The organism is Streptomyces sp. NBC_00376 (genome assembly GCF_036077095.1).
Classification (GTDB): Bacteria; Actinomycetota; Actinomycetes; order Streptomycetales; family Streptomycetaceae; genus Streptomyces.
Genome location: NZ_CP107960.1, coordinates 7,003,071 through 7,115,126, shown reverse-complemented (window position 1 = coordinate 7,115,126; position 112,056 = coordinate 7,003,071). Strand labels below are relative to the sequence as shown.

Here is a 112,056-nt window from a genome sequence, read left to right as displayed (position 1 = left end):
CCAGGGCGTTTCCCTGACGTACGGCGACGATGTGGCCACCGTGCTCCGCCACCACCTTGGCCTGAGCGCCGACCGACTCCACCCAGGGGGCGCGGATGAACACGCCCTCCACGGGTCCGCCCTCGATGCCGACGACCTCGACGGCCGCCTCGAAGGACTCGTTCTGCCGTCCGAAGGCGTTGCGGCGCACGATCATGTCGATCCCGCCGACCGTCTCCTGGCCCGAACGCGGGTCGAGGATCTTGTCGGCGAGCAGAATCATTCCGGCGCAGGTGCCGTAGACCGGCATTCCGGCCCGTACCCGCTCGCGCAGCGGTTCCAGCATGCCGAACAGGGACGCCAGCTTGGACATCGTGGTGGACTCGCCACCGGGGATGACCAGGCCGTCGACCTCGGCGAGTTCCTCGGGACGCCGGACCGGCCTGGCCAGGGCGTCAGCCGAGGCCAGGGCGATCAGGTGTTCCCGTACGTCGCCCTGGAGAGCCAGGACTCCGATCACAGGGGTGTCGCTCATCAGTGACTACCAGCCACGGTTGGCGTAGCGCTCGGCCTCGGGCAGGGTGTCGCAGTTGATGCCGACCATGGCCTCGCCCAGGTTCCGGGAGGCGTCCGCGATGATCTTCGGGTCGTCGTAGAAGGTGGTGGCCTTCACGATCGCGGCGGCGCGCTTGGCCGGGTCGCCGGACTTGAAGATGCCGGAGCCGACGAAGACGCCCTCGGCGCCGAGCTGGCGCATCAGCGCGGCGTCGGCGGGGGTGGCGACACCGCCCGCGGAGAACAGCACCACGGGCAGCTTGCCGAGCTCCGAGACCTCCTTGACCAGCTCGTACGGGGCGCGGAGCTCCTTGGCGGCGGCGTACAGCTCGTTGTTGTCGTAGCCGCGCAGGCGGGCGATCTCGTTCTTGATCTGGCGCAGGTGGCGGACGGCCTCGACGACGTTGCCGGTGCCGGCCTCGCCCTTCGAGCGGATCATGGCCGCGCCCTCGGCGATCCGGCGCAGGGCCTCGCCCAGGTTGGTGGCGCCGCAGACGAACGGGGTGGTGAAGGCGAACTTGTCGCTGTGGTTGACCTCGTCGGCCGGGGTCAGGACCTCGGACTCGTCGATGTAGTCGACGCCGAGGGACTGAAGGACCTGGGCCTCGACGAAGTGGCCGATGCGCGACTTCGCCATCACCGGGATGGAGACGGCCTCGATGATCTCCTCGATCATGTTCGGGTCCGACATCCGGGCCACGCCGCCGTCCTTGCGGATGTCGGCCGGAACCCGCTCCAGGGCCATGACGGCCACGGCGCCCGCGTCCTCGGCGATCTTCGCCTGCTCGGCGTTGACGACGTCCATGATCACGCCGCCCTTGAGCTGCTCGGCCATGCCGCGCTTGACGCGCGCGGTGCCGGTGGCCGGGGAGTCTGCGGACTGCGGGGTGGTGGGAAGCGTGGACATGGGTCGACCTCACTCGGAGAAAAAGTTGCTGAAAAGCGTTGCTTGGCGCTGTGCTGAGCAAACTCTCCGGGAACAGTCCACTGCAAGGGCCAATGGCAGGCCGGTGGATCGTTTTGAACGCGTACGGGATGACATGTGGCCCCCGTCACGCGCGAATGCGGCGGTCCGGTCAGCTGACGGGGCGGTCCGCCAGGGCCACCGGGGGTTCGTCGTCCATCTCGAAGGCCAGCGGGAAGGGGGCGTGTCCGGCCAGCCGGAACCACCGCACCTTGCGGTGCCGGCGCAGCGCGCGCGCCGCGCGCACCGCGTCGTTGTGGAACCGCCGGGCCATCGGGACCCGGCGCACGGCGGCGGCGAGTTCGAGCGCCGCCTCCTCACCGCCGGGGATCTCCTTCACGGCCTCCACCTGCGCCGTCTCGCCGAAGACCGCCCGCAGCGCGGCGCTCAGTTCGCTCTCCGCGACCTCTCGGTGCTCCTCCTCCGCCTGGCGGGCGGCGTGCGCCGCCTCGTACAGGACGATGGAGGCGGCCGGATCGAGGACACCGGAGGTGGCCAGTTCCTGGGTGACCGACGCACGGCGCAGGAGTTGGGCGTCGAGGGCGGCCCGTGCGGCGTCGATGCGGGTGTGCAGCCGGTCCAGCCGTCCGGCGGTCCAGCTGAGGTACATACCGATCGCGACGATCGCGACGGCGATCCAGATGAGGGTTTCGATCACGGGCGGCAAGGCTACCGGTGGGGCGCGGACGGCGTGGCCGCCCGGCCCCGGACCCCCGGCGCCCGGGTCGTGTCCGTAAAGTCCCGTCATACGCCCGGAGGGCGAGCCGGGCGGGACTTTACGGACACGGCCCGGGCGGCCCTCACTCCCGCGCCAGACCGAGCCGTGCGCGCAGCCCCGTGCGTTCGTCGGCCGCCACCGAGGCCGCGCCGTCCGTCACCGTCTCGTACACCGCGAGGATGTCCGCCCCGACCGTCGACCAGTCGAACCGGCGCACATGCGCGGTGCCCCGCTCGCGCAGCTCCGCACGCCGCTCCGGGTCCCCGAGCAGCCGGATCGCCGCCGCGGCCAGCGCGTCCGCGTCCTCGTTGGCGAAGAGTTCGCCCGCCGCGCCCAGGTCCAGCACCTGCGCGAACGCGTCCAGGTCGCTGGCGAGGACCGGCGCACCGGCCGACATGGCCTCGACCAGGATGATCCCGAAGCTCTCGCCCCCGGTGTTGGGCGCCACGTACACATCGACGCTGCGCAGCAGCCGCGCCTTGTCCTCGTCGCTCACCATGCCGAGGAATTCGACCCGCTCGCGCATCGCCTCGGGCAGCGAGGCGACGGCCTCCTCCTCGTCGCCCCGGCCGGCCACCAGCAGCCGGGTGTCCGGGCGGGCGTCGAGGATCGCGGGCAGTGCCCGCATCAGGACCGGCAGGCCCTTGCGGGGCTCGTCGATGCGCCCGATGAAGCCGATCGTCCCGCCCTGCCACTCGGCCTTGGGCTCGGCTGCGGCGAAGAAGCCGACATCGACCCCGTTCGGGATGACGACCGCGTCGCCGCCCAGGTGCTCGACCAGGGTGCGGCGCGCGTACTCGCTCACCGCGATGCGCGCGCTGATCTTCTCCAGTGCCGGCTGGAGGATCGGGTACGCCGCGATCATGGCCCGGGAGCGCGGGTTGGACGTGTGGAACGTGGCGACGATCGGCCCCTGCGCGGCCCAGCAGGCGAGCAGCCCCAGTGACGGCGAGGTCGGCTCGTGGATGTGGATCACGTCGAAGGTGCCGTCGTGCAGCCAGCGGCGCACCCGGGCGGCCGAGAGGAAGCCGAAGTTCAGCCGGGCGACGGAGCCGTTGTACGGGACGGGCACGGCCCGGCCCGCCGACACCACGTAAGGCGGCAGCGGCGTCTCGTCGTCGGCGGGCGCCAGCACGGACACCTGGTGGCCCAGCCGGATCAGGTGCTCGGCCAGGTCACGGATGTGGAACTGCACACCGCCCGGTACGTCCCAGGAGTACGGGCAGACGATGCCGATCTTCACGTCCGGTCCTCCCGGGGCTCCAGATCGGCGAGCCAGAGCCGTTGCAGCATGTGCCAGTCCTCCGGATGATCGGCGATTCCGACGGCGAAGGCATCGGCCAGCGCCTGTGTCATCGAGGACGTCTTCTCCGTGCGGTCGCCTGACTCGGGCAGCTCGACCGGCGGATGGATCCGCGCCTTCATCACGGGCGTGTCGTCGTAGCTCAGCGTCACCGGCAGCAGCAGCGCCCCGGTCTGCTGGGCCAGCAGTGCGGGCCCGGCGGGCATCCGCGCGGTGTCGCCGAAGAACGTCACCTCGACGCCGGAGGCGGACAGATCGCGGTCGGCGACCAGGCAGACCAGCCCGCCCGCGCGCAGCCGCCTCGCCAGGGTGCCGAAGGCCTCCCCGCCGCTGTGTGGCAGGACCTCCATGCCGAGCCCCTCGCGGTAGGCCACGAACCGGTCGTACAGGGTCTCGGGCTTGAGTCGCTCGGCGACCGTGGTGAAGGGCACCTTGAGATCGGTGGTGACCCAGGCTCCCGCCAGGTCCCAGTTCCCCAGGTGCGGCAGGGCGAGGATGACGCCTCGGCCGGCGCCGAGGCCGTCGGTCAGCCGGTGCGCGTCTCTCACGTCTATCGACGCCTTGATCCGCGCCGGGCTCCAGGTGGGCAGCCGGAACGACTCCATCCAGTAGCGCATGTACGAGCGCATCCCGGCCTTGGAGAGCTCGGCCAGCCGGGCCGGCGACGCCCCGGGCACGACCCGTGCCAGATTCGACTCCAGCCGCAGCACGCTCTTGCCGCGCCGCTTCCATACCTGGTCGGCGATGGTGCGGAAGAGCGTCCGGGCGACCGGCTCGGGGAGCTTCTTGACGGCGCTCCAGCCGAGCCCGTACAGCCCGTCGGTCAGCCGGTCCCGCAGACCCTCACGCGACTGTGCCCGGTCGTCGCTCACCGGTCGGTCCCGCTCCCCGGCCCCGCGGCGGCGGCCTCGGCCGCATCGGCCTCGGCGGACTCACGGCGCACGGTCACGACCCGCTGCACCAGCGTCACCAGGCTGCCCACGGCAACGATCCACAGCGCGATCGGCAACAGGACCTCGATCCCGGGGACGCCGAACTTGTGCAGGCCCGCGAGCCCGGCCGCGACCAGCGAGATCACCAGCCGCTCGGCGCGCTCCACGAGACCGTTGACCGCCACCGGCAGTCCGATCGACTCGCCGCGCGCCTTCGTGTACGAGACCACCTGGCCGCTGGCCAGACAGAAGATCGCGACCGCGCAGAGCACGTTGTCGTCGCCGTTGCCCGCGTACCAGAGCGCGAATCCGCCGAAGATCGCCCCGTCGGCGACCCGGTCCAGGGTCGAGTCCAGGAACGCGCCCCAGCGGCTGGAGATACCGGCCTGCCGGGCCATGTTGCCGTCGACGAGGTCGGAGAAGACGAAGATCGTGATGACGATCGTGCCCCAGAAGAACTCCCCCATCGGGAAGAAGACCAGCGCACCTGCCATCACCCCGGCCGTACCGATCAGAGTGACCGCGTCAGGGCTCACGCCTAGACGGAGCAGCAGTGCGGCGAACGGTGTGAGGACACGCGTAAAAAATGCACGCGCGTACTTGTTCAGCATGGCCTTCCCGAGGGTCGGTGGGCCGAGCGGCCCCTACGGCCACCGGCTGGCCCATCGTAGTCACGCCCGCCGGAGTCCACCGTCCGGGCACCCGGCGTCGCGCGGCGGAGTGCCATGTATGGACGCGGCCCGGCCCGAGTGGAAAGCTCGAATTACCGCGGGCGTCGCGCGCAGCCGCCGCGGCGGCTCCCCAGTGCCCGTACAGCTCTCCCCTCTCCCCACATCGCGTCGGTATTCCCTCCGCTTCGCACCACTACCTGGGAGGCACGCATCATGGGCGACAAGGCACACGCACACACCGGGGCCGCCGGCAGGGCAGCGACGGCCGGCCGGCCCTCATCCGTACGGAATGTGGTGCTGGTCGGCCACAGCGGCTCCGGAAAGACCACCCTCGTCGAGGCCCTCGCGCTGACCGCGGGCGCGGTCAACCGGGCCGGCCGGGTCGAGGACGGCGCCACCGTCTCCGACTACGACGAGATCGAACACCGCCAGCAGCGCTCCGTACAGCTCTCCGTGGTCCCCGTCGACTGGGGCGGGTACCGGATCAATCTTCTGGACACCCCCGGCTACGCCGATTTCGTCGGGGAACTCAGGGCCGGTCTGCGGGCGGCGGACGCGGCCCTTTTCATCGTGTCCGCCGCCCAGGAGGCCGACGCGGTGGCGGGCGCCACCCGGGCCGTCTGGGAGGAGTGCGCGGCCGTCGGCATGCCGCGCGCCATCGTCGTCACCCACCTGGACACGGCACGCACCTCGTTCGACGAGATGACCCGGATCTGCGGCGAGATATTCGGCGGCGACGACCCCGACGCGGTGCTCCCGCTCTATCTGCCCGTCCACGGCGCCGAGGGCGCCGACGGGCACGCCCCGCTCACCGGGCTCACCGGCCTCCTCACCCTGCGGATCTTCGACTACTCCTCGGGCGATCGGCGGGAGAACCCGCCCGCCGACGGCCAGCGGCCGGCGCTCCAGGAGGCCCGCAACCGGCTGGTCGAGGGGATCATCGCCGAGAGCGAGGACGAAACCCTGATGGACCGCTACCTCGACGGAGCGGAGGTCGACATCAAGACACTCGTCGACGATCTGGAGCGCGCCGTGGCCCGGGGCTCCTTCCATCCCGTCCTCACCGCGGCCCCCGCCGCCCCGGGTGCCCGCCAGGGCATCGGCACCGTCGAGCTGCTGGACCTGATCACCGGCGGTTTCCCGACCCCGCTGGAGCACCCCCTCCCCGACGTCACTCCCCTGCACGGGGCGTCACGGCCGGACCTGACCTGCGACCCGGACGGGCCGCTCGTCGCCGAGGTCGTCAAGACGGCCTCCGACCCGTACGTCGGCCGGGTCTCGCTGGTACGCGTGTTCTCCGGCACCCTGCGCCCCGACGAGACCGTCCACGTCTTCGGCCACGGCCTCACCGACCCCGGCCACGAGCCCCGCCCCTTCCACGAGGCCGAGGTCCGCGTCGGCGCGCTCTCCTCCCCGTTCGGCAAGCAGCAGCGCCCGGTCACCGCGTGCGGCGCGGGGGATCTGGTCAGTGTCGCCAAGCTGGGCGGCGCCGAGACCGGGGACACCCTCTCCGACCCGGAGCTGCCGCTGCTGCTGGAGCCCTGGACCACGCCGGACCCGCTGCTTCCGCTCGCCATCGAGGCACACAGCAAGGCGGACGAGGACAAACTCTCCCAGGGGCTCGCCCGGCTGGTCGCCGAGGATCCGACCATGCGCCTGGAACAGAACCAGGACACCCACCAGGTGGTGCTGTGGTGCCTGGGCGAGGTCCATCAGGACGTGGCGCTGGACCGGCTGCGCAGCCGTTACGGCGTCCAGGTCGACGCCGTACCGCACAAGGTGTCGCTCCGCGAGACCTTCGCCGCCCCGTCGACCGGGCGCGGCCGGCATGTGAAGCAGTCCGGCGGCCACGGCCAGTACGCCATCTGCGAGATCGACGTGGAGCCGCTGCCCGCGGGGTCGGGCATCGAATTCGTCGACAAGGTGGTCGGCGGAGCGGTGCCCCGTCAGTTCATCCCGTCCGTCGAGAAGGGCGTGCGCGCCCAGGCCGCCCGTGGCGTCGCGGCCGGCCATCCGCTCGTCGACGTACGCGTCACGCTGCGGGACGGCAAGTCGCATTCGGTGGACTCCTCCGACGCGGCGTTCCAGACCGCGGGCGCGCTGGCCCTGCGCGAGGCCGCCGCGGACACCCGCATCCAGCTCCTCGAACCCGTCGCCGAGATCCGGGTCCTGGTCCCCGACGACTATGTCGGGCCGGTGATGAGCGATCTGTCCGGGCGGCGCGGCAGAGTGATCGGAACCGAGCAGTCCGGCGCCGGCCGCACCCTCGTACGGGCCGAGGTGCCCGAGCTGGAGATCGGCAGGTACGCGGTCGACCTGCGCTCCCTCTCCCATGGCGCCGGCCGGTTCGACCGGGCGTACGCCCGGCACGAAGCGATGCCCCCGCAACTCGCCGAGCGCCTCCGGGGACAGCAGGAGAACAACCCGAACGACTCGTGACCGGCCATGCCGCCCGTCTTTGTCCACAGGGGCGGGCGGCGCAGCGATCCGGACGATACGCTTTGGTCCCAGCTCAGAAGGTGTGCCAGGCACGGCAGTTGGGAAACAGCCGCAGGAGCAGTTCCTCGGCGGCGAGTGGGGGCGACAGTGGCCAGCGACGGATTCGATTTCTCTCCCGGAGCGCAGATCCCGCTCCAGGGTTCGGGCGGACAGGCGGTGGCGACGAACGCCCTCGCCTCCGCCGCGTACCGCGACAGCCCGGTGGAGAAGATCCTTGAAGCCAACAGCGAGTGGCACAAGTCCGAAGTCAAGGTGGGCCGTTCCAAGCTCTTCAAGTCCGACTATTTCAAGCCCAATCTCGGCGAGGCGTTCTCCCGCGCCGTCCAGGAACGCATGCTGGGCGGCGCCCGCAAGGCCCTCATCCAGTCCTTCGGGACGGACCCGCAGACCGTCGTCGAGCACTGTCTCTCCGCGACTCGCCTCCGCAAGAGCCGCGACACCAAACTCACCGCCGTCACCGCTCTGTTCGGCTTCCTCTTCCTGCCCGGCATGATCCTGTGGGTCCTCGCGTTCCGTCTGCGCGACTACCTCGGCAACACCAAGGACAAGGCGCTCTCCGCCCTGGGCGGCGCGCTGCTCCCGATCATCGGCATCGTGGCGCTGGTCTTCCTGGTCGGCCTGCCGCTCACCGGGTTCCTGGCGCTCTACGTCCGCCTGATGATCGTGGCCCCCGTCATCGGCTGGTTCATCGCCAAACGGATCGCCGAGTCCTCCGCCAAGGACATGCGCGCCCGTTGGGAAGGGCTGCTCTCCGGGGGCGGCGTCAGCGCCAAGATCCCCGAGGCCGTGCCGAAGAATCCCAACGAGACCTCCCGCGAGGCGCTCCGCCAAGGCCTGGAGAAGCTCACCGCCGAGCAGCAGTCCAACTCGGTCTTCTACGCGGGCCCCAAGGGAATCCTCGGCATGGGCACCCGCTGGGGCAGTTGGCAGCTGGCCGAGGAGCTCGTCTCCAAGGAACCCGGCAAGGAATTCCACCAGTTCCGCAGCTGGGACCTGATCCGGGCCATCCACGACCAGCTCAAGGTGCTGGAGCGCGGCCCGCTGAACACCGGCGGGTTCCCCACTCCGTCGGTCACCCACTGGATCGTGTCCCCCGTCGGGGAGAACGCCGACTCGGTCTCCCGCCCCGCCGGCGAGGACGTGGCCACCTTCCAGGTCAAGCCGCACGAGATACAGCGGATCTGCAACCACCAGCAGTTCGGCGGCGGTGACCGGCACTATCTGGGGGTCCAGTTCACCCTCTGGGACGGCCAGTTGGTCATCACGATGATGATCACGGTCACGGTGCTCTACGAGACCCTGCGCATCGAGGTCACCGGGCATGCACTGGGCCCCGTCCACTCGCTCTTCACGAGCAAGCCCGCGGCCAAGACCAAGACGGTCAACAAGACCGTCCGGTTCTGGGAGACCCGCGACATCACGCTTCCGCTGGTCGAATCCAGCGAGGTCGTCCGGCTCGCCCTGCGCGCCCCGTTCACCTGGTACCCGCCGCTGCTGGACTATCTGGGCGGCAAGATCGCCCTGCCCGAGCCGTTCGGCCTGCGCCACGCGTGGGCCGAGAAGCCGTGGCGCCACCGTTTCATGGCGGACGACGCGATGCGGGCCGCGACGCCGGTACTGCGCGCCGTCCACAGCGCCGCCCTGCGCGTTCTCGACGAGAACGGCGTCGACACCGAGCGCTTCGACAACCGCTCGATGATACTGAGCGGCGCGGTGCAGGACCCGACCCCGCGCAAGGCCGATCTGTACGACGCGTAGCCGGCCACCCCGACGCGAGGGCCTGCCCGGCGGACCAGGACCGGGCACCCCGACGCAAGGGGGGCCCGCCCTGATCAGGGCCGGACAGACACGAGGGCCGCCCCGGCCGGAAATCGGCCGGGGCGGCCCTAGCGCGAACCACTGCCGCGATCAGCCCTCCGGCCAGGCGTCGGCCAGCATCTTGCGGGTGTCGGCGAGCAGCTGCGGCAGCACCTTCGTGTGGCCGACCACCGGCATGAAGTTGGTGTCACCACCCCAGCGCGGCACCAGATGCTGGTGCAGATGGGCCGCGATGCCGGCACCCGCCACCGATCCCTGGTTCATGCCGATGTTGAATCCGTGCGCCCCCGAGGCCGTCCGCAGGGCCACCATCGCCCGCTTGGTAAAATCGGCCAGCTCCATGGTCTCCGGACCGTCCAGCTCCGTGTAGTCCGCGACATGCCGGTACGGCACCACCATCAGATGGCCGCCGTTGTACGGATACAGGTTCAGCACGGCGTACACGTGCTTGCCGCGGGCGACGACGAGCCCGTCCTCGTCCGAACTCGACGGGATCCCGCAGAACGGACAGCCGTCGCCGGCCTCCGGGCCGGTCGGCTTGTTCTCGCCCTGGATGTACGCCATCCGGTGGGGCGTCCACAGGCGCTGGAACGCGTCGGGCGTTCCCACTCCGATCTGCTGCTCCGGCTCACTCGTCATGGCGATCAGCATATTGCTTCACTCCCGGGGTGCGTGTCGCCGGGGCCACACCCGTCGGCGTACGGAGATGCTGAGGCGATGAGCGACCGGTCCGCCGACTCCACCCCTGAACGCCTACGGCACTGGGAGCAGCGCACCGAGGTGCCGCTGCTCGGCGTCTCCCTGCTCTTCCTGCTCGGCTACGCGGTCCGCGTCCTCGCCCCCGAGGACGCCGAGCCCTGGCGGGACCTCGCCCTGGTCCTGGTCGGCGCCACCTGGCTGGTCTTCGTGGCGGACTACGTCGTACGGTTCCGGCTCAGCGGCCTTCGCCACCACTTCTTCCGGGTCCACTGGCTGGACACGCTGGTGCTGCTGCTTCCGCTGCTGCGGCCGCTGCGCCTGATCCGGGTCTACACCGCGGTCCAGCAGCGCCGGGCTCAACCGCGGCTGAGCCTGTACGCCCGGGTGATCAGCTACGCCGGCGCGTCCTCCCTGCTGCTCGGTTTCTCCGCGTCGCTCGCGGTCTACCACCAGGAGCACAAGGTCCCGGATTCCACGATCCATACCTTCGGCGACGCGGTGTGGTGGGCGTGCGAGACGCTCACGACGGTGGGGTACGGGGACGCGGTGCCCGTCACGCCGGGCGGCCGGGTCGTCGCCGCGGGCCTGATGATGTGCGGGCTGGCGCTGCTGGGAGCGGTGACGGGGTCGTTCTCGTCGTGGCTGCTCCAGGTCTTCAGGCGGGAGGACGAGAAGAGGCCCCCGGAGGGCGGGTAGCTCTCCGGGGGCCTGACACCTGCACTGTGTCCGTCAGACCTGGACGCGGTCCTCGACGGCCTTCTGGATCTTGGCGATGGCGTCCTCGACCGGGATGCCGTTCTCCTGCGATCCGTCGCGGTAGCGGAAGGAGACGGCGCCGTTGGCCATGTCCTCGTCGCCCGCGATGATCATGAAGGGCACCTTGGCCTTCTGCTGGTTGCGGATCTTCTTCTGCATCCGGTCGGAGGAAGCGTCCACGTCGACCCGCAGCCCCTTCTTCCGGGCCTTGGCCGCGAACTCCTGGAGGTACGGGATGTGCGCGTCGCCGATCGGGATGCCGACCGCCTGGACCGGGGCCAGCCACACCGGGAACGCACCCGCGTAGTGCTCGAGGAGCACCGCGAAGAAGCGCTCGATGGAACCGAACAGGGCGCGGTGGATCATGACCGGGCGCTGCTTGGTGCCGTCCGGGCCGGTGTACTCCAGGTCGAAGCGCTCCGGGAGGTTGAAGTCGAGCTGCACGGTCGACATCTGCCAGGTACGGCCGATGGCGTCCTTGCACTGCACCGAGATCTTCGGGCCGTAGAACGCGGCGCCGCCCGGGTCCGGGACCAGCGGCAGGCCCTGCTTCTCGGCGACCTGGCGCAGCGTCTCGGTGGCCTCTTCCCAGATCTCGTCGGAGCCGACGAACTTCTCCGGGTCCTTGGTGGAGAGCTCCAGGTAGAAGTCGGTCAGACCGTAGTCGCGGAGCAGGTTCAGGACGAAGGTGAGCGTCCGGTCGAGCTCCTCGGCCATCTGCTCCTTGGTGCAGTAGATGTGCGCGTCGTCCTGCGTGAAGCCGCGCGAGCGGGTCAGACCGTGCACCACACCGGACTTCTCGTACCGGTACACCGTGCCGAACTCGAAGAGGCGCAGCGGCAGTTCACGGTATGAGCGCCCGCGCGCGTCGAAGATCAGGTTGTGCATCGGGCAGTTCATCGGCTTGAGGTAGTAGTCCACCCCGTCGTCGAGCTGCATGGGCGGGTACATGCCGTCGGCGTACCAGTCCAGGTGGCCGGACTTCTCGAAGAGCTTGCCCTTGGTGGCGTGCGGGGAGTAGACGAACTCGTAGCCCTCCTCCTCGTGCCGGCGGCGCGAGTAGTCCTCCATGGCGCGGCGGATGATGCCGCCCTTGGGGTGGAAGACCGCGAGACCGGGGCCGATCTCGTCCGGGAAGGAGAAGAGGTCCAGCTCGTTGCCGAGCTTGCGGTGGTCGCGCTTGGCGGCCTCCTCCAGGAACTCCAGGTGGGCCTTGAGCTCGTCCTTGGTGGGCCACGCGGTGCCGTAGATGCGCTGGAGCATCGGGTTCTTCTCGCTGCCCCGCCAGTACGCCGCGGCGTTGCGCATCAGCTTGAACGCCGGGATGAACCGGGTGGTCGGCAGGTGCGGGCCCCGGCAGAGGTCCTTCCAGCACAGGTCGCCGGTCTTCGGGTCGAGGTTGTCGTAGATGGTCAGCTCGCCGCCGCCCACCTCGACGTCCGCGCCGTCGTCCGAGGATGCGGAGCCCTTGATTCCGATGAGCTCGAGCTTGTACGGCTCGTCGGCCAGCTCCTCGCGGGCGGCCTCGTCCGTCACGACCCGGCGGGAGAACTTCTGGCCCCGCTTCTGGATCTCCTGCATCTTCTTCTCGATGGCCTTGAGGTCTTCCGGGGTGAAGGGCTTCTCGACGTCGAAGTCGTAGTAGAAGCCGTCCTTGACCGGCGGACCGATGCCGAGCTTGGCCTCGGGGAAGAGCTGCTGCACGGCCTGCGCCATGACGTGCGCGGTGGAGTGCCGCAGGATGTTCAGGCCATCCTCGGAGGAGATCTCGACGGGCTCGACGACCTCGCCGTCGGCGACGGCGTACGCGAGGTCCTTCAGCTCACCGGCGACCCGGGCGGCGACGACGGTGCGCTCGCCGGGGAAGAGCTCGGCTGCCGTAGTGCCCGTCGTCACCACGCGCTCTTCCCGCTCGGAATCGCGTTGGATGATCACACGGACGTCTGACACCGGTCTCTCCTGACTCAGGGGGAACGCACGCATGTGTAGTGCGCGTGCGATACGAATCGTACCGAGGAGCGGGCCCCCTCTGCGAAACGGTTCGGGCAGCCGGCCCCACCGCTCCCCCGCAAGGCCCTCCCCCAGCGCCCTATTCGCCGGTGCACGCCTCCTCGAAAAGGTCGACGTTCTCCTGGAGCGACTTCATCAGCCGGTCCCGCTCCGCCTCGTCGACCTGCACGGGCACCACGTGCGAGGTCCTCGTCAGCCGCCGGAAGCCGCCGCGGCTCTCCAGCCTGCCCTCCACCCGGATCGGCAGCCCCACCAGATGGGCGTGGCCGGCGATCCGGTACGCCTCCTCGTCCAGCTCCAGCCGTACGTGCGGCACCTCGGCGCCCGCCAGCACCCGCAGCCGCACGATCCCGGGGCCGCGCGGTGCCGAGCGGCGCATCCGGACGACGGCGCCGGTGATCCGTACCGTCACGGCGGGCTCGTCGTGGAGGTAGCGGGCGCCCGCCCGGCGCAGGGCCGGCAGATCGCCGGGGGAGAATTCCACCGGCTCGGGCCGGGCCGGGCAGCCCTCGGGGGTACCGGCGGCGGGCGCCCACTCCAGGGCGATCCCGGCCCCTTCCGAGCCTTGGACGAGTGCGACGACGGCCTCGGTCAGCTCCCGGCTGACGCCCGCCTCGACGGCGGTGTCGAAGGCTTCGTAGCCGCCGGTGGCCCGCTGGTAGTCCACGGCCTCCCGGGTGGCGTGCAGCGCCTGGTGGAGCCGTACGGCGACGGCACGGCCCGGTTCGACCGGCACGAACGCGGCGAGCTCCCGACCGCCGGGCGCGGGCCCGACGAGGATGCCGTCGAGCGCGGCCCTGGCCCTGCGGCGGTGGCGTGCGCCGTGGTAGCCGGTGTTCGCGCGTACGGCGAGGGCTCCGGCGAGCAGTATCTGCCGGGCGGCCGTGTGCAGCCGCTCGGCCCCGGCCCAGCCCGCCGCGCCCGCGACCGTCTCGGGGACCTCGCGCCACCAGCGGATCTCGTCGCTGGGCACGGCGAGCGAGACCAGTACCTCGCGGGCGGAGGGTGCGGCGCTGCGGGCGAGCGCGGTCAGCGCCTCGACGAGGAGGTCCTCGCTGTCGGGGAAGGCGGTGGTGTCGGGGACCAGGAGGCTCGTCCCGCCGCCGGGCGGGGCCGGCGGGCCCGGCGGGGTCCACCGGCTGTAGCGCCCGGCCGCCCCGCCCCGGCGCCGCCAGCCGTGCCGCCCGAGCAGGGCGCCGAGGACCGCGGGGTCGACCCGGGCCGGGTCCGGGACGCCTCCCGGGAGCCCGGGAGCATCGGGCCACGGCCCCGCGGACTCGGCGGGGTGCGGGCGGGTGGCTGACGGGATCGTTCCGTCCGTGCAGCCGTCGTATCCGTCCATCGGCCGGTGCATCAAGGTCTCCCTCCCGCCCCTACGCGGGTCATGATCTCGCAGAGCGCCCGGTCGTCGAAGATGCGCGAGGTGGGGATCCGCACGGTGGTCCGGTGCCGGCCCGTCACCGCGTGGCCGGCCAGGTTGGTCCAGTAGCAGCAGTGCCGCAGGTCGAGCCGGTCGTGCCCGGCTCGCAGCCAGTCGTCCTGGCTGCGCGGCACGATCATCACCACGAGGATCTTGTGCACCGACACCGGTGTCCGCGCGAGCTTGACGAGGTGGGCGTTGTCGAGCGTGAAGGCGAAGGTCGGTCCCGGCGGGTTCGGCGGGATCTGGTAGGTGCATTTGAGCTGGACCTTTATGGTCACTTCGTCGTCCACGGCATGGCCCGGCGCACCGTGGCTGACGTGCCAGTCGATGCCGTTGTCGGGGAAGGGCTGCGACAGGGAGCACCCCGCCGCGGCCGCGACCGCGTGCAGATAGCCCACCTGGAGCGTCTCCATGCAGGCGGTGGTTGCGAGTGTGCCGCGCAGCGGTTCGGTCCGCTGTGACAGCAGCCCGCTCGGTTCGGGCTTCGCGAGCGCCATGGCTGCGTGTGCCTTCCGGGCTGTGCCGATCGGTTCTCCGGTCGGGGGCGGCGGACAACTTCCGTTCCCCTCAGCTGTGTTGTCACCGCACGGGGCGGACCGCAAACGGCGTACGAGGCAAAGGGTGCGGGTATCACCGGACCGGGCAGAGGAATCACACATCTGCCGTTCGGGCACGAGGAGTTCGGGGATGACTCACTGGTACGAGGGGCCGCTGGCCGCTTTTGACACCGAGACAACAGGAGTCGACGTCGAGGGGGACCGGATCGTCTCGGCCGCCCTGGTCGTCCAGGACGCGGCGGGCGGGCGGATGCGCGTCACCCGCTGGCTGGTGAATCCGGGGATACCGGTGCCCGTGGGGGCGACCGAGATCCATGGTCTGACCGACGATCACCTTCAGCGCAACGGCCGCTGGCCGGCGCCGGTGATGGAGGAGATAGCCCGCACGCTGGCCGAGCAGTGCGCGGCCGGACGCCCGCTGGTCGTGATGAACGCGCCGTTCGACCTGACGCTGCTGGACCGCGAGCTGAAGCGCCACCGTGCCTCGTCGCTCGGGGCGTATCTGCAGAACTCCCCGCTGTGCGTGCTGGATCCGCGCGTGCTCGACAAGCATCTGGACCGCTACCGCAAGGGCCGGCGGACCCTCACCGATCTGTGCGAGCTGTACGGAGTGGTGCTCGACGGCGCCCATGACGCGGCGGCCGACGCGGCGGCCTCGCTGGAGCTGGTGCGTGCGGTGGGGCGGCGGTTCTCGTCCCGGCTGGAGCGGCTGACCCCGCCGGAGCTGCACACCCTGCAGGCCGTGTGGCATGCGGCGCAGGCGCGTGGACTGCAGGCGTGGTTCGCGAAGAACGGCACGACGGAGGCGGTGGATCCGGCCTGGCCGCTGCGCCCGGAGCTTCCTGCCGCGGCATGAGAGGATGCCCGGCCCCCGCTTCCGCACACGCAGAAGCCGGTCCGTCGATTCTGCTGACGGACCGGCTTCTTCCGGGTGGGCGATACTGGGTTCGAACCAGTGACCTCTTCGGTGTGAACGAAGCGCTCTCCCACTGAGCTAATCGCCCGGGAACGGGTTGAACCATACAGGGCTCTCGGGGTCCGGTTCAAACTGCTTCCAGCCTGGCCGTGAGACCCCGCCGCCCGGCACGCATCATCAGGGCGTGATTGGCCCGGAACACCGGGCGTCCGGGCACCGCCAGCAGCCGCATCAGCCGCCGGTGCACCTCGACCTCCTGCTCGTAGACGGCCCGGCTGCCACCGCCGTGCGGGGTGACCGTCCAGCGGACCCAGCCGTCCAGATCGCCGCTGAGCGTCGCCTCGATGACCCCGGCCCGGGGGTCGCGGCGGCGCTCGCGGACGGTCATGACGAGGTCGTACGGGAGGAGCGAGCGGATACGGGTGGTGCCGGTGATGCCGTCGACCGGGGTGACCTCGCGGACCTGCGGCCACCAGCGCGGGTAGTCATCGCCGCGTTCGAGGATCTCGTACACGGCGCCGGGCGGGGCGGGAAGGTCCCAGACACTCACGAATCGGTAGTGGCTCCAGTCCATGGATCCAGTCTGCGCGTACTCAGCCGGGGAACTGAGTATCCGAGCGCATGTCCGAACCTGTGGCTCGCGCCACACTCGCGTCCATGGAACATGTGCCGCCACCCGCTGAGGAATTGGCGCTCCTCGATCGCGAACTGGCCCGGCTGGACGCCCGCCGGTCCCAGTTGCTGGTTCGCCGTGCCTGGCTGCTGAGCGTGCTGACGCCACCCGCCGGGCCGCCCGGCGCGCCGCCGGTCCCGCAGCTCGCCGCTCCGTTCGGACCGCCCGCGACGGCCCGGCCCGCGGCTCCGTTCGCGGCTCCGTTCGGGCCTCCTGCCCCGCAGGCCGGACCGCGCAGCGCGCAGAACGTGCTGCTCACTCTGGGCGGTCTGCTGCTGACGATCGCGGCGATCGCGTTCACCCTGGTCAGCTGGGGCCAGATGGGGATCGCCGGCCGTTCGGCGGTGCTCACCGTGGTGACGCTCGCGGCGCTCGCCGCTCCCGCCGTGCTGCTGCGTCGCGGGCTGTCCGCGACGGCCGAGTCGCTGGGTGCTCTGGCGTCCGTGCTGATGATCCTCGACGCCTACGCGCTGCACCGGGTGGCGGTGCCGGAGGCCGGCGGGCCCGGTTACGCCGCGGCCGCCTCGGCGGTGCTGGCGGTGCTGTGGGGCGGGTACGGGCTGCTGCTCGGCCGGCTGCGGCTGCCGCTGCCCCTGGCGGTGGTGAGTGCTCAGCTGCCGCTGCTGCTGTGGGCCTGGTCGGCCGGCGCGGGCGCCTCGGTGTTCGGCTGGGCACTGCTGCTGACGGCGGCGCTGGACTGCGCGATCGCGCTGTGGGGGCCGGGCGTCGCGGTCCGGGTGACGGCCTGTGTCGGCTGCTGGACGACGGGCCTGCTGGGACTGCTGGTGGCCCTGGGGCAGTCGGTGTCCGCCGACGCGGCGTCGGCGGCGGTGGCGCCGGCCGCGCTGCTGCTCGCGGGCGCGGCGCTCGCGCTGTTCGGGGCGTGGCGCGCGCCGGGGGTCTTTCGTTTGGTTCGGGCCGGATCAGGCACTGGGGCACGCGAGCCCGGCGTGATCCAAACGAGAGGCCCCGGGGGCCTCGCGGTGGCCGGTGGCGTGGTGGCCGGGCTGTCCGGGGTGGCCGCGGTGGGTGGCGTGCTGCGTGCCGGAGTGGACTGGGACTGGTCGGTGCCGGTGTATCTGCTGTGCGGTGTGGTGCTGTTGACGGCCGTGCGCGCACCGCTGCCCCGTCCGGTCGGCCAGGGGCTGGTGTGGGCCTCGTCGGCAGTGACCGCGGCCGCGGTCATGGCCGCGGCGCCGCCGGTCGGCATGTCGCTGCTGGGTACGGCGTCGCAGCTGGCCCGCGTGTGGACCGGCGCTCCCGACGGTGGTGTCCGGGGTGCGCTGGGCACGGAGGGCCTGGCGTGGTCCCAGTCGGCCGCGGCCCCGGTGGTGTTGCTGGTGGTGGCCGGTCTGTTCGGGCTGGCGCACCGGTCCTGGCCCCGGCTGGTGCGGGTGGCAGGGCCGGTGGTCTCGCCGGGTCCGGCCTGGCGGAGTGCGGCGGGGGCCGCGGCGACGGCGCTCTGCTGGGCGGGGCTCACCGCGCTGCCCGCGGTGCTGGGGCTCTCGTACGCGGCGGCCGTGTCGGTGCAGTCGGTGCTGGTCGCCGCGGTGTTCGCGGTGGCGGTACGGGCTCTGCGCCGCGGGACGGGCGCCGTGGGGACGACCGCGCTGGTGTGCGGCCTGGTCGGCGCGGTGAGCGCGGGGCTCCTCTCGCTCGCGGCCCAGGCCGCGACGTACGCGGTGTTCGCGGTGCTGCTGCTGGTGCTCGGGGCCGCCGCGGTGCTGCTCGACGGCGCCGCGATGCCGGAGCGGGAGCTGCCGGACGCTCGGGCGGCGCGTGCGGCAGGGGCGCTGCGGATCGCGCAGGCGGTGCCGGCGTGCGGGGCCGTGCTGTGCGCGATGGTGCTCGCCCGTGCGGCCGGGGCCTCACTGGAACTCGCCGGATACCGGGCGGCGCCGCTGATGCTGGCCGTCCCCGTGGTGACGGCGCTGCTCGGGGCCCGGCTGCGGAACCGCCCGCCGGCTCTTCCCGTCGAGCTGACCGGGGCCCTGTCGGCCGTGGTGGCGGTGATCATGGCGGTGCCGGACGGGCCGTTCCTGGCGCTGGTGCTGGCGCTGAGCGGGGTGCTGGCGGCGGGCACGGCCGTACGGGCCGAGCGTCGGCAGGTGGCCGGGTACCTGGCGGTGGCGCTGTTCGTCCTGGCGACCTGGGTGCGGCTGACGGCCTCGGGGGTGTCGGCCCCGGAGGCGTACACGCTGCCGGTGACGGTGCCCGCCCTGGCGCTCGGTGTGCTGCGCCGGCGTCGCGCCCCGGAGGCGTCGTCGTGGACGGCGTACGGGGCGGGTCTCTCGGCGACTCTGGTCCCGAGCCTCTTCGCGGCCTGGGTCGATCCGCACTGGCTGCGGCCGCTGCTGCTCGGGGTGGCGGCCCTGGTGATCACCCTGGCGGGCGCCCGGCTGCGGCTCCAGGCACTGCTGCTGGTCGGTGGCGCGGTGCTGGCCCTGGACACCGTGCACGAACTGGCGCCGTACGTGGTCCAGGTGGTCGGCGCGCTGCCTCGCTGGCTGCCGCCCGCCCTGGCCGGGCTGCTGTTGCTGGTGGTCGGTGCGACGTACGAGCAGCGGCTGCGCGATGCGCGGCGGCTGAAGGAGACCGTGGGCCGAATGCGCTGACGGGTACGCCGCATGGCAGGCGGCCGCGCGAACTCGCCCGTGAAATAGAGCAGTTCGCGCCCGGCCGTCGCCGCTGCGGGAATTCCCGGCAGAGTTCTCGAATCGTCCGTGGCATTGCTCACGGACGCCGGGGACCGAACTCTTTCCGGGAATTCCTGTGGCCGCCCGAGTGTGCCGACCGCGATATCCGGATACCACTCCTCGATTTGCGGACCCGGACCGTCCGCCACCGCATGGATTGAATCGTTCACGAAAGCGCTTGTGAATCACTGCGAAGGCACCGGCGATGACCCGGCGGGCCGGCCGGGAACGGAAAACGCAGAGGGCCCGTGAGACTCTGCGGTCTCACGGGCCCTCTGTCCGGGGTGGGCGATACTGGGTTCGAACCAGTGACCTCTTCGGTGTGAACGAAGCGCTCTCCCACTGAGCTAATCGCCCGGGCGCAGGCCAAACATTACCCCATGTCAGCGGCGCCCCATGACCACCCCCGGGTCACTCGTGGATCTTCCACGGCATGGTGATGCCGAACTTCCAGACGTAGATCCCCACCAGCACCGCGATGATCACCAGGCCGATCGACGTGAGGATGATGTTGCGCCGCCGGACCTTGGGGTCGAGCGCCCGCTGGGCGGCCTCGGAAACCTTCCGCCTGGTCCAGCGGAGCACCAGCTGCGCCCAGACGAACTCGGTCGCCCAGATCGCCATGCCGCCGAAGATCACCAGCCAGCCGGGGCCGGGCAGCGGAAGCATGACGATGCCCGCCACGACCACGGCGAAGCCGACGATGAAGACGCCGACCTGCCAGCTCATGTGCAGCGTCCTGGACGCCTTGATGAACCCGGGCGCCCGGGAACCGAGCTCCCGTTCCTTGGTCACACCCTCGGTGACCTCGCCCGTCACGCCGTCCACCCTGTCCCCCGCGCCGGACACCGGTGTCGCCGATGCGGCGTCCCCGTTCCGCACGTCACGCTCCGCATTCATGACAGCCAACCTACCGGAACGGCTCTCGTCACCGGAATGGCCGCATAACCGAAAGTTACACACCGCCGTACGAGCTACCTGAAGGAACACAAAAAGGTCAGAGGGGTTTACAACGCCACCGTAGGTGGCATGTCGATTTCGCCGACGTGCGAATCCCCGAGCGCACACTGAGCGAAAGGCCCTGGCGCTTATGAACACCACGGTCAGCTGCGAGCTGCACCTGCGCCTCGTTGTGTCGAGCGAGTCCTCACTGCCTGTACCAGCGGGCCTGCGGTATGACACGGCCGATCCGTATGCCGTGCACGCCACCTTCCATACCGGAGCGGAGGAGACGGTCGAATGGGTATTCGCCCGCGACCTCCTTGCCGAGGGGCTGCACCGGCCCACCGGCACCGGAGACGTCCGCGTCTGGCCATCCCGTAGTCACGGCCAGGGCGTCGTCTGCATCGCGCTGAGCTCCCCAGAGGGCGAAGCCCTGCTCGAAGCCCCGGCGAGAGCCCTGGAGTCGTTCCTTAAGCGGACCGACGCCGCGGTTCCGCCAGGCACCGAGCATCGTCACTTCGACCTCGATACGGAGCTCTCACACATCCTGGCCGAGAGCTGAGCCAGGCCGAGAGCTGCACGGCGCCGTCCGACTCGGGGAGACGGCGCCGCGCGGAAAACCTCATATGGATGACACCGGCGCCGTCATCACGGAATCCACCGTGGTGACGGCGCCGGTGCGCGCCCGAGGACTCGTGGCGCCCTCCTCGCGCCCCGGACGGACACTCACCGGCCATGGATACCCACCCTTGGCCGGTATCCGCTCTCCGGACCCCTCGCGGGCCCTCTCGGGCCGCTGTGCGCCGCGGCCGAGCCAGTAGAGTCAGCCCGCATCGGCGGACACCCGCCCGCCGGAGGCAGGGAGCGAAAGCGTGCTGATCCCCCACGACACCCGGATCGCCCTCGACACGGTGATCGAACTGATGAACACCGCACCGGAGAGCGAAGCGCCGACGAGCGGGCAGCCGGAGGACGAGCCGAGCGACGGTCTCGCCGACATCGCGGCGCTCTACGACTTCGCGCGGCGCCATCGCATCAGCGGCGTGGGCGAGCTCCACGAGAAGGACCTGCAGGCCGTACGGGGCGTACGGGCGCGCTTCGCCGAGATCTTCGCGACGGACGACGCACAGACCGCCGCCTCGCTCGTCAACGCGCTCGTCGCCGCAGCCGGCACCACGCCGCAGCTCAGCAATCACGACGGCTACGACTGGCATGTGCACTACTTCGCCCCGGACGCGTCGATCGCCGACCACCTCGCGGCCGACTGCGGCATGGCTCTGGCCTTCATCGTGGTGGCGGGCGAGCAGGAACGGCTGCGGCGGTGCGAGGCACCGGACTGCCGGCACGCCTTCGTCGACCTGTCCCGCAACCGCTCCCGCCGCTACTGCTCCAGCCGCACCTGCGGCAACCGTCTGCATGTGGCCGCGTACCGGGCACGCCGCAAGGAAGCGGCCGGCTGACCGTTCACAGCATGAAGAGATCGTGCACCGCGGCCATCAGCAACAGACTGCCGACCACCGCGAGGAAGATCATCAAAGGGGGCTGGGAAAGCGCGAAGAGGCAGCCGCGCGGCTCTTCGGCAGGGCTTGCGGGGACATCGCCCCGGGAGGTGTCGACCATCGCAGGACGATCATGACTCAGACCGGCCCCCGTTGGCGATCAACACGCCTTTTCGTACCGGGAGTTAACCCACCCCGGAGCGTCCGGGAATCGCTCCGGCGTCCGATCCCCCGCCACACATTCGGTGCCGCGCCCCGAGCACCCCGCTCCCCAACTCCCCCGAACGGAACCCCAGGACACCGGCCGGCGGCCGACCCGTCCGGCCAACACCGCCTCCTACATGGCGAATTCATGATGCGACCGCGCATGCCCGGGCGGTCCGCGTTCCGCGGTCTCAGCCCGGCGTCGAGCTGGAGGCCCGCACCACGAGCTCCGGCTGGAGCACCACACTGCGGTGTTCGTGGGTGCCGTCCTCGTCGTCCGACTCCTCCAGCAGGAGCTCCGCGGCCATCCGGCCCATCACGACCGCGGGCTGGCGGACCGAGGTGAGCGGTACGGCAGCGGCGGCGGCGAACTCGATGTCGTCGTAGCCGACCATGGCGATGTCCTGCGGCACCCTGACGCCCGCCGCGTACAACGCCTGGAGCACCCCCAGGGCGAGCAGGTCGTTGGCGCAGAACACCGCGGTCGGCCGGGGCACCAGGCCGAGCAGCCGGGCCCCGGCGTCGCGGCCCGCCGCCACGTCCAGCCGGCCGGAAGGGATCTCGACGAGCGCCTCGGGCGGCAGCCCGGCATCCGCGAGGGCCGCGAGGGCGCCTTCGCGCCGGTCCCGGATCTGATGGAGGTCGCCGGGGCCGCTGACGTACGCCACCGAGCGGTGACCGGCCGAGACCAGATGGCCGACGGCGAGGGCACCGCCGCGGACGTCGTCGACGGAGACAGCGCAGGTGCCCGTGGAGGACGCCACCCGGTCCACCAGCACGTAGGGAATCCGGTGCCGGCCGAACGCCTCCAGGTTCCGGCCGGTCGCGTCGGCCGGGGTGACCAGGACGCCGCAGACCCGCTGTTCGGCGAAGAGCCCGAGGTACTCGGCCTCCTCCGCCGGGCTCTGGTCGCTGTTGCACACCATGACGCCGAGTCCGGCCTCCCGGGCGGCGCGCTCGGCACCGCGGGCCACGTCCACGAAGAACGGGTTGCCCATGTCGAGGACGAGCAGGGCCATGATCCGGCTGCGGCCCGCCCTGAGCTGGCGCGCCGACTCGCTGCGTACGTAGCCGAGTTCCTCGATGGCGGCGAGCACCCGGGCACGGGTCTGCGGCAGCACGGCCTCGGGCCGGTTGATCACGTTGGACACGGTGCCCACTGAGACTCCGGCTCGCCGGGCCACGTCCTTGATCCCTGCCACACGCGCCACTTGTCCTGCCCCACTGATGCCTTCGGCCGCGCCGGACCCCGGCGTGTCCCCATCGTACGGACGGCGCCCGGGGACGCTCCTCCGGGCCGGGAACGCGGGCCGGGGTCAGATGCCGTGCTTCTTCAGGATGGCCTCGATGTCGCTGAAGTCCTCGCCCGGCGAGGCGGGCTGCTGCCGGGACTTCGTCTTCGGCTGCGCCCGGGTCCCCTGGAGCCCCGCCCCCAGGGACGGGGCCGAGGCCGCGGGGGCGACCGCTTCGCCCTGCGCCGCCCGCGCGGCGGCCCGGCGCTCCTTTCGGGTGCCGCCGCCGCGGCGCTCGATCGCCCGGGTCGTCATGAACAGCAGCCAGGCCACCGCGAGCAGCCCGAAACCGAGCCAGACGCTCGGCTTGAAGGCGATCCCGGCGACCCAGTCCACGATCCCGGTCAGGACCAGAGCGATCGGGACCAGGGAGTAGGCGGCGATCCGGGTGGCGGCGAGGAAGCGCTTTCGCCAGGCGGTGACGGCGGCGATGCCCAGGCCCGCAGCGGACACCGCGGAGCAGATGGTCTCGGCAAGCATCGGTGCCTCCAGGCGCGCGGGGAAACGTCTCTTCCATCCTGCACCGGTGACCGGCCCGGCGGCCACGATCCGGGACCGCATCAGGGACATTTCAGGGCCGGGATCCTCCCCAGGTGCCGATCGGCGGCGTGCCGGGCGTACGGAGCCCCCGCGGGACCGGGTGCCGATTGGGAGGCTCGCGCGAGCCCTGGGAGACTGGCCGCATGAGCGATTCCACCCCTGCGGCCCCCGTCGTCCTCGACGTCTGGTGCGAGCTCCAGTGCCCCGACTGTCACCAGGCCCTCACCGATGTGCACGCCCTGCGGGCCAAGTACGGCGACCGGCTGGAGGTACGGCTGCGGCACTTCCCGCTGGAGAAGCACAAGCACGCCTACGCCGCCGCGCAGGCCGCCGAGGAGGCGGCGGCGCAGGGCAAGGACTGGCCGTACATCGAGGCGGTGCTCGCCCGCACCGCCGATCTCGCCCGCACCGGCGAGCCGCTGCTCGTCGAGGTGGCACGGGAACTCGGCCTGGATGCCGAGGAGGTGGACACCGCTCTGATCGACGGACGCCACATGCTGATCGTCGACGCCGACCAGGCCGAGGGCAAGGCGATCGGGGTCACCGGCACCCCGACGTATGTGATCGGCGAAGAGCGGCTGGACGGCGGCAAGAGCCAGGACGGGCTGCGCGAACGGATCGAGGAGATCGCCGACCGGCTGCTCGCCGAGCGAGGCTGAGCGGGCCGAGCGGGCCCGCCCTCAGAGGCTCTTGCCCAGGTTGTACTGAGTCGTCCGGTACCCGAGCGACTCGTACAGCCGCAGGGCGGGCGTGTTGGACGTGAGCACATGCAGGCCCAGCCGGTCGTCGCCCGCGTCGAGCGCGATGCGTTCCGCCTGGAGCATCAGCGCCCGGCCGTACCCCCGCCCCCGGAAATCCGCGTGCACCTCCACGTCGAACACGTAGCCCACCAGCATCCCCGGATGCATCTCGTGCCGCGCCACCCAGACGTGCCCCACGACTTCGCCCTCGTGCGTGAGGACGTGCAGATGCGTTCCCTCGGTGGCGAGGCCGTGCGGCAGGTTCTGGGCGTGGCTGGTCTCGGCCTTCCTCATGGCCTGGTCCTCGGGGACGCCGCGTTCGATCCAGGTCTGCGCGTAGTCGGTGATCGCGCGGCGCTCCCACTGCGCGAACTCCTCGTCCGTCATCGGCCGGGCGGTGACGGCGCCGGGCAGGGCGGGCGGGGTCGGCGCCAATTCCTTGACCATGTTCCTGCTGCGCTCGGTGTAGCCCAGCGCGGTGGCCAGCCCCTGCCCCGCCGTGTCGTCCGCCGGGACCGACAGCGACGTCCGGGTGCAGCCCCAGCCGCGCAGCACCTCTTCGGCGGCCAGCGCCGCGATGGTGCCGCGGCCTCGCCTGCGGCGGGACTCGTCGATGCGCAGCGAGCGCAGCACGCCCGCCTTCGCACCGAATCCCGGATCGGTGCCGATCTCGACGGCGCCGACGGGCCGCCCGTTGTCGCACACGTCGTACGCGCGGAACTGCGCACCATCGGCGCCTTGCTGCATCGGCCCGGTCGGCCGGAGGGTGGTGGTCATCGGAGATGTTCTATCCACTTCGGCCCGGCCCGTCACCCGATTTCCGGTTCGGACGTGGCCCGGTTCTACGGGTCGAGGTCGTTCCCGGCCCGCTCGTCGAAGATCCGCATGGCCTTGACGGTCACCGGTCCGGGGCCGCCGGGCAGCTCCCTGCCGTCCACCCGGTGCACGGCCTGCACATCGCGCAGGGTGGAGGTGAGGAAGATCTCCTCGGCCCGCTCCAGGATGTCGAACGGCAGCTCGGTCTCCTGCGCGCCCGTCCACTCCACGGCCAGCGCGCGGGTGATCCCGGCCAGGCAGCCGGAGGCGACCGGCGGGGTGTGCAGCTGCCCGTCGAGGACGACGAAGACATTGGACCCGGTGCCTTCGCAGAGCTGACCGGCGGTGTTGGCGAAGAGCGCCTCCGTGGCGCCGTGCTCGTGGGCGCGTGCGAGGGCGACGACGTTCTCGGCGTACGACGTGGTCTTGAGGCCGGTGAGCGCACCGCGCTCGTTGCGGGTCCAGGGGACGGTGATCACGGCGGTGGTGTCGGGGCGGCGGGCCGCCTCGCCGAGGGCGACGACGAGGCCGGGTCCGGCGTCGCCGCGGTCGGAGCCGAGCGGGGAGAGTCCTCCGGTGTAGGTGATGCGGAGCCTGCCGAGGGCCATCGGGTTGGCGTCGATCACTTCGGTGCAGGCGCGCCGTACCTCGTCGAGGTCGGGATCGGGGAGTCCGAGGCCACGGGCCGAGCGGGTCAGCCGGTCGAGGTGGCGGGTGAGGGCGAAGGGCCTGCCGTCGACGGTCTTGACCGTCTCGAATATGCCGTCCCCCACGGTGAGCCCGTGGTCGAGCACGGACACCCTGGCGTCCTCGGCGTCGCGCAGTTCGCCGTTGACCCAAATCCTCATCACGCGGTCCTTCCGGTTGTGTCGTGGGCGCCCGACGCTACAGCGAGCAGCCGGGACGCCTTGAGCTCGGTCTCTTCCCACTCGCGTTCCGGGTCGGAGCCCCAGGTGATGCCGGCCCCGGTGCCGAAGCGGAGGACCGGGGCGGGACCGGTCCGGTCGATCCAGAAGGTGCGTATGCCGACGGCCAGCGAGGCGGTACGGCGGTCGGCGTCGACCCAGCCGATGCCACCGCAGTAGGGCCCGCGCGGTGCGGTCTCCAGCTCCTCGATGATCCGCAGGGCGCTGGACTTGGGTGCCCCGGTGACGGAGCCGGGCGGGAACGTCGCGCCGAGGAGTTCGGGCCAGCCGGCGCCCTCGGCGAGCTCCCCGCGCACGGTCGAGACGAGGTGGACCAGGCCGGGATGCTTCTCGACCACGCAGAGGTCGGGAACGGTGACCGATCCGGTGGCACAGACCCGGCCCAGGTCGTTGCGGACCAGGTCGACGATCATCACGTTCTCGGCGTGGTCCTTCTCCAGCAGATCGTCCTCGGTCCGCCCGGTGCCCTTGATCGGCCCCGACTCGACGGTCCGGCCGTCCCGCTTCAGGAAGAGCTCGGGGGACGCGGTGGCGATCTCCACGCCGTGCGCGGGCAGCCGGATCGTCCCCGCGTACGGGGCGGGATTGCCGCGGGCCAGCAGCGCGGTCAGCGCGTCCACGTCCGCGGCGCCCGGATCGGGCAGCGGCGCGGTCAGCACCCGGCAGAGGTTGGCCTGGTACACCTCGCCCGCCGCGATGTACTCGCGGATCCGCCGTACCCCCGCGATGTACGCGGCGCGGTCCAGGGACGAGGTCCAGTCACCGGCCGCGGGCCCGCGCCAGGCACCCGGCACGGGCGCGGGCACCGCGCGGGTACGTACGGAGCCGAAGCGGGCGCAGACGAGACGGCCCTCGAAATCGGCGGATACGGCCCAGAAGCCGGACGATTCGAGGGCTGCGGGATCACTGGTCACGTCCTGCAGATCGGACGCGAGGAGGCCGCCGAAGCGGGCTATTGGAACGAGGTCGTGCACGTCGTCGAGTCTAGGACGGCGCGCGATGACCTGCCCCGGGGCGAGCGCACCTCAGCACGCTGCACAAACGCGTTTTTGTACTGGCCCGGGAATCCGCTAGAGTTCAACACGTCGCCGGGACGCGCAAGCGGGCCGGGAAAGACAAGCGGACGTAGCTCAGTTGGTAGAGCGCAACCTTGCCAAGGTTGAGGTCGCCAGTTCGAACCTGGTCGTCCGCTCGCAGAAGGTGGGGGATCTTCCCGAACCCCCACTCGTGGTGGAGTGGCCGAGAGGCGAGGCAACGGCCTGCAAAGCCGTCTACACGGGTTCAAATCCCGTCTCCACCTCCAAGGACGATTAGCTCAGCGGGAGAGCGCTTCCCTGACACGGAAGAGGTCACTGGTTCAATCCCAGTATCGTCCACTGGTCCGCAAGGATCCCCGCGCGATTAGCTCAGCGGGAGAGCGCTTCCCTGACACGGAAGAGGTCACTGGTTCAATCCCAGTATCGCGCACGCAGTACACGCAGGTTCACCCTGCGCGATTAGCTCAGCGGGAGAGCGCTTCCCTGACACGGAAGAGGTCACTGGTTCAATCCCAGTATCGCGCACCAGCGGAAGCCCCGGTCGTCTCGACGACCGGGGCTTCTTCGTTTCCGCCGTACGCATGTTGGTGCGGACGCACTGCGGGCCCGGACGGAACGCGTCCGGGCCCGCGGTCAGGCACTCAGCGGCGGTGGTCCGTTCAGGACGAGAAGAGCATGCGGCCGAAGCTCTTGTGCCGGTAGTGACCGCCGTGGTGCTGCGGGGCGCCCCAGGCGGGCGCCGGGGCGGCCGGGTACGCCTGCGGGGCCGGCGGTGCGGGCGGGGCCTGCTGCGCCCACTGAGCCTCGATGCGGGTGAGGGACTCCAGCTCGCCGTAGTCGAGGAAGATTCCCCGGCAGCCGCTGCACTGCTCGATCTGTATGCCGTTGCGGTTGTACGTGTGCATCTGTGCGTGGCACTTGGGACACTGCATGGTTCGGCTCACTCCTCGCCTTCGGGTCGCCGTCGCCGGAATTCCTGCCCGTCGACGGTCGGTTCAGCCTACGACGAGTGCTCGGCGCCCAACTCGGGCGGGAGAGATGCTATTCGGGCACAGGTTTCGATCATTGTCTGTTCCACCTCATCCGGAGTCCGGCCTTCCATCGCGGACTTGGCCAATGCCAGCGCGGCGGCCTGTACGGTCAGGGCGCGGGCCGGGACATCCAGGTCCGGCCAGGGATCGCCCTCGGCACGGACGGCGGGGCCGCCCGCCGCCCGGTAGGCGTCCAGGAACCGGAGCCAGACCTCGGGGGGCAGGATCCCGGCCGCGTACCAGGCGGCGGGGCGGGCGAGGTCCCAGGCGGGATCGCCGAGACCCGCGTCGTCGACGTCGATGAGCAGCCAGGGGCCGTGCGGGGCCGGGTGGCGGACGAGCTGTCCGAGGTGCAGATCACCGTGGCAGAGGTAGCGCGAGCGGTGCGGGGGCGCGGCGGCCTCGTCGCGGGCCCAGGCCGGCAGGCGGTGCCAGGCTTCGAGTACGGAGGCGGTGGCCGGGTCGCCGGGCCGGGCGGCGCGCATCCGGGCGACGGCGAGCGCGGCCTTCGCGGGGCCCCGCATGGGCGGGAGCGCCAGGGGCGGGGCCGGGGTCCGATGCAGCCCGGCCAGCAGAACGGCGGCGTCCTCCCAGGGGGCGGCGTCGGGGTCGCCGGGGTCGACGGGCCTGCCGTGGGGCCAGAGCGTGACGGGGCGGCCGTGGAGCGTGGCGGACGGTGTACAGGGGCCGGGGATCAGCGGGGCGAGCAGGATGCCGGTGAGGCGCGGGTCGTTCGCGAGGGTGAGGCGGGTGAGCAGACCGGAGGTATCCGTTCCGGCGGCGTGGGCCTTGGCCACGACGGCCCCGCTGCGGACCACCGTGCCGTCCTCACGGTCCGCGAGCACCGCCGGGGGCGGACAGGCGCAGGGGTCCCCGGGGTGTTCGTGGGCGGCCCGATGGGCGAGATCGCCCAGCGCGCGTACGACTGCGGTGGTCACGGTCTCCCCCGGTGGCGGACTGGTACGGGTGTGGGCCCGGTCCGCGCCGGGTCCGCCGACGAGCGTACGCGCGTCGGGAGGAGTCGCGGGCGGCGGCGACCGCCGCCGCACCGCGAACGCCCCCGGAAAGCGCGATGTCCGGTCAGCTCCCCAGCTGACCGGACAAACGCTGCCGTCCGCCGCACCCCCGTCCCCACGGGGTTGTTGGCCGGATGTCCCGGTCCGGACCGCTCTTCCGGACCCGGGGCGCCGCTCAGCGCCCCAGCATCACGCCCACGGACGACGCCTGTGTGACCACTGCGTCCCAGCCGCCGAAGACGACCACGAGCAGGGCCGCCAGGGGAAGAACCATCGCCGTCGCCACGAGTGGGTGGCGCGTGCCGGAGGACGGGCGGCTGCCGAACGAGGCATGGGCCCTGCGTCCTGCGCGGATCATGGTCCGCGTTGCCGTGTCCGCCATGGTTCCTCTCCTGACTCGATGTGGGGCGGCGGGCGTGTGACCTCGGGGGACGAGTATTGCGCCCGCCGCTTGACCTCAACATTAGGGACGGGGGGCGCTGCGGTCGTCATGCCCGCGTACCGATTGCCGGGCCTCCCGGAGGATGAGCCCCGGGCCGTCGTTGTACTCCCCTGGGTGGAGACCGGGGGCCCAGCCCCGGGGACATCCCGGAGGGGGCGCCCGCGCGGGCGGCGAACTTCGCGCGGCGCCGGAGTCGTTGGACGGGGCCCACCGGTGCGCGCGGCGACGGCCTGCGTGACTTCACTCACCCTTGCCCGACCCGGTTCCCGGCAGCCGGTCCGCCCGCGCCGGAGGGGGCCGCGCGCGCACCCGTCCGGGCCGAGGCCGGCGCCGTACCGCGGATGTCCGGCACGGCTCCAACCGCCCTTCCCCTCACCCGCCTTGAGGCCTGGGTCCGTCCGGCACGGGACGCGCCCCGGCCCCATGCCCCGTCAGGGGGCGTGCCGCGCACCGACAATCGATCGACCGGTGAGGGCGCGGCCTCTGAGCGCCCCGGGCACCGGGTACGTAAGCTGTGCCTCGTCAGGCGGACCAGGCAGCGGGGATGGGCAGACATGGCGATGATGCGGCTCCGGCGCGAGGACCCGCGTGTCGTCGGCTCGTTCAGACTGCACCGGCGGCTCGGGGCGGGCGGCATGGGTGTCGTCTACCTGGGTTCGGACCGGCGGGGCCAGCGGGTGGCGCTGAAGGTGATCCGCCCGGATCTGGCGGAGGACCAGGAGTTCCGCTCCCGCTTCGCGCGCGAGGTGTCCGCCGCACGGCGGATCCGCGGCGGCTGCACGGCGCGCCTGGTGGCTGCCGACCTGGAGGCGGACCGTCCGTGGTTCGCCACGCAGTACGTTCCGGGGCCCTCGCTGCACGACAAGGTGGCCGAGGAGGGCCCACTGTCGGCGGCCGAGGTGGCCTCGATCGGGGCCGCGCTGTCCGAGGGCCTCGTCGCGGTGCACGAGGCCGGGGTCGTCCACCGCGACCTGAAGCCGTCGAACATCCTTCTCTCCCCCAAGGGTCCCCGGATCATCGACTTCGGGATCGCCTGGGCAACCGGGGCCTCCACCCTCACCCATGTCGGTACGGCGGTGGGCTCGCCGGGGTTCCTCGCACCCGAGCAGGTGCGCGGCGCGGCCGTGACGCCCGCGACCGACGTGTTCTCGCTCGGTGCCACACTGGCGTACGCGGCCATGGCCGACTCGCCCTTCGGGCACGGCAGTTCCGAGGTGATGCTGTACCGCGTGGTGCACGAGGAGGCTCAGCTGCACGATGTGCACGACGCCCTCGCGCCGCTGGTGAGCGCCTGCCTGGCGAAGGACCCCGAGGAGCGGCCGAGCACGCTCCAACTCTCCATGCGGCTCAAGGAGATCGCGGCGCGGGAGGCGCAGGGGCTGCACGAGAGCCGGCCGCCCGTGCAGCGTTCGGCGCAGGAACTGGACCGGCCGACCGGCCGTCTCGACGGCCCGTACACCGAGCAGCAGACGCGGCGTGCGGCTCCGCCCGCGCCCCGTCAGCAGAAGCAGAAGCAACCGCAGGGCAGCCGGCCGTCCTCGTCGTCGCGGGCCGGCTCGCCCCGGACCGGTGGTTCGCGCCCAAAGCAGCATCAGCCGCCGCGCAACACCACCCGGTCCGGGCGGCGCCCGCAGGGTACGAACGGGGCGAACGGCCGGCCGGGAACGCGGCCCGGGGCCCGTCCGACTTCGTCGGGGCTGCGTCCCGCCAATCCGCGGCTGCTGCGGCAGCGGCTCGTCGTCTTCGTCGTGGTGACGCTGCTGGTTGCGCTCGGCATCGCGGCGGCCCAGGGCTGCCAGGGGCCGGCCCGTGGCTTGGGTGCCGATCAGGGCGACGGCCGGACGCAGAGTCAGAGCCAAAGCCAGAGCCAGAGCCGGTAGCCCGCCGGGGGCCAGGGCCTGTCCGGCCCTGATCCGCCGGACGGACCCTCGGGCGTTCCCGGGGCGGCCGGTCCGTGACGGGCGGGGCGGCCCCGGGCCGTCACGGCCTCGTACGCCCTCGGGCGCACTCCCCGCCGGGAACGGCCCGGCTCATTTCCGTTCGAGCAACCGCCGTACTTCCCGGCAGGCGGCCGGGATCGGCCCGATGACCGGCACCGGGAAGCGCCCTTGCAGGGCTTCGGCCGCCTCCCCCAGCGGACCTCCGCCGATGATCACGGCCTCGGCCCCGTCCTCGGCGATGCAGGCACCGACCGCGTCGGCCAGCCGCTCCCGCATCACCTCGGGGGTGGCGGCCAGCTCCAGGGGGTCGCCCGGTGTGAGGCGGATCCCGGTGTACTGGGAGGACCGGCCCAGGCGGTCGACCCGCGCGGCGATGGCGGCGGCCAGGCCCGGCGTGGTCGTGGCGATGCCGAACCGGCGGCCGCCCGCCGCGGCCTCCGCCATGGCGGCCTCGGCGATGCCCACGACGGGGACATCGGTCCACGCACGCAGTTCGTCGACGCCGGGATCACCGAACGCGCTGACCACCAGGGCCTTGACGCGCTCGCCGTCCGGCCCGGCGAGGGTGGACCGGGCCGCGGCCAGGACCTGTGGTCCGGCGGCCCGCAGTACGTCCTCGTCCACCAGCATCGTGGGGCCTTCGGCCACGGTGACTCCGCGGACCCGGTAGCCGTCGTCGGGGCGCAGGGTCCGGCCGGCGATGGCGGCCATCATCTCGGTGGTGGCCACCGAGGTGTTGGGATTGATCAGGGCCACGAAGGTCACCGGGTGCTCCCCGTCGTGTCGTCCGCGGGCTGCCCCGCCGGTTCCGTCACGGACTCCTCCGCCGGTTCCGTCACGGACTCCTCCGCCGTCTCCTCCATGGACCGGCCGAAGGTCTCCGGCGGGAATTGGACGGACACGGCAAGGCCCACGAAGAGTATGCCGATCAGGGTGAACATCCCTGCCATGCCGTACGCGTCGAAGGCAGCACCCGCGAGCATCGGCGTCAGGCCGCCCGCCAGGGAGCCGAGGGCCAGGATGATCGACGTGCCGAACGCCCGCACCCTGGTGGGGAACTGCTCGGGTGCGAAGATCCAGATCGTGGTGTTCAGGGTGATGATGCAGCAGTTGACGGCCGCGCCGAGGATGAGGATCAGGGCGACGCCGTTGGCCAGGAACCCGAAGCAGAAGGCCGCCGCGCAGCCGAGTCCGGCGGCCACCGTGAGGACGACCTTGCGCGGGACGTAGCGCGCCGCGGTGGAGGCGACCAGTGCGCCGACCAGCGAGCCCGCCTGCATGACCAGGGTGAAGAGCAACGACTTGGTGATGCTGTGCCCCTGGGCCACGAGGATGGTGGGCATCAGCGACAGGATGGAGATCTGCGCGCCGTACGACATGCAGACGGCCACGCCGAGTGAGAGGGTGCGGCGGCGCAGGGTTCCCATGAAGACGTCGCGCAGGCGGTTGCGCTCGGCCACGACCTTCTCGCCGCTCTCGACCGCCGTGATGAACTGCTGCGGCTTCTCCGGGCGACCGCGGAGCCGGCCGGAAGCGAGCTTGTTGAGGACGAGGTTGGCCTCGTCGACCTTGCCGCGGGAGAGCAGGTAGCGCGGTGTCTCGGGGACGTACCGGCGGTAGAACAGGACCAGCAGGGCGGGCACGGCGAGCATGCCGAACAGCCAGCGCCAGCGGTCGGGGCCGGAGAAGAAGGTGAAGACCAGGACGCCGAAGCCGGGGGCGAGCATGTTGCCGAGACCGCCGGCCGTCACGTTGATGATGCCGACGGCGGTGCCTCGGTGCCTGGCCGCGAAGAACTCGGACATCATCGTGACCGCGATGGCGATCTCGCCGCCGAGGCCGAAGCCGACGATGAACCTGCCGACCGCCACGACCGCGTACACGGGGGCGAAGGCGCAGATCAGCGCGCCGAGCGAGAACAGCAGCAGATTGACCGTGAGCATGGTCCGGCGGCCCATCTTGTCGCCGATGACGCCGGTGGTGAGCCTGCCGAGCGCTGCCGCGGTGAAGGTGATGGTGTTCAGGAATCCGAGCTCGGCGGCCGTGGTGCCCCACGACTCCTGCAGTACGGGGCCGACCAGGCCCACCGCGTTCTGTTCCAACGCGTCGAAGAAGACACCGAGCAGCACCATCGCGCCGATCTGCCGGTGCGCGCCGGTGACGCCGATCCGGTCGAGCGTGTCCTCCAACTGACGATGCCGCGGGCTCGCGTCCGCGGTGGTCTTGAGCGGGGGAGCTTCCATGGGGATCCTTCCGAACGGAGCAGGACCCGAAAATGGAATACCATTTTCGGCTCGCGGAAGTTTCATCCGGGGATCGGCACAGCGTCAAGGGGTTCGGCACGGAATCCCGGATGGCGGGCGCGGGACACTTGGGATACCGACCGTGCGGTTTCAGGGCGGCGGGACTGCTCGTACGGCTCACGACGGAGCCGTACGCCGGTGCGTGTCGGCGCCCGGGGCGGCCCGCGACGTACGTGACCGGCCGGGCCGGTGCGGAAATCACCGAGGCCGTTGCCCCGCGTTCGTGCACGCGGGGCAACGGCCTCGGCCGGTATCGCGGAAGCTCTGCTCCGTACTACTTGCCCAGGGCCGCGGCGCCGGCCCGGGCGAACTTCTCGTCCAGGTCACCGGACGGGGCTCCTGCGACACCGATGCCCGCGATCGGCGCACCCTTCGCGTCGACCGGCACTCCCCCACCGAGGAACAGGGTGCCGGGGATGTCCTTCAGCGTCGGGGCGTTCTCCAGACGCTTGACCAGATCGGAGGTCGGGGCGTTCCAGGAGACGGCGGTGAACGCCTTCTTCTGGGCCGCCTCGTACGCCTGGGGACCCGCTCCGTCGCCGCGCAGGGTGACGATGGTGTTGCCGTTGCGGTCGACGACGGCGACGGAGACCCGCTGGTTCTCCTTCGCGGCGGCGTCGAGAACGGCCTGTGCGGCCCGGCCGGCCGCGTCGGCGCTCAGGTGTGTGGACCGGGCCAGGTTCTTGCCCGCCGCCTCCGACCGGGGGGCGGTGCTCGGGGACGACCCCGCGCTGGCCGAGACCACGGCGAACGTACCGAGAGCGGCGGCGCCGACCAACGTACCGCCGATGACGATGCGCATACGCTTCGTGGTCTTCCTGGCGTGCTTCATTCCGGTCACTCCTGTGATGGGTGCGGGGTGCGGCTCCGTCCGCTCGGGGAGTTCCGGCGTCCGGGCCCGCCGGCTGCTGCCGTCCCGTTCTGATCAAGGTTGCGGCCGGGCACCCGTCAGGTCCGTCGGCTTACCGGCTTCATGTGCCGAGCGGGAAGGCTGACACCTGGGTCATCCGATCGGTTGACCCAGGGCAGGCAGACAGGCAGGAGGAGGGAAGAAGAGCGGCTTCGGGCAGCCGGGCGGAAGGCGCGCCGGAGTCAGGCCGCTCCCGGCCGGGTGGCGTAGAAGGCGACGGCCGAGGCGGCTGCCACGTTGAGGGAGTCGACACCGGCGTCCATCGGGATGCGGACGTGCTCGTCGACCGCGGCGAGGGTACCGGGGGCGAGGCCGGCTCCTTCCGTACCGAAGACCAGCGCGAGCTTCTCGTGCTTGCGCGCGGCGAGTTCGTCGAGGGTGATCGCTCGTTCGCTCAGGCAGAGGGCGGCGAGCGTGAACCCCGCGGAACGCAGGACTCCGACATCCTTCGGCCAGGACTCCAGCCGGGTCCACGGCACCTGGAAGACTCCCCCCATCGAGACCTTCACGGACCTCCGGTAGAAGGGATCGGCGCAGCGAGGGGTGAGAAGGACCGCGTCGATGCCGAGGGCGGCTGCGTTCCTGAAGGCGGCACCCAGGTTGGCGTGGTCGACGATGTCCTCGAACACGGCGATGCGCCGCGCCGCACGCTGCCCCTCGCCCGGGGGCGGCACCGCTCCGGTCCGGTCGTCGGCTGCCGCCGTACCGAAGGTCGTCGCCAGCAGTTCGCCGGCCGTCGGCAGCGGCTTGCGCTGCATCGAGGCAAGGGCGCCCCGGTGCACGTGGTAGCCGGTGACGCGCTCGGCGAGTTCGGGGCTCACGGCGTACACCGGGGCCGGGACCTCGTCGATGACGTCCCGCATCAGGTCGACCCACTTCGCCGAGAGCAGCATCGAGCGCATCTCGTACCCGGCGTGCCTGGCACGCCTGATGACCTTCTCGCCCTCGGCGATGAAGAGGCCCTCGGCGGGCTCCCGCCTGCGCCGGAGTTCGACATCGGTCAGTCCGGTGTAGTCGCGCAGTCGGGGGTCGTCGGGGTCGTCGACGGTGATGAGATCAGCCACGGGTTTGATACTGCCTTGTCCGGTGTGTGGTGCCAACGGATCGGAAGAAGATCCGTTACCGCTGGTTACTCGGTGCGGGTGCGGGCGGTGTCCGGGCCGGCTACTCGGCGGGGAGCGGCACGATGCCCGTGCCGACCGTGACGACGTCGCCGATGACGATGACCGCGGGGGGACGTACGTCCTCGGCGGCGGCCCGTTCGGCGACGGTCGCCAGGGTCGCGTCGACGCGGCGCTGGGACGCCGTGGTGCCCTCCTGGACCAGAGCGACCGGGGTGTCCGGGGACTTGCCGTGGGCGACGAGGGCCTTGGCGATGGCGCCGATCTTGTCGACGGCCATCAGCAGTACGAGGGTGCCACGCAGCCGGGCGAGCGCCGCCCAGTCGACCAGCGAGCGCTCGTCGTCGGGGGCGACATGGCCGCTGACGACGGTGAACTCATGGGCGACCCCGCGGTGGGTGACGGGAATTCCGGCCGCGCCGGGCACGGAGATCGAGCTGGAGATTCCGGGGACGACGGTGCACGGGATGCCTTCGGCGGCGAGCGCCTGGGCCTCCTCCATGCCCCGGCCGAAGACGAACGGGTCGCCGCCCTTGAGCCGCACGACGGCCTTGCCGGCCTTGGCGTGCTCGATGAGCGCCTGGTTGATCGCCTCCTGCGCCATGAAGCGGCCGTACGGGATCTTCGCCGCGTCGATCACCTCGACGTGCGGCGGCAGTTCGTCGAGCAGGTCGCGCGGGCCGAGCCGGTCGGCGATGACCACGTCGGCCTCGGCGAGGAGGCGCCGGCCGCGCACGGTGATCAGGTCGGGGTCGCCGGGGCCGCCGCCGACCAGGGAGACGCCGGGGGTGGGCCGGGTCCGGTGATGGGGGGCGGCGAGCGTGCCGTCGCGCAGTCCCTCGACGATGGCGTCGCGGACGGCGGCGGAGTGGCGCGGGTCACGGCCCTGGGCGTCGGTGGACAGGACGGCGACGGTCACGCCCTCGCTGCGGCCGGTGGCCGGGGTCCAGGCGGTCGCCACATCGGCGTTGTCGCTCCGTACGCACCAGGTGCGGGTGCGCTCGGCCTCGGCGGACGCGGCGTCGTTCGCGGCGTCGTCGTCGGAGGCGATCAGCGCGTACCAGGTGTCGGCCAGGTCCCCGTCCTCGTACCGGCGGCGCTCCCAGCGGATCTCACCGGCGTCGGCCATCGCCTCGACGGCCGGGGTCGCGGACGGCGACACGAGGGTGATGTCGGCGCCGGCCGCGATGAGCGTGGGGAGGCGGCGCTGCGCGACCTGGCCGCCGCCTACGACGACGACGCGGCGCCCGCTCAGGCGCAGTCCGACGGGGTACGCGGGGTGATCGGCGTGCTCGGCCATGGCGGTGCGGACTCCTCGTGCGGTGCGGGGTGCGGGCCGCTGCGACGGTGGAGCGGCTGTGACGTGCGGTTTCGTGGGGGCGGGTCCACGATACGGGGTTGGGGCCTCAGCCCCTCGGGCGATCGAGGATCGGGGGTCCGGGGGCAGACCCCCGAACCCCCGGGCCGGTCTACTTCTCCGTGACGCCCGCCGAGTCGAACGTCGCGACCTCGTGCATCGCCCTCGCCGCGCTCTGCACGATCGGCAGCGCCAGCAGCGCTCCGGTGCCCTCGCCGAGGCGGAGGTCGAGGTCGACCAGCGGGCGCAGGCCCAGCTTGTTGAGGGCGGCGACATGGCCGGGCTCGGCGCTGCGGTGGCCCGCGATGCAGGCGGCGAGGGCCTCGGGGGCGATCGCCCGCGCGACCAGGGCCGCGGCACCCGCGCTGACGCCGTCCAGGATGACGGGCGTACGGAGCGAGGCGCCGCCCAGCAGGAAGCCCGCCATCGCAGCGTGCTCCAGGCCGCCGACCGCGGCCAGGACACCGATCGGGTCGGCCGGGTCGGGCTGGTGCAGTTCGAGGGCGCGGCGGACCACGTCCACCTTGCGGGCGTGCATCTCGTCGTTGATGCCGGTACCGCGACCGGTCACCTCGGCCGGGTCCATGCCCGTGTACACGCAGATCAGCGCGGCCGACGCCGTGGTGTTGGCGATCCCCATCTCACCGGTGAGCAGGCCCTTGTTGCCTGCCGCGACCAGATCGCGGGCGGTCTCGATGCCGACCTCGATCGCCGCGAGCACCTCCTCGCGGGTGAGCGCGGGGCCGGTGGTGAAGTCGGCCGTTCCGGCGCGCACCTTGCGGGGCAGGAGGCCGGGCGTCGCGGGCAGCTCCATGGCCACGCCGACGTCGACCACGCACACCTCGGCGCCCACCTGGGCCGCGAACGCGTTGCAGACCGCGCCGCCGCCGAGGAAGTTGGCGACCATCTGGCCGGTGACCTCCTGCGGCCAGGCCGTGACGCCCTGGGCGTGCACCCCGTGGTCGCCCGCGAAGATCGCGACGGCCGCGGGCTCGGGGATCGGCGGCGGGCACAGCCGGGAGAGCCCGGACAGCTGGGCCGAGATGATCTCCAGCATTCCGAGCGCGCCGGCCGGCTTGGTCATCCGCTTCTGGCGTTCCCACGCCTCGCCGAGCGCCTTGGCGTCCAGCGGGCGGATGTTGGAGATGGTCTCCTGCAGCAGGTCGTGCGGCTCCGCGCCGGGCAGGGCGCGGCGGCCGTAGGTCTCCTCGTGTACGACCCAGGACAGCGGGCGGCGCTTGGACCAGCCCGCCTGCATCAGCTCGGGCTCCTCGGGGAACTCGTCGACGTAACCGACGCACAGGTACGCCACGACTTCGAGGTGCTCCGGCAGTCCCAGGGCCCGGACCATCTCGCGCTCGTCGAAGAAGCTGACCCAGCCGACGCCGAGCCCCTCGGCGCGCGCGGCGAGCCACAGGTTCTCGACGGCGAGCGCGGAGGAGTACGGGGCCATCTGCGGCTGGGTGTGCCGGCCGAGGGTGTGGCGGCCGCCGCGGGTGGGGTCGGCGGTGACGACGATGTTCACCGGGGTGTCGAGGATGGCCTCGATCTTCAGTTCCTTGAACTGCTTGGCCCGGCCCTTGGGCAGCGACTTGGCGTACGCGTCGCGCTGACGCTGTGCCAGTTCGTGCATGGAGCGACGGGTCTCCGCCGAGCGGATGACGACGAAGTCCCAGGGCTGCGAGTGGCCGACGCTGGGCGCCGTGTGCGCGGCTTCGAGGACGCGGAGCAGCACCTCGTGCGGGATGGGGTCGCTGCGGAAGCCGTTGCGGATGTCACGGCGCTCACGCATGACGCGGAGCACCGCCTCGCGCTCGGCGTCGTCGTAACCGGGGGCCGGCGGGCCGGCGGGTACCTCGGCCTCGTCGGCCTCGGACGACTCGGGGGCCTCGGAGGTCCCCTGGGCCTGAGGGGCCTCGGCTTCAGCGGCTTCCGGCCCAGGAGCAGTGACAGCGGCAGCGGCCTGGGCCTGGACCGCTTCGGCGGGCTCCGGGGCCGGGGCTTCGGTGGGCAGGGCCTCGGGCTGTACGGAATCCATCTGACCGGTCTCCGCGACGGCGGCGTCCTCCACGGACTCCACGGTGTCCGCGGCGGGCGTGATGTCCGGGGTCTCGATGACCTCAGGGCCCTGCTCGGGCTCCGGCTCGGACACCGTCAGGGCCTCGGCCTCGGCCTCGGGGGCGGGCGCGGGTACGGCGACGGGGGCTTCGGCGATCGCCACGGGCTCGACCGGCTCGGCGTCCGCAGCGGGCGCGGAAGGCTCGACGGCCGCTTCTGCCACGACGGGCTCCATCGGCGCCACGGGCTCCATGGCGATCGGCACGCGCTCGGCCTCGGGCTCGACCTCGACCTCGGCCTCTGCTACGGGCTCCGCCTCGGCGCTCGTCCCGGCCACGGGCGTCGGGGCCAGATGCGGAGTCGTCGGCACCGAACCCTCCACGGGCACGAACTGGCCCATGGGGACGGCTTCCGCGATTTCCTGCGGCGCGATCGCCTCGGCGGGGATCCCGCCCGGGACCTCGGCGTGCGCCCCGGCGGGCATCTCGACCACGGCGGGTACCGGTTCGGCGGCGGGAGCGGCCACGGCCTCCGGCGCCACGGCCGGAGCGGTCTGAACCGGCTGCGGCGCGGGCGCCTGAACCGGCTCGGCGGCCTGCTCGGCAACGGGCTCGGCGACCGGCGCCGGAACGATCTGCTCCGGGGCGGCCTGCTCCGGGAGGACCTCCGCCGGGGCGGCCTGCTCCGGAAGGACCTGCGCCGGGGCGGCCTGCTCCGGAACGACCGATTCTGCTGCCACCGGCTGAGGGGCCTGGGCCCCCCACGGGCTGCCGCCCTGCGGCAGGATCTCGCCGAGCTGCGGACCCGGCAGTGCCGACGCGTCGTCACCCGGCAGTTCGAAGTACTCCGGGCCGGTGGTCGGCGGTCCGGTGTGCCGCGCGGGGGCCTGGGTACGGGCCTGCGCCTGGGGTGCGCCCGCGGGGCCGCGGTCGGCGAGCGAACGGACCACTCCGCCCGTCGGCGTCCCGCCGTAGGACGGCGTGCCATCGGGCACGGCCGGGCCGCGGTGCAGCGGCCGGCGCACCGGCGTCTGGGGCTGGGCCTGGGCGGCCGGAGCCGGGGCGGGCGACGGGATGCGGACGCCCGTCAGGTCGACCGAACCGGAGTCGCGGCCACCGGACTCGTGCGTCCCCTGGCCGTTCGGGGGCAGCGGCTCCGCCACCGCCTGCTGGGCGACGTACGCCTCGGCGGCCTGGGACGCGACGGGCTCCTGCACCTGGACCTGGACGGGGCCCTGGGGCTGCGCCGGGGTCTCGCCGGGCGACTGGGCGTAGGGCTGTGCCATCGGCTGGGCCTGGTAGGCACCCTGCGCGGGCAGCGGTGCCTGGGCGACGACGCCCTCGGGGTACTGGCCCGGGGCCGGTACGGCCTGCGGGTCGCTCCAGGCACCCTGCGGGCTCGGCATCAGAAGGAGGTCGTCGTCCTCGGAGACATGCTCGGAGGGAGCGAGGTAGGTGTAGGCGTCCGGGGCGGCGACGCCCGGCTGCTCCACCGTGCCTGCGTTCTCCGGCAGTCCCTCGACCGGGATCTGGCCGGTGTCACTCATGCGTACCCCTCGCCCATCGTCAGTGCTCCTTCGGCCCTTCGCCCGGGACGCCCGAACACGGCACGCCGGCGCTCGTCAACAAGAACGAGCGGGCTCGCCGCGCGGCACGAATCGGTCGCGGACATACTGCATTCTCGCGGCCGTTCGCCGCCGCGGCAGCTCATTTCGCCACGGCCCGCTGTGGACTGCGCCACGTCGCGCATCCCCCGGTTCTGCCGTACCACAACGGGGGCCAAAACGGTCCCCCTTTCCGGACATTGACGAACGAAGCGACGAACGTCCGGGCGCGGTGCAACGATCGGCCAGCCTACCTCTCGCTGTACGCCGACCGGGTCACGGGGCGAGGTCGGAACGCAGCGCAGACAGGAGAAACACGACGGAGCGTTCACGCTCCGACCATGCTGCCGTGTCGAGTTCGACGGACTGGAGGAGCGAGCACCGGACCGTGTATCCGTTTCCGCCCAGGGCTGCGCCGAGCGCCTCGGCCTCGTCCCGCGTCGACGCATGGGTCACGATGCGTTCCGGCCGCCGTTCGGTGACGGCTGTGACGACGGGGACTCCGCCGCCGCCGATCCGTACGACATCGGGTTCCGGCAGCCGTTCCAGGACATGGGGGGCCCGGCCCTCGACGACCTGGAGCTGCACGCCGAACGCCCGTGCCGCCGCCGAGGTCCGAGCGCAGGCGGCCGGGTCGCTGTCGACCGCCAGAACCGCCGCGCCGAAGCGGGCGGCCTCCACGGCCAGGGCCCCGCTGCCGGAGCCGATGTCCCAGAGGAGGTCGCCGGTCCGGGGACCGAGGTGGGCCAGCTGGGCGGCGCGCAGCCCCGGGGAGTCGCCCTCACCGCTCTCCGTGCCGCGCCCGCCGAAGTCCCCCGCGTACGCCTCGGTGGGCAGTGCCCAACCGCGTACGTCATGGGGGTGGGCGGGGAGGCCGCCGTCGATCCAGGCTCCGGCGGCCCGCGGTTCGGGGCCGCCGCCGATGACGACGACCACGTTGGGGTCGCGCCAGACGTGGTCGGCGGCCTTGTCGGAGGTGACGACGGTGACCTGTTCGCGGCTGGTGCCGAGTTCCTCGCAGATGACGAAGGTGCGGTGGACGCCTTCGAGGAGCAGGGCGAGTTCGGCGGGGCCGGCGCCGGGCGAGGTGAGGACTGCGACCTTGTGGTGGGCGCGGCAGACGTTCACGGCGCGGCGCAGGGTGCGGGGGTGGGCGACGACCGTCCGGGCGTCCTCCCACGGCATTCCCGCGCGGGCGAAGGCGGCGGCGACCGAGGAGACGGCCGGGACCACCTCGACCTCGAGTCCGTGTTCGGGTGCGCGGAGGTTGCGTACGACTCCGAAGAAGCCCGGGTCCCCGTCGGCGAGGACCACGGCGCTGCCGCGGTGGCCGGCGATCCGGCGGGCGGCCAGGTCGATGGAGCCCAGGCGGATGCGTTCGGCGTTCGCAGGGACTTCGGGAAGTGCGAGGTGGTGGGCGGCTCCGGCGACGAGCGTGGCGGCCGAGAGGGCGGCCGTGGCCGCTCCGGTCAGTGGCGAGCCGTCCCAGCCGATCACGGTGACCCGATCGGCCATCTGTCGTCAGTCTCCTGGAGTTGTCGCAGGTGGGGGTGGGCAGGGTGAGAGTACCCGGTCCGTACCGGCGTGGTGTCGGGGCCCCTTCGCGGGGTCAGTTCCAGTCGTTGTAGGCGCCGTAGCCGCCCGCGTCGGCGAGCTGTTCGGCGACGCCTTCGAGGTCCTCGGGCAGCAGGCCCCAGACGATCAGGTCGGTCCTGATGTCGGTCCAGCCGCCGTCCGTGCCGTTGTCGGTCCGGGTGCGGGCTATCCGGGCGTTGCGCAGGACGCCCTCGCTGATGCAGCCGAGCTTCTGGGCGACCTGCTGGGAGGCGGTGTTGTCGGCGGCGGTGCGCAGTTCGATGCGCTCGAAGCCCTGGTCGCGGAAGAGCCACTGGGCCAGTGCCAGTACGGATTCGGTGGCGTATCCCTCGCCGCGGGCCCAGGGGGCGGTGATGTAGGCGGCCTCGGTGGCGCGGGTGCGCCAGTCGGTGTTGCGGAGCCGGACCGAGCCGACCAGTCGCTGGGTGAGGAATTCGGTGACGGCGAGGACGATGCCGTCACCGGTGGTGCGCTGGGCGGGTGCGATCCTGCGGATCCAGCGTTCGGCGTCGACCTGGGTGTAGGGGTGCGGGGCTTCGGTCCAGGCGACGACGAGTTCGTCGTTCATCATCTCGATGTACGCGGGGGCGTCCGCCATGTCGAAGGGGCGCAGCACCAACCGATCCGTGCTGATGGAGATGTCCGGAAAGGTGGAAGTCATGCGCAGCTCCATACCGAAGACCGTTAAAGGCACAGCATGCAGCATCGGGCCCGTGCCGCGCATGGGCGGGTCCGCACGGCGGAGCCCCGCACCCCCTCGGCGGGGTGCGGGGCTCCTCGGACGGATGCCGTGCGGGTGTCAGGACTTGGCGGCGGTGCCGAAGGCCGGGATGACGGAGCCCTGGTAGGTGTCCTCGATGAACTTCTTGACCTCGTCGGAGTGCAGGAGCTCCACGAGCTTCTGGACGCGGGGGTCCTTCTCGTTGCCCTTCTTCACGGCGATGATGTTGGCGTAGGGGTTGCCGTCGGCCTTCTCGAGCGCGAGGGCGTCCTTGGCGGGCTTGAGGTCGGCCTCGATCGCGTAGTTGCCGTTGATGACGGCGGCGTCGACGTCGTTCAGGGCGCGGGGCACGGTGGCGGCCTCCAGCTCCTTGAACTCCAGGCCCTTCTTGTCGGTGATGTCGCTCAGCTTGGCGCTGGTGCCGACGCCGTCCTTGAGGGTGATGAGGCCGTTCTCGGCGAGGAGCTGGAGGGCGCGGCCCTCGTTGGTGGTGTCGTTGGGGACGGCGACCGTCTGGCCGGCCTTGAGGTCCTTGAGGTCCTTGACCTTCTTGGAGTAGAGGCCGAGCGGCTCCAGGTGGACGGTGCCGACGGAGACCAGGTGGGTGTTCTTCTTCTTGTTGAAGTCGTCCAGGTACGGCTGGTGCTGGAAGAAGTTGGCGTCGACCTGGCCGGTCTCGGTGGCGGTGTTCGGCAGGACGTAGTCCGTGAACTCCTTCACCTCCAGCTTGAGGCCCGCCTTCTCGGCCAGGTTCTTCTTGACGAAGTCCAGGATGTCGGCGTGCGGCGTCGGGGACGCGGCGACGACGAGCGCCTTGGAGGTGTCGGCCTTGGCGCCGGTCTCGCTCTTGGCGCCCGGGTCGGACGAGGTGCCGCAGGCGGTGAGGCCGAGGGCGATGGCGGCGGTGGCGGCGGCAGCAGCGGTGATCTTGATGTTCTTACGCACGAAAAGTGCCTCTTTCCGGTGGTGATGGTGGTGCGCCCGGACAAGGAGTTCGGGCTTGTGAGCGGAGTGGAGGTCTCAGGTGGTGGCGCGGCCCCGGCGGGCCAGCAGGCGTACGGCCAGGTCGCCGATCAGCTGGATCACGGTCACGATGACGATCAGCACCGCGACGGTGATGAGCATGAACTGGTTGTCGAAGCGCTGGAATCCGTAGGTGACGGCCTTGGAGCCGAGCCCTTCGCCGCCGACCGCGCCGGCCATCGCGGAGTAGCCGATGAGCACGATGACGGTGGTGGTGACGCCGGAGATGAGCGAGGGCAGCGCCTGCGGCAGGAGGACCTTGCGGACGATCGTCGGGATGGATCCGCCCATCGACTGGACGGCCTCGACGAGCCCGTGGTCGACCTCGCGGACGGCGGTCTCGACGAGCCGGGCGAAGAACGGGATGGCGCCGACGGAGAGCGGCACGATCATCGCGGACGGGCCGATGAAGGTGCCCACGACCCAGGTGGTGAAGGGGATCAGGGCGATCAGCAGGATGATGAACGGCAGCGAGCGGCCGATGTTCACGATCACGCCGATGACCTTGTTCACCGGGGTGTTCTGGAGCAGTCCGCCCTTGTCGGTGAGGACCAGCAGGACGCCGAGCGGCAGTCCCACGAGGACGGTGACGACCGTGGACCAGAGCACCATGTAGAGGGTGTCGATGGTCCCCTGGGTGAGCAGCGGCTGCATTTCGGACCAGGTCACTTCGCCACCTCCTTGGTGAGCGGGGCGGGGGTCTGTACGGGGATGACGGGGCCGTCGTGCTCCACGACCTCGGCCTGGAGGCCCTGCTCGCGCAGGAAGCCGATCGGGACGACGTTCTCCTCGAAGCGGCCGGGCAGCTCGATGCGCATCCGGCCGATCTGCTTGCCGCCGACGGTGTCCATCGCGGCGCCCAGGATCGAGATGTCGATGTTGTACGTACGGGAGAGCTGGGAGATCACCGGCCGGCCGGCGGCGTCGCCGTGGAAGGTGACGTCGACGACCGTGCAGTCGGGGCCGGAGGCCGTACCGCCGACGGGGAACAGCTCGTGGGCCAGTTCGGAGCCGGGGGTGGCGAGCAGTTCGCCGACGGTGCCGGACTCGACGATGCGTCCCTTCTGCATCAGCGCGGCGGAGTCGCAGATCGTCTTGACGACGTCCATCTCGTGCGTGATGAGCAGGACGGTCAGGCCGAGCTGCTGGTTGAGGTCGCGCAGCAGCTGGAGGATGGAGCGGGTGGTCTCGGGGTCGAGGGCCGAGGTGGCCTCGTCGGAGAGCAGGACCTTGGGGTCGCCGGCGAGGGCGCGGGCGATGCCGACGCGCTGCTTCTGGCCGCCGGAGAGCTGGCCGGGGTACGCCTTGGCCTTGTCGGCGAGGCCGACCAGGTCGAGGAGTTCGAGGGCCTTGCGGGAACGGTCCCTGCCCGGGACGCCGAGGATCTCCAGCGGGAGTTCGACGTTGTCCCTGACGGTGCGGGAGGACAGCAGGTTGAAGTGCTGGAAAACCATGCCGATGCGGCTGCGTGCCTCGCGCAGTTCCTTGCCGGCCCGGTGGCCGCGTCCGGCGAGTGCGGTGAGGTCCTGACCGGCCACGGTCACGGTGCCGGAGGTGGGGCGCTCCAGGAGGTTGACGCAGCGGATCAGGGAGGATTTGCCGGCGCCGCTCTGTCCGATGACGCCGTACACCTCGCCCTCGCGGACGTGCAGGTCGACGCCGTCCAGGGCGGTGACCTCGCGGCCGCGCGACTGGTAGACCTTCGTGAGGCCCGAAGTGGTGATCACAGGGGTTTCCGTCACTGTCGAGTGCGCGGCGCGATGTCCGCCGGGCACGGGGCATTCGTCTGATGAGACTGTTTGGACGTTTCGATCGGACGTTCCAAGCGGGGGTCTCGGCACGGCTCGGGGCGGCGGGTGGCCGGGCAGCGGTGCTGGGGCAGGCTCGTTCCGCTGGATGCGGACGGCTCGGGCTCGGTCTCGCTTCGGGGCGCGAGGGATCGGGCGGGGGCCCTCAGAAGGTGCGCATTCGACACATACAACGAGCACCGGGCGTCGTGATCGCCTCGGTCGCAAGGATGCGGCTGCTCGTCGTGGTCATGGGGCAAGTAAAACAGACGTAACGTTCCGCCCGACCAGCCTGTCCGAATAGCGGACAGGCGTGGATGGTGTGGTGAGACAGCCGGGCCGCTTGCCATGATTCCCGCTCACCCCGCTGTGACCTGCGCCGATACGACGGAGAGGCCACGCGGAGGCCGACGACGACGGCAGCCGGGACCGGCCCGGAACGCTCATGGGCTGTGGCAAAGGCCACGACCCCCCTTCCCCGGGTGCGGGGGCGCACGCAGGGGGCCGATTGGTCCGTAATACCCTCACCACATGCTTGACGCCCTGACGGTCGCGGTCGCCGTGACCGCGCTCGCCCTCGCCGCCTGGTGCGGATTCGCCGCGTACCGGGACCAGCCGACCAAGGACTGGCACTTCATCGGGATGGCCGTGGTCTCGCTGCTGGCGCTGGCCCAGCTGGTGGTGGGCATCGTGCAGCTGTCCCGGGGCGAACGGCCCGAGCAGGGCATGACGATCTTCATCGCGTATCTGATCGGGGCCTTCCTCGCGGTGCCCGCGGCCGGTTTCCTCTCGCTGACCGAGCGGACCCGGTGGGGTTCGGTGACGGTGGCGGCGGGCGCGGTCGTGCTGGCCGTCCTCGAAGTACGGCTCTACGACATCTGGGGAAACTGACCGTGACCGACACCGATCGCACCCCCGCGGCGGCCACCGACGAGAAGCAGCCCTTCGACCTCGGGACGGGTCCCGGCCGCGTACTGGTCTGGTTCTACGGGGTGTTCACCGTCGCGGCCGCCTCCCGCTCGATCGTCCAGATGATCCTGGACTTCGGCAGGGCACCGCTCGCCTACGTGCTGTCGGCCGTCGCCGCGCTGGTGTACGGGTTCATCACGTACTCGCTGGTGCGCGGGGGCGAGAAGGCGCGCAGGACGGCGCTGGTGTGCTGCGCCGCGGAGCTGCTGGGCGTGCTGGTCGTCGGGACCTGGACGATGGTGGAGCCCTCGGCGTTCGCGGACGCCACCGTCTGGTCCGACTTCGGCATGGGTTACCTGTTCATCCCGGTGATCCTGCCGATCACCGGGATGATGTGGCTGCGCCGGGCCAGGACGGCTTAGGGCCGGACGGGCCCCTAGGCGCTGGCGACGTACGCGGGTTTCGTGGCGTCCTTCTCCAGCAGGATCATCAGGACGCCGTCCCGGCCGGTCTCGTTGCCCACGGGGGCGTATCCCGCACGCCGGTAGAGCCGCAGATTGCTCTCGCTGCGGTGGCCGGTGTGCAGCCGGAACAGGGTGGCCGACCGCTCGTCGGTGAGTCCCGCCTCCGCCGCCCGCAGCAGCCGGGCACCGAGACCGTGCCCCTGGAGCCGGGGGTGGACGCAGAGCCTGCCGATCTCCCCCGCCCCGTCCTCGCCGACGGCCCCCCGGACCGAGCCCACGACCTCGTCGCCCAGCCGCGCCACGAACACCAGGTTCGTGGCGATCTCGGCGTGCAACGAGTCGAGGGTCTGGACGAGCGGGTCGATCCGGTAGTTCCCGTACAGCTCCGCCTCGCTCTGGAAGCAGAGGTACTGGAGTTTCAAGATCTGTTCGGCGTCCTGTGCCGTCGCCGCCGAGATGATCACGCTCATGCCCATCCGCGCATGCCTCCGCCCACCTGATCCACCGGTTGTCTAACGCTCCTTTCCCCGCAGTTCAGGAGCAGCAACCTCCGCCGCGAGCATTCTGCGCAGACATCCAAGGCAACGGGAACGGATCGGACCCAAACTCCCCTGTGACATACCCAACTTCCCTGCGATTTCCCGGTAGGTGGGGTCGCTGGGCGCGAGCATCGCCGCCATCAGCCGCGCGCACCTGCCGGGCAGCCGGTCCACCGCCGCGCGCAGCGCCCGGCGTTCGTCGGCACCGAGGGCGAGCCGTTCGGGGCAGCCGGCCGGGTCCGCGGCCGGCTCGTCGCGGTAGGGGCGTTCGTGCCGGGTGGTGCGGCGGGCCCTGCGGGCCTCCGCCCGTACCGCGTCCCGCACCCAGCGGGCCGGGTCCACCGGTGGCCCCTCCCCCGCGAGCAGCTCCAGCAGCCGCAGCCAGACGGCCTGTTCGAGGTCGGCCGGTTCGACCGCCGCACCCGTCACCGAGGCGGCCGCCTCCGCCCTGGCCTCGGCGCTCACCAGCGGGTACAAAGCACGGACGACGGTCACGGGGGCGGGGGCGGGTCCTGCCGGAACAAGATCGAGAGGCATCATGCCCCGGCCGACGCGCCCGCGGCGGCGGCCGGTTGCCGTACCTGGCGGGCACCACCCGACCGGGGCACGCCCCGGCCGGGTGCTGACGCGGTGGTCACTTCGCGTTGTGGTCCGCAGCGGCGAGGAGGGCGGTGTCCGGGTTGTCGGAGAAGATTCCGTCGATGCCCGTCGCGAAGTACGTCCGGAACGCGCCGAACGCGTCGCCGTAGGCCGTGGGGTCCGTGCCGCGCCGGAAGTCGGCGGGCAGGAAGCTGTTCTCGTTGCGCATGGTGTAGGGGTGCAGGACCAGGCCCTGCGCGTGCGCGTCCTTCACCAGGGTGGTCGGTGCGGTGAGCCGCCCCGAGGCGTCCTTGGGGATGACCAGGTCCAGGGTGGGGCCGATGCCCTGGGCGAAGGAGGCCATCCACTTCAACCCCTCGGGCTTCACCAGGTCCGCGACGGTGCGCGGGTCACCGGACGTCACGAAGTCCCAGGGGCGCTCGCCCGCGCCGGAGAGCAGTACGACGCGCGGGGTCGCGACGAGCCGGGCCAGCCGCTGGATGCTGCCGGGCTCGAAGGACTGGAGGATGAGCGGCGACTGCCGGCGGTGCCGGTCGTAGCGGCGCAGCAGCTTGGCGAGCGGCTCCTCCAGACCGAGACCGAGGCCCCGGAAGTAGGTGGGGTGCTTGGTCTCGACGTACAGCCAGACGGGCTTTCCGCGCCTGCGGCCCTCGCGGTCGGCCCACCGGAGCACCTCCTCGAAGGTGGGGATCTCCCAGCGGCCGTCGTAGAGCGTGTTCTTCTGACGGGTGCCGGGGATGCGCTCCTTGGCCCGCAGCGTCTTGAGTTCGGCGAGGGTGAAGTCCTCGGTGAACCAGCCGGTGAGGGAGACGCCGTCGACCTTCTTGGTGGTCCTGCGGCTCGCGAACTCGGGATGGTCGGCGACATCGGTGGTGGCGGTGATGTCGTTCTCGTGGCGGCATACGAGATGACCGTCGCGGGTCGGAACCAGGTCCTGCTCGACTATGTGCGCGCCCATGTCCAGGGCCAGCTGGTAGGAGCCGAGGGTGTGTTCGGGCCGGTAGCCGCTGGTGCCGCGGTGCCCGATGACGGTGGGCACCGGCAGGTCGAGGCGGAAGCCGTGGCCGCCGTGCCGTTCGGAGACATCCCCCGCGGTGCTGCCCGCGGCGTCGGCCGGGCCGCCGGCCAGTCCGAGGGCGGCGGTGCCCAGTACGGCGGCTCCCGCTCCCAGCATGGTTCTGCGGCCGGGACCGGCCTGCGCGCGCTCAGTCATGAATGCTCCTCGCGTGTGATGTCCGGTACCTGTCGGACGGGGCCCGAGCGTAAGCAGCAGTACCGTCGTGGAGGCAGCCCCTGGACGAACATGGCGGAAACTCACGTCAACACCACGTATCCGTTCCGTGAACCCGATGTGCGATCTGTGAGCGGCCGCGAGTATCGTCCTCACCTGCATGGACCGTCACGATCCCGCACCTCGGCCGGCCCGGCCACTACACCGGAGGAACCGTTGTCCCGACACGCACTCATCAAGGCAGTGCTCGGACCGATCTTGCGCCTGATGTTCCGCCCCCAGGTGGAAGGTGTGGAGAACATTCCCGGGGACGGTCCGGTGATCCTCGCGGGCAACCATCTGACGTTCATCGATTCGATGATCATGCCGATCTGCTGCGACCGGCCGGTGTTCTACATCGGCAAGGACGAGTACGTGACGGGCAAGGGGCTCAAGGGCCGGGCGATGGCCTGGTTCTTCACCGGCTGCGGCATGATCCCGGTGGACCGGGACGGCGGGCGCGGCGGTGTCGCGGCGCTGATGACGGGCCGTCGGGTGCTGGAGGAGGGCAAGGCGTTCGCCATCTACCCCGAGGGCACCCGCTCCCCCGACGGCCGCCTGTACCGGGGCCGTACGGGCATCGCGCGGCTGACGCTGATGACGGGCGCGCCGGTGGTGCCGTTCGCGATGATCGGCACGGACAAGCTCCAGCCCGGCGGGGCCGGCCTGCCGCGTCCCGGCAAGGTGACGGTCCGTTTCGGTGAGCCGATGGAGTTCTCCCGGTACGAGGGCATGGACCGCGACCGCTATGTGCTGCGGGCGGTGACCGACTCCGTGATGGCCGAGGTGATGCGGCTGTCCGGTCAGGAGTACGTCGACATGTACGCCACGAAGGCCAAGGCCGCGTGAGCTGAGGCGCGAAGCGCCGACGGCAGGACGTGCGGAAGGGCCCGTACCCCGGTTTCCCGGTGGTACGGGCCCTTCCGCGTGTCCGGGCCGGGGCGGCTACTGGTGCACGATGCCGTCCTCCAGCTTCTGACCGCGCAACAGGAACCAGGCGGCCACGGCCGTCGCCAGCAGGACCACCGCGCCGACGCCCGCGGCGAGGCCCAGTCCCTGGACGAACGACTCCTGCGCCGCGGAGACCAGTGCCTGTCCCTGCTGGGCCGGCAGTCCGTGGGCCGCCTCGACGGCTCCGCCGAGCGATTCGTGGGCCGCCGCCGCGGGGCCCGACGGGACGCCCGGGGGTGTGCCGAACTCCTGGTAGACGCCGGTGACGATGGAGCCGAGCAGGGCGATGCCGAGGGCCGCGCCGAGTTCGTAGGCCGTCTCGGAGACCGCGCCGGCGGAACCCGCCTGCTCCTTGGGGACGCTGGAGAGGATCACGTCGGAGGTGACGGTGAAGGCGAAGCCCGCGCCCACGCCGACGACGAGCAGCACCGCCCCGATCAGCGGGTAGGAGGTCTCCTTGTGGATCAGGGTGACCGCGGCGAGGGCCAGGCCGATCGCCGCGAGGCCGCCGCTCACCACCGAACGTACCGAGAAGCGGCGGGCCGCCCGGCCCGCGATCAGACCGGCGACGACCGCGCCGACGGCCGCGGGCAGTTCGGCGAGACCGGCCTCCAGCGGCCCGCGCCCCTGCACCAGTTGGAGGAACTGGGAGAGGAAGAAGACCAGTCCGGACAGGCCGAGGATGGTCAGCAGGTCGGCGAGGACGGCGGCGGAGAAGCCCCGGTGGTGGAAGAGCCGCATGTCCAGCAGGGGCGCCGGGAGCGTGAGCTGCCTGCGTACGAACCAGCAGAGTGCCGCCGCGCCACCGATGCCCGCGGCGATGGTCCCCGTGCTCGGGCCGTGTGCCGCCAGTTCCTTGATGGCGTACACGACGCCGATCATGCCGATGAAGGAGAGCGCGACGCTGGCCAGGTCCCAGGGGCCCGGGGCCGGGTTCCTGGACTCGGGGATCATCTTCGCGCCGACGACCACGAGGACCGCCATGACCGGCAGGTTGATCAGGAAGACCGAGCCCCACCAGAAGTGCTCCAGCAGCAGTCCGCCGACCACCGGGCCGACTGCCGCCCCGGCGGAGGCCATCGCTCCCCAGATCCCGATGGCGAGGCTGCGCTCGCGCGGGTCGTGGAAGAGGTTCCGGATCAGGGCGAGGGTGGACGGCATCAGGGTGGCGCCCGCGACACCGAGCAGCGCCCGCGCCAGGATCATCATCTCGGGGGTGTGCGCGTAGGCGTTGAGCACGGAGACCGCGCCGAACGCCGTCGCACCGCACAGCAGCAGCTTCTTGCGGCCGATGCGGTCGCCGAGGCTGCCCATCGAGACCAGCAGGCCGGCGATGACGAAGGAGTAGACGTCGCCGATCCACAGCAGCTGGGTGCCGGTCGGTTCGAGGTCCTCGGTGAGGAACGGGGTCGCGAGGCCCAGGACGGTGGCATCGATCGCCACGAGCAGCACGGCGAGGACGAGCACGGACAGCGCGATCCACCGCCCGGGACGGTGCAGTTCGTCCGGGGATGCCACGCGCTGTTCGATACGGCTCATTGCTCCACGCTCCGGCGTGCGCCGCCGAGCAGCAACTCGACGATCATGTACTGGAAGTCCTGGCTCGCGACCCGGCCGTCCTGGACCGCCCAGGCGCCGCTGGAGATGAGTCCGTAGAGGGCCTCGGTCAGCCAGGCGGGGGTGAGATCGATGCGGAATTCGCCGCGCTCCTGGCCCCGTCTGAACAGGGCGGAGACCCGGGCGTCGAGCCGGTTCCAGCCCTCGTTCACCTCTGCGCCCTCGAAGAGCTGGTTCTCGGTGACGAGGAAGGAGAGCAGTCCCGCGCTCGGCTCGACGGCCGCGACCAGGCGGCGCAGCGCCTCCGGCGCGGCGCCCTCGTCGAGGGCGGCGGCGTCGAGAGCCGCTTCGAACTCCTGGATGCCCAGGCTCTCCAGCGCCTTGACCAGTGCGTCCCGTCCGGCGAAGTGCCGGTGCAGGGTGGCGCGGCCGATGCCTGCGGCCTTGGCGACCTCGTCCATGGTGGCGGTCGACTTGCGGGTCAGCAGGGCGGCGGCGCTGCGCAGTACCTGTTCACGATCGAGACTCATGAGACAATTATAGACCACATGAGACACAATTGTCTCAATGAGGAGGGGTGGCCTCCGGGAGGACCGTCAGATCGAGGCCGGGGAGGCGGGCCGGATCGGTGATCACGGACATCTCGACGATCCTGCCCCGGGCGACCGTGAAGATCATGACCGAGAACCGGTGGCCCTCGCGCGTCGCGATGACGGCCGGTTCCCCGTCGACCAGTGCCCGCTGCGAGGATCGCGCGAACGGCGCGAACATCATCGCCTGACGGGCCACGGCCGCGGCACCCCGTACCAGGCCCGGCGCACCGGCAGTGCCGGCGCCGATGTCGGACCGCACCACCACGTCCGGATCGAGCACGGCCAGGAGGGCTTCGAATTCACCGTCACGGGCGGCGGCCAGGAAGGCGTTGACGACCTCGCGCTTGCGGGCGAGATCCGGGTCCGGCACCGGCTCCGCGCCCTGCACCCGGCGCCGCGCCCGGCTGGCGAGCTGCCGGGCCGCGGCCGGGGTGCGGTCCACGACACCGGCGATCTCGTCGAACGGCACGGCGAACATGTCGTGCAGCACGAAGGCCAGCCGCTCGGCGGGGTCGAGCGTTTCGAGCACCACGAGCATCGCGAGACCGACCGAGTCGGCCATCAGCGCCTGCTGCTCGGGGTCGGTCCCCGGCCGGTCGCCGAGGTCCGGGCCGGGGGTCGGCTCCTCGGGCGCCCCGGTGCCGAGGGGTTCCTCACGGCGGGAGCGGCGGGAGCGGAGCAGGTCCAGGCACACCCGCCCGACGACCGTCGTCAGCCAGCCGCCCAGATTGTCGATCCCCCGGCCGTCCGAACGGCTGAGCCGGATCCACGCCTCCTGGACGGCGTCCTCCGCCTCGCTCGTCGAACCGAGCATCCGGTAGGCCACGGCCTTCAGCCGGCCCCGGTTCTCCTCGAACCGCTCCGCCAGGAACTCGTTTCCGTCCACAGCCACATTCCTCCGTCGTGTTCCGTCACAGCACTGACGGACGGAACCCCGTCGATGTGACGGACGGCCCGCGCCGACTCCCCGGGCCTGCCCGGCGGACCGGAGCCGGACCCCGTCCGCGGTCCGCCCGGACCGGCTCCGGTCAGCTCCAGCGCAGCCCGGCGCGGTGCCGCCAGTACGCCTCGGGCTCCTCCACCAGCGCGTCCAGCCGGGCGCGCCGCTCCTCGTCGAGATCGACGACGGCCGCGTGCAGGTTCCCGGCGAGCTGGCCGACGGTCGCCGCACCGGAGAGCACCACCCCGGCCCAGGGCTGGTGCAGCACCAGGGCCAGGGCGACCGCGTCGCTGCCGAGACCGGCGTCGGCGGCGATCTCCCGGACCACGGCTGGGGCCTCCGTCCCGGCGAGCCGCCCGTTGGCCATGCCCTCCTTGACGATCACGGTGAGTCCGGCCGCATGGGCCTCGGCGAGCGCCGTCCCGGCCGAGGTCTCCAGGGCGTTGTAGGTGGCCTGGACCGTACGGAAGAGCGGCTCGCCGTCCACGGTGACGGTGAGGGCGGCCCGGATCGCGTCCGCCTGGGCGGGCCCGCTGGTGGAGAGGCCGACGCTGACGCCCTCGGCGGCGAGCGCGGCCAGCCGGGCGTGCAGTTCCTTGTCGGTGAGGGCCGGGCTGTCGGCGGTGACCGAGTGGACCTGGTAGAGGTCGAGGCGGTCGCCGAGCAGCGCGTCGGTCTCGGCCCGCTGGCGCAGGAAGGTGGCGAGGCTGTGGTCCTTGACCTCGTGCGCCTCGGCGTCGACGCTCCAGTCGGCCGTGTAGGTGTAGCCCCACTTGCTGCCGATGACGACATCGTCCACCTCGGGGTGGGCCGTCAGCCACTGGGCCAGGAACTCTTCCGAGCGACCGTAGGAGCGGGCCGCGTCGAAGTAGCGGACGCCCTGGGCGTAGGCGGCGTCGAGCAGCTCGTGGGTACGTGCGCGCATCGCCTCGACGCTGCGGTCGTCGGGCAGATCGCGGTCGCGGTGGAGATTGATGTAGCCGGGCCTGCCGACCGCCGCCAGGCCGAGCCCGATGTGGGCGGTCGGAGTCGTCGCTGTGGCCAGCCGGGCGAAAGGCATCGTGGGGCTCCTCCTCGGTCGGTGCGCTCCCCGTCAACGTAACCCAGCGCACGGAAACCGGAAGGCGGGGAGCGCACGTGCGCTCCCCGCCTTCCGGTGCCGCCCTCGGCGCGGTCAGTCCTTCGCGGTGGCCCAGGCCTGCTGGACCGCGAGGTCGGCCTTCACCTCGGCGAGCTGGACGGCCACGGCCGACGGGGCCGTACCGCCGCGACCGCTGCGGGAGGCGAGCGCGCCGGCCACATTGAGGACCGTGCGGACCTCGGGGGTGAGGTGCTCGGAGATCTTGGCGAACTGCTCGTCGGTCAGCTGGTCGAGCTCGATGCCGTGCTGCTCGCACTCCTTGACGCACTCACCGGCGACCTCGTGGGCGACCCGGAACGGCACGCCCTGCTTGACCAGCCACTCGGCGATGTCGGTGGCGAGCGAGAAGCCGGCCGGGGCCAGCTCCTCCATGCGCTCGCGGTTCACCGTGAGCGTGGCCATCATGCCGGTGAAGGCGGGCAGCAGGACTTCCAGCTGGTCGCAGGAGTCGAAGACCGGCTCCTTGTCCTCCTGGAGGTCGCGGTTGTACGCGAGCGGGAGGGCCTTCAGCGTGGCCATCAGACCGGTCAGATTGCCGATCAGGCGGCCGGACTTGCCGCGGGCCAGCTCGGCGATGTCCGGGTTCTTCTTCTGCGGCATGATCGAGGAGCCGGTGGAGAAGGCGTCGTGCAGGGTGACGAAGGAGAACTCCTTCGTGTTCCAGATGATGACCTCCTCCGCGATCCGGGAGAGGTTCACACCGATCATCGCGGTGATGAAGGCGAACTCGGCGACGAAGTCGCGGGAGGCCGTTCCGTCGATGGAGTTGCCGACGGAGCCGCGCTCGAAGCCGAGGTCGGCGGCGACCGCCTCAGGGTCGAGACCGAGGGACGACCCGGCCAGGGCGCCGGAGCCGTACGGCGAGACGGCGGTCCGCTCGTCCCACTGGCGCAGCCGCTCGGCGTCCCGGGACAGGGACTGCGCATGGGCCAGGACGTGGTGGGCGAAGAGCACCGGCTGGGCGTGCTGGAGGTGCGTACGGCCGGGCATCGCGACGTCCGGGTGCGCCTCGGCGAGGCCGACCAGCGCGTCCTGGAGCTCGGCGATCAGGCCGCCGATGATCCGGGCGTGGTCGCGCAGGTACATGCGGAAGAGCGTGGCGATCTGGTCGTTGCGGGACCGGCCGGCCCGCAGCTTGCCGCCGAGGTCGGGGCCGAGGCGTTCCAGCAGCCCGCGCTCCAGCGCGGTGTGGACGTCCTCGTCGGCGATGGTGCCGGTGAAGGAGCCGTCGGCGACATCGGCTTCGAGCTGGTCGAGACCGGCGATCATGCGGCTCAGCTCGTCCTCGGTGAGCAGACCCGCCTTGTTCAGCACACGCGCGTGGGCGCGGGAACCGGCGATGTCGTACGGCGCGAGCCGCCAGTCGAAGTGGACGGAGGCGGACAGCTTGGCCAGCGCCTCGGCCGGACCGTCGGCGAAGCGGGCGCCCCAGAGGCGTACGTCGCTCTTGCCGTTGCCGTTGCTCACTGCGTGCTCCTCGGAAGAACAGGGTGATGGGTGTGCGACCGCCTCCCCGCGCGGAGGGCCGAAGAGGCGGTGACGTAACTACTGGGGGTCGGGCGAGGTCACGCTTCGCCGCCGTGCCGCCCGAGTGATGGGTATAACTATGCAGACCTCCGTATGTTTTGTCAAAGATATGCGCCCGCTCCCCTACCGGCCCGCCGGGCACCCGGGCGTTCCACGAGTCGAAATCACCTCGTCGGCACCGGAGTCGGCGACGACAATGACGGCCATGGGGAAAACATATGAACGCATCGATGGACGGCTCAGGACCTTCATCGAGGAGCAGCACATCTTCTTCACGGCGACGGCGCCCCTGGACGGAGAGGGCACGGTCAACCTCTCCCCCAAGGGCGTCAGCGGTTCGTTCGCCGTGATCGACGAGCTGACCCTGGCCTATCTGGACTTCGCGGGCAGCAATGCCGAGACCGTCGCCCACCTCCGCGAGAACGGCCGCATAACGCTGATGTGGTGCGCCTTCCAGGGGCCGCCGAGCATCGTGCGGGTGCACGGCCGCGGTGAGCCGGTCTTCCGGGACGATCCCCGGTTCGGCACACTGCTCACCCACTTCCCGGACGTGGACCCCGGCCTCCACGGGCTGCGCGCCGTCATCGTGGTGCGGGCCGAACTGATCCGGGACAGCTGCGGCTACGCGGTGCCGTTCATGTCGTACGACGAGGACCGGCCGCTGCACGCCAAGCGCTTCGCCCGGGAGGACGACGCCTCGCTCAGCGCCTACTTCGAGAAGAAGGAGCACATCGCGTCGAGCATCGACGGGCTCCCGGGGCTGCCGCTCCCGCTGCCGGCCATGCCGCGGACGGGGCGCGATTGAGCCGTACGGAGCAGATCCGCGGGTGGCGCCCGGTCGGAGGGTCTACCGTCCGGGCATGCGCAGATCCCTGGTGACCCTCTCGGTACTGCTCGCACTGGCGGGCTCCGTCGCGGCCCGGCCCGCCGCCGCCCCGCCGCTCCCGCACCTGATGGCCGACACCGGCGGCGGCACCCAGCTGATCACGGCCGAGGCCCCGGCCAAGGGCTCCACCACGGGCACCGTGACCTGGTGGAACCTGCGCCGGGGCACCTGGGTGAAGGGCGGGTCCACGCCGGCCCGCTTCGGTGCCGAGGGCCTGGCCGAGGGGGCGTCGCGCAAGCAGGGCACGAACACCACCCCCACCGGCCTGTACGACCTGCCGTACGCCTTCGGTATCAAGCCCGCACCGGCCGGCACCGTCCATCCCTACCGCCGGGTCAACGACCGGTCGTGGTGGTGCCAGGACAACGCGGCGCGGGACTACAACCGCTGGGTGGAGCCACGGCCCGCGGACTGCCGGGCGGACGAGGCGGAGCATCTGATGGCGTACCCGACGCAGTACGCCCGCGCGCTCGTCATCGGGTTCAACTACGAACGGCCGGTTCGGGGTCGCGGCGCGGGGATCTTCCTCCACGTCAACGGGCGTGGCGCGACCGCCGGTTGCGTCTCCGTACCGGCGGCCGCGATGGACCGGATCCTCGACTGGGTGAACCCGGCCCGCCGTCCGCACATCGCGATCGGGACCGGCTCGGGCCCGACCGCGATCACCCGCTACTGACGCGGCCCGGCAACACCGGTGCGCTCAGCGCTCGTTCTGCGCCAGTCGCAGCAGATGGTCGGCGAGCGCCTGGCCGCCCGACGGGTCGCGGCTGATCAGCATCAGGGTGTCGTCACCCGCGATGGTGCCGAGGATGTCGTGCAGTTCGGCCTGGTCGATGGCCGAGGCGAGGAACTGGGCCGCGCCCGGCGGGGTGCGCAGCACCACGAGGTTGGCCGACGCCTCCGCGGAGATGAGCAGTTCGGCGGAGAGCCGCCGCATCCGCTCCTCCTTCGCGGACCCGCCCAACGGCGCCTGCGGGGTGCGGAATCCGCCCTCGCTCGGCACCGCGTAGATCAGCTCGCCGCCGGTGTTGCGGATCTTCACCGCGCCCAGCTCGTCCAGATCGCGGGAGAGCGTCGCCTGGGTGACGCTCAGCCCGTCGTCGGCGAGGAGCTTGGCCAGCTGGCTCTGCGAGCGCACCGGCTGCCGGTTCAGGATGTCCACGATCCGGCGGTGGCGTGCGGTGCGGGTCTGCGGCACGGACGGCCCGCCGTACTCGGATTCCTGCGCCTCGGTCATCGTCGTCGCCTCATTCTCCGGATCGTCCGTCCCCTTGTGCCGCGTCGAGAGCGCCGGGCAGCGCCTGGAGCAACGCGTCCACTTCCGCGTCGCCGATGATCAGCGGCGGCATGAGCCGCAGAACATCGGGGGCGGGTACGTTCACCAGGATTCCGGCACTCTGAGCCGCCTGCTGCACCTGGGGCGCGAGCGGCTCGGTGAGCACGATACCCAGCAGCAGTCCGGAGCCCCTTACGTGGGACACCAGCGGGTGGCCGAGACCCTCCACTCCGTCCCGGATCTTCTCGCCGAGCCGCTTCACCCGGTCCAGGGCGCCGTCGGCGGCCAGGGTGTCCAGGACGGCGAGACCGGCGGCGCAGGCGATCGGGTTGCCGCCGAACGTCGTGCCGTGCTGGCCCGGCTTCAGCAGCTCGGCGGCCGGGCCGAAGGCCACGGTCGCGCCGATCGGCAGTCCGCCGCCCAGGCCCTTGGCGAGGGTGACGACATCGGGCTCGATGCCCTGGTGGGCCTGGTGCTCGAACCACTGGCCGCAGCGGCCGATGCCGGTCTGCACCTCGTCGAGCACCAGCAGGGTGCCGGTGGCGCGGGTGATCTCCCGGGCGGCCTCCAGATACCCGGCGGGCGGTACGACCACACCGTTCTCGCCCTGGATCGGCTCGATGATCACCAGCGCGGTGTCGGTGGTGACGGCGGCCCGCAGGGCCTCCGCGTCCCCGTACGGGACGTGCGTGACGTCACCGGGCAGCGGGAGGAACGGGTCGCGCTTGGCGGGCTGGCCGGTCAGTGCGAGCGCGCCCATGGTCCGGCCGTGGAAGCCGCCGTCGGTGGCGACCATGTGGGTCCGCCCGGTCAGCCGGCCGATCTTGAAGGCCGCCTCGTTGGCCTCGGCGCCCGAGTTGGCGAAGTAGACACGGCCGCTCCGGCCGAAGAGCTGGAGCAGCCGTTCGGCGAGACGGACGGGCGGCTCGGCGATGAAGAGATTGGAGACATGGCCGAGGGAGGCGATCTGGGTGGAGACGGCCTCGACGACGGCGGGGTGGGCGTGCCCCAGCGCGTTCACCGCGATACCGCCGACGAAGTCGAGGTACTCGGTGCCGTCGGCGTCCCACACCCGGGCACCCTCGCCGCGGACCAGGGACAGCTTCGGGGTCCCGTAGTTGTCCATCAGCGCGTGGCTCCAGCGCTGTGCGAGTTCCTGGTTGCTCATGACTCCCCCTGCGCGTCGGGCACGACCATCGTGCCGATTCCTTCGTCGGTGAAGATCTCCAGCAGGATCGAGTGCTGGACCCGGCCGTCGATGACGCGGGCGGTCTCGACGCCGTTGCGCACGGCGTGCAGGCAGCCCTGCATCTTCGGCACCATGCCGCTGGAGAGTTCCGGCAGCAGCTTCTCCAGCTCGGCCGCGGTGAGCCGGCTGATCACGTCGTCGCTGTTGGGCCAGTCCTCGTAGAGGCCCTCGACGTCGGTGAGGACCATCAGCGTCTCGGCGTTCAGCGCGGCGGCGAGCGCCGCGGCGGCGGTGTCGGCGTTGACGTTGTAGACGTGGTTGTCGTCGGCGGAGCGGGCGATGGAGGAGATGACCGGGATCCGGCCGTCGTCCAGCAGCGCCTGGATCGCCCCGGTGTCGATGGCGGTGATCTCGCCGACCCTGCCGATGTCGACGCTCTCGCCGTCGATGGTGGGCCGGTGCTGGACGGCGGTGATGGTGTGGGCGTCCTCGCCGGTCATGCCGACGGCGAGCGGGCCGTGCTGGTTGAGCAGGCCGACGAGTTCGCGCTGCACCTGGCCGGCCAGCACCATCCGTACGACGTCCATCGCCTCGGGCGTGGTGACGCGCAGCCCCGCCTTGAACTCGCTGACCAGGCCCTGCTTGTCGAGCTGGGCGCTGATCTGCGGGCCGCCGCCGTGCACGACGACGGGCTTGAGGCCGGCCTGGCGCAGGAAGACCACGTCCTGGGCGAAGGCCGCCTTCAGCTCGTCGTCGATCATGGCGTTGCCGCCGAACTTGATGACGACGGTCTTGCCGTTGTGCCGGGTCAGCCAGGGCAGTGCCTCGATGAGGATCTGCGCCTTCGGGAGTGCGGTGTGTTTCCGCGCCGCGCTCATGAGCTGTACGCGCTGTTCTCGTGGACGTAGTCCGCGGTCAGGTCGTTGGCCCAGATGACGGCGGACTCGGTGCCGGCGGCGAGGTCGGCGGTGATCTCGACCTCCCGGTAGCGCATGTCGACCAGGTCGCGGTCCTCGCCGACGCCACCGTTCTTGCAGACCCAGACGCCGTTGATGGCGACGTTCAGCTGGTCGGGCTCGAAGGCGGCCTTCGTCGTGCCGATCGCGGAGAGCACCCGGCCCCAGTTGGGGTCCTCCCCGTGGATGGCGCACTTGAGGAGGTTGTTACGGGCGATGGAGCGGCCCACCTCGACGGCGTCGTCCTCGGTCGCGGCGCCCACGACCTCGATCCGGATGTCCTTGGAGGCGCCCTCGGCGTCACCGATGAGCTGGCGGGCCAGGTCTGCGCAGACGGTCCGTACCGCCTCGGCGAACTCACCCTGCTCCGGGGTGAGTTCGCTCGCCCCGGAGGCCAGCAGCAGCACGGTGTCGTTGGTCGACATGCAGCCGTCGGAGTCGACCCGGTCGAAGGTGGTGCGGGTGGCGGCGCGCAGCGCGGAGTCGAGCCCGGCGGCGTCCACGTCGGCGTCGGTGGTGAGGACGACCAGCATGGTGGCGAGGCCCGGGGCGAGCATGCCCGCACCCTTGGCCATGCCGCCGACGGTCCAGCCCTCGCCGCCCGCGACGGCGGTCTTGTGGACGGTGTCGGTGGTCTTGATCGCGATGGCGGCCTTCTCGCCGCCGTGCTCGCTGAGGGCGGCGGCGGCCTGCTCGATGCCGGGCAGCAGCTTGTCCATCGGGAGGAGCGTGCCGATCAGCCCGGTCGAGGCGACCGCGATCTCACCGGCGTTGTGGCCGGTGAGCACCTCGGCGGCCTTCTCGGCCGTGGCGTGGGTGTCCTGGAAGCCCTTGGGGCCCGTACAGGCGTTGGCACCACCGGAGTTGAGGACGACGGCGGTGACCTCGCCGCCCTTGAGCACCTGCTCCGACCAGAGGACGGGGGCGGCCTTGACGCGGTTGGAGGTGAAGACGCCCGCGGCGGCGCGACGCGGACCGTGGTTGACCACGAGGGCCAGGTCCGGGTTACCGCTCTCCTTGATTCCCGCGGCGATGCCCGCCGCGGAGAACCCCTGTGCTGCCGTGACGCTCACGGTGCGACTCCGATCGTGGAAAGACCTGTGTCCTCGGGAAGTCCGAGGGCGATGTTCATGCTCTGCAGGGCACCGCCGGCGGTGCCCTTGGCGAGGTTGTCGATGGCGCTGATCACGATGATCCGGCCCGCCGCCTCGTCGTGGGCGACCTGGATCTGTACGGCGTTGGAACCGTAGACGGACGCCGTGGCGGGCCACTGCCCCTCGGGGAGCAGCTCGACGAAGGGCTCGTCGGCGAACGCCTTCTCGTACACGTCACGGACGGACTCGGCACTCACCCCGGGCCTGGCCTTCGCGCTGCAGGTGGCGAGGATGCCGCGGGGCATCGGCGCCAGGGTCGGCGTGAAGGAGACCGTGACGGGTTCACCGGCCGCCGCGCTGAGGTTCTGGATCATCTCGGGGGTGTGCCGGTGGGCGCCGCCGACGCCGTACGGGGACATGTTGCCCATCACCTCGGAGCCGAGCAGATGCGGCTTGGCCGCCTTGCCCGCTCCGGAGGTGCCGGACGCGGCGACGATCACGGCCTCGGGCTCGGCCAGCCGGGCCGCGTACGCCGGGAAGAGCGCGAGCGATACGGCGGTCGGGTAGCAGCCGGGCACCGCGATCCGCTTGGAACCGGCGAGCGCGGCACGCCCGCCCGGCAGTTCGGGCAGACCGTAGGGCCAGGTGCCGGCGTGCGGGGAACCGTAGAACTTCTCCCAGTCCGCCGCGTCCTTGAGCCGGAAGTCGGCCCCCATGTCGACGACCAGCACCTCGTCGCCGAGCTGCTCGGCGACGGCGGCCGACTGCCCGTGCGGGAGGGCGAGGAAGACGACGTCGTGCCCGGCGAGGACCTCGGGGGTGGTCGGCTGGAGGACCCGGTCGGCGAGCGGCCGCAGATGCGGTTGGAGCGCGCCGAGCTTCTGCCCCGCGTTGGAGTTGGCGGTGAGCGCCCCGATCTCGACCTGGGGGTGAACCAGCAGGAGACGGAGCAGCTCCCCACCGGCGTATCCGCTCGCCCCTGCCACTGCCGCACGTACCACCATCGAAACCTCCTCGTCGATGGCATGACTATACGCAGTCCTGCACTTTTATGCAAAGCTTTCGCCCGGCCGCTCGACACCGGCCACGCTGCCAGTGTGCTCCGCCGCCTTCGGACCATGTCGATCACCGCACAACTGCGCGACCCGGTGAGGCTTCCGGGCGCAGACGCACTGGTCAACGGATTCGCCTTCGAGGCCCATGGGCTGCTCGATGCCCGTTCGCCGGCGCGGGACGGTCGCGTATCCCTGAGCGCGATGGTGCGCTCAGGACGTACTGCCCGGTACCGGCCGGCCGCTGGGCAGGTCATCGGCCGGGAGCCGGTCGGTGCAGAGCTGGGCCAGCAGCTGCTCGGTGTGCCGGCCCAGGGGCGGGGCCGGGGTGCGGAAGGTTTCCAGGCCGGCTCCGAAGGTCACGGGGAAGCGGGCCTGCGGGCAGGCGGCGGGGTCGGCGGGGGTGCTGAACAGTTGCCGGGCCGTGGTGTGGGGGTCGGTCAGGAGTTCGCCGGGGGTGGTGAGTACAGGGGCCCAGGGGGCGTTGAGGGCATCCAGGCGTTCCTGCCACCAGGCGTGGTCGCGGGTGCGGAAGATTCCGTGCAGCAAGTCGCTCACGGCCCGCCTCGCGGCGGTCCGAGCGGCGCGCCGGTCATAGGCGTCGGTGTTCAACTCCGGGAATTCTGCGGCCAGTCCGGTGCGGAAGCGGTGCCAGAACTTGTCCTCGAACGTGGCGAGGGAGAGGCGGCGTCCGTCGGCGGTGGTGAAGGTGTCGTTGTCGCCCTGCACCAGTCCCGCTTCGAGGGGGTCGGGGATGTCGCGCAGCGGCAGCGCGAAGAGGGAGCACCAGGCGGTGATGGATTCGCTGAGGGATACGTCGATGTGCTGGCCCCGGGTCCGGGTGCAGGTCCCGGCGCCGAGGGCGGCGGTCAGGGCGAGGGCCGCGTGCATGGCTCCGGCCATGTCGCCGATCCGGACGCCGGGGCGGATGATCTCGCCGTCGAGCCGTCCGGGGACGGTGAAGAACCCGGACAGGCCGAGGAAGTTGAGCTCGTGGCCGGGCTTCTGCGCGTAGGGCCCGCTCTGCCCGTAGCCGCTGAGCGAGCACAGCACCAGGCGCGGATTGGCCTCGTGGAGCGCGGCGAAGCCCAGGCCCATCCCGTCGAGGACACCGGGGCGGAAGCTCTCCACGACGGCGTCGGCGGTGCGGACCAGGTCCAGGAAGGTGTTCCGGCCCTCCTCATCACGCAGGTCCAGGGTGATCGACCGCTTGTTGCGGTTGAGCGCGTCGAACAGGTCGGGGGCCATCCGCAGGGGGTCGCCGGTGTGCGGGGGCTCCACCTTGATGACGTCGGCGCCGAGGTCGGCGAGCAGGGATGTGGCGTAGGGGCCGGGCAGCAGCCGGGAGAGGTCGAGGATGCGCTTGCCCGTCAGCGACGACCAGGCGGGGGCCGAGGGGTGGGAAGGGGGTGTCATCAGGTGCACCTGTCCTGCGGTGAGCGGGTCGGGGAGGCGGGTCAGGCCATGAAGGCGAGGCCCTGTGCGATGCCGTTGCGCTGGATCTCGGAGGTTCCGGTCAGGATGCGGAACATACGGATCTTGCGGAACAGGAACTCGATCTCGTTGCCCTGGGTGAGGCCTTCCTTGCCGTGGATCTGGACGGCCTGGTCGAGGATGCGGAAGGCGGACTCGGCGACGAACAGTTTGCTCATGAACGCCTCGGTGCGTACGTCGTTCCCCCGGTCGAGCGCGGCGAGCGCGGCGTAGGTCATGGAGCGGGCCGCGTACAGCTCGGTGGCCATGTCGGCGACCTTGTGCTGGATCGACTGGAGCGCCAGCAGGGGCCGGCCGCCGGCGACCATGCGGGTGCGGGCGCGTTCCAGGGTGAGGTCGAGGGCCCGGCGGGTGGCGCCGATGACGGTGGGGCAGTGCAGGAGCCGGTTGGTGGTGACGCGGCCGAGCGCGATCCGCATGCCCTTCCCCTCCTCGCCGAGGAGGTTCCGGGCGGGGACGTAGCAGTCGTCCAGGACGATGTCGCTCTCGATGTGCTCGCCGGACATGGGTGTGGCGCCGTCGAGCACCTCGCAGCCGGGGCTGTCCAGGTCGACCAGGAAGGCGGAGAAGGCCGGCTTGTCGCCCTCCTGTCCGCCGGTCCCCGCCATCCGGGCCACGACGATGGCGAAGTCGGCGAACGGGCCCGCCGAGCTGAAGACCTTGTGACCGCTCAGGCGGTAGCCGTCGCCGTCGCGGGTGGCGGTGGTGCGCATGGACCGGACGTCGGAGCCTGCATCGGTCTCGGTCAGCGAGAAGCAGCAGGCGCGCTCGCCGCGCACCAGTGGCAGCAGGTACGTGTCCAGCTGGTACTCGGTGGCCTGCCGCAGGATGTCGCCGGCGCGCAGCGGGCCGCCCATGTCGCCCAGCACGCTGTGCCCGAGCACGCGTCCGCAGGCCCCGATCTCTTCCTTCAGGGCGGCCAGCGCGGTGTGGGAGAGGTTCTGGCCGCCGTACTGCTCGGGCAGGTGGATGCCGTAGAAGCCCAGTTCGCGGCTGCGCCGCCAGACGGGTTCGAGGTCGGCGCGGGTGAGGCGGCTCTCGTGGGTGATGCCGCGGCCTCGTTCGTAGTCGGCCAGTTCGCCGTCGAGGTAGGTGCGGAGCCGGTCGACGAGGCCGGCGAGCCGGGGGTCGTCGTCGTAGGCGGGGCGCAGGGAGAAGGTCATGTCGGGGTGGTCCTTGCCGGTCGGGGGCGGGGTCGGTGCGGGGGCAGTCGGTGCGGGGGACGGCCGTTCAGGCGCCCGTCAGTTCACGCGGCGGTCGGCGTCGGCCCAGTACGGTTCGCGCACGGCCTTGCGGTCGAGCTTTCCGTTGCGGTTGTGGGGCAGTTCCGCGACGAAGTCCACGGTCCGCGGCTTCTTGAAGCGGTCGAGCCGCTCGGCGCAGAACGCGGTGATCTCGTCGCCGCTCGGCGCATGGCCGGGGCGGGGCACGATGACGGCCTTGACCGCCTCGCCCCACGTCTCGTCGGGCACACCGATGACGCAGGCTTCCTGGACACCGGGGTGTTCGTAGAGGACGGCCTCGACCTCGGTCGAGTAGATGTTGAACCCGCCGGAGATGATCATGTCCTTCTTGCGGTCGACGAGGAACAGGTAGCCGTCCTCGCGCATCCAGGCGAGATCGCCGGTGTGGACCCACCCGTCGCGGAAGGTCTGCGCCGACAGTTCCGGCTCCTGCCAGTACTCGCGTACGCAGTCGGGGCCGCGGACGATGAGTTCACCCACCTCGCGGGGCGGCAGCGGCCGGCCGGTCTCGTCGACGATCCGGACCTCGGTGTCGTACGTCGCCCGGCCGCAGGACCGGAGCAGTTCGAGGTCGTCCGTGACGGCGTGGGCGATCTCCTGGCTGCTCAGCCCCGCCACCACGCTGGTGGTCTCGCCGAGGCCGTAGCCCTGTGCCACGACCGGGCCGAAGAACCGCACGGCGTCGCGCAGGCGTTGGGGCGAGATGGGCGCGCCGCCCACGCGAACGCCGGTCAGGCTGGACAGGTCCCGCCCGGCCGCGTCCGGGTGGGCCAGCACCATGTTGACCATGGCGGGGACGAGGAACGTCGCGGTGATGCGTTCCTTCTCCACCGTGTCCACGAACGCCCCGGCGCTCCAGGCCGGCAGTACGTAGGTGGCCGCCCCCGCGAAGACGTTGGCCAGCAGCGTCATGCCCGTGGCATGGGTGATCGGGCCGCAGGCGAGGTAGCGGGTGCCCGGCCGGGGCCGGGACTCGTCGCTCATCAGGAGTTTGCGCATGTTCGCGAGGCGGTTGCCGAAGGTCTGGACGGCCGCCTTGAGCGCTCCGGTGGATCCGGAGGTGAAGTTGAGGACGCACGGAGCGTCCTCGTCCACGTCGGTGGCGACCGGGGCGGCGTCCCCCTCGCCGAGCAGGGCCCGGTATCCGAGGACCGCGGCGCCGCCCGGTATCGCCTCCGCGGCCGGCTCGTCCTCCAGGAGTACGGGGAGACAGCCGGTGTCCGAGGCCTTGATGGCGGCGAGCGCGTCCTCCCGGTGCGCCGCGTCGAACACGAGGACGCGCACCGGCGCGTAGCGCAGGATGTGCTCGATCTCGCCGCGCCCCAGCCGGGCGTTGATCGGCGCGCGCACCAGTCCGGCCTTGTAGAGGGCGAATTCGACCTCGACCAGTTCCCCGCGGTTCCAGGCCAGGGAGGCGACCGCGTCGCCGGGGCGCAGTCCGCGTGCGGTCAGGGCCGAGGCGAGACGGTTGGTCGCGCCGTCCAGTTCCGCGTACGTCCAGGAACGCTCGCCGCAGACCAGGGCGGTGGCGTCGGGCCAGTAGCGGGCGCTGCGGATGAGATAGGTGCCGAGGTTCATCAACGATCTCCAGCCTTACGGTCTGACCAATTGAATACAGCACGAACGTTTACAGACACAATGTTTTGTATCTTGTGGGCTGTCAAGAGCCATCTAGACTGTGCGCGGACCACGACAGGGCGAAGGGGGCCTCATGGCCGAGGACAGGCGCACCAGGCGTACCCGCAGGGCGCTGGGCGGAGCACTGGTGGAGCTGGTGCTGGAGCGCGGCTTCAGCGCGCTCACCGTCGAAGACATCACCGAGCAGGCCGACGTCGCGCGCGCCACGTTCTACGCGCACTTCAAGGGCAAGGACGACCTGTTCGCGCGGGTGACCACCGACCTGCTGGAGCAGCTCGCGCAGCGTCTGGAGCCGGTGGTCGCCGGCAGCTCCATCGGCTTCACCGGCAAGCCGCTGCTGGAGATGCTGCGGCACGTCAGCGACGAACGGGACGTCTACCGGGTCATCCTGCGCGGCGAAGGGGACGGCAAGCCGCTGCAGATGTTCGTGGACTCCTGCGCCGCCGCGACGGCGCAGGAGTTCAAGGCCCGCGCCGAACGCAACAACGTCCAGCCGCGCATCGACGCCGACCTCCTGGCCCGGGTCTGGGTGGGCGAGCAGATCGCCGTACTGCGCTGGTGGGCCGAGCAGGACACCCCGCCGATGCCCGCCGAGGAGGCCGTGCGCATGCTGCTCGACCTGGCCCTGCACGGCCGGTACTGGGCCAGCGGATTCACCGCCCCGGACCAGGGCTGACCGGCCCGGTCCCGGTCCTGCCCCGATCCGCCGGACAGCCCTCAGAGGGCGCCGAGTCGTGCGGCGTCCCGTGCCGGGCGGATGCAGCAGGCGGCCACGCCCCCGCAGATGACCATGACGACCGCCGCCAGCACGAACGACTGCGTGTAGCCCGCACCCTCCGAGGGCGCGGAATCCAGCAGATGGCCCGTCAAGGACGGGGCCAGCAGACCCGGCAGCGTCCCCGTCGCGGCCACGATCCCGAAGAGCGCGCCGCGCCGGGAGGCGGGCACGACCGCCGCGGCCGTCATGTAGTGCAGCGGGAAAGCGATGGAGTGCACCGCGAAGGCGACCGCGATCAGGGCGAGCCGCACCGGCAGCGGGCCGACGAAGGGGAACACCGCCATCGCCGTCCCCGCACACGCCACCGCGAGACCCTGCGGCACACCGCTGGAAAGGCGCATCGACACACCGCGCCGGGTCAGCCGGTCGATCACGGGGGACAGCGCCAGCAGCAGCACGAAGCTGAAGGCGGACACGGCACTGAGCACCGCCGCCGCCGTTCCCGGGCTCATGGCCAGTTCGCTCCTGAGATACGACGGCAGCCAGGCCTGGCTGAGGGCCATCGCCCAAGACGCCCCGAAAGCGCTGGCCACACTCCCGATCACCGTGCCGCACAGCAACAGCCGGCGGTAGGGGACGCGGGCGGACCCGCCGGCCTCGGTCCGCACGCGCGCGGGGGGCTGGTCGTAGGGGCCGTCGCGCCCGACGAACCACCACACCGCGCTCCACACCAGACTCGTCGCGGCCAGCGCGGCAAAGGCCGAACGCCACCCGAACTGCGTGATCAGCGTGGTGACCACGGGCGCCGCCATGAGAGTGCCGAGGGCGGCGCCACTGATCTGCAGGGCCGAGGGCAGACCGCGGTGGCCCGCCGGAAACCACTTGTAGAGGGCGTGCATCGACATCGGTGTGGCCGGCCCCTCCGCCGCGCCGAGCAGCACCCGGCCGGCGACCAGCGCCGGTACAGCCGCCACGATCAGGACGGGCAACTGGGCCAGGCCCCACACCAGGCACATCACCGACAGCAGCACGCGGCTGGAGACGCGCGAGGAGAAGAAGCCGACGACCAGCCCGGAGAGACTGAACAGGATCGAGTAGGAGCTGGAGATCAAGCCGTAGGTGCTGTGGCTGATGTCCAGCTCTTCCATGATCGGGTCGGCCGCCAGCCCTAGCACCGACTTGTCCGCGAAGTTGACGATCATGAACGTGACGATCAGCGTGGTGACGAGCCAGGCGCGGCGCCGGTCGAACGCCGGCGGCCCGAGGCCGCCGGACTCGTCGAGTTCCAGCGACGGTGATGGCTTCGAGGGCATAGAAGACTCCTGCGGTTCGGGAGAAGCAGGGGGCGATGCCCCGGTGGCGGGAGGTTCGGCATCGGGCGCACGCGGGCAGCGGCACCACTCCCGTCCGGGCACGGCCTGTCGGGGTGCGACGACAAAAGTAATTGAACGCAACGTCCATTAACGGGCTGCTGATTCGGCAACGTAACGTGCTGGCCACTTCCGGTCAATGCCTCGATGGCAAGCGGGATGCCGCACGGTGGTCATGCATGTAGAGCCAGTCGAGTCAGAGCGCAAGCCGCTCACGAAAATAGACGATGTGTATGGTAGCGATCAGGACGTCACTCAATTTTGAGGAGCGCACATGACCGACGCACCGTTGGCGGATCTCCACTGGTCCCGCGGCTACACCGACCCGGCATGGGTGCGCCGCTACACCACGGCGGGCCGGGAGCTTCTGCCCAGCCGCCGGGTGTGGCGCGGACCGGGCCCCGCCCGCAGCCTGCCGACGGACACCGCCGGCCTCGACCTGCTCACGATCGCCGCGCCCGACGGTCGCACCCTGACCCTCCAGGACCTCTACGCGGCCGCCCGGACAGATGCCCTCCTGGTGATGCACCGCGGCACCCTCGTCCACGAGACCTACCTGCACGGACTCCGGCCCCACGACGCCCACTTCAACGCCTCGGCGGCCAAGTCGTACACAGGCCTGCTGGCTGCCACCCTGGCCCATCGGGGAACCCTCGACCGCGACGCGACAGCCTCCGAGTACGTCCCCGAACTCGCCGGCACCGCCTTCGGGGACAGCACTGTCGACCACCTGCTGCACATGGGAACCCACGTCTCGTACGCCGGGCGCCCCTTCGACAAGCCCGTCGAGGCCCAGCGCTACTTCGCGGTCGTCGCACCACCCCTGCGCCCCTACGGCTACAGCGGCCCCACCAGCATCCGCGAACACCTCGCCACCGCACGCGCGACGGCCGCACCGGGGACCGAGTTCCGCTACGAGAACGGCAACGTCGAAGCGCTCGCCGAAATCCTCCGCCGCGTCACCGGCACCACCACCTCGGCCCTGCTGAGCGACATGATCTGGTCCCACCTCGGTGCCGACGAGGACGCCTACTACGTCCTGGACGGCGAAGGCACCGAGGCCGCCTGTGGCGGATTCAGCGCCACCGCCCGCGACGTGGCCCGGCTAGGCGAGATGATCCGCTGCGGGGGCGCCGTCGGGGACCGGCAGATCGTTCCTGCCGCGGTGACCGCCGCCATCCCCGACGCCCCGGAGGGCTACGCCGGGCGCGTCCGCTTCCCCGCCGCCCCGCCCAGCACCCCCGCCACGCTCTCGTACCACGACTACTGGTGGATCCTGAACGACCCCTACGGATCCTTCATGGCCAGCGGCATCCACGGCCAGCGCCTCTTCGTCTCCCCCGGGCTGGAGACCGTCATCGTCCACTACGGATCCCAGGTGATGTCCCCGGACGTCCCCGTGGCCCCGCTCGTCCCCGCGTTCCTGCAGATCGGCGCCCATCTGCAACGCACCCGCTGAAGCCGGTACGGGTACGGTGGGCCCCGGCGCCGCCCCCGCGCCGTGCTGTGACCGTGCCCGCCCGTCGATGCCGGAGGCGTCGATGTCAGGATGGTTCCATGACGAGCAAGGTTTACTTCGACATCACCATCAACGACGAGCCCGCCGGGCGGATCACGTTCAAACTGTTCGACGACATCGTTCCCAAGACGGCGGAGAACTTCCGCGCGCTGGCGACCGGTGAGAAGGGCTTCGGTTACAAGGGGTCCTCGTTCCACCGCATCATCCCCGACTTCATGCTCCAGGGCGGCGACTTCACCGCGGGCAACGGCACCGGCGGCAAGAGCATCTACGGCGCCAAGTTCCCTGACGAGAACTTCAAGCTGAAGCACACCAAGCCGGGCCAGCTGTCCATGGCCAACAGCGGCCCCCACTCCAACGGCTCGCAGTTCTTCATCACGACGATCGTGACGTCGTGGCTGGACGGCAAGCACGTGGTGTTCGGTGAGGTCGACGACGAGGCCGGCATGGACCTGGTCAAGAAGATCGAGGCCCTCGGCACGCAGAGCGGCCGCCCGCAGGCGAAGATCACCATCGCGGACAGCGGCGTCCTCTGACCTGTATCCACAACCGCTGAATCGAGCGCGCCGCCCGGCAGTCCCGCCGGGCGGCGCGCTCCGTCGTACCGGCACCCGGACGCCCCCACCCCCTCGGTACGGTGCCGGGATGGGGAACACATTCGACGGCGGGGGCCGCAGCCTGTCCATGTCCAACGGAGGCACCGACGTCTTCGTCGACGTGCTCGTGCTGGCCGTGTCCGATCTCGCCGAGAGCGTCTGGGAGTACCGCTTCGCCACCCTGCTGATCCTCCAGGACCAGGGCGCCGTGGGGCGCGGGGTGGTCGGATTCGACCTGGAGGAGATCGACTGGGGCGGCTCCGCCGGCGAGCGGGCCACGGCGAAGAGCTTCGTCCTGCGAGTGATCGATCTGGCGCTGCGCAGGCACCGGTGGGACGAGCTGGGTTACGAGCCACCCTTCGCCGAGGGATATCTGCGGCAGTACCGGGAGATGGTCGAGGCGTTCGACCCCGTCGGCGCCGAACCGCAGAGCGGCAGGTTCCCCTTCCCCGGCCCGGAGGAGGCCGCCATGGCCTCATGCGTACGGCACCGCGTGCTGTGCGCGCCGGCGTACTGGGACGCATGCGTCTTCTGCAACCGGTCCGTGGCGCCCCGCTGATTCCGTGACGCATCGCCTCACCACCCCCACTGTCAACCGATGGTTGACACCCTTGGACTGTCAACCTAAGGTTGACACATGGTGAATCCCGTACGCCCTACGCATCCCGTGCGCCTCGACGACCTGATCGAGGCCATCAAGAAGGTTCACACCGACGCCCTCGACCAGCTCTCGGACGCGGTGATCGCCGCGGACCACCTCGGTGACGTGGCCGACCATCTGATCGGACACTTCGTGGACCAGGCCCGGCGCTCCGGCGCCTCCTGGACCGACATCGGCAAGAGCATGGGGGTGACCAGGCAGGCCGCCCAGAAGCGGTTCGTGGCCAAGAACCCCGGCGAGGTGTCGGATCTCGACCCCAGTCAGGGGTTCAGCCGCTTCACCCCGCGGGCCAAGAACGTCGTGATGGCCGCGCAGAACGAGGCCCGCACGGCACACAACGACGAGGTGGGCACCGCGCACCTGGTACTGGGGCTGCTCAGCGAGCCGGAGGGACTGGCCGCTGCGTTCGTCAAGGCCCAGGGCATCCCCCTGGAGGACGTCCGCCGGGCCGCCACCGAGGCGCTGCCGCCGGCCGCGGCCGGCGAGCTGCCGGAGTTGATCCCGTACGACGCCGGGGCCCGCAAGGCTCTGGAACTGACGTTCCGGGAGGCCCTTCGGATGGGCCACAACTACATCGGCACCGAGCACATCCTGCTCGCGCTGCTGGAACAGGAGGACGGTACGGGAGTGCTGACAGGACTCGGCATCGACAAGGCGGCCGCCGAGGCCGACATCGCCGAGGCCCTCGCCCTGCTCACCACCCCGAAGGAGAACGGCTGAGCGGGGCGGCGCCGGCCGTCGTGTGACGGCGGCCGGCACGCGGCCTCCCCCCGCCGGTCGCGGCGAATTCCGGCCAGTGCACGGCGACCGGGGCAGCGAGGCCACGGCGGCCCCGGCCGACGCGGAAATGGCGCGCGGAGCGGGTGGCCCTCGGTCGTGGACCGTACGCCGACCAGGAACTCCGGCCCCGTTGACCAGGGGCTCCCGCTCCTGTCGACCCGGGCCTCCCGCCTCCGGAGCGGGCGCGGACCGCGGATTGCCGGCCGTCTTGGCGGGCGGTCAGCGGACTCCCGCTTCGAGCCTGAGGCTCCAGCGGCCCGGCATTCCGGTGAGAGTGACCGTGGAGAGCGGCCCGACATCCACGCTCCAGTACGTCGACGGCGGGGCCTTGAGCGCGTACACGAGCGCGGCCCGGACGACCGCCGGTTCGGCGACGGCGACGATGGCGCCGTCGCACGCGGGGCGGGTGTCCAGCCAGCCCCCTATCCGCGAGATGAACGCGAGCAGCGGTTCGCCGCCGTGCGGGGCGGAGCGCGGGTCCGCGAGCCAGGCGTCGACCGCCGCCGGTTCGCACGCCGTGACATCGGCGAGGGTGCAGCCCCGCCAGCGGCCCATGTCGCAGTCGCGCAGGGCCGGCTGGACGAGCGGGGCGAAGCCGAGTGCGTCGCCGGTGGCGCGGCTGCGCGGCGTCGGCGAGCAGTAGCGCAGTTCGGCGGCGCCCAGCGGCATGAGGGCGGGCGCGGCGAGCCGGATCTCGTACAGACCGGTGTGGTCGAGCGGCCGGTCGTCGTCGAAGCGCTCGGCGAGCAGGGTGGAGCTGCGCGCCGCGGCGACCAACGAGACTCTGGAAGTCATGGCGGTGATCGTGGATCCGAACACTCTTCCGGTCAAGAGGGCCTCCACAACTCCGTCCGACCCGGCCCGGGGCGAGGCGGATCCCGCAGCGCCCGTCCCTCGATTGGCTGGAACCGCCCTTCTCATGGGGCACGCGGGCCGCCCCGGTCAGGGCCGGCGGCCGCCCCGGAACCGGTCAGGACTTCGTCGCAGGCGGTGCGCAGCCGGCGGATCCCTTCGGCGATCTCGGACTCCCCGGCAGCCGCGGAGAAGCTCAGCCGGATCTGCGGGGACGGAGGTTCGGCGCAGAAGTACGGGCGGCCGGGCGCGATGGCGACGCCCGCGCGCAGGGCCGCCGAGACCACCGCGGACTCGTCCGTACCGGCCTCCGCCTCGGGCAGGCGCAGCCACAGGCTGCCGCCGCCAGCGGGGATGTGCGGGAGCGTGAGTCCGGGCAGTTCCAGGCCCAGCGCCGTCGTCATGGCGGTGCGGCGGCTGCGCAGCCCGGCCGACACGGAACGCAGATGGTGGCCCCATGCCGGGGATCCGACGAGTTCGAGCGCGGCCTCCTGGAGCGGCCGGGGGACGAAGAAGCTGTCGACGACCTGGATGGCCCGCAGCCGGCCCAGCACCGGCCCGCGGGCGGCCAGCGCCCCCACCCGCAGGCTCGGCGAGGCGATCTTGGTGAGGGAGCAGACATGGACGACCACCCCGTCCGGGTCGTCGGCGGCCAGCGGGGCGGGCAGCGGCCCGGCGTCGTCATGGACGAGCCGGCGCGCGAAGTCGTCCTCGACGACGAAGGCGCCCGCCGCACGGGCGATCCGGACGACCTCGGCGCGCCGTTCGGGGGCGAGGACCGCGCCGGTCGGGTTCTGGAAGAGCGGCTGACAGACGAAGACGCGGGCGCCGGTGGCGCGGAACGCCGCGTCCAGCAGCTCCGGCCGTACGCCGTCGGCGTCCACGGGCACCGGCACGGGCCGCAGTCCGGCGGCGCGGGCGACCGCCAGCATGCCGGGATAGGTGGGCGACTCGACCAGCAACGGGGCGCCGGGCGGGGCGAGCGCGCGCAGCGCGGTGGCCAGGGCGCTCTGGCCACCTGCGGTGATCAGCACATCGGCGGCGGTGAGCGCGGGCCCGATCCGGCGGGCGAACCAGGACCGCAGTTCGGTCAGGCCGTCGGTGGGCGGCCGGTCCCAGGCGCCGGGGCGGCGGCCGGCGCGGGCGAGGGCGGCGGCGAGCGCCCGCTCCGGCTGGAGGGAGGAGTGGAGGTAGCCGCCGTTCAGCTCGATGACTCCGGGCGGCGGTGCGGCGAGCGTGACCAGGACCCCGGAGGCGTCGACGGTGCGCGGCACCGCTTCGGGCCCGCCGTCGCCACTGAGGGAGACCTCCTGCCAGGAGGTGTCGCCCGGCGGGGGCACCTCGGTAGGGGGTTGCGCCCGGAACGCACCGGAGCCGGGCCTGGTGACCACGAGCCCCTCGGCGACGAGCTGGGCGATGGCCCGGGAGACGGTGACGGGACTGACCCGGAAGCGCTCGACGAGAGCGCGACTGGACGGCAGCTTTTCTCCTGGTGAGTAGCGGTTCAGCTCGCCCCGGAGAGATCCGACTAGGTCAGCGACGCTGCTACGCTCATGCATGAGAGCAAAGAGTAGCGCTATCGACGACAACACGATAGCGGTCGGCCCATCGGCCACTATCGATCCCGTCACCCGGACCACCGGCACCGACAGCGGTACCGCCACCGGCCGCGAGTCGTCCCGCGGCGGTCTCGTGCTCGCCGGGCTCGGTGTCCTCGCCTTCTCGCTGACCTTTCCTTCCACGGCCTGGGGGCTGGAGAGCTTCGGCCCCTGGTCGCTGGTGGCGCTGCGCACCCTGCTCGCCGCGGCGATCGCGGGCAGCGCGCTGCTCCTGGGCCGCGTCGCGATGCCGGACCGCCGGCACTGGGCCGGGCTCGTCGTGGTCGCCGCGGGCGTGGTGATCGGCTTCCCGCTGCTGACCACGCTGGCCCTTCGGACCTCGACGACCTCGCACGCGGCCGTGGTCGTGGGGCTGTTGCCGCTGACCACCGCGGTGTTCTCCTCGCTGCGGACGGGAGCGCGGCCGCCCCGCGCCTTCTGGGCCGCGGCGCTGGCCGGTGCGGCCGTGGTGATCGTGTTCACCGTGCAGCAGAGCGGCGGCGAGCTGTCCGGCGGCGATCTGTATCTGTTCGGCGCGCTGCTGGTGTGCGCGGCGGGGTACACGGAGGGGGGCAGGCTGGCCCGGGTCATGCCCGGCTGGCAGGTGGTCGGCTGGGCGCTGGTGCTCTGCCTGCCGCTCGCGGTGGTGGGGGCGGCGGTCGCGTTGCCGGCCGAGCCGGTGCGGCTGACGGCGCACGGGGTGATCGGTCTGGTCTGGGTGGCAGTCGTTTCGACCTTCCTCGGCCTGTACGTCTGGTACCGCGGGATGGCGGAGATCGGGGTGCCGCGGGCCAGCCAGCTCCAGCTCGGGCAGCCCCTGCTGACCCTGGCGTGGTCGTTCCTCCTGCTCGGCGAGAAGGTTCCGGCGGCGGCGCCGGTGGCCGCGGTCGCGGTGCTCGTCTGCATCGCGGCCACCCAGCGGGCGGGGCGTGACCGGCGGCCGCGGTGAGCGGTCCGTACTCCCCCACCGGGCGAAGTCGGCTTTCGGCCATAGACTTGTCGACATGGACCGCCACCCGTGAGGAGGTCAGTCCCGATGGAGGCACACACGGGCGACCGGCTGCTGATACACGGCAGGACCGTGGGGCAGCACGACAAGGTCGCAGAAATCGTCGAAGTGCTCGGGGCCGGGGGCACTCCCCCGTACCGCGTCCGCTTCGAGGACGGACACGAACACCTGATTTCACCAGGTCCCGACAGCGTCGTACAGCACACCGAAACCCGGAAGCAGCCCTAGGAGACTCCGTAGCGGCCTCCGGCGTTCGGTACCGCTCTTCGCCCCGGGCCGGGGGGCGGGCCGGCCCGTTCCCGGGCGGCCCGCCCCGATCACCCATCGCGCCCGCTCCGCCCTTCGGTCAGCGGGGTGGGCGCGCCCTGTTGCGGTAGTGGTCGGCGACCACCCGGTCCATGGCCCCGATCCGGTCCACGACCACGTCCTTCCCGGAGAAGTAGACGTGACCGCGCACCTGGTCGTACTTGGCGGCGAAGTCGATGTGCCGGGACAGTTCGGCCGGGTCCTGCCAGGCGGCGGGCTGGGCCGGGTCACCGGCCTTGTAGAGCGCCTCCCCCACGAACAGGTCGACCTCCGTGCCGCGTACCACCTCGCTCCACCAGGGCACCAGCTTGGCGTAGTCGGCGGCGGCGAAGCCGATGTTCCAGTAGACCTGCGGGCAGATGTAGTCGATCCAGCCCTTCCGGACCCAGCCGCGGGTGTCGGCGTACAGATCGTCGTAGGTCTGCACCCCCGCCCTGGTGTCGGAGCCGAGCGGATCGGTCGCGGCGTTGCGCCACACCCCGAACGGGCTGATCCCGAACTGGACGTTCTTCTTGATCTTCTTGATCCGCTCGGCGGTCTCGCGCACCAGCTTGTCGGTGTTGTCGCGCCGCCAGGCGGCCTTGTCCGGGAAACCCGCGCCGTACTTGGCGTACGTGGCGTCGTCGTCGAAGACCTGCCCGGCCACGGGGTACGGATAGAAGTAGTCGTCCCAGTGCACGGCGTCGACGTCGTAGCGGCGGACCGCGTCGAGCATCGCGTCCTGGACGAAGCGGCGGACCTCCGGAATCCCCGGGTTGTAGTAGAGCTTCCCGCCGTAGGGAAGGACCCAGTCGGGGTGCAGCCGGGCCGGGTGGGTGGCGGCCAGCCGGGACGGGTCGGTGTGGTTGGCGACCCGGTACGGGTTGAACCAGGCGTGCAGTTCCAGGCCTCGGCTGTGCGCCTCGCGGACGGCGGTGCCCAGCGGGTCCCAGCCGGGGTCCTTGCCCTGGACGCCGGTGAGGTACTGGGCCCACGGCTCGTACGGCGAGGGCCACAGCGCGTCGGCGGTCGGCCGGACCTGGAGGATGACGGTGTTCAGCCGCCGCTCGACGGCCTCGTCGAGGTACGCGATCAGTTCGGCCTGCTGCGCGGCCGCCGTCAGGCCGGGCTTCGAGGGCCAGTCGAGATTGGCGACGGTGGCGACCCACATGCCGCGCAGCTCGCGCCGGGCGGCGTGACGGCGGCCGGAGCGCTCCGGCACTCCGCTCCGCCGGGGCGGATCCGCGAAGGCGTCACCGGCCATGGTGACGGTGCTCACCATCCCCGCGACCACCCCGGCCGCCCCCGCAACAAAGCTTCTTCTGGCCATTTGCCGCATAAAGCTGCACCTGCCGTCTCTCTGTCATCGTCGCCATCGTCCGTCGCGCCTGTAATCAGGCGTAACGCAGAGCATGCCCGCCCCGGCCCACGATGACCCGTAGGCCGCGGAGTAACGTCGTGGGGTCGGGGCGGGCACCGGAATCAGACGGGAACCTGCGACACGCAGAACAGCGAAAGGCACGAGGTGACGGACTCTATGGCCGACATTGCACGCGTCGGAGTGGTGGGCTGTGGCCAGATGGGCGCGGGTATCGCGGAGGTGTGCGCGCGCAGCGGTCTTGAGGTCATGGTGGCCGAGACCACCGGAGAGGCGTTGGAGATCGGCCGCACCCGGCTGCACAACTCCCTCTCGAAGGCCGCCGAGCGCGGCAAGATCACAGCCGAGGAGCGCGACGAGACGCTCGCCCGGCTGAGCTTCACCACGGACCTCGGCGAGTTCGCCGACCGCGACCTCGTCATCGAGGCCGTCGTGGAGAACGAGCAGGTCAAGACCGAGATCTTCCAGGTGCTCGACCAGGTGGTGACCCGGCAGGACGCGATCCTCGCCTCGAACACCTCCTCCATCCCGCTGGTGAAGCTGGCCGTGGCCACCTCCCGCCCGGACCAGGTCATCGGCATCCACTTCTTCAACCCGGCCCCGGTGCAGAAGCTCGTCGAGCTGATCCCGGCGCTGACCACGTCCGACGAGACGGTGAAGCGTTCCGAGGCCCTGGTGCAGGACGTGCTCGGCAAGCACCCGATCCGCGCCCAGGACCGCTCCGGCTTCGTGGTCAACGCGCTGCTGATCCCGTATCTGCTCTCCGCGATCCGGATGTTCGAGTCGGGGATCGCCAGCCGTGAGGACATCGACAACGGCATGGAGCTCGGCTGCGCCCACCCCATGGGCCCGCTCAAGCTCTCCGATCTGATCGGTCTCGACACGGTGGCCTCGGTCGCCGACTCGATGTACGCGGAGTTCAAGGAGCCGCTGTACGCCGCTCCGCCGCTGCTCCAGCGCATGGTGGACGCGGGCAGGCTCGGCCGCAAGACGGGCTCGGGCTTCTACCCGTACTCCTGATCCTTGCTTCGTGCCCGTACGGGGCCGGTCCGGGCGATCCCCGGCCGGCCCCGTACGCGGTTGTGCGTGGCCGCGCCGCACGGTGCCTCTGCACCGCACCTCCGTGCGGCGCCTCACCCCAGCCGTAAGTGACGGAGCATCATCAGCCCGGCGGCCATTCCGGCGGCCGGGACGTCGCCTCGGGCGATCAGGCCGGGCACCAGCTTGAGCGGTATCCACTCGCGGCGCGAGGACTCGAAGGCGTCGCTGGGCGGGCCGGTCCAGCAGGCCTCCTCGGACCAGTAGAGGTGGTGCCGGGCGTCGGTGAGGCCGTTCGAGGGTTCCACGGTCAGCAGCGGGCGCAGCGGCCCGGGGCGCCAGCCGGTCTCCTCCTCCATCTCGCGAGCGGCGGCGGCCGCGATGTCCTCGCCGTCCTCGACGACGCCGGCGGCGAGTTCCCAGCCCCAGCTGTCCGTGATGAACCGGTGGCGCCAGAGCAGCAGCACCTCATCGGCCTCGTTGACGACGGTGGCCGCCGCGACCGGGCGGAGCCGGACGACGAAGTGGTCGAGATGGCTGCCGTCGGGGATGACCACGTCTGCCAGATTGACCTGGAACCAGCGATTTTCATACACGGTTTGTTCGTTCAGGTTCGTCCATTGCACGGTTCTGCCACCTTTCGACAAGTAGGTGGCAACATCGCAGCAGGAGCGGCATCGGAACGGAACGTACCGGTCCTCGTGAGTGCGAGCCGTCCACCGCGCTCACAGCGGTACGCGCAACGCCCCGTCGATCAGTTCGGCGGCCCGTCCCGCGTCGGCGCAGCCGCTCGCGACCAGGTCCTCGCGCACGGCGCGCAGCCGGTCGCGCAGCCGCCGCGACTCCATGCCCCCGGCCTGCTCCGCCATCTCCACGGCGGTGGCCGCCGCCCGGTCCGCCTCGCCCTGGCGCAGCTCGACATGGGTCAGCATGGCCAGCCGGTGCACCCGCCCCCGGTCGTGCGCCGGGATCCGCACCGCCTTGGCCGCGTGCTCCCGGGCACCCGGCAGATCGCCGATGCCGAGCAGCGCCTCGGCCACCTGCACATCGACCAGGCCCGGCTGGACGTACCCCGTCTCGTCCGGTTCCTGGCACGGCCGGATGCGCCCGGCCTCCGACTCGGCCCGCCGGATGGACTCCCGGACCCCGCTCGCGTCGCCGAGCCGGGCGTACGCCTTGGCCTGCATCGCGTACAGGTCGGCGGCGAGCGCCGGGCTGATGTGTCCGGTGGCGGCCCGCAGCGCCGCCTGGGCGAAGGCCACGGACTGCCGGTAGTCGGCGAGGTGGAGCGACTGGTTGACCATCAGGGCGATCACATAGCCGCCGAGCCCCCGGTCCCCGCTCGCCTTGGCCAGCCGCAGCGCATGGTGGAAGTAGCGCTGGGCGAGCCCGTGCGCGTCCGAGTCGTACGCGCAGATCCCCGCGACCGCCACCAGGCCGCCCGCCGCCCGGTACAGCCGGCGGCCCATCGCGTCGCTGTAGCCGCCGCGCAGCAGCGGGGCGGTCTCGGAGTTGAGGAAGCCGACGATGCGGGAACGGGTCGCGATTCCGCCTGCCCGGCGGTACATCAGTTCGTAGTGGGTGCGGGCCGCACGCAGGGTCTCTATGTCGGCCGTGGAGACCCTGGTCGGCCCCTCGCGCGAGACGTCGGCGTCCTCCGGCGGGTTCTCCCACTCCCAGACCGGCATCACCGCCGTGGTGCCCGTGACGGCGGCCGGGTCGAGGGCGTGCGCGCGCTGCGCCTCGTCGCAGCGCCACAGCGCGGTGGCCCGCTCGACGAAGCCGGTGAGCGGGGAGCCGGGCACGGACGAGCCGGTCCCCGGGGCCGCCATGCCGATGTCGTCCAGCGAGACGGGCCTGCTCAGCCGCTTGCCGAGCACTTCGCAGATCAGGTCGGGCACCTGGCCGCGCGGGCGCTGACCCTTCAGCCAACGGGCCACCGCGGTGTGTTCGTAGCGCAGGCACAGTCCGCGCGGGCGGCCGGCCCGGTTGATGTGCGCGGCGAGTCCCGCCCGGGAGACGCCCGCCTCCTCGATCAGGGCAGCCAGCAGAATGTTGGGCTCCGTTGCCCCCATGTGCCCCTCCGGTGGTTCAGCACGCCGAGGCGTGTCGCACCAGTGGAGCACGATTCACACGGGGTGTGAACGCAATGCCCGAACCGTCCCGCTGCGCACCCTGTTGCGCCGGTGCGCGGATGGGTTGAATCAGTCGTCTCGCAAGAGGCGGACGGGTCGTCTGCTCCCCCTCGTACAGTACGACGACCCGCAACCGCGCCGTCCGCCCTGCCGACCTGCCCGACACTCCGTGGCAGCGCGGACGGCGCCGGACCGCACGGCCCACTGCCCACGGATCGGAGGGTGGCTGCGGGATCGGCTCGGAGCCGGGTTCCCCCGGGCCGCGCCGGGGCCCGCGTGCGGTCCACGCCGTTCGGCGAGCATGGCAGGAGGGGCGCATCCGGTCACCGGATGCGCCCCTCCTCGCCGTCTGTGCGCGGAAACGCTACGCGCCGCGCAGCACCGCGCCCGTCCGCTCGGCGGCCAGGGCCACCGCCGCGTCGCGCGCGGCCGAGGCCTCGTCCACGGTCAGCGTGCGGTCCGCCGCGCGGAAGCGCAGCGCGTACGCGAGCGACTTGCGGCCCGCACCGATCTGCTCACCGGTGAAGACGTCGAACAGCCGCACCGATTCGAGCAGTTCGCCCGCGCCCTCGCGCAGCGCCCGCTCCACGTCGGCGGCCGGGACGTTCTCCGCGACGACCAGCGCGACGTCCTGGGTCGCCACCGGGAAGGTGGAGATCCGGGGCGCCTGGAGCGCGCCGTCGACGGCCTGCTCCAGGACGTCGAGCTCGACCTCCACGGCGCAGGTCCGCTCGGGCAGGTGGAGGTCCTTGACGACCCGCGGGTGCAGCTCACCGGCGTGACCGAACAGGGTCTCCTCGCCGTTCACCGTGACGTACAGCGCGGCGCAGCGGCCCGGGTGCCACGGCGCGTGCCGGTCACTGCGCACGGTCACCTCGACACCGGCCTCGTGGGCGATGGTGCGGGCGGCCTCGATGGCGTCCGCCCAGTCGGCCGGGCGGCCCTTGCCCCACCAGCCGGCCTGCTCACGGGCGCCCGCGAGGACGACCGCGGCGCGGCGCGGCTGACGCGGCAGCGAGGCGTCGAGGCCCGCGATCTCCTCGGCGGTGGGACGGCGGTCGACGGGCAGCGGGACGGCCTTCGTCTCCGTGCCCGTGGGCCGGAAGACCAGGCCGGTCTCGAAGAGCGCGAGGTCGTGGCTGCCGCGGCCGTCGTTGCGCCGCAGTGCGCCGAGCAGGCCCGGCAGCAGTGTGGTGCGCAGCGCCGGCTCCTCGTCGGAGAGCGGGTTGACGAGCTTGACGGTGCGCCGGCGGGCGTCCTCGGCGTCGAGCCCGAGCTGGTCGAGCGCGGCCTCGCCGATGAACGGGTAGTTCAGCGCCTCGACGAAGCCGGCTCCGGCAAGCGCCCGGCCGACCCTGCGGTACAACCGCTGGCGGTCGGTGAGCCCGCGGCCGGACGGCGGGGTCGGGAGGGTGGACGGGAGGTTCTCGTAACCCTCCAGGCGGATGACCTCTTCGGCGAGATCGTTCGGCTCGCTGAGGTCGGGGCGCCAGGACGGCACGGTGACGATCAGCTCGTCCTGCCCGTAGACGTCGCAGCCGACCTCCTGGAGGCGGCGTACGACGGTCTCGCGGCCGTACTCGACGCCGGCCACCTTGTCGGGGTGGTTCGCGGGCATCGCGATGGTGCGGGGCGCCGACGGTGCGCTGACCTCGGTGACCCCGGCCTCGGCGGTGCCGCCGGCGAGGAGCACCAGCAGGTCGACGGTGCGCTGTGCGGCGGCCGCGGCGGCCTGCGGGTCGGATCCGCGCTCGAAGCGCTTGGACGCCTCGGATGACAGCTTGTGGCGACGCGCGGTCCGGGCGATCGAGATCGCGTCGAAGTGCGCGGCCTCGATGACGACCTCGGCGCTGTGGTGCTCGCCGTCGACGTCCGCGATCTCGGTGTTGGCACCGCCCATGACGCCCGCGAGGCCGATCGGCCCGCGGTTGTCCGTGATGACCAGGTCCTCGGCGTCCAGGACGCGGACCGTGCCGTCGAGGGTGGTCAGCTTCTCGCCCTGCTGGGCGCGGCGCACCCCGATCGGCCCGTCGACGCGGGTGCGGTCGTAGGCGTGCAGCGGCTGGCCGAGTTCCAGCATCACGTAGTTGGTGATGTCGACGGCGAGCGAGATCGGACGCATCCCGGCCTTCTGCAGGCGGCGCTGCAGCCAGATCGGGGAGCGGGCCTCGGGCTGGAGGCCGACCACGGTGCGCGCGGTGAACTTGTCGCAGCCGATCGGGTCGGCGACCTTGACCGGGTAGCCGTACGCGTTCGGCGCGGGCACGTCCAGCAGCGCCGGGTCGCGCAGCGGCAGCCCGTACGCGATGGCGGTCTCGCGGGCGACGCCGCGCATGGAGAGGCAGTAGCCGCGGTCGGGCGTGACGGCGATGTCCAGGACCTCGTCGACGAGCTGGAGCAGCTCGATCGCGTCGGTGCCCACCTCGTGCTCCGGCGGCAGCACGATGATGCCGTGCGTGCCGTCGTCGCCCATGCCGAGCTCGTCGGTGGAGCAGATCATGCCGTGCGAGGTCTTGCCGTACGTCTTGCGGGCGGCGATCGCGAAGTCACCGGGCAGCACGGCGCCCGGGAGGACCACGACGACCTTGTCGCCGACGGAGAAGTTACGGGCGCCGCAGACGATCTCCTGCGGCTCGCCGGTGCCGTTGGCGCTGCCGACGTCGACCGTGCAGAAGCGGATGGGCTTCTTGAAGCCCTCCAGCTCCTCGATGGTCAGTACCTGTCCGACGACCAGCGGGCCCTTGAGGCCGGCACCGATCTGCTCGACGGTCTCGACCTCCAGACCCACGGCGACGAGCTTGGCCTGTACGTCACGGCCGGTCTCCGTCGCCGGCAGGTCGACGTACTCCCGCAGCCAGGAAAGCGGGACGCGCATCAGATCTCCATCCCGAACGGCCGGGTGAACCGGACGTCACCCTCGACCATGTCTCGCATGTCTTCTACGTTGTGGCGGAACATCAGCATCCGTTCGATGCCGAACCCGAAGGCGAATCCGCTGTACTTCTGGGGGTCGACGCCGCAGGCGATGAGCACCTTGGGGTTGACCATGCCGCAGCCGCCGAGCTCGATCCAGCCCTCGCTGCCGCAGGTGCGGCAGGGGCGGTCCGGGTTGCCGACGGACGCGCCGCGGCAGACATAGCAGACCATGTCCATCTCGGCGGACGGCTCGGTGAACGGGAAGAAGTTGGGCCGCAGCCGGGTCTTCATGTCCGGGCCGAAGAGCGCCTGGACCATGTGGTCGAGGGTGCCCTTGAGGTCGGCCATGGTGAGGCCCTCGTCGACGGCCAGCAGCTCGATCTGGTGGAAGACCGGGGTGTGCGTCGCGTCGAGCTCGTCGGTGCGGTAGACGCGGCCGGGGCAGACGACGTAGACCGGCGGTTCCCGGTCGAGCAGGGAGCGGGCCTGGACCGGCGAGGTGTGGGTGCGCAGCACGACCCCGGACTCGTCGTTCCTGGCGCCGTCGGGGCCCTGGACGAAGAAGGTGTCCTGCATCTGCCGGGCCGGGTGGTCGGGCACGAAGTTCAGGGCGTCGAAGTTGAACCACTCCGCCTCGGCCTCGGGGCCCTCGGCGACCTCGTAGCCCATGGCCACGAAGACGTCCGCGACGCGCTCCATGAAGGTCGTCAGCGGGTGGCGGGCGCCGGCCGGGGTGCGGTCGTAGGGCAGCGTGACGTCCACCGCCTCCTCGACCAGCACGCGGGCGTCCCGCTCGGCCTCCAGCTCCGCCTGACGGGCGGCGAGGGCCTTGCTCACGGCGCCGCGGGCCTGGCCCACGCGCTTGCCCGCCTCGGCCTTGGCCTGCGGCGGCAGTGCGCCGATCTCGCGGTTGGCGAGCGACAGCGGTGAGGTACCCCCGGTGTGCGCGGTCTTCGCCTGGGCGAGCGCGTCGAGGTCACCGGCGGCGGCGAAGGCGGCGAACGCCTCGTCCCGCATGCGCTCGATCTCTTCCGGTTTCAGTGCCTCGACCTCGACTGGGTCGTACGACTTGTTCGGTGCCGACATCTCTTCCCGTGCTTCCGATTGGCTGATACTGCGCTTACCGGGGAAGGCCCCGGACCCCCATGGCCCCGATCGACGACTGGAGGACGCAAAGGTGCCAAAGGTCGAGTCTAAGGGCCACAGGATGTGTGGGAGGCCCGTGGGCCCGCTCAGACCAGGTAGGCCGGCGTGCTCACGGGCAGGATAAATCGGAATTCCGCGCCGCCGCCGGGGCCGCGACCGACCGTGATCGTGCCGCCGTGCGCCTCGACGATGCCCTTGACGATGTAGAGGCCCAGGCCCGTACCGCCGCGCTTGCTCCCCCGCCAGAAGCGGGTGAAGACACGGCCCATCGACTCCTCGGGGATGCCGGGGCCTTCGTCGCTCACGGTGACCGCCGTTCCCTTCTCGTCGCTCTTCGCGGGTGCGGGTGCGACTTCAATGGTGACGGTTCCCTCGCCGTGGCGCACCGCGTTTTCCAGCAGGTTGCCGAGCACCTGGTCGACCTTGTCCGGGTCGGCCCAGACCGCAGGCAGCGGCTGGCAGGTGCGGACGAGGAAGCGGTCGGGGTTCTGGCCGGTCGCGGTGAGGGCCTGGACGTGGCGTTCGACGGCGAGGGAGAGGTCCACCGGCTGGCGCCGCAGCTCCAGGCGCCCGGAGTCGATCCGGGAGATGTCGAGCAGTTCGGCGATGAGCCGGGTGACGCGGCCCGCGTCGGCGTCGACCGTCTCCAGCATCAGCCGCTTCTGGTCGTCGGTGAACCGCTCCCACTTGGCGAGGAGGGTCGCGGTGAAGCCCTTGACGGAGGTCAGCGGGGAGCGCAGCTCGTGGGCGACCGTGGCGATCAGCTCGGCGTGGCTGCGTTCGTTGCGGCGGCGGGCCTCGGTGCCGCGCAGCGAGACCACCACCCGGCGCACCGGTCCGGTCGGGTGCTCGCGCACGTAGCGGGCGGAGACCAGGACCTCCCGGCCGCCGGGCAGCAGCAGATTGCGTTCGGGCTGGCCGACCCGGGTGGCGAGGCCGCCGTACGGGTCGGTCAGGGCCCACCAGCGGCGGCCCTTGAGGTCCTCCAGCGGCAGTACGTGCTCCAGGGAGCGGCCGAGGGCGCCGGCCCGGGGCATCGCGGTGATCCGGGCGGCGGCGGCGTTGAAGCAGATGATCCGGCCGGTCCCGTCGGCGACGACCAGGCCGTCGGGCAGGTCGTCGGGATCGATCCCCAGGCCGACGGCTGCGGGCTCGGGGCTCTCGGCCGCTTCGGCGCGCACGACGGCGGCATGTGTCTCGCGCGGCGTGCTCATGCCGACAGCCATATCCCGTACCCCACCTCTCGAACCGGTGCAGTGGGCCCCCGAGTTCGCCACCCTACTAGTCGTCGGTGACGCGGCGACACCCTGCGTTGTCACCGCGGGCGCTGGGCCCTCGCGGAGGCGTACAGACACACGGCCGCCGCCGTCGCCAGGTTGAGGCTCTCCGCCTTACCGTGGATGGGCACCCGCACGACCGCGTCGGCCAGTGCCCGGGTCTCCTCCGGCAGCCCCCAGGCCTCGTTGCCGAAGACCCAGGCGGTCGGCCCGCCCATGGTGCCCGCGTCGAGCTCGTCGTCGAGGTCGTCGTCGCCCGCGCCGTCGGCGGCGAGGATCCGTACGCCCGCCGCCCGCAGCCCCTGCACGGCCTGCTCGACCGGGACGCCGACGGCGACCGGCAGATGGAAGAGCGAACCGACCGAGGCCCGGACGGACTTGGGGTTGTACAGGTCCACCGAGGCGTCGGTGAGCACGACGGCGTCGGCGCCCGCCGCGTCGGCGCAGCGCAGCACCGTCCCGGCGTTCCCGGGGTCGCGTACGTGGGCGAGGACGGCGACCAGTTTCGGCTTCGCGGCGAGGATCGCGTCGAACGGGGAGTCGAGGAAGCGGCAGACGCCGATCAGGCCCTGCGGGGTGACGGTCTGCGAGACGTCGGCGAGCACGTCGCCGTCGGCGAGGTGCACCCGGGCGCCGGCCGCGTGGGCGGCGGCGACGATGTCGGCGTACCGCTCGGCCGCCTCGACGGTGGCGAACAGCTCGATCAGGGTCGGCTCGCCGTCGCTGCCGCGGTGCTCGGCGGCCTCGCGCACGGCCTGCGGCCCCTCGGCGATGAACCTGCGCTCCTTGCCGCGGAAGTTGCGCTTGGCCAGCCGCCGGGCGGCGGTGACGCGCGGCGATCGCGGGGAGATCAGTTCGGGGGTGCCCATGGTCGGCGGCGAGCCTCTCTGCGTACGGAGGTGGCGGACGTACGGAATGCGTCGTGCAACGCACCGGACCCGCAGACGGCGAGCGCCTGCGGGTCCGGAACGGAAGACAGTGCGACCTGGATCAGGCGGCCTTCGGGGCGTTGACGTCGCTCGGGAGGGCCTTCTGGGCAACCTCGACGAGGGCGGCGAACGCGTTGCTGTCGTTGACCGCGAGCTCGGCCAGGATCTTGCGGTCCACCTCGATGTTGGCGGCCTTCAGACCCTGGATGAGGCGGTTGTACGTCATGCCGTTCTGGCGGGCAGCGGCGTTGATGCGCTGGATCCACAGCTGACGGAAGTCGCCCTTGCGCTTCTTGCGGTCGTTGTAGTTGTAGACGAGGGAGTGGGTGACCTGCTCCTTCGCCTTGCGGTACAGGCGGGAGCGCTGACCGCGGTAACCGCTGGCCTGCTCGAGGATTGCCCGGCGCTTCTTGTGAGCGTTTACTGCCCGCTTGACGCGTGCCACTTTTTAACTCCTTGTAGCGGGGCTGGTGTTCGTGGTGTCGACTCACCCAGCCCGGAAACGAATTGGTCCCGGTCTCGAATGCGCCGCCCGCGGATTCGCCGCGGGCCGCGGACTCACTTGCCGAGAAGCTTCTTGATCTTCTTGGCGTCGGACGGAGCCACTACGACCGTGCCGGTCAGCGAGCGGGTCTTCTTGGACGACTTGTGCTCAAGAAGGTGGCGCTTGCCTGCGCGCTCACGGAGCACCTTGCCGGAGCCGGTGATCTTGAAGCGCTTGCTGGCACCGCTGTGCGTCTTGTTCTTCGGCATCGCGCCGTTCTCTCCTCGTCAGTGGCGCCCCTCGCGGTGCGGGCACCGGGCAGCAGGGGCGTCAGATCTTGGTGGGAATTCCGGGGAGACCCGGGGCCGCCTGGATGGCGGCCCCCTGAGGTCAGGCCTCGGAAGGTGTCTCGGCCGGAGCCTCGGGCTGCGCTTCGGCAGCCTCGCCCGCGGCCTCGGCGTCGGGGGTGGAACCCTGACGCCCCGCCTTGCGGGCGGCCTGGGCCTCGCGGGCCTCGGCCATGGCTTCGGTCTTCTTCTTGTGCGGGCCCAGAACCATGATCATGTTCCGGCCGTCCTGCTTCGGGTTGGACTCGATGAAGCCGAGTTCCTCCACGTCCGAAGCCAGACGCTGGAGCAGTCGGAAGCCCAGCTCGGGGCGGGACTGCTCACGACCACGGAACATGATCGTGATCTTGACCTTGTCGCCCTGCTTGAGGAACCGGACGACGTGACCCTTCTTGGTGTCATAGTCGTGCGGGTCGATCTTCGGCCGGAGCTTCATCTCCTTGATGACCGTGTGCGCCTGGTTCTTGCGCGCCTCACGGGCCTTCATGGCCGACTCGTACTTGAACTTCCCGTAGTCCATGAGCTTGCACACGGGCGGACGGGCGGTCGCCGCCACCTCGACCAGGTCGAGGTCGTACTCCTGTGCGAGTTCCAGGGCCTTGGCAAGCGGAACAATCCCGACCTGCTCGCCGCTGGGACCGACAAGTCGCACCTCGGGAACGCGAATCCGGTCGTTGATGCGGGGCTCGGCGCTGATGGATCCTCCTCGGTAGCACCACGCGGCCGCCTGGCGGACAGCCACGTAACGTCTGTTTCGTGAGACCAACCGCACCAGTGCAATAAAAATGCCCCGGACGGGACACAGGCGGGGCTCCTGGAACAACCGGAACCACCGCGGTCAACCGCGGGGCGCATCGGGCGGTCCCATCGTCCGTACGGAACGATGGTCACCGCCTGACCGGATGACCTGCCGTCCCGAAGGGCGGTCAGGTGGGAGATCGGAGCCTCCACTTGTGGGCCGGGCACATAGCTGCCCAGCCGGTCGTTACACAAGGTTAGCAGCTCCCCCCGGCGGACGCTAACCGGCTGTCGCCCGCCGCTCCCGCGGACGGGGCGGCAGTGGCGTGGGCCTATCGTATGGCGCATGAGTGACGCGACCCCCAGCAGTGATTCCCCCGGCTTCGACGACATGACCCGCGACATCGCGGAGGTGCCCGCGGTCGAGGTGATCGTGACGGTCGCGGTCAATCTGATGAGCGCCGCCGCCGTGAAGCTCGGGCTGACCGAGGACGGCGACGAGCACAAGGACCTCGACGAGGCCCGCAAGCTGGTGCACGCGCTGGCCGGGCTGCTGGACGCCAGCGCCACCGAGATCAGCTCCTTCCACGCGGCCCCGCTGCGGGACGGCCTGAAGTCGCTGCAGCTCGCGTTCCGCGAGGCGTCGCTCGTGCCGGACGAGCCCGGTCAGGGCCCCGGCGAGAAGTACACCGGCCCCGTCTTCGGCTGAGTCCCCTCCCCGTTCCTGCTCCTTCGACGTGATCGAGCCCCCTGCCCGGGTGGGCAGGGGGCTCGATTGCGTCACGGCGCGATCAGCGCGTGAAGAGCGGCTCGCCCGGCGCGACGGCGTCGGCCGGCAGCAGCGCCAGGTCCAGGCCGCGCACCAGGCGGGCGCGCAGGACCTCGTCGGCCGCCAGCACTTCCGCGACCCGGCGGGCCGCTTCGGCGGGGTCGGTGCCGGGCGCGAGGACCAGGGCGAGGGTGCCGTCGGCCCGGCCGGGCCCGAGGTGGGCACGGAGCACCGAGGGCTCGCCGGCGACCGCGTTGCGCACCGCCGAGGTGACGGCGGGGTCGTCGAGCGGGTCGGCGCTGGTGCGGCCCTCAGCGAGAGCGAGCAGCGCGGAGCCGGTCAGCTCGAACGCGACCGGGCCGGCGAGATCGAGCACGACCGTGTCCGCCTTCTCGTGCGCGGCGGCCTGCAGCGCCTGGTGCAGGGGTACGGCGACGGGGCGTGCCTGCGGATCCCAGCGGGCCAGCGTGTCGGTCGAGGTGAAGGCGGGCAGGGCCCGACGGTCCCCGGCCTGGAGGGTGGGGACGGCCATGTCGCTGGTCTTCTCGCGACGCAGCCCGTTCTCGTCTTCTTCCACCTCCCCGAGCACGGCGACGACCGGGACGAGGAGCCGGGCTCCCTTGAGGGCTTCGAGTACCGGGCCGACGGCCTTGCGGTCCTGGGCCCAGGCGGCCAGGGCCGCCGCCAGTGCCGGGTCGGCCGTGCCGTCGTCGTCGGAGTATCCGGGGTCCGGAATGTTCTTCTGCGCCACGGGGCGAGCCTAGTGCCTGGGCCGTGCCGTCCCGCCGACAGGTCCGACCGTCCCGTCCGTGCGGGACGGCGGGTCAGCCCCGTGCGGTGACGAAGCCCCGGCCCCTGCCGCGCCAGAGCACCACGGCCAGGGCCAGCAGGACCGCTCCCAGACCGCCCGCGCCCGCCGCGAGCCAGCCCGCGGCGCCGTTCTCGTGCTGCTCGGGGGTGGGACCGGAGCCGAAGTAGCGCTTCCGGTAACCGGTCTCGGTGGATTCGGCGCGCAGACCGGCGGGGCGGACCGCGGCGCCGGCCTCGATCGCCGCGGCGGGGTCGACGATGCCGTACCCCCGGGCGTCGTCCCGGCCGGACGCCGGGGAGCTGCGGGCCGTGTCCGCGAGGAGCTTCTTGATCTGGGCGGGCGTCAGCCCCGGGTGCGCGGCACGGACCAGTGCGACGGCGCCGGAGACGAACGCGGAGGCGGCCGAGGTCCCCCACTCCACGTAGTACTGCCCGTCGGGCGCGGCGACGACGATGTCGACGCCGGGTGCGCTGACGGTGGCGTACCAGCGGCGGGTGGAGAACGCGGCGTGGGTGCCGTACCGGTCGACGGCGGCGACCGCGATCACGCCGGGGTAGGCGGCGGGGTACGAGATGTGGTCGCCCTTCTCGCCGCCGTTGCCCGCGGAGGCTACGACGACGGCCCCCTTCTTCAGCGCGTACTGGATGGCGGCGTCCTCGCCCGGGTCGGGGTGCGCGGACTTGCTGTCGTCGCCGAGCGAGAGGTTGATGACGTCGGCGCCGTGGTCGGCGGCCCAGCGGATGCCGTCGGCGAGGGCCGTGCCGCGTGACTTCCGGGCCCTGGCGCGGGCCGGGTCGGAGGCTTCGAGGATCACCCGGACCGGAAGGATCTTCACCTCGGGCGCGATGCCGAGCACCCCGTCGCTGCGCCCCGTTCCATGGCCGTGACCTGCGATGATGCCTGCCATCGCGGTGCCGTGGCGGGCCCAGGAGCGGTCGCCTCGGCCTGCGCCGAAGCCGATCATGTCCTTGCCGGGCAGTACTTGGCCGGACAGATCGGGCAGGTTGCCGTCGACCCCGGTGTCGACGACGGCGACGGTGATTCCCTTGCCCTTGGTGGTCCGCCACGCCTGGTCGGTGTGGAGCGCCTGGAGACCCCACTGCTGGTCCCGGATGGCATCGGCCCTGGCCGGTACGGCGGGCAGGAGCGCGAACGCGGTGGCGGCGCAGACCGCGCCCAGGGCGCGGTGGCGGCGGGTGCGACGGCTCATTCCGGTTTCTCCGTGAGGTCGGTGACGGTCCTGCGCAGACCACGCTCGATCCGGTCGGCGATGCCCTTGGCCTCGTGGCCGAGCCCGGCCTGGGCCGCGGCAGTCGTGGCGTCCGCGGCCATGGCACTGTCGACGGGCTGCGGGTCGGCGACGGTGCGCCCGTCGGCGAAGCCGGACACGGCGAACACGACGACTGGCACCTCGGTCAGTACGTGGACGGTCCAGCTGGCGCGCTGCCGGTCGCCGAATCCGGCGGCGACGGTGCCCTTGACGGGGTAGGTGCGGGGCATCAGGTCGGTGCGCCGGCCGAGGCGCTGGTCGGCGAAGCGGGTGCTCAGCGCCTTCATCGCCGCTTCGTCGCCCTCGGTGAAGATCACCCCGACCGTGGTGACGCTGCTGGCGGTGGCGTCGGTGTAGGTGGCCCGGAGCATGCGCTCGCAGCCGACCGGGCCGAGGATCCGGGCCAGCAGCGGGTCCAGGGCCTCCCGGCAGCCGCTGTCCGGGGCGACGGCGATCCGGGTCCAGACCCGGTCTGCGCCGCCGGGGCCCGCTCCGTCACCGGTCAGGGTGCGGGGGAAGAGGGTGTCCACGGGGACGTTGTGCCAGGCGGAGCGGCCCACGGTGTAGGCGCTGTGGGCGGCGGCGTCGGCCGAGGAGTCGCTGGTGAGCCAGGCGCCGGTGGCCGCGCCGCCGATCAGTCCGAGCCCGAGCACGACACAGGCCGCGGCGGCCGCGGTCCTGGCGGGGTGCCGGGTACGGATCGGGCGCAGCCGGGTGGTGGTCTCCGCTGGTGTCTCGGGAGGGGGAACGCGGTACGGCTGCGGCTGTTGGTAGGCGTGCGGGAAGGCGGGGGCCGACCCGCCCGGTGGCGGAACCGCTCCCGGGCGCGGGGTGAGGTCCACGGCGCCGACGGGCCGCCGTCGGGTCGCGGCGGGCGGCTGTTCGGGGCGCGGCGGCGCGGTGGCGGGAGGGGCCGCGACGGGCGGGACGGTCGCGGGCGGGGCCGTGCGGGGCGGGGTGGCGGGCACGTCGGGCGCGGGGGCCGGGGGTACCGGCCTCAGCCGGGCCGTGGTCTCCACGGGCGGGACGGCGGCCGCGGGCTCGGATGCGCTCCGGCTCGTCGGGACGGGCGCGCCCGTGGAGGTCGTCGCGGGTCCCTGCGCCGGGGGCGTCGGTGGCGGAGTCGTGGGGCGGGGCGGGACAGGAGCGCGCTGCGCCTCGGTACTCATCCGCCCCCCTGGTCCCGTTCCGTACCGCGCGCGGATCGACTTCACAGGCAGGCCCGTTGATTGCCGCGTGCCGTCACTCTACGGGGTGGGACGGCCCCGGCGGGAGCGGGCAGTTCCCCGCCCGGGACGATCTGCGCAGTTCATCCCCCTACCCAGCAGTACGGACGTCTGGCAAGCTGCGGCCATGACTGCCCGTGCCGCTGACCGGACCCGTTACAACCGGGCCACCGCCCATCTGGACGCCCCGATCGCCATAGTCGATCTCGACGCGTTCGACTCCAATGCCGACGATCTCGTCCGCCGGGCGGCCGGGAAGCCGATCCGGGTGGCGAGCAAGTCGGTTCGCTGCCGGACCCTGCTGGAGCGGGTGCTCGCGCGGCCCGGTTTCGCCGGGATCATGTCGTTCACGCTGGCGGAGTCGCTGTGGCTGGCGCGGGCCGGGTTCGAGGACGTACTGCTGGCCTATCCGTCGGCCGACCGGGCCGCCATCGCCGAGCTGGCCGCCGATCCGAAGCTGGCTGCCGCGGTGACGCTGATGGTCGACGACCACGCGCAGCTGGAGCTGATCGACGCGGCGCGGGCGGGCGGGCGCGAGGAGATCCGGGTCTGTCTGGAGCTGGACACCTCGCTCCAGCTGCTCGGCGGCCGGGTCAGGATCGGCGCCCTGCGTTCGCCGCTGCGCTCCCCCGCCCAACTGGCGGAGCTGGCACGCTCGGTGGCGCGGCGGCCGGGATTCCGGCTGGTGGGCCTGATGGCGTACGAGGGCCATATCGCCGGGGTCGGGGACTCCGTCGCGGGCAAGCCGCTGCGCTCCCGGGCGGTCCGGCTGATGCAGGCCGCGGGCCGCAGGGAGCTGGCCGTCCGGCGGGCCGAGGTGGTGCGCGCGGTACGGGCGGTGGCGCCGGACCTGGAGTTCGTGAACGGCGGCGGCACGGGCAGTGTGCAGCACACCGCGGCCGAGCGTGCGGTGACCGAGATCGCGGCCGGTTCGGGGCTCTACGTACCGAGGCTGTTCGACAACTACACGTCGTTCACGGCCCGTCCGGCGGCGCTGTTCGCCCAGCCCGTGGTGCGTCGGCCCGGCGTGGGGGTGGTGACGGTCCTCGGCGGCGGCTATCCGGCGTCCGGCCCGGCGGGCCCGGACCGGCTGCCCGTGCCGTATCTGCCGGAGGGGCTGCGCTACGACCCGCAGGAGGGGCCCGGCGAGGTGCAGACCCCGCTGCTCGGCGCCCCGGCCGACGATCTGCTGATCGGCGACAAGGTGTGGTTCCGGCACGCGAAGGCCGGTGAACTGTGCGAGCGCTTCGACGAGTTGCAGCTGATCGAGGGCGACCGGGTGACCGCGACGGTGCCGACGTACCGGGGCGAGGGCCGTACGTTCCTCTGAGCCGGACGGCCCGCCGGGCGGCCCGCCGGGCGGCCGCTCAGTGCTCGATCGAGCTGCCCGCGCCGCCGCTCGTCGCGCTGTCGCCGATCGGCCGGATCCCCTTGGTGATGGTGTCCATGAGCTGGAGCGGCGGTCCGTCGGGGCCCGCGTCGAAGGCGTACCGCACGATGATCAGCGACTCGCTGCCGGTCGGGGACGGGAAGACGAGCGACTGCACGTAACCACCGGGCCCCTTGGCCGTGTTGACCCGCCAGCGCACCTGGTAGCCGGCCCGTCCGGCGACGCTGACGGACCCGGAGTCGAGCACCTCGTGGGAGGTGATGCCGCCGTGGATCCGGTTGCCGACGATGTTCTTCTCGTAGGCGTTGTCGGCGGCGTTGGCGATGTCCTGCTCGGCGAGCTTCTCGGCGGAGGTGATGTCGGTGGCGCTCGCGACGCGGCTGGTGACCGTGGCGTGGTAGCAGAAGTCGGAGGAGCTGCCGGGGCAGTCGTAGGAGTCGACGGTACGCATGGTGAGGACCTGTTCGGCGGTCCTGGAGGGCTTCTCCCAGCCATCGGGGATCGGCAGGGTGATGCCGTTGAGCTGGTCGACGAGGACCTTCGGGTCGTCCTCGGCCGGTGAGCCGCCGGGCGACGGGGTGGCCGTGGCGGCGGTGGGCGACGGTGCGGAGACGCTCGGCCCGGCCTCGGGCCGCGTACCGTCGTCGTCCCTGCCGAGCAGGACGGCGCCGGTGACCGCGGCGCCCACGACGATCAGCCCGGCCACGGCGAGCGCGACGATGTTGGTGCTGCTCCGGCCGGATGCGGCGGAGCCGTTGCCGGATGCCGTGGCGATCGGCTCGGGCTGACCGAACGGCTGCGGCGCGGGCATCGCGACCGGCTCAGGCGGGCCGAACGCCTGCGGCGCGGCGGCCGGGCGGGTGTGCGCGGTCCACACCGTACCGTCCCACCAGCGGTCGGTGCCCGGTGTCGCGGCGTCCGGATACCAGCCGGGCGGTGTCGCGTTGCTCATCCCCACACCTTAGGGTTCGGCCACCGGCACCGACCCGTCGATTGTCGGACTGTCCAATTCGGCCGAAGACTTAAGCTGTGAAGCTTAAGGTGTGGGGTTCAACCATTACTGGCCGCCGTCGGCCTGGAAGGGGAACGGGGCGTGGCCGGGGAAAGCGAGTACACCGACCGCCTGATGCCCGTACTGCGGCCCGTCCGGGCGGGGAACGGCTTCGAGGAGGCGCTGGAGCAGATCCTCCAGGTGATCAGGCTCGGGCTGGTGCCGGGCGGTGGCCGGCTGCCGGCCGAGCGCGATCTCGCCGAGCTGCTGGGGATCAGCCGGGTCACCCTGCGCGAGGTGCTGAAGGTCCTCCAGGACCAGGGCCTGGTGGAGAGCAGGCGCGGCCGGTACGGCGGTACGTTCGTGCTGCGGCGCACCGGCAGCCCCGGCGAGGACGAGCTGCGCCGGAGGATCGCGTCCGTCGACATCGAGGACGTGCTGCGCTTCCGCGAGGTGCTGGAGGCCGGGGCGGCCGAGCTGTGCGCCGCGCAGGGGCTCGACGACGCGGGCGCGGACCGGCTGCGTGCCGCCCTGACGGCGACTCACGAGGCCCCGCTGCACGACTACCGCAGGCGCGACACCCTGCTCCATCTGACCCTGGCCGAACTCTCCGGGTCCGCGTCGCTGACCACGCAGTACGCGGCCGTCCGGGCCACCCTGAACGACCTGCTGGACTGCATACCGCTGCTGGTGCGCAACCTGGAGCATTCGCAGCACCAGCACACCAGCCTCGTCGAGGCGGTCCTCGACGGGGACGGGGAGGCCGCGCGCGCGGTCATGCGCGAGCACTGCGCGGGTACGGCCGCCCTGTTGCGCGGGTTCTTGACCTGAGTCGCGGATTCCCTGCCCGGGTGGGGAGGGTGCGGCGCCCGCCCTCCGGTGGACGTAAAGGTCTCCATCTCCACCATTGCGGCCGTGGGGGCCGTCTCAGGGAGCGACGTTCCCGAGCCTGCCTCGCAGCCATCGCAGCGCCGCCGCGCCCTGAGCCCCCTGGAAGGCCCGTAGCGTCGGGAGACCGGGCGGGGCCGGCTTCAGTGATCCCGCCACGAAGTAGCCGGTCAGCGCGGCGAGTACCGCCGTCACTCCCGCCGGGTCGGCGTCCCTGCCCAGCGGGTGGGCGGTGAAGACGGCCTCCGGGTCGGGGCCGCCCTGCGCCGCCACGCACGGCAGCATCGTCAGCAGGTCGAACCAGGGAGCGGCGCGCAGCGCGTGGGGCCAGTCGACGAAGACCACCCGGTCGTCGGTGAGCAGGATGTTGTCGGCCCGCAGGTCGCTGTGGGCGAGGCTGTCCCCGGTGGCCGGTTCCGCCCAGCCCGACTCCAGTTCCGCGAGCAGGGCGAGGTTGCGCGCCGCCCACGGGTCGAGGCGGTCTGTGTCCCCGTCGGCCAGCAGGGCCCGCCAGCCGCTGAACATCCCGGCCTTGCGGTCGGCCGCGGCAGGTGCGTCGATCGGTGCCGGGGTCAGGGCCGCGCCCAGTTCGCCGACCGCCGTCAGAACCCGGTCCAGCTCGGTGGCGTCCCAGGGGACGCGGGGCTGACGGCCGTCGATGTCCTGGAGGACGAGGGCGACCCGTGTGCCGTCGTCGTACGAACCGAACAACCGGGGCGCCGGGATGCCGGGCGGGAGCGCCGCGGTGTTGCGGGCCTCGGCGCGGTGCAGGTCGGGGCTGCCGGGGTTCGTCTCGGCGCTCACCGCCTTGACGAAGGCGCGCCGGCCGTCCGCGAGGCGGACCCGGGCGGCGACCCCCGGCGAGAACCCGCCGCTCTGGCTGCGCGCCTCGACGACCCGGCCGCCGAGGATGTCCTCGACGGCGTCGCGGACGGGTGCGGGGAGGTCGGCCCAGTGGTGCCGGACTCCGGTGGCGGGTGGAGCGATCACGTTCATCCGCGCATTCTTCGTCACGGAGCGGGGCGCCCGCCAGCGCTTTCACCAGCGTTTTCGCCGGGGCGCGAGGGGCCGGGCATGGGGGCCAGGACGTGAGGACCCGGGGGTCTCAGGTGTCCCGTCCCGTCAGTGACAGCAGGTCGCGGGCCGGGCCCGTCGGACGGTGGCCCGAGGGCCAGACCGCGCGCAGCTGGCGCCGCAGGCGTACTCCGGCGACCGGGACCTTGACCAGCCGGCGCGAGGACAGTTCCTCGCCGAGCGCCAGTTCGCTCAGGACGCACGGCCCGGCGCCGCTCTCCGCCGCCCCCTTCACCGCGGTCGTGGAGGAGAGTTCGAGCAGCGGCTGGGCGAGACCGCCGTGCACGGCGAGGGCCGCGTCCAGGACCTGGCGGGTGCCGGAGCCGTGTTCGCGCAGGATCAGCGGGGTCGCGGCCAGTTCCTGCGGGGTGAGGGGGGCCGGGCGGCGGGCCCAGGCATGGGACGGGGCGACCACGACGACGAGGCGGTCGTGGGCGATGACCGTGCCGTCGAGCCCTTCCGGCACGGAGAGGCCCTCCACGAATCCGAGGTCGGCCTCGCCGACCAGGAGCCGGCCCGCCACCGCCGCCGAGTTTCCGGCCAGCAGCGAGACCGCCGTGTCCGGCCGTTCGGCGCGCAGCGCTATCAGCCAGCCGGGCAGCAGGTATTCGGCGATGGTCATGGAGGCGGCGACCCGCAGCCTGGAGTCCCGCCGGTCGCGCAGCGCCTGCGCGCCCGCGTCGAACGCCTCGGCAGCCTCGATGATCCGACGCGCCCAGTCGGTGACCAGCGCGCCCGCGTCGGTGAGCCGGGAGCCGCGCGGTGAACGGTCCAGCAGGGCGACGCCGAGCTGGCGTTCCATGGACCGGATCCGACTGCTGGCGGCGGGCTGGGTGACACCGACGTCACGGGCCGCGCGCCCCAGGCTGCCGTGCCGGGCCACGGCGAGCAGGAGTTCCAGCGCTCCGAGGTCGGGGATGCGGTGGGAGAGGGAGACATGCGCTTCACCGGCCATAAAGCCACCTTATGACCTCATAGAGACGGACTCCCTGGTGGGGCCCGGCCCCCGCCGCGAAAATCGTGGCATGGCCACCTTTCCGCAGACCCAGCAGACGCGACAGACGCAGCAGGCACCTCGGACGCAGCAGACCCGGCAGGCGCAGCGGTCCTCGACCCCCCTTCCGGCCGCCGAGCGGCTGCCCGCCCTGCGATACCTCGGCCCCAACTGGTACGCGGCCGTGATGGGCACCTCGATCGTCGCGAGCGCGGGCGTCGCGCTGCCGGTGGACGTTCCGGGGCTGCGGGCCGCCTGCACGGTGGTGTGGGTGCTCGCGGTGGTCGCGCTCGCCGCGGTGCTCGCGGCTCGGACCGGGCACTGGATCGCCCACCGCGACCAGGCCCGCAACCATCTGCTCGACCCGGCCGTCGCCCCGTTCTACGGCTGTCTGTCGATGGCCCTGCTCGCGGTCGGCGGTTCGACGATGGTGGTCGGCCAGGATCTGATCGGGCACCGGGCGGCGCTCGCCCTGGACGTGGTGCTCTACTCGGCGGGCACGCTGATCGGGCTGGCCGCCGCGGTCGCGATCCCGTATCTGATGGTCGTACGCCACCGGATCGAGCCCGGCAACGCGTCACCGGTGTGGCTGCTTCCGGTGGTGGCGCCGATGGTCTCCGCGGCTCTCGGTCCGCTGCTCGTGCCGGAGCTGCCGGCCGGGCAGTGGCAGGAGGCGATGCTGCTGGCCTGCTACGCGATGTTCGGTCTGAGTCTGCTGGCCACGCTGGTGATGCTGCCGCTGATCTTCGCCCGGCTCGTCCACCAGGGGCCGCTGCCGCTCGCGCTGACCCCCACGCTGTTCCTGGTCCTCGGCCCGCTGGGCCAGTCGACGACCGCGGTCAATCAGCTCGCCGATGTGGCACGGGGTGCGATCGGGGAACCGTACGCCTCGGGGCTCGAAGTGTTCGCCGTGCTGTACGGGGTGCCGGTGATGGGATTCGCGCTGCTGTGGCTGGCGCTGGCCGTCGCGATGGTGGTGCGGGCGGCGCGCAACGGCATGACCTTCGGCATGACGTGGTGGGGCTTCACCTTCCCCATCGGTACGTGTGTCACCGGCGCCGCCGGTCTGGCCCGGCACACCGGGCTCACCGCGTACACCTGGCTGGCCGTCGCGCTGTACGTGCTGCTGGTGACGGCCTGGGCGGTGGCCGGGGTGCGGACGCTGCGCGGGCTGTTCAGCGGAGCGCTGCTCGCAGCACCGCAGGCGCCCGCACCAGTGAAGGCCCGTACCACGTGAGGTACCGCCCGTCGACGAGTGCGGCGGGCAGTGCGGGGAAGGCCTCGGGCCCGTCGTCGGCGGTGAAGCGGTACGGCTCGTCGGGCAGGACCACCAGATCGGCGCCCACCGCACCGAGCACGTCGAGCGGGATGCGGGGGTAGCGCTCGGCGTGGCCGGCGTACACGTTCTCGACGCCGAGCCGGGCCAGCAGGTCTCCGGCGAAGGTGTCACGGCCCAGCACCATCCAGGGCCTGCGCCAGATCGGGATGATCGCGCGGCGGGGCGCACGGGGCGGCGGCAGGGCGGCCCAGGCCGCCTCGGCCTCGTCCAGCCAGCGCGGCCTGGCCAGACCGCAGGCGGTGACCAGGACCCGGTCCAGTTCCTCGAAGGCCTGGTCGAGGGTGCGGATCTCCGTGACGAGCACCTCGGTCCCGGCGGCCCGGAGCGCCGCGAGGTCGGGCTCGCGGTTCTCCTCCTCGTTGGCGACGACCAGATCGGGCCCGAGCGCGAGAACGGCCGGAACATCGGGATTCTTGGTGCCGCCGATCCGGGCCGCGGCCAGCCCGGCCGGGTGGGTGCACCAGTCGGTGGCGCCGACCAGCAGGCCGGGCGCCGTGACGGCGACGGCCTCGGTGAGCGAGGGGACCAGGGAGACGACGCGCACGACGGTCCCCTCTCAGCGGCGCGGGTCGTAGGTGGCGTCGATGTGCTCGGCGACCGCGACGACCAGCAGTCTCGTGCCGGGCACGGTGGCCCGCCAGCGGTGCCGCACCCCGCCGGACAGGAAGAGGGTGTCACCCTGCTCCAGCCGGTACGCCTGCCCCTCGGCCTCCACCTCGGCGGCGCCCCGCACCACGTACATCACCTCGTCGTTGCGGTGCTGGAACTCGCGCGCGAGGTCGATCTCCCCGGTGAACTCCAGGGCGCTGAGCTGGTGGCGTCCGCGCACCACCCTGCGTACGCCGTCGTGCTCGGCCGCCCGTACGACATCGACGGCGCGTGCCGAGTCCGCGGCGGCGCGCAGTCGTGCCGTGGTGGTCTCCAGGGCTTCGGCGACCCGGTCCAGGGACCGGGCGCTGGGCCGGGCCCGCTCGTTCTCGATCTGGCTGAGGAACGGCACGGACAGACCACTGCGGTCGGCGACCGCGGCCAGCGTGAGCCCCAGGGTTCTGCGCCTTCGGCGGACCGCGGCGCCCACGCGGAGTGCTTCCTTCTCGTCCATGTCCTGCTCCCTCCCGACTCGCCATCCTTCCGGCTGCCAGCACATTACGCACACGGTTGCGCAAGGTCGGCCGGATGACGAAGGTCCGAAAACCCCGAAAGGGCGGGCCCGCCGACGGCGGTGCCCACCCTTTCCGGTCCTTCGGAACCTGCGGGAAGTCCTCGGGAAGCCCTACTGCGGAGCCATCTTGTCCGCGATGCCCGGGTTCTTCCCCATCCAGACCTTCACGGCCTCTTCCTCGTGCCCCGCGCCGTGCTTCTGGATCTGGTTCTCCAGACCGGCGAGCTGGTCCTCGCTCAGCTTGAAGTCCTTGAACCACTTCGTCAGCTGCGGGTAGTTCTTCGGGAACTCCTTGGACGCGATGGTGTGCAGCCGGTCACCGTCGCCGAAGGCCTTCTCGGGGTCCTTCAGCTTGGTCATGCCGTACTCGCTGTACGCCCAGTGCGGGGTCCAGAGCAGCACCGCGATGGGCTCCTTCTTGGCGTACGCGCGCTTCAGCTCGGCGAGCATGCCGGGCGTCGAGGAGTCGACGACCTTGTACTCCTTGTCCAGGCCGTAGGCCGGCAGCACGTTCGTCTTGAGGTTCTCCATCGTGGCGGTGCCCGGCTCGATGCCGACGATCCGGCCCTTGAACTGCGAGCCCTTGCCCTTGAGATCGGCGAGGGACTTGACGTCCTTCACGTAGGAGGGCACCGCGACCTCGATGGACGTCGGGCCGTACCACGAACCGAGGTCGCTCAGCTGCGTGCCGTACTTCTCCCAGTAGTTCTTCTGGGTGTACGGCAGCCAGCCGTCGAACTGCACGTCGATCTGGCCGCGCGACATCGCGGTGTACATCGGGCCGACCTCGAACTGCTTGAGGTTGATCTTGTAGCCGCGCTCCTCCAGGACGGCCTTCCACAGGTACGTGGCGGCGATGTCCTCCTCCCAGGGGAACCAGGCCATCTCGACGGGGCGGTCGCGCTCGTCCTTGCCGTTCGCACCCTTGGCCGGGGCGGCCTTGGCGACCGGGGTCCACTTGTCGGCGACGCCCGGGTTGGCCTTCAGCCAGGTGCGGACCGCCTCCTGCTCCTTGCCGGCGCCGGACTTCTGGATCTGCGCCTCGAGGCTGGTGAGCTGGCCCTCGGTCATCTTGAAGTTCTTGAGCCAGCTGCCGACCTCGGGGTTGTCGGCGGAGAAGCCCTTGCGGGCCAGGGTGTGGATGCCGTCGCCCTTGCCCCAGAGGTTCTTGGGGTCCTTGAGCTTGGTGAGCTCGAACTGGTTGTAGGCCCAGTGCGGCGACCAGAGCGGAACGACGATCGGTTCCTTCTTGGCGTACGCGCGCTTCAGCTCGGCCAGCATCGACGGCGTGGACCCGTCGACGACCTTGTACTCCTTGTCCAGGCCGTAGCCCGGCAGGATCTTGTCCTTGAGCAGGCCCATCTCACCGGCGCTCGGCTCGATGCCGACGATCCGGTCCTTGAACTGCGAGCCCTTGCCCTTGAGGTCGGCGAGGGACTCGACGTCCTTCATGTACGAGGGGACGGCCAGCTCCAGCGAGGTGGGGCCGTACCAGGAGCCCATGTCCTCCAGGCGGTCCTGGTACTTCTTCCAGTAGCTGGCGTGGGTGACCGGGAGCCAGGAGTCGGTCTCGAAGTCGATCTGGCCGTTGGCCATACCGGTGTAGAGCGCGCCGGCCTCGTACTGCTTGACGTCGACCTCGAAGCCGCGCCGTTCCAGCATCTCCTTCCAGAGGAAGGTGGAGGCGATGCCCTCGTCCCACGGGATGTAACCCATGCTGATCTTCTTGCCCGCGCCGATGTCCGAACCCTCGGCGGTGTTCTTGGCATCGTCCGGGCCGGAGGAGCCGAAGATGCCCAGGGCGCCCGCGACGAGCGCGAGGACGACGACGCCGGAGATCGCGACGACGGGCTGCGGGCGGTGGTTCCAGATCTTGAAGCCGCCGGCCATCGCCTGCGCCTTGGCGAGCGCGCGGCGGGCGAGCGGGGAGACCTCGCGGCCGAGCGCGCCGGTCATCCGGTCCAGGTACATCGCCACGATGACGATGGAGATGCCCGCCTCGAAGCCGAGGCCGACGTCCACGTTGCCGATGGCGCGGTAGACGGCGCCGCCGAGGCCGCCGCCGCCGACCATGCCGGCGATGACCACCATGGACAGGCCCAGCATGATGACCTGGTTGATGCCCGCCATGATCGTGGGCAGGGCGAGCGGCAGCTGGACCCGCAGCAGGGTGTTGCGCTTGGTGGTACCGAAGGCCTCGGCCGCCTCGACGAGTTCGCCGTCGACCTGGCGGATGCCGAGCTCGGTCATCCGGACGCCCGGGGGCAGCGAGAAGATGATGGTGGCGATGATGCCGGGCACCACGCCGACGCCGAAGAAGATGACGCCGGGGATCAGATAGACCATGGCGGGCATGGTCTGCATGAAGTCCAGGACCGGCCGGGTCACCGCGCTGACGGTCTTGGAGCGGGACGCCCAGATGCCCAGCGGTACGGCCAGCACCAGCGCGATGATGGTGGCGACGAGCACCAGGGTGAGGGTGTCCATCGCCTCGTCCCACAGCTCGACGGAGTCGATGACGGCGAAGCCCACGAAGGCGAGCACACCGGCGAGCAGACCGCGCAGCCACCAGGCGATGACCGCGACGATGCCCGCGAAGAGCAGCGGGGCGGGGGCGGAGAGAACGGCGGCTATGCCGTCGAACATGTTGCTGACTATGGAGCTGATCGCGTCGAACAGCCAGGCGAGATGGGTCTGGAGCCAGTCGACGGCGGAGTCGACCCAGTCACCGAGAGGAAGCCTAAACACTGGCCACCTTCTTCGTGAGGGTCGTGCTGGTCCGGACGTCCTTCGGGGCCTCGGCGGGGGTCATCGGCTCACCGAGGACGGCGAGCAGCCGGGCGCGCGGGACGACGCCGATGAGCTTGCCCTCGGCGTCGGTCACGGCGACGGCGACCCCGCTCTGCGAGCAGGGCGTGAAGAGCTCGATGATCGGCGTGGACTCGGTGACGGTGGCCGGGGCGGCCGCGAGCACGTCGGCGGCGGTGCGCAGCTCCTTGCCCTCGTCCGTGCTGGTGCCCATGACGGTGTGCGGTTCGGCCATGATGGCGCCCGCGGTCAGCACCCGGGTCCGGTCGACGTCCTGGGTGAAGGAGGCGACGTAGTCGTTGGCCGGAGTGACGAGGATGTCCTCGGCGGTACCGAGCTGGACGATCTTCCCGTCGCGCATCACGGCGATGCGGTCGCCGAGGCGCATGGCCTCGTTGAGGTCGTGGGTGATGAAGACGATGGTCTTCTTCAACCGCTTCTGCAGTTCGAGCAGCTGGTCCTGCATGTCGCGGCGGATCAGCGGGTCGAGCGCGCTGAAGGACTCGTCCATCAGCAGCAGGTCGGCGTCGGTGGCCAGGGCGCGGGCCAGGCCGACACGCTGCTGCATACCGCCGGACAGCTCGTCGGGCCAGGACTTCTCCCAGCCGGCCAGGCCGGTCAGCTCCAGGGCCTCGGCGGCGCGCTTCTCGCGCTCGGCGCGGGGCACGCCCTGCACTTCCAGGCCGTACGCGGCGTTCTCCAGCACACTGCGGTGAGGGAAGAGCGCGAAGTGCTGGAACACCATGCTGATCTTGGTGGACCGGACGTGGCGCAGCTCGGCGGGGCTCAGGGCGGTCAGGTCCTGGCCGTCGAACAGCACGCGCCCGGCAGTGGGCTCCAGGAGTCCGTTGAGCATGCGCAGCAACGTGGACTTCCCGGACCCGGACAGACCCATCACGACGAAGATCTGTCCCGGCTCCACGGTGAACGAGGCGTCGATCACCGCTGCGGTCGTTCCGTCGGCGCGCAGCTCGTCGCGGTCTGCGCCGCCTTCGAGCTTCTGCACGGCTTGATCGGGTCGTCTGCCGAACACTTTGTACAAGCGTTCAGCTTGCAGCCTTGACACATACACCTCGCGGGTTGAACCGAAAAACGGTCTGCCAACCCCCTCCGGCAGACCGTGGAGCGGCGCGGATTCGGCCCGCATGGCACGTGCACTGGTTGAAACCGGTACGTGATCCGCTCCGGCTGCGCGCCTGCCCCCGCTTACACATAACAAACACAAGAGTGATCCAGGTCACGTCTGAGCGATGATCGCCGTTGCCCGCTCCTTCACTCCGAGGTCACCCGGAGTCACCCGGAGTCTTCTGCGCCCGGTGTCCGGGGCGGCCGGTGTCAGTGGGGTGCGGCATCATCGGGGTGTGACGCGACGCCTGATGCTCCTCGACACCGCTTCCCTCTACTACCGCGCCTACTTCGGGGTCCCCGACTCGGTGCGCGCCCCGGACGGGACACCGGTCAACGCCGTGCGCGGGCTGCTCGACTTCATCGGGCGCCTGGTGCAGGACCACCGGCCGGACGACCTGGTCGCCTGCATGGACGCGGACTGGCGGCCCCACTGGCGGGTCGAGCTGATCCCGACGTACAAGGCGCACCGGGTCGCGGTGGAGACCGCCGAGGGGCTGCCCGACGAGGAGGAGACCCCCGACACGCTGGCCCCGCAGGTGCCGGTCATCGAGGACGTGCTCGACGCGCTCGGCATCGCCCGCGTCGGCGTCGCGGACTACGAGGCGGACGATGTGATCGGCACGCTCACCGGCCTGGCCACCGGCCCCGTGGACATCGTCACCGGCGACCGGGATCTCTATCAGCTGGTCGACGACGCGCGCGGGGTCCGGGTGCTCTACCCGCTGAAGGGGGTCGGCTCGCTCCAGCTGACCGACGAGGCGTGGCTGCGGGAGAAGTACGGCGTGGACGGCTCCGGCTACGTCGATCTCGCGCTGCTGCGCGGCGACCCCAGCGACGGGCTGCCGGGCGTCCCGGGCATCGGCGAGAAGACCGCTGCGAAGCTGCTGGACGCCTTCGGTGACCTGGCCGGGATCATGGCCGCCGTCGACGACCCGAAGGCCAAGCTGACGCCGTCGCAGCGCAAGCGGCTCGACGAGGCGCGGGACTACGTGGCCGTCGCGCCGAAGGTGGTCCGGGTCGCCGGTGACGTACCACTGCCGGAATTCGACCCCACGCTGCCCGCCGGGCCGCGCGATCCCGCCGCCCTGGAAGCCCTCGCCAAGCGATGGGGACTGGGCGGAGCGGTGCAGCGCCTGCTCTCCACTCTCCGGGACTGAGGTGCTAGCTTAGGTAAGCCTAAGCAATCGGAGCAGGGAGAACCTCGTGGCAGAACGACCGGCGCGGCAGGCACCCCAGGCACAGGGGGCCGAGGTGCTGCGCACCGAGCGGATCACCCCGCACATGGTGCGCGTGGTGCTCGGCGGTGAGGGCCTCGCCGGCTTCGAGCTCGCCGGGTTCACCGACCACTACGTCAAACTCTGCTTCGCCCCCGAGGGCGCCGACTACGCGCACCCCTTCGACATGGCCCGCATCCGCGAGGAGCAGCCGCGCGAACTGTGGCCCACGACCCGAACGTACACGGTGCGTTCCTGGGATCCGGCCACCCGTGAGCTGGCGATCGACTTCGTGGTCCACGGCGACGAGGGCCTCGCCGGGCCCTGGGCGCTGCGGGCGGCCCCGGGCGACCAGGTGACCTTCCTCGGTCCTGGCGGCGGCTACGGCCCTGACGCCTCGGCGGACTGGCACCTGCTGGCGGGCGACGAGAGCGCGCTGCCGGCCGTCGCGGCGGCCCTGGAGCGGATGCCGGCGGGTGCGGTGGCGCACGCGTTCATCGAGGTGGCGGACGCCGCCGAGGAGCAGAAGATCGTGACGCCGGACGGTGTCGAGGTGACCTGGCTGCACCGCGGGGAGCGCCCGGTCGGCGAGGCGCTGACCGCCGCGGTCAAGGAGCTGGAGTTCCCGGCGGGCGAGGTCCAGGCATTCATCCACGGCGAGGCGGGCTTCGTGAAGGAGATCCGCCGCCATCTGCGCCTGGAGCGCGGGATCCCGCTCTCCCGGCTGTCGATATCGGGCTACTGGCGGCTCGGCCAGAACGACGACGCCTGGCGCTCGGTCAAGCGCGAGTGGAACGCACAGGTGGAGCGCGAGCAGGAAGGCACCGCGTAACACCGGATCGCACAGGTATGCCCCGGCCCCCGGCCGGGGCATACCCGCGTCCGGGCCCCCGGCTCACCCACCGGCGCCCGGCACCTCCGTGCCTTCCCCACCGTCGCCGGCCGGGCCACCCTCCGCGCCCTCGCCGCCCCGACCGCGTGCCCCTCCGTCCCCGTCATAGGCGCGCGCGGACGCGTCCACATGCGCGAGCCGTCGCAGCGCGCTGAACATCGCCTCGCCCAGCACCGTGCCCACCACCACGCTCTCCACCAGGTCCTCGCGCGCCACCCGCCGCCCCACGTAGTCGAGGTCGGCCCGCGCGACCGGTTCGGCGGCGGCCGCGTAATCGTCGAGCAGCTCGACGAAGCCTCCGTGCCCTGCCCGCCGCAGCGCGACGATCACCCCGGCCAGGGACTCGCCCGCCGGACCGTGCGCCTCGACCCGCCAGCCCCGCCGCTCCACCAGCTCCGCCACCTCGTCGCGGGCATCCTCCAGTTCGGGCCCCGCCTCGTCCTCGTTCAGCGGGGTGAGGCGCTTCGCCGCGGCGCTCAGCACCTTGTGCACCGGCTGCGCCGGGTCCTCGACCACCCGCAGCACATCGCCGATGGCGGCCAGCGAGAGCCCGCCAACATCCAGCAGGGCGCGGATCAGCCGCAGCCTGCGCTCGTGCCCGGAGTCGTAACTCGCCTGGTTCGGACTGGTCAACTGCCCTGCCGGCAGCAGCCCTTCACGTACATAGAACTTGATCGTCGGTACCGGGACCCCGGACCTGCTGCTCAACTCGCCGATGCGCACCGCGTGTTCTTCCTTCCGCGCTTGCCGACTTCCGCGCTTGCCAATCCCCCGACCCATCATAGATAGTTCCACTATCGGATAGCGGGAAGTGCCGCTATCCATAATCTCTGAGGGGTCCTCATGTCCTCCTGGCGTTCCTGGCATCGCCCGTTAGTCCTCTTCGCAGCGGTGATGGCCGTCATGACGGTCGTCTCGGCCATCGGCCTCATAGCCGACGACCGGGTCCTCGCGGGCGCGGCGATATGGTTCAAACCGTTCAAGTTCGCGGTCTCGTTCGTCGTGTACGCACTCGCCCTCGCCTGGATGCTGACGCTGGTCACCCGTGGCCGACGGATCGGCTGGTGGGCCGGGACCGTGGTCGCGCTGTCCAGCCTGGTCGAGATGGCGATCATCACCGGGCAGGTCATCCGCGGGAAGCGGAGCCACTTCAACCACGCCACCCCCTTCGACGAGTCGCTGTTCAACGCGATGGCCGTCACCGTCGTCATCCTGTGGACCGGCACCCTGGTCATCGCGATCCTGCTGCTGCGCGCCCGGATCGCCGACCGCGCCTCCGCCTGGGCGATCCGCTCGGGCGTACTGCTCGCCCTGGTGGGCGCCGGATTCGGCTTCCTGATGACCCAACCCACCTCCGAGCAGCGGGCGGCCGGGAACCTGGACACCGCCGACGTGATCGGCGCGCACTCCGTCGGCGTACCGGACGGCGGCCCGTCGATGCCACTGACCGGCTGGTCCACGACCGGCGGCGATCTGCGCATCCCGCACTTCATCGGAATGCACGCGCTCCAGCTGCTGCCGCTCTTCCTGCTCGCGCTGGTCGCCCTGGCCCCGCGCTTCCCGCGGCTGCGCGACCCGCGGGTCCGGCTGCGGCTGGTACTGGTGGCCTCGGGGGCGTACGCGGCGGTCGTCGCGCTGGTCACCTGGCAGGCGCTGCGCGGCCAGCCGCTGATCCACCCCGACGGTGCGACGCTCGGTGCCGGCGCGCTGATCGTGGTCGCGAGCACCGTCGGCACGTTGGGGGCACTGAGGCCGGCTCCCGCGGGGCAGCGAACAGGCACGGGCCCCGAATCCGACACCGGCTCCGAATCCGACGCCGCCTCCGAATCCGCTTCCGCCCAGAAGGAGTTCGCGTCATGACCGGTGCGCTCTTCGAGATCTCGTTCTTCCTGGCAGCCCCGTTCTGGCTGCTCATGATCCTGGCACCCAACTGGCGTCCCACGGCGCGCGTCGCCGCCTCGCCGCTCACCGTCCTGCCGGTGCTGGCGCTCTACCTGATCATGGCCGTGCCCGTCTTTCCCGAGCTCTGGGACGCGGTGCGCAGCCCCGACATCGACACCTTCCGCGATCTGATGGCGCTGGCGAACGGGGCCGGGGCGATCTGGGCACAGGTGATCGCCTGGGATCTGCTGCTGGGCCAGTGGATGTACCTGGAGGGGCGGCGGCTGGGAATCTCGCCGCTGGTGATGGGGCCGCTGCTGGTGCTGACGATTCTGCTGTCGCCGTTCGGGCTGCTGGCCTTCCTCGCGATGAGGGCGGTACTGAGGACGAGGACCCGGCCCGGGAGTGCGGTCCCGGACCGGGTCGGCGGTACGACGCTGCCGTAGGCGCGCCCGTCAGACGGATCTCCGGTACGAGCGGAACGTGCGGGTCGACAGCGCGACCGCCACCACCGCGAGAAGCAGCAGGGCTCCCCCGCGGCCGGTCACCACGCCCCAGTCCGGGGCGGCGGTCAGCGCGGAACGGCCCGCCACCATCGCCCAGTCGACCGGGTTGAAGTCGGCGACGTGACGCATCCAGGACGGCATCTGGCCCGGGGCCATGAAGGAGGAGGAGAGGAAGGTCGGCGGCAGCAGCAGAAAGGTGTTGATGCCGATGATCGACTCTCGCCGGCGCACCAGCATGCCCAGGGCGTTGGAGAGCGCGCCGAAGACCGTGCCGAGCAGGACCGAGGCGACCACCAGGATCAGCAGTCCGCCCGCGCCGCCCGGGCAGGAGGCCCCGGCGGCCCGGCCGAGCAGCACGATGACGACGGACTGCACGGCGGTGCTGATGCCGCTCTGCACGACGTTGGCGTTCATCAGCGCGTTGCGGCTGACCGGTGTCGTCAGGAAGCGGTTGAGCGTGCCGCGCTCGATCTCCTCCAGGGTGCCCATCCCGGCCCACATGCTCGACCCGAGCGCGCTCATCACCACGATGCCCGGGATCAGGTGGTCCAGACAGGACGTGGTGCCGAAGCCGCCGAGCTCCACGACCTTCCTGAAGAGGTTGCCGAACAGGAACAGCCAGATCACCGGCTGGATCAGGGAGATCACCAGAAAGACCGGCTGCCGGATGATCGCCATGAGCTGACGCTCGGTCATGTACCAGCTGGGCGAGTGCTTGACCGCTCATCGACCGCCTCCGGCAGGGGTGAGGACGGGGCCCGCCGGGCGTCCGTGCCGTCGGCCTCGGACGCGTCAACCAAGATGTATCGCGATTTCCGGGTGGCGTGGAAGGATCTCGCGCACCGGCCCGCCAGAGAGGAAGCCCGTGTGAAGGAAGCCGCGCACATCGGCGGAGCGCCGTCGGCGGGGCCCGACCTCCAGGAGTTGCTGGGGCTGGTCGCCCGGGGCGATCAGGAGGCCTTCGCCGCGGTGTACGCCGCCGTGAGCGGGCCCGTCCTCGGACTGGTACGGAACGTGCTCCGCGATCCGGCCCAGGCGGAGGAGGTCGCGCAGGAGGTCCTGGTCGAGGTGTGGCGGTCGGCCCCCCGCTTCCGGCCCGCCCGCGGCAGCGCGATGAACTGGGTGCTGACCCTCGCCCACCGCCGGGCCGTGGACCGGGTGCGCTCGGCCGAGGCGTCGGCGGCCCGTGAGCGTGCGGCGGCGCTGCTGGACCGTACGCCCGCCTACGACGAGGTCACCGAGCTGGTGGAGACCCGGTTGGAGCATGAACAGGTCCGCCGCTGCGTGGGGCGGCTCTCCGAGTTGCAGCGCCAGTCCGTGACCCTCGCGTACTACCGGGGGTTGACCCACCGCGAGGTGTCGGAGCTGCTCTCCGTGCCGCTCGGGACGGTCAAGACACGGCTGCGCGACGGACTGACCCGGCTGCGCGACTGCCTCGGGACGAGCGAATGACCGACACCGGGCCGATATCGGGGCCACACCGGGCCGCCCCCGGGCCGACACCGGAAGCGCACACCTCCATGACCGGGAAGAGCACACTCCATGACTGTCTCCGTCGCACTGTTCACCTCCGACCTACGGGTGCACGACAACCCGGTACTGCGGGCCGCGGTACGGGAGGCGGATGCCGTCGTTCCGCTTTTCGTGCGCGACCGGGGCATCCACCGGACCGGCTTCGACGCACCGAACCGGCGGGCGTTCCTCGCCGACTGCCTCGCCGATCTCGACGCGGCGCTGCGCCACCGCGGCGGACGGCTCGTGGTCCGGGACGGCGACGTGGTGGCCGTCGCCCGTGCCGTGGCCGTGGAGACCGGGGCGCGGAGTCTGCACGTCGCCGGCGGGGTGAGCGGGTACGCGACGCACCGCGAGAGCCGGCTGCGTGCGGCGCTGGCGGCGGTCGGCTGCGCCGTGCACGTCCACGACGCGGTGGTCACCGCGGTCGCCCCGGGCCGGCTCGTCCCGGCGGGCCGTGACCACTACGCGGTGTTCACGCCGTACCTGCGCCGTTGGCAGGAGGCGGGGGTACGGGGAACACTGGCCGCGCCACGGGCGGTGCGGCTGCCGGACGGAGTGGAGCCGGGACCGTTGCCGGAGCGGGCGGAGGTGGCCGGCGTCTCCCCCGGGCTCGCGAGGGGCGGTGAGTCGACCGGACGCCTGCTGCTGTCGTCCTGGCTGCACGGCCCGCTGGCCGACTACGAGAGCGGCCACGACGATCTGGCCGGCGACGCGACCTCCAGGCTCTCCCCCCACCTCCACTTCGGCTCTCTCTCGGCGGCCGAAGTGATCGACCGGGCGAGGCAGCGGGGCGGACCGGGTGCCGACGCGTTCGTACGGCAGCTGGCGTGGCGGGACTTCCACCACCAGGTGCTCGCCGCACGGCCGGACGCCGCCCGGGAGGACTACCGCACCCGGCACGACCGCTGGCGGTGCGACGAGGACGAGATCCAGGCCTGGCGCACGGGGCGCACCGGCTATCCGCTGGTCGACGCGGCGATGCGGCAGCTGGCGTACGAGGGCTGGATGCACAACCGGGGCCGGATGCTC

Annotated in this window: 105 protein-coding genes and 7 tRNA genes (2 of these 112 running past the window's edge); 37 read left to right on the top strand and 75 right to left on the bottom strand. The window is 71.7% G+C overall.

Features of this window, described 5'->3' with window-relative positions:
- The 6 genes from pdxT to pgsA form a co-directional block, all read right to left on the bottom strand.
- Nucleotides 1-514, bottom strand: partial view of a pyridoxal 5'-phosphate synthase glutaminase subunit PdxT gene (pdxT, locus tag OG842_RS32150; protein ID WP_266735911.1) — the 5' portion only. Its footprint begins 80 nt before the window's first position; only the first 514 of its 594 coding nucleotides appear in the window; the start codon lies at nt 512-514; its stop codon lies beyond the left edge, outside the window.
- Nucleotides 515-520: 6 nt separating this feature from the next.
- Nucleotides 521-1,441 (bottom strand): pyridoxal 5'-phosphate synthase lyase subunit PdxS, encoded by a 921-nt coding sequence (gene pdxS, locus OG842_RS32145; RefSeq protein WP_266735913.1) that lies wholly within the window; start codon nt 1,439-1,441, stop codon nt 521-523.
- Nucleotides 1,442-1,610: 169 nt separating this feature from the next.
- Nucleotides 1,611-2,156, bottom strand: coding sequence for a hypothetical protein (locus OG842_RS32140; protein ID WP_266735915.1), 546 nt, complete (start codon nt 2,154-2,156; stop codon nt 1,611-1,613).
- 142 nt (nt 2,157-2,298) lie between these two features.
- Nucleotides 2,299-3,459 carry a glycosyltransferase family 4 protein gene (locus OG842_RS32135; RefSeq protein ID WP_266735916.1) on the bottom strand — a complete coding sequence of 387 codons (1,161 nt, stop codon included), beginning with the start codon at nt 3,457-3,459 and terminating at the stop codon, nt 2,299-2,301.
- Nucleotides 3,456-4,391, bottom strand: coding sequence for a phosphatidylinositol mannoside acyltransferase (locus tag OG842_RS32130; protein WP_266735918.1), 936 nt, complete (start codon nt 4,389-4,391; stop codon nt 3,456-3,458). Before OG842_RS32130 ends, OG842_RS32135 begins: the two co-directional genes overlap by 4 nt.
- A complete protein-coding gene (pgsA, locus tag OG842_RS32125) occupies nt 4,388-5,062 on the bottom strand; it encodes a phosphatidylinositol phosphate synthase (RefSeq protein ID WP_266735920.1) in 675 nt (224 codons plus the stop codon). Before pgsA ends, OG842_RS32130 begins: the two co-directional genes overlap by 4 nt.
- A gap of 273 nt (nt 5,063-5,335) precedes the next feature.
- Between pgsA and OG842_RS32120 the strand changes: the two genes are divergently transcribed.
- Both OG842_RS32120 and OG842_RS32115 read left to right on the top strand, forming a co-directional pair.
- Entirely contained in the window at nt 5,336-7,561 is a 2,226-nt protein-coding gene (locus OG842_RS32120) for an elongation factor G-like protein EF-G2 (RefSeq protein ID WP_266735922.1), read from the top strand.
- A 147-nt stretch (nt 7,562-7,708) separates the two neighbouring features.
- Nucleotides 7,709-9,379, top strand: a complete 1,671-nt coding sequence (locus OG842_RS32115; RefSeq protein WP_266735924.1) for a hypothetical protein — start codon at nt 7,709-7,711, stop codon at nt 9,377-9,379.
- A 150-nt stretch (nt 9,380-9,529) separates the two neighbouring features.
- Here OG842_RS32115 and OG842_RS32110 read toward each other — a convergent pair whose 3' ends face one another.
- A complete protein-coding gene (locus OG842_RS32110; protein ID WP_266735925.1) occupies nt 9,530-10,090 on the bottom strand; it encodes an HIT family protein in 561 nt (186 codons plus the stop codon).
- 66 nt (nt 10,091-10,156) lie between these two features.
- Between OG842_RS32110 and OG842_RS32105 the strand changes: the two genes are divergently transcribed.
- Nucleotides 10,157-10,834, top strand: coding sequence for a potassium channel family protein (locus OG842_RS32105; protein ID WP_266735927.1), 678 nt, complete (start codon nt 10,157-10,159; stop codon nt 10,832-10,834).
- Nucleotides 10,835-10,867: 33 nt separating this feature from the next.
- On the opposite strand, the gene thrS is transcribed toward OG842_RS32105, so the two are convergent.
- From thrS to OG842_RS32090, 3 genes are all read right to left on the bottom strand, one after another.
- A complete protein-coding gene (gene thrS, locus OG842_RS32100) occupies nt 10,868-12,844 on the bottom strand; it encodes a threonine--tRNA ligase (protein ID WP_266735929.1) in 1,977 nt (658 codons plus the stop codon).
- 139 nt (nt 12,845-12,983) lie between these two features.
- Nucleotides 12,984-14,258 (bottom strand): hypothetical protein, encoded by a 1,275-nt coding sequence (locus OG842_RS32095; protein WP_266735931.1) that lies wholly within the window; start codon nt 14,256-14,258, stop codon nt 12,984-12,986.
- Nucleotides 14,258-14,824 carry a DUF4365 domain-containing protein gene (locus OG842_RS32090; RefSeq protein ID WP_266735933.1) on the bottom strand — a complete coding sequence of 189 codons (567 nt, stop codon included), beginning with the start codon at nt 14,822-14,824 and terminating at the stop codon, nt 14,258-14,260. The genes OG842_RS32095 and OG842_RS32090 overlap by 1 nt, the downstream gene beginning before the upstream one ends.
- Before the next feature lie 190 nt (nt 14,825-15,014).
- Here OG842_RS32090 and OG842_RS32085 point away from each other — a divergent pair, with 190 nt between their 5' ends.
- A complete protein-coding gene (locus OG842_RS32085; RefSeq protein ID WP_266735934.1) occupies nt 15,015-15,740 on the top strand; it encodes a 3'-5' exonuclease in 726 nt (241 codons plus the stop codon).
- 76 nt (nt 15,741-15,816) lie between these two features.
- Here OG842_RS32085 and OG842_RS32080 read toward each other — a convergent pair.
- Both OG842_RS32080 and OG842_RS32075 read right to left on the bottom strand, forming a co-directional pair.
- Nucleotides 15,817-15,888, bottom strand: a tRNA-Val gene (locus OG842_RS32080).
- Nucleotides 15,889-15,927: 39 nt separating this feature from the next.
- Nucleotides 15,928-16,374, bottom strand: coding sequence for an SRPBCC family protein (locus tag OG842_RS32075; RefSeq protein WP_266735935.1), 447 nt, complete (start codon nt 16,372-16,374; stop codon nt 15,928-15,930).
- 83 nt (nt 16,375-16,457) lie between these two features.
- On the opposite strand from OG842_RS32075, the gene OG842_RS32070 reads away from it, so the two are divergent.
- Nucleotides 16,458-19,088 (top strand): SCO7613 C-terminal domain-containing membrane protein, encoded by a 2,631-nt coding sequence (locus OG842_RS32070; RefSeq protein ID WP_266735936.1) that lies wholly within the window; start codon nt 16,458-16,460, stop codon nt 19,086-19,088.
- A 366-nt stretch (nt 19,089-19,454) separates the two neighbouring features.
- Here the strand turns inward: OG842_RS32070 and OG842_RS32065 are convergent.
- Nucleotides 19,455-19,526, bottom strand: a tRNA-Val gene (locus tag OG842_RS32065).
- A gap of 54 nt (nt 19,527-19,580) precedes the next feature.
- Nucleotides 19,581-20,069, bottom strand: coding sequence for a TIGR02611 family protein (locus tag OG842_RS32060; protein WP_266735937.1), 489 nt, complete (start codon nt 20,067-20,069; stop codon nt 19,581-19,583).
- Between the two features lie 190 nt (nt 20,070-20,259).
- Between OG842_RS32060 and OG842_RS32055 the strand changes: the two genes are divergently transcribed.
- Together OG842_RS32055 and OG842_RS32050 are read left to right on the top strand one after the other, a co-directional pair.
- A complete protein-coding gene (locus OG842_RS32055; protein ID WP_003959770.1) occupies nt 20,260-20,673 on the top strand; it encodes an SsgA family sporulation/cell division regulator in 414 nt (137 codons plus the stop codon).
- Between the two features lie 310 nt (nt 20,674-20,983).
- Nucleotides 20,984-21,571 (top strand): CGNR zinc finger domain-containing protein, encoded by a 588-nt coding sequence (locus OG842_RS32050; protein WP_266735939.1) that lies wholly within the window; start codon nt 20,984-20,986, stop codon nt 21,569-21,571.
- 4 nt (nt 21,572-21,575) lie between these two features.
- On the opposite strand, the gene OG842_RS32045 is transcribed toward OG842_RS32050, so the two are convergent.
- From OG842_RS32045 to OG842_RS32035, 3 genes are all read right to left on the bottom strand, one after another.
- Nucleotides 21,576-21,731: a hypothetical protein gene (locus tag OG842_RS32045; RefSeq protein ID WP_266735940.1), complete on the bottom strand. Its 156-nt coding sequence runs from the start codon at nt 21,729-21,731 to the stop codon at nt 21,576-21,578.
- Between the two features lie 274 nt (nt 21,732-22,005).
- Nucleotides 22,006-23,025, bottom strand: coding sequence for a LacI family DNA-binding transcriptional regulator (locus OG842_RS32040; protein WP_266735941.1), 1,020 nt, complete (start codon nt 23,023-23,025; stop codon nt 22,006-22,008).
- Nucleotides 23,026-23,130: 105 nt separating this feature from the next.
- Nucleotides 23,131-23,586, bottom strand: coding sequence for a hypothetical protein (locus OG842_RS32035; protein WP_266735942.1), 456 nt, complete (start codon nt 23,584-23,586; stop codon nt 23,131-23,133).
- 203 nt (nt 23,587-23,789) lie between these two features.
- Between OG842_RS32035 and OG842_RS32030 the strand changes: the two genes are divergently transcribed.
- Nucleotides 23,790-24,305 carry a DsbA family protein gene (locus OG842_RS32030; RefSeq protein ID WP_266735944.1) on the top strand — a complete coding sequence of 172 codons (516 nt, stop codon included), beginning with the start codon at nt 23,790-23,792 and terminating at the stop codon, nt 24,303-24,305.
- A gap of 21 nt (nt 24,306-24,326) precedes the next feature.
- On the opposite strand, the gene OG842_RS32025 is transcribed toward OG842_RS32030, so the two are convergent.
- From OG842_RS32025 to OG842_RS32015, 3 genes are all read right to left on the bottom strand, one after another.
- A complete protein-coding gene (locus tag OG842_RS32025) occupies nt 24,327-25,163 on the bottom strand; it encodes a GNAT family N-acetyltransferase (RefSeq protein ID WP_266735945.1) in 837 nt (278 codons plus the stop codon).
- A 65-nt stretch (nt 25,164-25,228) separates the two neighbouring features.
- Nucleotides 25,229-26,050, bottom strand: coding sequence for an aminotransferase class IV (locus OG842_RS32020; RefSeq protein WP_266735947.1), 822 nt, complete (start codon nt 26,048-26,050; stop codon nt 25,229-25,231).
- Entirely contained in the window at nt 26,050-27,102 is a 1,053-nt protein-coding gene (locus OG842_RS32015) for a chorismate-binding protein (RefSeq protein WP_266735948.1), read from the bottom strand. Before OG842_RS32015 ends, OG842_RS32020 begins: the two co-directional genes overlap by 1 nt.
- A 145-nt stretch (nt 27,103-27,247) precedes the next feature.
- Here OG842_RS32015 and OG842_RS32010 point away from each other — a divergent pair.
- The 5 genes from OG842_RS32010 to OG842_RS31990 all read left to right on the top strand — a co-directional run bounded on the left by OG842_RS32010 (nt 27,248) and on the right by OG842_RS31990 (nt 27,693).
- A tRNA-Gly gene (locus OG842_RS32010) sits at nt 27,248-27,320 on the top strand.
- 37 nt (nt 27,321-27,357) lie between these two features.
- Nucleotides 27,358-27,431, top strand: a tRNA-Cys gene (locus tag OG842_RS32005).
- Between the two features lies 1 nt (nt 27,432).
- Nucleotides 27,433-27,504: transfer RNA gene (locus OG842_RS32000), tRNA-Val, on the top strand.
- 19 nt (nt 27,505-27,523) lie between these two features.
- Nucleotides 27,524-27,595: transfer RNA gene (locus OG842_RS31995), tRNA-Val, on the top strand.
- 23 nt (nt 27,596-27,618) lie between these two features.
- Nucleotides 27,619-27,693, top strand: a tRNA-Val gene (locus OG842_RS31990).
- Between the two features lie 131 nt (nt 27,694-27,824).
- Here OG842_RS31990 and OG842_RS31985 read toward each other — a convergent pair.
- The 3 genes from OG842_RS31985 to OG842_RS31975 form a co-directional block, all read right to left on the bottom strand.
- Nucleotides 27,825-28,097, bottom strand: coding sequence for a TFIIB-type zinc ribbon-containing protein (locus tag OG842_RS31985; protein ID WP_266735950.1), 273 nt, complete (start codon nt 28,095-28,097; stop codon nt 27,825-27,827).
- 68 nt (nt 28,098-28,165) lie between these two features.
- Nucleotides 28,166-29,134, bottom strand: a complete 969-nt coding sequence (locus tag OG842_RS31980; protein WP_266735952.1) for a phosphotransferase family protein — start codon at nt 29,132-29,134, stop codon at nt 28,166-28,168.
- A 253-nt stretch (nt 29,135-29,387) separates the two neighbouring features.
- Nucleotides 29,388-29,594 (bottom strand): hypothetical protein, encoded by a 207-nt coding sequence (locus OG842_RS31975; protein ID WP_266735954.1) that lies wholly within the window; start codon nt 29,592-29,594, stop codon nt 29,388-29,390.
- 614 nt (nt 29,595-30,208) lie between these two features.
- On the opposite strand from OG842_RS31975, the gene OG842_RS31970 reads away from it, so the two are divergent.
- Nucleotides 30,209-31,534 carry a serine/threonine-protein kinase gene (locus OG842_RS31970; RefSeq protein WP_266735955.1) on the top strand — a complete coding sequence of 442 codons (1,326 nt, stop codon included), beginning with the start codon at nt 30,209-30,211 and terminating at the stop codon, nt 31,532-31,534.
- Between the two features lie 150 nt (nt 31,535-31,684).
- Here the strand turns inward: OG842_RS31970 and OG842_RS31965 are convergent, their stop codons facing one another.
- From OG842_RS31965 to OG842_RS31915, 11 genes are all read right to left on the bottom strand, one after another.
- The gene (locus tag OG842_RS31965; protein ID WP_266735956.1) at nt 31,685-32,359 is read right to left on the bottom strand and encodes an aspartate/glutamate racemase family protein; all 675 of its coding nucleotides are present in this window, start codon (nt 32,357-32,359) and stop codon (nt 31,685-31,687) included.
- Nucleotides 32,356-33,837, bottom strand: coding sequence for an MFS transporter (locus tag OG842_RS31960; protein ID WP_266735957.1), 1,482 nt, complete (start codon nt 33,835-33,837; stop codon nt 32,356-32,358). Before OG842_RS31960 ends, OG842_RS31965 begins: the two co-directional genes overlap by 4 nt.
- A 334-nt stretch (nt 33,838-34,171) precedes the next feature.
- On the bottom strand, nt 34,172-34,729 hold the full coding sequence (locus OG842_RS31955; RefSeq protein ID WP_443064016.1) for a GlcG/HbpS family heme-binding protein: 558 nt from the start codon (nt 34,727-34,729) through the stop codon (nt 34,172-34,174).
- A 260-nt stretch (nt 34,730-34,989) separates the two neighbouring features.
- Nucleotides 34,990-35,871 carry a TrmH family RNA methyltransferase gene (locus OG842_RS31950; protein WP_266735958.1) on the bottom strand — a complete coding sequence of 294 codons (882 nt, stop codon included), beginning with the start codon at nt 35,869-35,871 and terminating at the stop codon, nt 34,990-34,992.
- A gap of 100 nt (nt 35,872-35,971) precedes the next feature.
- Nucleotides 35,972-37,228, bottom strand: a complete 1,257-nt coding sequence (gene cobA, locus OG842_RS31945) for a uroporphyrinogen-III C-methyltransferase (protein WP_266735959.1) — start codon at nt 37,226-37,228, stop codon at nt 35,972-35,974.
- Nucleotides 37,229-37,397: 169 nt separating this feature from the next.
- A complete protein-coding gene (gene cobT / locus OG842_RS31940; protein WP_266735961.1) occupies nt 37,398-40,889 on the bottom strand; it encodes a nicotinate-nucleotide--dimethylbenzimidazole phosphoribosyltransferase in 3,492 nt (1,163 codons plus the stop codon).
- A gap of 333 nt (nt 40,890-41,222) precedes the next feature.
- Nucleotides 41,223-42,461 (bottom strand): precorrin-6y C5,15-methyltransferase (decarboxylating) subunit CbiE, encoded by a 1,239-nt coding sequence (gene cbiE / locus OG842_RS31935; RefSeq protein WP_266735962.1) that lies wholly within the window; start codon nt 42,459-42,461, stop codon nt 41,223-41,225.
- Between the two features lie 94 nt (nt 42,462-42,555).
- The gene (locus OG842_RS31930) at nt 42,556-43,203 is read right to left on the bottom strand and encodes a GNAT family N-acetyltransferase (protein ID WP_266735963.1); all 648 of its coding nucleotides are present in this window, start codon (nt 43,201-43,203) and stop codon (nt 42,556-42,558) included.
- A gap of 138 nt (nt 43,204-43,341) precedes the next feature.
- Nucleotides 43,342-44,208, bottom strand: coding sequence for a MetQ/NlpA family ABC transporter substrate-binding protein (locus OG842_RS31925; protein WP_266735964.1), 867 nt, complete (start codon nt 44,206-44,208; stop codon nt 43,342-43,344).
- Between the two features lie 75 nt (nt 44,209-44,283).
- Entirely contained in the window at nt 44,284-44,955 is a 672-nt protein-coding gene (locus OG842_RS31920) for a methionine ABC transporter permease (protein WP_266735965.1), read from the bottom strand.
- Nucleotides 44,952-46,013, bottom strand: coding sequence for a methionine ABC transporter ATP-binding protein (locus OG842_RS31915; RefSeq protein WP_266735966.1), 1,062 nt, complete (start codon nt 46,011-46,013; stop codon nt 44,952-44,954). Before OG842_RS31915 ends, OG842_RS31920 begins: the two co-directional genes overlap by 4 nt.
- A gap of 591 nt (nt 46,014-46,604) precedes the next feature.
- Between OG842_RS31915 and OG842_RS31910 the strand changes: the two genes are divergently transcribed.
- Nucleotides 46,605-46,964, top strand: a complete 360-nt coding sequence (locus OG842_RS31910) for a hypothetical protein (protein WP_072484474.1) — start codon at nt 46,605-46,607, stop codon at nt 46,962-46,964.
- Nucleotides 46,965-46,966: 2 nt separating this feature from the next.
- Nucleotides 46,967-47,404 carry a hypothetical protein gene (locus OG842_RS31905; RefSeq protein WP_266735967.1) on the top strand — a complete coding sequence of 146 codons (438 nt, stop codon included), beginning with the start codon at nt 46,967-46,969 and terminating at the stop codon, nt 47,402-47,404.
- Nucleotides 47,405-47,418: 14 nt separating this feature from the next.
- On the opposite strand, the gene OG842_RS31900 is transcribed toward OG842_RS31905, so the two are convergent.
- The 3 genes from OG842_RS31900 to OG842_RS31890 form a co-directional block, all read right to left on the bottom strand.
- Nucleotides 47,419-47,922 (bottom strand): GNAT family N-acetyltransferase, encoded by a 504-nt coding sequence (locus OG842_RS31900; protein WP_124718791.1) that lies wholly within the window; start codon nt 47,920-47,922, stop codon nt 47,419-47,421.
- Between the two features lie 36 nt (nt 47,923-47,958).
- Nucleotides 47,959-48,525, bottom strand: a complete 567-nt coding sequence (locus tag OG842_RS31895) for a sigma-70 family RNA polymerase sigma factor (protein WP_266735968.1) — start codon at nt 48,523-48,525, stop codon at nt 47,959-47,961.
- 94 nt (nt 48,526-48,619) lie between these two features.
- Nucleotides 48,620-49,798 carry a glycerophosphodiester phosphodiesterase gene (locus tag OG842_RS31890; RefSeq protein WP_266735970.1) on the bottom strand — a complete coding sequence of 393 codons (1,179 nt, stop codon included), beginning with the start codon at nt 49,796-49,798 and terminating at the stop codon, nt 48,620-48,622.
- 234 nt (nt 49,799-50,032) lie between these two features.
- On the opposite strand from OG842_RS31890, the gene OG842_RS31885 reads away from it, so the two are divergent.
- Nucleotides 50,033-50,704 carry a lysophospholipid acyltransferase family protein gene (locus OG842_RS31885; protein WP_124718788.1) on the top strand — a complete coding sequence of 224 codons (672 nt, stop codon included), beginning with the start codon at nt 50,033-50,035 and terminating at the stop codon, nt 50,702-50,704.
- 96 nt (nt 50,705-50,800) lie between these two features.
- Here OG842_RS31885 and OG842_RS31880 read toward each other — a convergent pair whose 3' ends face one another.
- The 5 genes from OG842_RS31880 to argH all read right to left on the bottom strand — a co-directional run bounded on the left by OG842_RS31880 (nt 50,801) and on the right by argH (nt 56,504).
- On the bottom strand, nt 50,801-52,345 hold the full coding sequence (locus OG842_RS31880) for an MFS transporter (protein ID WP_266735972.1): 1,545 nt from the start codon (nt 52,343-52,345) through the stop codon (nt 50,801-50,803).
- The gene (locus OG842_RS31875) at nt 52,342-52,893 is read right to left on the bottom strand and encodes a TetR/AcrR family transcriptional regulator (protein WP_266735973.1); all 552 of its coding nucleotides are present in this window, start codon (nt 52,891-52,893) and stop codon (nt 52,342-52,344) included. The genes OG842_RS31880 and OG842_RS31875 overlap by 4 nt, the downstream gene beginning before the upstream one ends.
- 34 nt (nt 52,894-52,927) lie before the next feature.
- Nucleotides 52,928-53,842, bottom strand: coding sequence for a sigma-70 family RNA polymerase sigma factor (locus OG842_RS31870; RefSeq protein WP_266735974.1), 915 nt, complete (start codon nt 53,840-53,842; stop codon nt 52,928-52,930).
- Nucleotides 53,843-53,984: 142 nt separating this feature from the next.
- Nucleotides 53,985-54,956 (bottom strand): aldo/keto reductase, encoded by a 972-nt coding sequence (locus OG842_RS31865; protein WP_266735975.1) that lies wholly within the window; start codon nt 54,954-54,956, stop codon nt 53,985-53,987.
- 114 nt (nt 54,957-55,070) lie between these two features.
- Nucleotides 55,071-56,504: an argininosuccinate lyase gene (gene argH / locus OG842_RS31860; RefSeq protein WP_266735976.1), complete on the bottom strand. Its 1,434-nt coding sequence runs from the start codon at nt 56,502-56,504 to the stop codon at nt 55,071-55,073.
- Between the two features lie 265 nt (nt 56,505-56,769).
- On the opposite strand from argH, the gene OG842_RS31855 reads away from it, so the two are divergent.
- Nucleotides 56,770-57,369, top strand: a complete 600-nt coding sequence (locus tag OG842_RS31855; protein ID WP_266735977.1) for a pyridoxamine 5'-phosphate oxidase family protein — start codon at nt 56,770-56,772, stop codon at nt 57,367-57,369.
- A gap of 55 nt (nt 57,370-57,424) precedes the next feature.
- Entirely contained in the window at nt 57,425-58,126 is a 702-nt protein-coding gene (locus OG842_RS31850) for a L,D-transpeptidase family protein (RefSeq protein ID WP_266735979.1), read from the top strand.
- 24 nt (nt 58,127-58,150) lie between these two features.
- Here the strand turns inward: OG842_RS31850 and OG842_RS31845 are convergent, their stop codons facing one another.
- From OG842_RS31845 to OG842_RS31810, 8 genes are all read right to left on the bottom strand, one after another.
- Nucleotides 58,151-58,687, bottom strand: a complete 537-nt coding sequence (locus OG842_RS31845; protein WP_266735980.1) for an arginine repressor — start codon at nt 58,685-58,687, stop codon at nt 58,151-58,153.
- Nucleotides 58,688-58,697: 10 nt separating this feature from the next.
- Complete coding sequence (locus tag OG842_RS31840) at nt 58,698-59,894, bottom strand: acetylornithine transaminase (protein WP_266735981.1); 1,197 nt, start codon at nt 59,892-59,894, stop codon at nt 58,698-58,700.
- The gene (argB, locus tag OG842_RS31835; RefSeq protein ID WP_266735982.1) at nt 59,891-60,793 is read right to left on the bottom strand and encodes an acetylglutamate kinase; all 903 of its coding nucleotides are present in this window, start codon (nt 60,791-60,793) and stop codon (nt 59,891-59,893) included. The genes OG842_RS31840 and argB overlap by 4 nt, the downstream gene beginning before the upstream one ends.
- Nucleotides 60,790-61,944, bottom strand: coding sequence for a bifunctional glutamate N-acetyltransferase/amino-acid acetyltransferase ArgJ (gene argJ / locus OG842_RS31830; RefSeq protein WP_266735983.1), 1,155 nt, complete (start codon nt 61,942-61,944; stop codon nt 60,790-60,792). The genes argB and argJ overlap by 4 nt, the downstream gene beginning before the upstream one ends.
- Complete coding sequence (gene argC, locus OG842_RS31825; protein ID WP_266735984.1) at nt 61,941-62,969, bottom strand: N-acetyl-gamma-glutamyl-phosphate reductase; 1,029 nt, start codon at nt 62,967-62,969, stop codon at nt 61,941-61,943. Before argC ends, argJ begins: the two co-directional genes overlap by 4 nt.
- Before the next feature lie 261 nt (nt 62,970-63,230).
- The gene (locus OG842_RS31820) at nt 63,231-64,433 is read right to left on the bottom strand and encodes a CaiB/BaiF CoA transferase family protein (RefSeq protein ID WP_266735986.1); all 1,203 of its coding nucleotides are present in this window, start codon (nt 64,431-64,433) and stop codon (nt 63,231-63,233) included.
- Nucleotides 64,434-64,474: 41 nt separating this feature from the next.
- Complete coding sequence (locus OG842_RS31815; protein WP_266735987.1) at nt 64,475-65,674, bottom strand: acyl-CoA dehydrogenase family protein; 1,200 nt, start codon at nt 65,672-65,674, stop codon at nt 64,475-64,477.
- 78 nt (nt 65,675-65,752) lie between these two features.
- Complete coding sequence (locus tag OG842_RS31810; protein ID WP_266735988.1) at nt 65,753-67,333, bottom strand: AMP-binding protein; 1,581 nt, start codon at nt 67,331-67,333, stop codon at nt 65,753-65,755.
- 133 nt (nt 67,334-67,466) lie between these two features.
- On the opposite strand from OG842_RS31810, the gene OG842_RS31805 reads away from it, so the two are divergent.
- Nucleotides 67,467-68,069, top strand: coding sequence for a TetR/AcrR family transcriptional regulator (locus OG842_RS31805; RefSeq protein WP_266735989.1), 603 nt, complete (start codon nt 67,467-67,469; stop codon nt 68,067-68,069).
- A gap of 41 nt (nt 68,070-68,110) precedes the next feature.
- Here the strand turns inward: OG842_RS31805 and OG842_RS31800 are convergent, their stop codons facing one another.
- Entirely contained in the window at nt 68,111-69,424 is a 1,314-nt protein-coding gene (locus tag OG842_RS31800) for an MFS transporter (RefSeq protein WP_266735990.1), read from the bottom strand.
- Nucleotides 69,425-69,755: 331 nt separating this feature from the next.
- Between OG842_RS31800 and OG842_RS31795 the strand changes: the two genes are divergently transcribed.
- The 4 genes from OG842_RS31795 (at nt 69,756) to OG842_RS31780 (ending at nt 72,977) form a co-directional block, all read left to right on the top strand.
- Nucleotides 69,756-70,940: a serine hydrolase domain-containing protein gene (locus OG842_RS31795; protein ID WP_266735992.1), complete on the top strand. Its 1,185-nt coding sequence runs from the start codon at nt 69,756-69,758 to the stop codon at nt 70,938-70,940.
- Between the two features lie 98 nt (nt 70,941-71,038).
- Entirely contained in the window at nt 71,039-71,536 is a 498-nt protein-coding gene (locus OG842_RS31790) for a peptidylprolyl isomerase (RefSeq protein ID WP_266735993.1), read from the top strand.
- A 109-nt stretch (nt 71,537-71,645) separates the two neighbouring features.
- Nucleotides 71,646-72,155 carry a hypothetical protein gene (locus tag OG842_RS31785; protein WP_266735995.1) on the top strand — a complete coding sequence of 170 codons (510 nt, stop codon included), beginning with the start codon at nt 71,646-71,648 and terminating at the stop codon, nt 72,153-72,155.
- Between the two features lie 78 nt (nt 72,156-72,233).
- Nucleotides 72,234-72,977 carry a Clp protease N-terminal domain-containing protein gene (locus OG842_RS31780; protein ID WP_266735996.1) on the top strand — a complete coding sequence of 248 codons (744 nt, stop codon included), beginning with the start codon at nt 72,234-72,236 and terminating at the stop codon, nt 72,975-72,977.
- A 279-nt stretch (nt 72,978-73,256) separates the two neighbouring features.
- Here the strand turns inward: OG842_RS31780 and OG842_RS31775 are convergent, their stop codons facing one another.
- A complete protein-coding gene (locus OG842_RS31775; RefSeq protein ID WP_266735997.1) occupies nt 73,257-73,832 on the bottom strand; it encodes a histidine phosphatase family protein in 576 nt (191 codons plus the stop codon).
- A gap of 122 nt (nt 73,833-73,954) precedes the next feature.
- Complete coding sequence (locus OG842_RS31770) at nt 73,955-75,448, bottom strand: aminotransferase-like domain-containing protein (protein ID WP_266735998.1); 1,494 nt, start codon at nt 75,446-75,448, stop codon at nt 73,955-73,957.
- Between OG842_RS31770 and OG842_RS31765 the strand changes: the two genes are divergently transcribed.
- Together OG842_RS31765 and OG842_RS31760 are read left to right on the top strand one after the other, a co-directional pair.
- The gene (locus tag OG842_RS31765) at nt 75,447-76,436 is read left to right on the top strand and encodes a DMT family transporter (RefSeq protein WP_266735999.1); all 990 of its coding nucleotides are present in this window, start codon (nt 75,447-75,449) and stop codon (nt 76,434-76,436) included. The genes OG842_RS31770 and OG842_RS31765 overlap by 2 nt on opposite strands.
- 87 nt (nt 76,437-76,523) lie before the next feature.
- Complete coding sequence (locus OG842_RS31760) at nt 76,524-76,724, top strand: DUF1918 domain-containing protein (RefSeq protein WP_266736000.1); 201 nt, start codon at nt 76,524-76,526, stop codon at nt 76,722-76,724.
- A gap of 118 nt (nt 76,725-76,842) precedes the next feature.
- Here OG842_RS31760 and OG842_RS31755 read toward each other — a convergent pair whose 3' ends face one another.
- Nucleotides 76,843-78,120: a glycoside hydrolase family 10 protein gene (locus OG842_RS31755; RefSeq protein ID WP_266736001.1), complete on the bottom strand. Its 1,278-nt coding sequence runs from the start codon at nt 78,118-78,120 to the stop codon at nt 76,843-76,845.
- Nucleotides 78,121-78,318: 198 nt separating this feature from the next.
- On the opposite strand from OG842_RS31755, the gene OG842_RS31750 reads away from it, so the two are divergent.
- A complete protein-coding gene (locus OG842_RS31750) occupies nt 78,319-79,179 on the top strand; it encodes a 3-hydroxybutyryl-CoA dehydrogenase (RefSeq protein ID WP_072484448.1) in 861 nt (286 codons plus the stop codon).
- 113 nt (nt 79,180-79,292) lie between these two features.
- On the opposite strand, the gene OG842_RS31745 is transcribed toward OG842_RS31750, so the two are convergent.
- From OG842_RS31745 to infC, 9 genes are all read right to left on the bottom strand, one after another.
- Nucleotides 79,293-79,823 carry an NUDIX domain-containing protein gene (locus OG842_RS31745; RefSeq protein ID WP_266736002.1) on the bottom strand — a complete coding sequence of 177 codons (531 nt, stop codon included), beginning with the start codon at nt 79,821-79,823 and terminating at the stop codon, nt 79,293-79,295.
- Between the two features lie 99 nt (nt 79,824-79,922).
- Nucleotides 79,923-81,272 carry a transcriptional regulator gene (locus OG842_RS31740; protein WP_266736004.1) on the bottom strand — a complete coding sequence of 450 codons (1,350 nt, stop codon included), beginning with the start codon at nt 81,270-81,272 and terminating at the stop codon, nt 79,923-79,925.
- Nucleotides 81,273-81,696: 424 nt separating this feature from the next.
- Nucleotides 81,697-84,207 carry a phenylalanine--tRNA ligase subunit beta gene (pheT, locus tag OG842_RS31735; RefSeq protein ID WP_266736006.1) on the bottom strand — a complete coding sequence of 837 codons (2,511 nt, stop codon included), beginning with the start codon at nt 84,205-84,207 and terminating at the stop codon, nt 81,697-81,699.
- On the bottom strand, nt 84,207-85,334 hold the full coding sequence (pheS, locus tag OG842_RS31730) for a phenylalanine--tRNA ligase subunit alpha (RefSeq protein WP_266736007.1): 1,128 nt from the start codon (nt 85,332-85,334) through the stop codon (nt 84,207-84,209). The genes pheT and pheS overlap by 1 nt, the downstream gene beginning before the upstream one ends.
- Before the next feature lie 146 nt (nt 85,335-85,480).
- Nucleotides 85,481-86,620 carry a sensor histidine kinase gene (locus OG842_RS31725; RefSeq protein WP_266736008.1) on the bottom strand — a complete coding sequence of 380 codons (1,140 nt, stop codon included), beginning with the start codon at nt 86,618-86,620 and terminating at the stop codon, nt 85,481-85,483.
- Nucleotides 86,621-86,709: 89 nt separating this feature from the next.
- Complete coding sequence (locus OG842_RS31720) at nt 86,710-87,540, bottom strand: TrmH family RNA methyltransferase (protein ID WP_266736009.1); 831 nt, start codon at nt 87,538-87,540, stop codon at nt 86,710-86,712.
- A gap of 121 nt (nt 87,541-87,661) precedes the next feature.
- A complete protein-coding gene (gene rplT / locus OG842_RS31715; RefSeq protein ID WP_072484442.1) occupies nt 87,662-88,045 on the bottom strand; it encodes a 50S ribosomal protein L20 in 384 nt (127 codons plus the stop codon).
- Between the two features lie 113 nt (nt 88,046-88,158).
- Nucleotides 88,159-88,353, bottom strand: coding sequence for a 50S ribosomal protein L35 (rpmI, locus tag OG842_RS31710; RefSeq protein WP_072484441.1), 195 nt, complete (start codon nt 88,351-88,353; stop codon nt 88,159-88,161).
- Between the two features lie 121 nt (nt 88,354-88,474).
- Complete coding sequence (gene infC / locus OG842_RS31705) at nt 88,475-89,173, bottom strand: translation initiation factor IF-3 (protein WP_266736011.1); 699 nt, start codon at nt 89,171-89,173, stop codon at nt 88,475-88,477.
- 342 nt (nt 89,174-89,515) lie between these two features.
- On the opposite strand from infC, the gene OG842_RS31700 reads away from it, so the two are divergent.
- On the top strand, nt 89,516-89,878 hold the full coding sequence (locus tag OG842_RS31700; protein ID WP_266736012.1) for a DUF1844 domain-containing protein: 363 nt from the start codon (nt 89,516-89,518) through the stop codon (nt 89,876-89,878).
- Nucleotides 89,879-89,960: 82 nt separating this feature from the next.
- Here the strand turns inward: OG842_RS31700 and OG842_RS31695 are convergent, their stop codons facing one another.
- From OG842_RS31695 to OG842_RS31685, 3 genes are all read right to left on the bottom strand, one after another.
- On the bottom strand, nt 89,961-90,689 hold the full coding sequence (locus tag OG842_RS31695; protein WP_266736014.1) for an SseB family protein: 729 nt from the start codon (nt 90,687-90,689) through the stop codon (nt 89,961-89,963).
- A 73-nt stretch (nt 90,690-90,762) separates the two neighbouring features.
- Entirely contained in the window at nt 90,763-91,959 is a 1,197-nt protein-coding gene (gene mycP, locus OG842_RS31690) for a type VII secretion-associated serine protease mycosin (RefSeq protein WP_266736015.1), read from the bottom strand.
- Nucleotides 91,956-92,861 carry a hypothetical protein gene (locus tag OG842_RS31685; protein ID WP_266737316.1) on the bottom strand — a complete coding sequence of 302 codons (906 nt, stop codon included), beginning with the start codon at nt 92,859-92,861 and terminating at the stop codon, nt 91,956-91,958. The genes mycP and OG842_RS31685 overlap by 4 nt, the downstream gene beginning before the upstream one ends.
- A 511-nt stretch (nt 92,862-93,372) precedes the next feature.
- On the opposite strand from OG842_RS31685, the gene OG842_RS31680 reads away from it, so the two are divergent.
- Nucleotides 93,373-94,575, top strand: a complete 1,203-nt coding sequence (locus tag OG842_RS31680) for an amino acid deaminase/aldolase (RefSeq protein ID WP_266736017.1) — start codon at nt 93,373-93,375, stop codon at nt 94,573-94,575.
- Between the two features lie 37 nt (nt 94,576-94,612).
- Here the strand turns inward: OG842_RS31680 and OG842_RS31675 are convergent, their stop codons facing one another.
- The gene (locus OG842_RS31675) at nt 94,613-95,587 is read right to left on the bottom strand and encodes a DUF2510 domain-containing protein (RefSeq protein ID WP_266736019.1); all 975 of its coding nucleotides are present in this window, start codon (nt 95,585-95,587) and stop codon (nt 94,613-94,615) included.
- Nucleotides 95,588-95,761: 174 nt separating this feature from the next.
- On the opposite strand from OG842_RS31675, the gene OG842_RS31670 reads away from it, so the two are divergent.
- Entirely contained in the window at nt 95,762-96,457 is a 696-nt protein-coding gene (locus tag OG842_RS31670; protein WP_266737317.1) for a FadR/GntR family transcriptional regulator, read from the top strand.
- A 96-nt stretch (nt 96,458-96,553) separates the two neighbouring features.
- Here the strand turns inward: OG842_RS31670 and OG842_RS31665 are convergent, their stop codons facing one another.
- Together OG842_RS31665 and OG842_RS31660 are read right to left on the bottom strand one after the other, a co-directional pair.
- Complete coding sequence (locus tag OG842_RS31665) at nt 96,554-97,510, bottom strand: phosphotransferase family protein (protein ID WP_266736020.1); 957 nt, start codon at nt 97,508-97,510, stop codon at nt 96,554-96,556.
- A gap of 109 nt (nt 97,511-97,619) precedes the next feature.
- Nucleotides 97,620-98,543, bottom strand: coding sequence for a LysR family transcriptional regulator (locus OG842_RS31660; RefSeq protein WP_266736021.1), 924 nt, complete (start codon nt 98,541-98,543; stop codon nt 97,620-97,622).
- Between the two features lie 70 nt (nt 98,544-98,613).
- Here OG842_RS31660 and OG842_RS31655 point away from each other — a divergent pair, with 70 nt between their 5' ends.
- Complete coding sequence (locus OG842_RS31655) at nt 98,614-99,819, top strand: TDT family transporter (protein ID WP_266736022.1); 1,206 nt, start codon at nt 98,614-98,616, stop codon at nt 99,817-99,819.
- Here OG842_RS31655 and OG842_RS31650 read toward each other — a convergent pair.
- From OG842_RS31650 to OG842_RS31635, 4 genes are all read right to left on the bottom strand, one after another.
- Nucleotides 99,758-100,465, bottom strand: a complete 708-nt coding sequence (locus OG842_RS31650; protein WP_266736023.1) for a helical backbone metal receptor — start codon at nt 100,463-100,465, stop codon at nt 99,758-99,760. The two genes, OG842_RS31655 and OG842_RS31650, sit on opposite strands and share 62 nt — an antisense overlap.
- 12 nt (nt 100,466-100,477) lie before the next feature.
- A complete protein-coding gene (locus OG842_RS31645; RefSeq protein ID WP_266736024.1) occupies nt 100,478-101,023 on the bottom strand; it encodes a helix-turn-helix domain-containing protein in 546 nt (181 codons plus the stop codon).
- A 171-nt stretch (nt 101,024-101,194) separates the two neighbouring features.
- Nucleotides 101,195-103,831: an ABC transporter permease/substrate binding protein gene (locus OG842_RS31640; protein ID WP_266736025.1), complete on the bottom strand. Its 2,637-nt coding sequence runs from the start codon at nt 103,829-103,831 to the stop codon at nt 101,195-101,197.
- Nucleotides 103,824-104,897 carry a quaternary amine ABC transporter ATP-binding protein gene (locus tag OG842_RS31635; protein WP_266736026.1) on the bottom strand — a complete coding sequence of 358 codons (1,074 nt, stop codon included), beginning with the start codon at nt 104,895-104,897 and terminating at the stop codon, nt 103,824-103,826. The genes OG842_RS31640 and OG842_RS31635 overlap by 8 nt, the downstream gene beginning before the upstream one ends.
- A gap of 370 nt (nt 104,898-105,267) precedes the next feature.
- On the opposite strand from OG842_RS31635, the gene OG842_RS31630 reads away from it, so the two are divergent.
- Both OG842_RS31630 and OG842_RS31625 read left to right on the top strand, forming a co-directional pair.
- A complete protein-coding gene (locus OG842_RS31630) occupies nt 105,268-106,176 on the top strand; it encodes a 5'-3' exonuclease (RefSeq protein WP_266737319.1) in 909 nt (302 codons plus the stop codon).
- A gap of 46 nt (nt 106,177-106,222) precedes the next feature.
- On the top strand, nt 106,223-107,065 hold the full coding sequence (locus OG842_RS31625) for a siderophore-interacting protein (RefSeq protein WP_266736027.1): 843 nt from the start codon (nt 106,223-106,225) through the stop codon (nt 107,063-107,065).
- A 63-nt stretch (nt 107,066-107,128) separates the two neighbouring features.
- Here the strand turns inward: OG842_RS31625 and OG842_RS31620 are convergent, their stop codons facing one another.
- Entirely contained in the window at nt 107,129-107,848 is a 720-nt protein-coding gene (locus tag OG842_RS31620) for a MerR family transcriptional regulator (RefSeq protein WP_266736029.1), read from the bottom strand.
- Between the two features lie 171 nt (nt 107,849-108,019).
- Here OG842_RS31620 and OG842_RS31615 point away from each other — a divergent pair, with 171 nt between their 5' ends.
- Together OG842_RS31615 and OG842_RS31610 are read left to right on the top strand one after the other, a co-directional pair.
- A complete protein-coding gene (locus OG842_RS31615) occupies nt 108,020-108,985 on the top strand; it encodes a hypothetical protein (RefSeq protein ID WP_266736030.1) in 966 nt (321 codons plus the stop codon).
- Nucleotides 108,982-109,452 carry an ABA4-like family protein gene (locus OG842_RS31610; protein WP_266736031.1) on the top strand — a complete coding sequence of 157 codons (471 nt, stop codon included), beginning with the start codon at nt 108,982-108,984 and terminating at the stop codon, nt 109,450-109,452. The genes OG842_RS31615 and OG842_RS31610 overlap by 4 nt, the downstream gene beginning before the upstream one ends.
- Before the next feature lie 9 nt (nt 109,453-109,461).
- Here OG842_RS31610 and OG842_RS31605 read toward each other — a convergent pair whose 3' ends face one another.
- Nucleotides 109,462-110,208, bottom strand: a complete 747-nt coding sequence (locus OG842_RS31605) for an ABC transporter permease (RefSeq protein ID WP_266736032.1) — start codon at nt 110,206-110,208, stop codon at nt 109,462-109,464.
- Nucleotides 110,209-110,379: 171 nt separating this feature from the next.
- Here OG842_RS31605 and OG842_RS31600 point away from each other — a divergent pair, with 171 nt between their 5' ends.
- Nucleotides 110,380-110,964, top strand: coding sequence for a sigma-70 family RNA polymerase sigma factor (locus tag OG842_RS31600; protein ID WP_266736034.1), 585 nt, complete (start codon nt 110,380-110,382; stop codon nt 110,962-110,964).
- A gap of 90 nt (nt 110,965-111,054) precedes the next feature.
- On the top strand, nt 111,055-112,056 hold the 5' portion of the coding sequence (locus OG842_RS31595; RefSeq protein WP_266736036.1) for a cryptochrome/photolyase family protein. The gene runs 360 nt beyond the window's last position; the window shows 1,002 of its 1,362 coding nt (coding positions 1-1,002); the start codon lies at nt 111,055-111,057; its stop codon lies off the right edge, out of view.

Excerpts from the sequence above, each read along its gene's own strand:
- OG842_RS32060 (WP_266735937.1), bottom strand. The coding sequence starts at position 20,069 with ATGAATGCGGAGCGTGACGTGCGGAACGGGGACGCCGCATCGGCGACA.
- OG842_RS31850 (WP_266735979.1), top strand. The coding sequence starts at position 57,425 with ATGCGCAGATCCCTGGTGACCCTCTCGGTACTGCTCGCACTGGCGGGC.
- OG842_RS32055 (WP_003959770.1), top strand. The coding sequence starts at position 20,260 with ATGAACACCACGGTCAGCTGCGAGCTGCACCTGCGCCTCGTTGTGTCG.
- OG842_RS31665 (WP_266736020.1), bottom strand. The coding sequence starts at position 97,510 with ATGAACGTGATCGCTCCACCCGCCACCGGAGTCCGGCACCACTGGGCC.
- OG842_RS31790 (WP_266735993.1), top strand. The coding sequence starts at position 71,039 with ATGACGAGCAAGGTTTACTTCGACATCACCATCAACGACGAGCCCGCC.
- OG842_RS31875 (WP_266735973.1), bottom strand. The coding sequence starts at position 52,893 with ATGAGTCTCGATCGTGAACAGGTACTGCGCAGCGCCGCCGCCCTGCTG.
- OG842_RS31720 (WP_266736009.1), bottom strand. The coding sequence starts at position 87,540 with ATGGGCACCCCCGAACTGATCTCCCCGCGATCGCCGCGCGTCACCGCC.
- OG842_RS31800 (WP_266735990.1), bottom strand. The coding sequence starts at position 69,424 with ATGCCCTCGAAGCCATCACCGTCGCTGGAACTCGACGAGTCCGGCGGC.
- OG842_RS31930 (WP_266735963.1), bottom strand. The coding sequence starts at position 43,203 with ATGACTTCCACCTTTCCGGACATCTCCATCAGCACGGATCGGTTGGTG.
- OG842_RS31630 (WP_266737319.1), top strand. The coding sequence starts at position 105,268 with ATGCTCCTCGACACCGCTTCCCTCTACTACCGCGCCTACTTCGGGGTC.
- OG842_RS31955 (WP_443064016.1), bottom strand. The coding sequence starts at position 34,729 with ATGAAGCACGCCAGGAAGACCACGAAGCGTATGCGCATCGTCATCGGC.
- OG842_RS31750 (WP_072484448.1), top strand. The coding sequence starts at position 78,319 with ATGGCCGACATTGCACGCGTCGGAGTGGTGGGCTGTGGCCAGATGGGC.
- OG842_RS31960 (WP_266735957.1), bottom strand. The coding sequence starts at position 33,837 with ATGGAAGCTCCCCCGCTCAAGACCACCGCGGACGCGAGCCCGCGGCAT.
- OG842_RS31780 (WP_266735996.1), top strand. The coding sequence starts at position 72,234 with ATGGTGAATCCCGTACGCCCTACGCATCCCGTGCGCCTCGACGACCTG.
- OG842_RS31645 (WP_266736024.1), bottom strand. The coding sequence starts at position 101,023 with ATGGACGAGAAGGAAGCACTCCGCGTGGGCGCCGCGGTCCGCCGAAGG.
- OG842_RS31805 (WP_266735989.1), top strand. The coding sequence starts at position 67,467 with ATGGCCGAGGACAGGCGCACCAGGCGTACCCGCAGGGCGCTGGGCGGA.
- argC (WP_266735984.1), bottom strand. The coding sequence starts at position 62,969 with ATGGTGGTACGTGCGGCAGTGGCAGGGGCGAGCGGATACGCCGGTGGG.
- OG842_RS31655 (WP_266736022.1), top strand. The coding sequence starts at position 98,614 with ATGGCCACCTTTCCGCAGACCCAGCAGACGCGACAGACGCAGCAGGCA.
- OG842_RS31840 (WP_266735981.1), bottom strand. The coding sequence starts at position 59,894 with ATGAGCAACCAGGAACTCGCACAGCGCTGGAGCCACGCGCTGATGGAC.
- OG842_RS31700 (WP_266736012.1), top strand. The coding sequence starts at position 89,516 with ATGAGTGACGCGACCCCCAGCAGTGATTCCCCCGGCTTCGACGACATG.
- OG842_RS32095 (WP_266735931.1), bottom strand. The coding sequence starts at position 14,258 with ATGCACCGGCCGATGGACGGATACGACGGCTGCACGGACGGAACGATC.
- mycP (WP_266736015.1), bottom strand. The coding sequence starts at position 91,959 with ATGAGCCGTCGCACCCGCCGCCACCGCGCCCTGGGCGCGGTCTGCGCC.
- OG842_RS31675 (WP_266736019.1), bottom strand. The coding sequence starts at position 95,587 with ATGAGCAACGCGACACCGCCCGGCTGGTATCCGGACGCCGCGACACCG.
- OG842_RS32045 (WP_266735940.1), bottom strand. The coding sequence starts at position 21,731 with ATGGTCGACACCTCCCGGGGCGATGTCCCCGCAAGCCCTGCCGAAGAG.
- OG842_RS31670 (WP_266737317.1), top strand. The coding sequence starts at position 95,762 with ATGCCCGTACTGCGGCCCGTCCGGGCGGGGAACGGCTTCGAGGAGGCG.
- OG842_RS31740 (WP_266736004.1), bottom strand. The coding sequence starts at position 81,272 with ATGGGGGCAACGGAGCCCAACATTCTGCTGGCTGCCCTGATCGAGGAG.
- OG842_RS31820 (WP_266735986.1), bottom strand. The coding sequence starts at position 64,433 with ATGACACCCCCTTCCCACCCCTCGGCCCCCGCCTGGTCGTCGCTGACG.
- OG842_RS31610 (WP_266736031.1), top strand. The coding sequence starts at position 108,982 with ATGACCGGTGCGCTCTTCGAGATCTCGTTCTTCCTGGCAGCCCCGTTC.
- OG842_RS31660 (WP_266736021.1), bottom strand. The coding sequence starts at position 98,543 with ATGGCCGGTGAAGCGCATGTCTCCCTCTCCCACCGCATCCCCGACCTC.
- OG842_RS32120 (WP_266735922.1), top strand. The coding sequence starts at position 5,336 with ATGGGCGACAAGGCACACGCACACACCGGGGCCGCCGGCAGGGCAGCG.
- OG842_RS31775 (WP_266735997.1), bottom strand. The coding sequence starts at position 73,832 with ATGACTTCCAGAGTCTCGTTGGTCGCCGCGGCGCGCAGCTCCACCCTG.
- OG842_RS32030 (WP_266735944.1), top strand. The coding sequence starts at position 23,790 with ATGAGCGATTCCACCCCTGCGGCCCCCGTCGTCCTCGACGTCTGGTGC.
- OG842_RS31900 (WP_124718791.1), bottom strand. The coding sequence starts at position 47,922 with ATGGGCATGAGCGTGATCATCTCGGCGGCGACGGCACAGGACGCCGAA.
- OG842_RS32020 (WP_266735947.1), bottom strand. The coding sequence starts at position 26,050 with ATGAGGATTTGGGTCAACGGCGAACTGCGCGACGCCGAGGACGCCAGG.
- OG842_RS31770 (WP_266735998.1), bottom strand. The coding sequence starts at position 75,448 with ATGCATGAGCGTAGCAGCGTCGCTGACCTAGTCGGATCTCTCCGGGGC.
- OG842_RS32025 (WP_266735945.1), bottom strand. The coding sequence starts at position 25,163 with ATGACCACCACCCTCCGGCCGACCGGGCCGATGCAGCAAGGCGCCGAT.
- cbiE (WP_266735962.1), bottom strand. The coding sequence starts at position 42,461 with ATGGCCGATCGGGTCACCGTGATCGGCTGGGACGGCTCGCCACTGACC.
- OG842_RS31895 (WP_266735968.1), bottom strand. The coding sequence starts at position 48,525 with ATGATGCCTCTCGATCTTGTTCCGGCAGGACCCGCCCCCGCCCCCGTG.
- pheS (WP_266736007.1), bottom strand. The coding sequence starts at position 85,334 with ATGTCGGCACCGAACAAGTCGTACGACCCAGTCGAGGTCGAGGCACTG.
- OG842_RS32110 (WP_266735925.1), bottom strand. The coding sequence starts at position 10,090 with ATGCTGATCGCCATGACGAGTGAGCCGGAGCAGCAGATCGGAGTGGGA.
- OG842_RS31970 (WP_266735955.1), top strand. The coding sequence starts at position 30,209 with ATGGCGATGATGCGGCTCCGGCGCGAGGACCCGCGTGTCGTCGGCTCG.
- OG842_RS31815 (WP_266735987.1), bottom strand. The coding sequence starts at position 65,674 with ATGACCTTCTCCCTGCGCCCCGCCTACGACGACGACCCCCGGCTCGCC.
- OG842_RS31795 (WP_266735992.1), top strand. The coding sequence starts at position 69,756 with ATGACCGACGCACCGTTGGCGGATCTCCACTGGTCCCGCGGCTACACC.
- OG842_RS32090 (WP_266735933.1), bottom strand. The coding sequence starts at position 14,824 with ATGGCGCTCGCGAAGCCCGAACCGAGCGGGCTGCTGTCACAGCGGACC.
- OG842_RS31785 (WP_266735995.1), top strand. The coding sequence starts at position 71,646 with ATGGGGAACACATTCGACGGCGGGGGCCGCAGCCTGTCCATGTCCAAC.
- pheT (WP_266736006.1), bottom strand. The coding sequence starts at position 84,207 with ATGCGCGTCCCGCTTTCCTGGCTGCGGGAGTACGTCGACCTGCCGGCG.
- pgsA (WP_266735920.1), bottom strand. The coding sequence starts at position 5,062 with ATGCTGAACAAGTACGCGCGTGCATTTTTTACGCGTGTCCTCACACCG.
- OG842_RS31890 (WP_266735970.1), bottom strand. The coding sequence starts at position 49,798 with ATGACTGAGCGCGCGCAGGCCGGTCCCGGCCGCAGAACCATGCTGGGA.
- pdxS (WP_266735913.1), bottom strand. The coding sequence starts at position 1,441 with ATGTCCACGCTTCCCACCACCCCGCAGTCCGCAGACTCCCCGGCCACC.
- OG842_RS31760 (WP_266736000.1), top strand. The coding sequence starts at position 76,524 with ATGGAGGCACACACGGGCGACCGGCTGCTGATACACGGCAGGACCGTG.
- OG842_RS31910 (WP_072484474.1), top strand. The coding sequence starts at position 46,605 with ATGCTTGACGCCCTGACGGTCGCGGTCGCCGTGACCGCGCTCGCCCTC.
- OG842_RS31680 (WP_266736017.1), top strand. The coding sequence starts at position 93,373 with ATGACTGCCCGTGCCGCTGACCGGACCCGTTACAACCGGGCCACCGCC.
- OG842_RS31855 (WP_266735977.1), top strand. The coding sequence starts at position 56,770 with ATGGGGAAAACATATGAACGCATCGATGGACGGCTCAGGACCTTCATC.
- OG842_RS32035 (WP_266735942.1), bottom strand. The coding sequence starts at position 23,586 with ATGCTTGCCGAGACCATCTGCTCCGCGGTGTCCGCTGCGGGCCTGGGC.
- OG842_RS31765 (WP_266735999.1), top strand. The coding sequence starts at position 75,447 with ATGAGAGCAAAGAGTAGCGCTATCGACGACAACACGATAGCGGTCGGC.
- OG842_RS31605 (WP_266736032.1), bottom strand. The coding sequence starts at position 110,208 with ATGACCGAGCGTCAGCTCATGGCGATCATCCGGCAGCCGGTCTTTCTG.
- OG842_RS32105 (WP_266735927.1), top strand. The coding sequence starts at position 10,157 with ATGAGCGACCGGTCCGCCGACTCCACCCCTGAACGCCTACGGCACTGG.
- OG842_RS31615 (WP_266736030.1), top strand. The coding sequence starts at position 108,020 with ATGGCCGTCATGACGGTCGTCTCGGCCATCGGCCTCATAGCCGACGAC.
- OG842_RS31880 (WP_266735972.1), bottom strand. The coding sequence starts at position 52,345 with ATGAGCCGTATCGAACAGCGCGTGGCATCCCCGGACGAACTGCACCGT.
- OG842_RS31865 (WP_266735975.1), bottom strand. The coding sequence starts at position 54,956 with ATGCCTTTCGCCCGGCTGGCCACAGCGACGACTCCGACCGCCCACATC.
- OG842_RS32085 (WP_266735934.1), top strand. The coding sequence starts at position 15,015 with ATGACTCACTGGTACGAGGGGCCGCTGGCCGCTTTTGACACCGAGACA.
- rpmI (WP_072484441.1), bottom strand. The coding sequence starts at position 88,353 with ATGCCGAAGAACAAGACGCACAGCGGTGCCAGCAAGCGCTTCAAGATC.
- OG842_RS31975 (WP_266735954.1), bottom strand. The coding sequence starts at position 29,594 with ATGGCGGACACGGCAACGCGGACCATGATCCGCGCAGGACGCAGGGCC.
- OG842_RS32070 (WP_266735936.1), top strand. The coding sequence starts at position 16,458 with ATGGAACATGTGCCGCCACCCGCTGAGGAATTGGCGCTCCTCGATCGC.
- cobT (WP_266735961.1), bottom strand. The coding sequence starts at position 40,889 with ATGAGTGACACCGGCCAGATCCCGGTCGAGGGACTGCCGGAGAACGCA.
- OG842_RS31725 (WP_266736008.1), bottom strand. The coding sequence starts at position 86,620 with ATGGCTGTCGGCATGAGCACGCCGCGCGAGACACATGCCGCCGTCGTG.
- cobA (WP_266735959.1), bottom strand. The coding sequence starts at position 37,228 with ATGGCCGAGCACGCCGATCACCCCGCGTACCCCGTCGGACTGCGCCTG.
- OG842_RS31985 (WP_266735950.1), bottom strand. The coding sequence starts at position 28,097 with ATGCAGTGTCCCAAGTGCCACGCACAGATGCACACGTACAACCGCAAC.
- OG842_RS31810 (WP_266735988.1), bottom strand. The coding sequence starts at position 67,333 with ATGAACCTCGGCACCTATCTCATCCGCAGCGCCCGCTACTGGCCCGAC.
- argB (WP_266735982.1), bottom strand. The coding sequence starts at position 60,793 with ATGAGCGCGGCGCGGAAACACACCGCACTCCCGAAGGCGCAGATCCTC.
- OG842_RS31755 (WP_266736001.1), bottom strand. The coding sequence starts at position 78,120 with ATGCGGCAAATGGCCAGAAGAAGCTTTGTTGCGGGGGCGGCCGGGGTG.
- OG842_RS32075 (WP_266735935.1), bottom strand. The coding sequence starts at position 16,374 with ATGGACTGGAGCCACTACCGATTCGTGAGTGTCTGGGACCTTCCCGCC.
- OG842_RS31845 (WP_266735980.1), bottom strand. The coding sequence starts at position 58,687 with ATGACCGAGGCGCAGGAATCCGAGTACGGCGGGCCGTCCGTGCCGCAG.